Annotated in this window: 94 protein-coding genes, 4 tRNA genes, 1 pseudogene and 1 other annotated feature (2 of these 100 only partly in view); of the genes and pseudogenes, 38 read left to right on the top strand and 61 right to left on the bottom strand. The window is 54.6% G+C overall.

The features are described from left to right. Positions 1-579, top strand: the 3' portion of a protein-coding gene (gene yedA, locus CU081_RS12555) for a drug/metabolite exporter YedA (protein ID WP_003859569.1). It extends 336 nt beyond the left edge of the window; the window shows 579 of its 915 coding nt (coding positions 337-915); its start codon lies off the left edge, out of view; the stop codon is at positions 577-579. On the opposite strand, the gene CU081_RS12550 is transcribed toward yedA, so the two are convergent. The 3 genes from CU081_RS12550 to CU081_RS12540 are packed head-to-tail and all read right to left on the bottom strand — an operon-like array spanning position 551 to position 3,201. Then, on the bottom strand, positions 551-1,042 hold the full coding sequence (locus CU081_RS12550) for a very short patch repair endonuclease (RefSeq protein ID WP_058647504.1): 492 nt from the start codon (positions 1,040-1,042) through the stop codon (positions 551-553). The genes yedA and CU081_RS12550 overlap by 29 nt on opposite strands. Then, positions 1,023-2,456 (bottom strand): DNA cytosine methyltransferase, encoded by a 1,434-nt coding sequence (locus tag CU081_RS12545; RefSeq protein ID WP_057979973.1) that lies wholly within the window; start codon positions 2,454-2,456, stop codon positions 1,023-1,025. The genes CU081_RS12550 and CU081_RS12545 overlap by 20 nt, the downstream gene beginning before the upstream one ends. 43 nt (positions 2,457-2,499) lie before the next feature. After that, positions 2,500-3,201 (bottom strand): phosphohydrolase, encoded by a 702-nt coding sequence (locus CU081_RS12540; protein ID WP_003859564.1) that lies wholly within the window; start codon positions 3,199-3,201, stop codon positions 2,500-2,502. A gap of 284 nt (positions 3,202-3,485) precedes the next feature. Here CU081_RS12540 and ompC point away from each other — a divergent pair, with 284 nt between their 5' ends. After that, on the top strand, positions 3,486-4,652 hold the full coding sequence (ompC, locus tag CU081_RS12535; protein WP_003859562.1) for a porin OmpC: 1,167 nt from the start codon (positions 3,486-3,488) through the stop codon (positions 4,650-4,652). Positions 4,653-4,707: 55 nt separating this feature from the next. Here the strand turns inward: ompC and CU081_RS12530 are convergent, their stop codons facing one another. Continuing rightward, the gene (locus CU081_RS12530) at positions 4,708-5,571 is read right to left on the bottom strand and encodes an N-acetylmuramic acid 6-phosphate etherase (protein WP_003859560.1); all 864 of its coding nucleotides are present in this window, start codon (positions 5,569-5,571) and stop codon (positions 4,708-4,710) included. Between the two features lie 153 nt (positions 5,572-5,724). On the opposite strand from CU081_RS12530, the gene CU081_RS12525 reads away from it, so the two are divergent. Continuing rightward, positions 5,725-7,341: a sensor histidine kinase gene (locus CU081_RS12525; RefSeq protein WP_003859558.1), complete on the top strand. Its 1,617-nt coding sequence runs from the start codon at positions 5,725-5,727 to the stop codon at positions 7,339-7,341. Then, entirely contained in the window at positions 7,338-8,057 is a 720-nt protein-coding gene (dcuR, locus tag CU081_RS12520) for a two-component system response regulator DcuR (protein WP_003859556.1), read from the top strand. The genes CU081_RS12525 and dcuR overlap by 4 nt, the downstream gene beginning before the upstream one ends. On the opposite strand, the gene CU081_RS12515 is transcribed toward dcuR, so the two are convergent. Next, positions 8,038-9,000 carry an FAD:protein FMN transferase gene (locus tag CU081_RS12515; RefSeq protein ID WP_003859554.1) on the bottom strand — a complete coding sequence of 321 codons (963 nt, stop codon included), beginning with the start codon at positions 8,998-9,000 and terminating at the stop codon, positions 8,038-8,040. The two genes, dcuR and CU081_RS12515, sit on opposite strands and share 20 nt — an antisense overlap. Positions 9,001-9,058: 58 nt before the next feature. Next, the gene (locus tag CU081_RS12510) at positions 9,059-11,839 is read right to left on the bottom strand and encodes a flavocytochrome c (protein ID WP_003859553.1); all 2,781 of its coding nucleotides are present in this window, start codon (positions 11,837-11,839) and stop codon (positions 9,059-9,061) included. A gap of 610 nt (positions 11,840-12,449) precedes the next feature. On the opposite strand from CU081_RS12510, the gene CU081_RS12505 reads away from it, so the two are divergent. Both CU081_RS12505 and fumA read left to right on the top strand, forming a co-directional pair. Beyond that, a complete protein-coding gene (locus tag CU081_RS12505; RefSeq protein WP_003859551.1) occupies positions 12,450-13,958 on the top strand; it encodes an anion permease in 1,509 nt (502 codons plus the stop codon). Between the two features lie 52 nt (positions 13,959-14,010). Then, positions 14,011-15,660: a class I fumarate hydratase FumA gene (gene fumA / locus CU081_RS12500; RefSeq protein WP_003859549.1), complete on the top strand. Its 1,650-nt coding sequence runs from the start codon at positions 14,011-14,013 to the stop codon at positions 15,658-15,660. Here fumA and CU081_RS12495 read toward each other — a convergent pair. Next, a complete protein-coding gene (locus tag CU081_RS12495; protein ID WP_022651468.1) occupies positions 15,649-16,581 on the bottom strand; it encodes a LysR family transcriptional regulator in 933 nt (310 codons plus the stop codon). The two genes, fumA and CU081_RS12495, sit on opposite strands and share 12 nt — an antisense overlap. Before the next feature lie 67 nt (positions 16,582-16,648). On the opposite strand from CU081_RS12495, the pseudogene CU081_RS12490 reads away from it, so the two are divergent. From CU081_RS12490 to CU081_RS12480, 3 genes and pseudogenes are all read left to right on the top strand, one after another. Beyond that, positions 16,649-17,943, top strand: a pseudogene (locus CU081_RS12490) (serine hydrolase domain-containing protein). A gap of 260 nt (positions 17,944-18,203) precedes the next feature. Then, complete coding sequence (locus CU081_RS12485; RefSeq protein ID WP_058647505.1) at positions 18,204-19,505, top strand: MFS transporter; 1,302 nt, start codon at positions 18,204-18,206, stop codon at positions 19,503-19,505. Between the two features lie 6 nt (positions 19,506-19,511). Then, positions 19,512-20,300 (top strand): substrate-binding domain-containing protein, encoded by a 789-nt coding sequence (locus CU081_RS12480; RefSeq protein WP_022651469.1) that lies wholly within the window; start codon positions 19,512-19,514, stop codon positions 20,298-20,300. Here the strand turns inward: CU081_RS12480 and CU081_RS12475 are convergent. Next, positions 20,272-21,174, bottom strand: coding sequence for a LysR family transcriptional regulator (locus CU081_RS12475; RefSeq protein WP_003859540.1), 903 nt, complete (start codon positions 21,172-21,174; stop codon positions 20,272-20,274). The two genes, CU081_RS12480 and CU081_RS12475, sit on opposite strands and share 29 nt — an antisense overlap. A gap of 266 nt (positions 21,175-21,440) precedes the next feature. Between CU081_RS12475 and mtfA the strand changes: the two genes are divergently transcribed. Next, positions 21,441-22,238, top strand: a complete 798-nt coding sequence (mtfA, locus tag CU081_RS12470) for a DgsA anti-repressor MtfA (RefSeq protein ID WP_003859539.1) — start codon at positions 21,441-21,443, stop codon at positions 22,236-22,238. A 3-nt stretch (positions 22,239-22,241) separates the two neighbouring features. Here mtfA and CU081_RS12465 read toward each other — a convergent pair whose 3' ends face one another. Further along, the gene (locus tag CU081_RS12465) at positions 22,242-23,441 is read right to left on the bottom strand and encodes an MFS transporter (RefSeq protein WP_003859538.1); all 1,200 of its coding nucleotides are present in this window, start codon (positions 23,439-23,441) and stop codon (positions 22,242-22,244) included. A 138-nt stretch (positions 23,442-23,579) separates the two neighbouring features. Between CU081_RS12465 and CU081_RS12460 the strand changes: the two genes are divergently transcribed. The 6 genes from CU081_RS12460 to CU081_RS12435 all read left to right on the top strand — a co-directional run bounded on the left by CU081_RS12460 (position 23,580) and on the right by CU081_RS12435 (position 31,789). After that, the gene (locus CU081_RS12460; protein WP_003859537.1) at positions 23,580-25,322 is read left to right on the top strand and encodes an IucA/IucC family protein; all 1,743 of its coding nucleotides are present in this window, start codon (positions 23,580-23,582) and stop codon (positions 25,320-25,322) included. Further along, entirely contained in the window at positions 25,322-26,269 is a 948-nt protein-coding gene (locus tag CU081_RS12455; RefSeq protein ID WP_003859536.1) for a GNAT family N-acetyltransferase, read from the top strand. Before CU081_RS12460 ends, CU081_RS12455 begins: the two co-directional genes overlap by 1 nt. Beyond that, the gene (gene iucC / locus CU081_RS12450; RefSeq protein ID WP_003859535.1) at positions 26,266-28,008 is read left to right on the top strand and encodes an IucA/IucC family protein; all 1,743 of its coding nucleotides are present in this window, start codon (positions 26,266-26,268) and stop codon (positions 28,006-28,008) included. The genes CU081_RS12455 and iucC overlap by 4 nt, the downstream gene beginning before the upstream one ends. After that, a complete protein-coding gene (locus CU081_RS12445) occupies positions 28,005-29,330 on the top strand; it encodes a lysine N(6)-hydroxylase/L-ornithine N(5)-oxygenase family protein (RefSeq protein ID WP_003859534.1) in 1,326 nt (441 codons plus the stop codon). The genes iucC and CU081_RS12445 overlap by 4 nt, the downstream gene beginning before the upstream one ends. A 26-nt stretch (positions 29,331-29,356) precedes the next feature. Next, positions 29,357-31,546 carry a TonB-dependent siderophore receptor gene (locus CU081_RS12440; protein ID WP_003859533.1) on the top strand — a complete coding sequence of 730 codons (2,190 nt, stop codon included), beginning with the start codon at positions 29,357-29,359 and terminating at the stop codon, positions 31,544-31,546. Positions 31,547-31,713: 167 nt separating this feature from the next. After that, a tRNA-Asn gene (locus CU081_RS12435) sits at positions 31,714-31,789 on the top strand. Positions 31,790-31,888: 99 nt separating this feature from the next. Here the strand turns inward: CU081_RS12435 and cbl are convergent. Together cbl and nac are read right to left on the bottom strand one after the other, a co-directional pair. After that, positions 31,889-32,839, bottom strand: a complete 951-nt coding sequence (gene cbl, locus CU081_RS12430) for an HTH-type transcriptional regulator Cbl (RefSeq protein WP_003859532.1) — start codon at positions 32,837-32,839, stop codon at positions 31,889-31,891. Between the two features lie 96 nt (positions 32,840-32,935). Further along, positions 32,936-33,853 (bottom strand): nitrogen assimilation transcriptional regulator NAC, encoded by a 918-nt coding sequence (gene nac / locus CU081_RS12425; RefSeq protein WP_003859531.1) that lies wholly within the window; start codon positions 33,851-33,853, stop codon positions 32,936-32,938. 320 nt (positions 33,854-34,173) lie between these two features. On the opposite strand from nac, the gene CU081_RS12420 reads away from it, so the two are divergent. After that, positions 34,174-34,249, top strand: a tRNA-Asn gene (locus CU081_RS12420). A gap of 92 nt (positions 34,250-34,341) precedes the next feature. On the opposite strand, the gene ldtA is transcribed toward CU081_RS12420, so the two are convergent. The 3 genes from ldtA to CU081_RS12405 form a co-directional block, all read right to left on the bottom strand. Continuing rightward, positions 34,342-35,265 (bottom strand): L,D-transpeptidase, encoded by a 924-nt coding sequence (gene ldtA, locus CU081_RS12415; protein WP_003859528.1) that lies wholly within the window; start codon positions 35,263-35,265, stop codon positions 34,342-34,344. Between the two features lie 62 nt (positions 35,266-35,327). Then, on the bottom strand, positions 35,328-38,021 hold the full coding sequence (locus CU081_RS12410; RefSeq protein WP_003859527.1) for a cation-transporting P-type ATPase: 2,694 nt from the start codon (positions 38,019-38,021) through the stop codon (positions 35,328-35,330). 47 nt (positions 38,022-38,068) lie between these two features. Next, positions 38,069-38,500 (bottom strand): universal stress protein, encoded by a 432-nt coding sequence (locus tag CU081_RS12405; protein ID WP_003859525.1) that lies wholly within the window; start codon positions 38,498-38,500, stop codon positions 38,069-38,071. Between the two features lie 472 nt (positions 38,501-38,972). On the opposite strand from CU081_RS12405, the gene CU081_RS12400 reads away from it, so the two are divergent. Genes CU081_RS12400 through CU081_RS12390 form a run of 3 tightly spaced genes read left to right on the top strand, consistent with a single transcriptional unit; the run spans position 38,973 to position 44,082 of the window. Then, the gene (locus tag CU081_RS12400) at positions 38,973-40,058 is read left to right on the top strand and encodes an efflux RND transporter periplasmic adaptor subunit (protein ID WP_003859521.1); all 1,086 of its coding nucleotides are present in this window, start codon (positions 38,973-38,975) and stop codon (positions 40,056-40,058) included. Continuing rightward, the gene (locus tag CU081_RS12395) at positions 40,058-43,120 is read left to right on the top strand and encodes an efflux RND transporter permease subunit (protein WP_003859520.1); all 3,063 of its coding nucleotides are present in this window, start codon (positions 40,058-40,060) and stop codon (positions 43,118-43,120) included. The genes CU081_RS12400 and CU081_RS12395 overlap by 1 nt, the downstream gene beginning before the upstream one ends. 38 nt (positions 43,121-43,158) lie before the next feature. Then, the gene (locus CU081_RS12390) at positions 43,159-44,082 is read left to right on the top strand and encodes an acyltransferase (protein ID WP_162183709.1); all 924 of its coding nucleotides are present in this window, start codon (positions 43,159-43,161) and stop codon (positions 44,080-44,082) included. Here CU081_RS12390 and pagP read toward each other — a convergent pair. Then, complete coding sequence (gene pagP, locus CU081_RS12385) at positions 44,079-44,654, bottom strand: lipid IV(A) palmitoyltransferase PagP (RefSeq protein WP_003859516.1); 576 nt, start codon at positions 44,652-44,654, stop codon at positions 44,079-44,081. The genes CU081_RS12390 and pagP overlap by 4 nt on opposite strands. Positions 44,655-44,910: 256 nt before the next feature. Here pagP and shiA point away from each other — a divergent pair, with 256 nt between their 5' ends. Both shiA and CU081_RS12375 read left to right on the top strand, forming a co-directional pair. Next, complete coding sequence (gene shiA / locus CU081_RS12380) at positions 44,911-46,227, top strand: shikimate transporter (RefSeq protein ID WP_003859514.1); 1,317 nt, start codon at positions 44,911-44,913, stop codon at positions 46,225-46,227. A gap of 76 nt (positions 46,228-46,303) precedes the next feature. Continuing rightward, positions 46,304-47,758 carry an AMP nucleosidase gene (locus CU081_RS12375; protein WP_022651470.1) on the top strand — a complete coding sequence of 485 codons (1,455 nt, stop codon included), beginning with the start codon at positions 46,304-46,306 and terminating at the stop codon, positions 47,756-47,758. Positions 47,759-47,893: 135 nt separating this feature from the next. On the opposite strand, the gene CU081_RS12370 is transcribed toward CU081_RS12375, so the two are convergent. After that, positions 47,894-47,969: transfer RNA gene (locus CU081_RS12370), tRNA-Asn, on the bottom strand. 103 nt (positions 47,970-48,072) lie between these two features. Next, a complete protein-coding gene (gene emmdR, locus CU081_RS12365) occupies positions 48,073-49,491 on the bottom strand; it encodes a multidrug efflux MATE transporter EmmdR (RefSeq protein WP_003859510.1) in 1,419 nt (472 codons plus the stop codon). Positions 49,492-49,717: 226 nt separating this feature from the next. Between emmdR and CU081_RS12360 the strand changes: the two genes are divergently transcribed. After that, positions 49,718-49,793: transfer RNA gene (locus tag CU081_RS12360), tRNA-Asn, on the top strand. A gap of 147 nt (positions 49,794-49,940) precedes the next feature. Here CU081_RS12360 and CU081_RS12355 read toward each other — a convergent pair. From CU081_RS12355 to dacD, 4 genes are all read right to left on the bottom strand, one after another. Continuing rightward, complete coding sequence (locus CU081_RS12355; RefSeq protein WP_000450410.1) at positions 49,941-50,276, bottom strand: DUF496 family protein; 336 nt, start codon at positions 50,274-50,276, stop codon at positions 49,941-49,943. A gap of 147 nt (positions 50,277-50,423) precedes the next feature. Further along, on the bottom strand, positions 50,424-51,482 hold the full coding sequence (locus CU081_RS12350; protein ID WP_003859506.1) for an FUSC family protein: 1,059 nt from the start codon (positions 51,480-51,482) through the stop codon (positions 50,424-50,426). A 91-nt stretch (positions 51,483-51,573) separates the two neighbouring features. Then, positions 51,574-52,047 carry a DNA gyrase inhibitor SbmC gene (gene sbmC, locus CU081_RS12345; protein WP_003859504.1) on the bottom strand — a complete coding sequence of 158 codons (474 nt, stop codon included), beginning with the start codon at positions 52,045-52,047 and terminating at the stop codon, positions 51,574-51,576. A gap of 118 nt (positions 52,048-52,165) precedes the next feature. Continuing rightward, a complete protein-coding gene (gene dacD, locus CU081_RS12340) occupies positions 52,166-53,338 on the bottom strand; it encodes a serine-type D-Ala-D-Ala carboxypeptidase DacD (protein WP_047740833.1) in 1,173 nt (390 codons plus the stop codon). A gap of 191 nt (positions 53,339-53,529) precedes the next feature. Here dacD and sbcB point away from each other — a divergent pair, with 191 nt between their 5' ends. Continuing rightward, positions 53,530-54,966 carry an exodeoxyribonuclease I gene (gene sbcB, locus CU081_RS12335; protein ID WP_022651471.1) on the top strand — a complete coding sequence of 479 codons (1,437 nt, stop codon included), beginning with the start codon at positions 53,530-53,532 and terminating at the stop codon, positions 54,964-54,966. A gap of 123 nt (positions 54,967-55,089) precedes the next feature. On the opposite strand, the gene plaP is transcribed toward sbcB, so the two are convergent. From plaP to CU081_RS12315, 4 genes are all read right to left on the bottom strand, one after another. Continuing rightward, the gene (gene plaP, locus CU081_RS12330; RefSeq protein ID WP_003859499.1) at positions 55,090-56,448 is read right to left on the bottom strand and encodes a putrescine/proton symporter PlaP; all 1,359 of its coding nucleotides are present in this window, start codon (positions 56,446-56,448) and stop codon (positions 55,090-55,092) included. Continuing rightward, entirely contained in the window at positions 56,438-56,500 is a 63-nt protein-coding gene (gene yoeI / locus CU081_RS12325; protein ID WP_099458931.1) for a membrane protein YoeI, read from the bottom strand. Before yoeI ends, plaP begins: the two co-directional genes overlap by 11 nt. Before the next feature lie 220 nt (positions 56,501-56,720). Then, positions 56,721-57,650 (bottom strand): LysR substrate-binding domain-containing protein, encoded by a 930-nt coding sequence (locus CU081_RS12320; RefSeq protein ID WP_003859497.1) that lies wholly within the window; start codon positions 57,648-57,650, stop codon positions 56,721-56,723. 41 nt (positions 57,651-57,691) lie between these two features. Then, complete coding sequence (locus tag CU081_RS12315; protein WP_003859494.1) at positions 57,692-58,516, bottom strand: SDR family oxidoreductase; 825 nt, start codon at positions 58,514-58,516, stop codon at positions 57,692-57,694. A gap of 172 nt (positions 58,517-58,688) precedes the next feature. On the opposite strand from CU081_RS12315, the gene hisL reads away from it, so the two are divergent. From hisL to hisIE, 9 genes are all read left to right on the top strand, one after another. Continuing rightward, positions 58,689-58,739 (top strand): his operon leader peptide, encoded by a 51-nt coding sequence (gene hisL / locus CU081_RS12310; protein WP_099516347.1) that lies wholly within the window; start codon positions 58,689-58,691, stop codon positions 58,737-58,739. Beyond that, positions 58,715-58,838 (top strand) — a sequence feature (His leader region). Its footprint overlaps the gene before it by 25 nt. 45 nt (positions 58,839-58,883) lie before the next feature. Next, a complete protein-coding gene (hisG, locus tag CU081_RS12305) occupies positions 58,884-59,783 on the top strand; it encodes an ATP phosphoribosyltransferase (protein WP_003859492.1) in 900 nt (299 codons plus the stop codon). A gap of 5 nt (positions 59,784-59,788) precedes the next feature. Continuing rightward, positions 59,789-61,093: a histidinol dehydrogenase gene (gene hisD, locus CU081_RS12300; RefSeq protein ID WP_003859490.1), complete on the top strand. Its 1,305-nt coding sequence runs from the start codon at positions 59,789-59,791 to the stop codon at positions 61,091-61,093. Further along, positions 61,090-62,151, top strand: a complete 1,062-nt coding sequence (gene hisC / locus CU081_RS12295) for a histidinol-phosphate transaminase (RefSeq protein ID WP_003859488.1) — start codon at positions 61,090-61,092, stop codon at positions 62,149-62,151. Before hisD ends, hisC begins: the two co-directional genes overlap by 4 nt. Further along, complete coding sequence (gene hisB / locus CU081_RS12290) at positions 62,148-63,215, top strand: bifunctional histidinol-phosphatase/imidazoleglycerol-phosphate dehydratase HisB (RefSeq protein WP_003859487.1); 1,068 nt, start codon at positions 62,148-62,150, stop codon at positions 63,213-63,215. The genes hisC and hisB overlap by 4 nt, the downstream gene beginning before the upstream one ends. Beyond that, positions 63,215-63,805, top strand: a complete 591-nt coding sequence (gene hisH / locus CU081_RS12285) for an imidazole glycerol phosphate synthase subunit HisH (protein WP_003859485.1) — start codon at positions 63,215-63,217, stop codon at positions 63,803-63,805. Before hisB ends, hisH begins: the two co-directional genes overlap by 1 nt. Then, entirely contained in the window at positions 63,805-64,542 is a 738-nt protein-coding gene (hisA, locus tag CU081_RS12280; protein ID WP_003859483.1) for a 1-(5-phosphoribosyl)-5-[(5-phosphoribosylamino)methylideneamino]imidazole-4-carboxamide isomerase, read from the top strand. The genes hisH and hisA overlap by 1 nt, the downstream gene beginning before the upstream one ends. Then, positions 64,524-65,300 (top strand): imidazole glycerol phosphate synthase subunit HisF, encoded by a 777-nt coding sequence (gene hisF, locus CU081_RS12275; protein WP_003859481.1) that lies wholly within the window; start codon positions 64,524-64,526, stop codon positions 65,298-65,300. Before hisA ends, hisF begins: the two co-directional genes overlap by 19 nt. Then, on the top strand, positions 65,294-65,905 hold the full coding sequence (hisIE, locus tag CU081_RS12270) for a bifunctional phosphoribosyl-AMP cyclohydrolase/phosphoribosyl-ATP diphosphatase HisIE (protein ID WP_003859480.1): 612 nt from the start codon (positions 65,294-65,296) through the stop codon (positions 65,903-65,905). Before hisF ends, hisIE begins: the two co-directional genes overlap by 7 nt. Positions 65,906-65,943: 38 nt before the next feature. Here hisIE and wzzB read toward each other — a convergent pair whose 3' ends face one another. Further along, a complete protein-coding gene (gene wzzB / locus CU081_RS12265) occupies positions 65,944-66,924 on the bottom strand; it encodes an LPS O-antigen chain length determinant protein WzzB (protein WP_003859479.1) in 981 nt (326 codons plus the stop codon). A gap of 192 nt (positions 66,925-67,116) precedes the next feature. On the opposite strand from wzzB, the gene CU081_RS12260 reads away from it, so the two are divergent. Further along, positions 67,117-68,121 carry an NAD-dependent epimerase gene (locus tag CU081_RS12260; RefSeq protein ID WP_003859478.1) on the top strand — a complete coding sequence of 335 codons (1,005 nt, stop codon included), beginning with the start codon at positions 67,117-67,119 and terminating at the stop codon, positions 68,119-68,121. A 48-nt stretch (positions 68,122-68,169) separates the two neighbouring features. Here the strand turns inward: CU081_RS12260 and ugd are convergent, their stop codons facing one another. From ugd to CU081_RS12105, 31 genes are all read right to left on the bottom strand, one after another. Further along, positions 68,170-69,336: a UDP-glucose 6-dehydrogenase gene (gene ugd, locus CU081_RS12255; RefSeq protein WP_003859477.1), complete on the bottom strand. Its 1,167-nt coding sequence runs from the start codon at positions 69,334-69,336 to the stop codon at positions 68,170-68,172. A gap of 239 nt (positions 69,337-69,575) precedes the next feature. Next, positions 69,576-70,457, bottom strand: a complete 882-nt coding sequence (gene rfbA, locus CU081_RS12250) for a glucose-1-phosphate thymidylyltransferase RfbA (protein ID WP_003859476.1) — start codon at positions 70,455-70,457, stop codon at positions 69,576-69,578. Next, a complete protein-coding gene (rfbB, locus tag CU081_RS12245; RefSeq protein WP_003859475.1) occupies positions 70,458-71,543 on the bottom strand; it encodes a dTDP-glucose 4,6-dehydratase in 1,086 nt (361 codons plus the stop codon). An 89-nt stretch (positions 71,544-71,632) separates the two neighbouring features. Next, the gene (gene gndA, locus CU081_RS12240) at positions 71,633-73,039 is read right to left on the bottom strand and encodes an NADP-dependent phosphogluconate dehydrogenase (protein WP_003859473.1); all 1,407 of its coding nucleotides are present in this window, start codon (positions 73,037-73,039) and stop codon (positions 71,633-71,635) included. Between the two features lie 128 nt (positions 73,040-73,167). Further along, complete coding sequence (pssE, locus tag CU081_RS12235) at positions 73,168-73,626, bottom strand: PssE/Cps14G family polysaccharide biosynthesis glycosyltransferase (protein ID WP_022651472.1); 459 nt, start codon at positions 73,624-73,626, stop codon at positions 73,168-73,170. After that, complete coding sequence (pssD, locus tag CU081_RS12230; RefSeq protein WP_022651473.1) at positions 73,623-74,117, bottom strand: PssD/Cps14F family polysaccharide biosynthesis glycosyltransferase; 495 nt, start codon at positions 74,115-74,117, stop codon at positions 73,623-73,625. Before pssD ends, pssE begins: the two co-directional genes overlap by 4 nt. Next, positions 74,104-75,153, bottom strand: a complete 1,050-nt coding sequence (locus CU081_RS12225; RefSeq protein ID WP_003859470.1) for a glycosyltransferase family 4 protein — start codon at positions 75,151-75,153, stop codon at positions 74,104-74,106. Before CU081_RS12225 ends, pssD begins: the two co-directional genes overlap by 14 nt. Before the next feature lie 2 nt (positions 75,154-75,155). Further along, positions 75,156-76,646 (bottom strand): hypothetical protein, encoded by a 1,491-nt coding sequence (locus CU081_RS12220; RefSeq protein ID WP_022651474.1) that lies wholly within the window; start codon positions 76,644-76,646, stop codon positions 75,156-75,158. Position 76,647: 1 nt separating this feature from the next. Next, positions 76,648-77,826 carry a hypothetical protein gene (locus CU081_RS12215; RefSeq protein ID WP_022651475.1) on the bottom strand — a complete coding sequence of 393 codons (1,179 nt, stop codon included), beginning with the start codon at positions 77,824-77,826 and terminating at the stop codon, positions 76,648-76,650. Further along, entirely contained in the window at positions 77,823-78,599 is a 777-nt protein-coding gene (locus CU081_RS12210) for a WzyE family oligosaccharide polymerase (protein WP_117308980.1), read from the bottom strand. The genes CU081_RS12215 and CU081_RS12210 overlap by 4 nt, the downstream gene beginning before the upstream one ends. Positions 78,600-79,281: 682 nt before the next feature. Beyond that, on the bottom strand, positions 79,282-80,175 hold the full coding sequence (gene galF / locus CU081_RS12205; RefSeq protein ID WP_022651477.1) for a GalU regulator GalF: 894 nt from the start codon (positions 80,173-80,175) through the stop codon (positions 79,282-79,284). 174 nt (positions 80,176-80,349) lie between these two features. Further along, positions 80,350-81,741 (bottom strand): colanic acid biosynthesis protein WcaM, encoded by a 1,392-nt coding sequence (gene wcaM / locus CU081_RS12200; protein ID WP_022651478.1) that lies wholly within the window; start codon positions 81,739-81,741, stop codon positions 80,350-80,352. A gap of 12 nt (positions 81,742-81,753) precedes the next feature. Further along, positions 81,754-82,974, bottom strand: coding sequence for a colanic acid biosynthesis glycosyltransferase WcaL (gene wcaL / locus CU081_RS12195; protein WP_022651479.1), 1,221 nt, complete (start codon positions 82,972-82,974; stop codon positions 81,754-81,756). Beyond that, positions 82,971-84,251 (bottom strand): colanic acid biosynthesis pyruvyl transferase WcaK, encoded by a 1,281-nt coding sequence (gene wcaK, locus CU081_RS12190; protein ID WP_022651480.1) that lies wholly within the window; start codon positions 84,249-84,251, stop codon positions 82,971-82,973. Before wcaK ends, wcaL begins: the two co-directional genes overlap by 4 nt. 15 nt (positions 84,252-84,266) lie before the next feature. Next, entirely contained in the window at positions 84,267-85,745 is a 1,479-nt protein-coding gene (gene wzxC / locus CU081_RS12185) for a colanic acid undecaprenyl disphosphate flippase WzxC (protein WP_022651481.1), read from the bottom strand. A 1-nt stretch (position 85,746) separates the two neighbouring features. Beyond that, positions 85,747-87,141: an undecaprenyl-phosphate glucose phosphotransferase gene (wcaJ, locus tag CU081_RS12180; RefSeq protein ID WP_003863525.1), complete on the bottom strand. Its 1,395-nt coding sequence runs from the start codon at positions 87,139-87,141 to the stop codon at positions 85,747-85,749. Positions 87,142-87,269: 128 nt separating this feature from the next. Beyond that, complete coding sequence (cpsG, locus tag CU081_RS12175; protein ID WP_022648631.1) at positions 87,270-88,640, bottom strand: colanic acid biosynthesis phosphomannomutase CpsG; 1,371 nt, start codon at positions 88,638-88,640, stop codon at positions 87,270-87,272. Between the two features lie 109 nt (positions 88,641-88,749). Further along, positions 88,750-90,186 carry a mannose-1-phosphate guanyltransferase gene (gene cpsB, locus CU081_RS12170; protein WP_003863522.1) on the bottom strand — a complete coding sequence of 479 codons (1,437 nt, stop codon included), beginning with the start codon at positions 90,184-90,186 and terminating at the stop codon, positions 88,750-88,752. A 3-nt stretch (positions 90,187-90,189) separates the two neighbouring features. Then, a complete protein-coding gene (gene wcaI / locus CU081_RS12165) occupies positions 90,190-91,413 on the bottom strand; it encodes a colanic acid biosynthesis fucosyltransferase WcaI (protein WP_022651482.1) in 1,224 nt (407 codons plus the stop codon). Next, positions 91,410-91,889 (bottom strand): GDP-mannose mannosyl hydrolase, encoded by a 480-nt coding sequence (locus tag CU081_RS12160; RefSeq protein ID WP_003863519.1) that lies wholly within the window; start codon positions 91,887-91,889, stop codon positions 91,410-91,412. Before CU081_RS12160 ends, wcaI begins: the two co-directional genes overlap by 4 nt. A 2-nt stretch (positions 91,890-91,891) precedes the next feature. Then, a complete protein-coding gene (gene fcl / locus CU081_RS12155) occupies positions 91,892-92,857 on the bottom strand; it encodes a GDP-L-fucose synthase (RefSeq protein WP_015572377.1) in 966 nt (321 codons plus the stop codon). Positions 92,858-92,859: 2 nt separating this feature from the next. After that, the gene (gmd, locus tag CU081_RS12150) at positions 92,860-93,981 is read right to left on the bottom strand and encodes a GDP-mannose 4,6-dehydratase (protein ID WP_003863514.1); all 1,122 of its coding nucleotides are present in this window, start codon (positions 93,979-93,981) and stop codon (positions 92,860-92,862) included. 24 nt (positions 93,982-94,005) lie between these two features. Continuing rightward, positions 94,006-94,554: a colanic acid biosynthesis acetyltransferase WcaF gene (wcaF, locus tag CU081_RS12145; RefSeq protein WP_003863512.1), complete on the bottom strand. Its 549-nt coding sequence runs from the start codon at positions 94,552-94,554 to the stop codon at positions 94,006-94,008. 16 nt (positions 94,555-94,570) lie between these two features. Beyond that, positions 94,571-95,317, bottom strand: a complete 747-nt coding sequence (gene wcaE, locus CU081_RS12140; RefSeq protein ID WP_003863510.1) for a colanic acid biosynthesis glycosyltransferase WcaE — start codon at positions 95,315-95,317, stop codon at positions 94,571-94,573. A gap of 16 nt (positions 95,318-95,333) precedes the next feature. Beyond that, entirely contained in the window at positions 95,334-96,554 is a 1,221-nt protein-coding gene (wcaD, locus tag CU081_RS12135) for a colanic acid polymerase WcaD (RefSeq protein WP_022651484.1), read from the bottom strand. Further along, positions 96,529-97,746: a colanic acid biosynthesis glycosyltransferase WcaC gene (gene wcaC / locus CU081_RS12130; protein WP_022651485.1), complete on the bottom strand. Its 1,218-nt coding sequence runs from the start codon at positions 97,744-97,746 to the stop codon at positions 96,529-96,531. Before wcaC ends, wcaD begins: the two co-directional genes overlap by 26 nt. Continuing rightward, positions 97,743-98,234, bottom strand: a complete 492-nt coding sequence (wcaB, locus tag CU081_RS12125; RefSeq protein ID WP_003863505.1) for a colanic acid biosynthesis acetyltransferase WcaB — start codon at positions 98,232-98,234, stop codon at positions 97,743-97,745. The genes wcaC and wcaB overlap by 4 nt, the downstream gene beginning before the upstream one ends. Next, entirely contained in the window at positions 98,234-99,076 is an 843-nt protein-coding gene (wcaA, locus tag CU081_RS12120; RefSeq protein ID WP_017383272.1) for a colanic acid biosynthesis glycosyltransferase WcaA, read from the bottom strand. Before wcaA ends, wcaB begins: the two co-directional genes overlap by 1 nt. Before the next feature lie 151 nt (positions 99,077-99,227). Beyond that, on the bottom strand, positions 99,228-101,390 hold the full coding sequence (gene wzc, locus CU081_RS12115; RefSeq protein ID WP_015572374.1) for a tyrosine-protein kinase Wzc: 2,163 nt from the start codon (positions 101,388-101,390) through the stop codon (positions 99,228-99,230). A 2-nt stretch (positions 101,391-101,392) separates the two neighbouring features. After that, positions 101,393-101,836, bottom strand: coding sequence for a low molecular weight protein-tyrosine-phosphatase Wzb (gene wzb / locus CU081_RS12110; RefSeq protein WP_003862078.1), 444 nt, complete (start codon positions 101,834-101,836; stop codon positions 101,393-101,395). Positions 101,837-101,842: 6 nt separating this feature from the next. After that, positions 101,843-102,979, bottom strand: a complete 1,137-nt coding sequence (locus tag CU081_RS12105; RefSeq protein ID WP_003862079.1) for a polysaccharide export protein — start codon at positions 102,977-102,979, stop codon at positions 101,843-101,845. A 693-nt stretch (positions 102,980-103,672) separates the two neighbouring features. On the opposite strand from CU081_RS12105, the gene CU081_RS12100 reads away from it, so the two are divergent. Further along, the gene (locus CU081_RS12100) at positions 103,673-105,256 is read left to right on the top strand and encodes a TerC family protein (protein ID WP_022651487.1); all 1,584 of its coding nucleotides are present in this window, start codon (positions 103,673-103,675) and stop codon (positions 105,254-105,256) included. Positions 105,257-105,369: 113 nt separating this feature from the next. Here the strand turns inward: CU081_RS12100 and asmA are convergent, their stop codons facing one another. The 3 genes from asmA to udk all read right to left on the bottom strand — a co-directional run bounded on the left by asmA (position 105,370) and on the right by udk (position 108,558). Continuing rightward, the gene (gene asmA, locus CU081_RS12095) at positions 105,370-107,220 is read right to left on the bottom strand and encodes an outer membrane assembly protein AsmA (protein ID WP_022651488.1); all 1,851 of its coding nucleotides are present in this window, start codon (positions 107,218-107,220) and stop codon (positions 105,370-105,372) included. Between the two features lie 23 nt (positions 107,221-107,243). Continuing rightward, a complete protein-coding gene (gene dcd, locus CU081_RS12090; protein ID WP_013097886.1) occupies positions 107,244-107,825 on the bottom strand; it encodes a dCTP deaminase in 582 nt (193 codons plus the stop codon). 91 nt (positions 107,826-107,916) lie between these two features. Then, positions 107,917-108,558: a uridine kinase gene (gene udk, locus CU081_RS12085; RefSeq protein ID WP_000130320.1), complete on the bottom strand. Its 642-nt coding sequence runs from the start codon at positions 108,556-108,558 to the stop codon at positions 107,917-107,919. Positions 108,559-108,900: 342 nt separating this feature from the next. Between udk and CU081_RS12080 the strand changes: the two genes are divergently transcribed. After that, positions 108,901-112,230 (top strand): diguanylate cyclase, encoded by a 3,330-nt coding sequence (locus CU081_RS12080; protein WP_022651489.1) that lies wholly within the window; start codon positions 108,901-108,903, stop codon positions 112,228-112,230. On the opposite strand, the gene alkA is transcribed toward CU081_RS12080, so the two are convergent. Next, positions 112,195-113,067: a DNA-3-methyladenine glycosylase 2 gene (alkA, locus tag CU081_RS12075; RefSeq protein WP_003862082.1), complete on the bottom strand. Its 873-nt coding sequence runs from the start codon at positions 113,065-113,067 to the stop codon at positions 112,195-112,197. The genes CU081_RS12080 and alkA overlap by 36 nt on opposite strands. 130 nt (positions 113,068-113,197) lie before the next feature. Here alkA and yegD point away from each other — a divergent pair, with 130 nt between their 5' ends. Together yegD and CU081_RS12065 are read left to right on the top strand one after the other, a co-directional pair. Then, a complete protein-coding gene (gene yegD, locus CU081_RS12070; protein ID WP_003862083.1) occupies positions 113,198-114,550 on the top strand; it encodes a molecular chaperone in 1,353 nt (450 codons plus the stop codon). 216 nt (positions 114,551-114,766) lie between these two features. Continuing rightward, positions 114,767-115,343, top strand: the start of a protein-coding gene (locus CU081_RS12065) for an MdtA/MuxA family multidrug efflux RND transporter periplasmic adaptor subunit (RefSeq protein WP_022651490.1). The gene runs 626 nt beyond the window's last position; only the first 577 of its 1,203 coding nucleotides appear in the window; the start codon lies at positions 114,767-114,769; the stop codon falls past the right edge of the window.

Below are 115,343 nucleotides of genomic sequence, written 5' to 3'. Positions count from 1 at the left end.
TTTAGTCGTCTCTTCGGGATCCGCACCCGTAAGCTCGAATGGCTGGGCATCGCGATTGGGCTTGTGGGTATCATCCTGCTGAACAGCGGCGGTAACCTGAGCGGGAACCCCTGGGCTGCCGTTCTGATCATGATCGGCTCCATGAGCTGGGCCTTCGGCTCGGTCTACGGTTCCCGCATCGAGCTGCCTTCCGGGATGATGGCGGGTGCCATTGAGATGCTCGCGGCAGGCATTGTGCTGCTGATGGCCTCCGCGTTGACGGGTGAAAAACTGACGGCGATGCCAGACCTTTCAGGTTTCCTGGCCGTCGGGTATCTGGCGCTGTTTGGCTCCATTATCGCCATTAACGCCTATATGTACCTGATCCGCAACGTCTCACCGGCGGTTGCCACCAGCTACGCCTACGTTAACCCGGTGGTGGCCGTGCTGCTGGGTACCGGTTTTGCGGGCGAAGTGCTGTCGACGATTGAATGGCTGGCGCTGGGCGTGATTGTCTTTGCCGTGGTGCTGGTCACGCTGGGTAAATATTTGCTGCCCGCGAAACCGATTGTTACGACGTGTGAGGTGGAGAAACCGTGATCGGGTGAATGCCCTGGGTATCGATCTGCGCGGCCTGACCGCCGCCGCAGATCCACTCTTCCAGCCGCTCCGTCAGTTCCACGTCATTCAGCTTCATTCTTCCGCGCAGCGCGCACTCCCAGACAATCATCACCCGCCAGCCCTGAGCGTAAAGCTGCGAAACATCGCGTTTATCACGCTCGACGTTCCTGCCAATTTTGTCCAGCCAGAAGTCGGTGCGTGTCGCCGGGACTTTAAACAGATAGCAGTCATGATGATGCCAGAAACAGCCGTGGGTAAAGATGATGCACTGGTACGCGTCGATGACGAAATCAGGACGCCCGGCAAGCGTGGCATCCTGAACCCTGAATTCAAACCCGACGGCGGTCAGGAGGCCCGCGATCCGTTTTTCGATCGCGGTATCACGCGTGCCGATGGCAAGCATGTTTTTACTGCGCGTGGCCTTATTGTGAACGTCCGCCATTGACGGCCTCACTCTGACGAAGCTGAACGGCCTTGCTGATACGTGAGGCCAGCAGTTTAGCTACGGCGGCAAAGGCGGGCACTACCACCGAGTTGCCAAACTGACGATAGGCCTGGGTGTCCGACACGGGGATGCGAAAACTGTAGCCCTGCGGCGTCTCAAAGCCCATTAAGCGAGCGCACTCGCGCGGCGTTAAGCGCCGCGGTCGGTGCTGTTGGTTCTGTGGATCGTCGAAATCTTTTTCGCCCAGCGCCTTATCCCAGCCCCGATCGATAAGAATTTCCGCGCCATCTTTGTAATAGCGCGCCGACAGCGTACGCGTCACGCTGTCAGGATTAAGCGGATTGACCATGCCAAACCCAAAGCCATTGCCTTTGGCCTGATGCTTTTTGGCATAGCGATAGAGGTATTTCCACAGCACCGGGGTCAGAATGAATTTTGCATCGACGGCCGGCTCCAGCAGATCGGCTACCGTCGGGCGGCGCGCCGGATACAGCGAAGGCAAATCACGCAGCGTAAAATCGCCTTTCAGGTTGAGATCGCGGCGGAAGCCCACCAGCACAATACGTTCGCGGTGCTGTGGCAGGAAGTGTTTGCCGTCGATAATTTTCGGATCGTCCGGCCCCATATCCTCTGCATCCGCCACGTCGTAACCCAGTTCATCCAGCGTTTGCATGATAATGCGGAAGGTTTTGCCGCCGTCATGACTCTTTAAATTCTTGACGTTCTCCAGCACAAAAATTGCCGGGCGGCGGGCATCAATAATCCGGGCAACGTCAAAAAACAGTGTGCCCTGCGTATCACAGGCAAAGCCGTGTGCGCGTCCCAGCGCGTTCTTTTTCGACACGCCAGCCAGCGAGAACGGCTGACACGGAAAGCCTGCCAGCAGCACATCGTGCGCCGGAATGGTATTGCGAATGTGTTCGGCGGCCTCTTCATCGCTGACGCCAGTTTTGTGGCTCAGCGTGACATCACGAATATCCGCGTTGAACTGGTGCGCGTCGGGGTCGCAATACCAGTTGGCTTTATAGGTACGGACGGCATGTTTATTCCATTCACTGGTGAACACACACTGCCCGCCAATAGCTTCAAAGCCATGGCGAATGCCGCCGATACCGGCAAAGAGATCGATAAAGCGAAAGGCATAATTCGGATGCGCAGCAGGAGGACGCGGCAGCAGGTTGCGCAGATAACGGAACTCGCCGTCGCTCAGGCGGTGCCCTGCCCTGTCGCTTATCAGCAACCGCTTGAGTATCGCCGGGCTCCAGTGACTCTCGCCATGGGCCACCAGCTGGTTTGCCAGCGTTTTAGCATCATACATTTCCAGCAGCTGACGCAGGAGTGCCTGCACGGCTGCCGTTGATTTCTCAACCCGCTCAGGCGCGGGCACAGTCACTGATCGATTTTCCTGCATTCTCTTAACCGGACAATAAAGACAGAAAACAGAGTACCACAGTTCAGGATCGCACACTGCGACGGAAATGGGTCAATATCTGGCTGTCGGTTCCGAGGTAATCGCCCTGTAATTCGGCACTCAGCTTCGCCATAAACTGGATCAGAAAATCGGCATTGTGACGCGCAAGTTTGCGCCCCCGCGCGGTTTGCATAGTGTCCGGCAGGCGCAGGAGTTTGGTCTGAAAGTGGTCGAGCGCGAAGGCTTTATCATCCAGCGCTCGTGTTCCGGCGAACGGGTCGTCGGCATCAAACAGCGCGGCGCCCAGCGCACCGGACACGGCAAAGACGCGCGCCAGGCCGATAGCGCCTAACGCCTCCAGCCGGTCGGCATCCTGCACAATTTTGGCCTCCAGGCTTTGCGGCGCGATACCGGCACTGAAGCTGTGCGCTTCAATAGCATGCACAACGGCTGCATAACGATCCGGCGGAAAATCAGGAAAGTCGCGACTGAGGATCTCGCGCGTTTTTCGCGCTGCCAGCCGCGAGGAGTGGCTACGTTCCGGGTGATTTTTCGGCAGGCTGACAATGTCATGGAAGTAGCATGCGGTCAACACAACCAGCGGATCGCTATCCTCGTCAGCCATAATACCCTGCGCCGTCATCCAGACGCGGCGAAAATGGGCGATATCGTGCGCCGCATCATCAGTAAAATGATTTTCGTCGAGCCAGCGCTCATAACGGTGCTGCCACTGCGCAAGTTCCATCATCCCATCCTGTTGCTCAAAAGAGAGTGAATTATAATACATCCGAATCAAAATCTTTAATAAATAGAATTGCGAAATACTTAATAATAATTACCCGCTATATTTTCAATTAATTAATTCACATGAAAAATAAAGAGATAAAAAGAAATATTTTGTAATATTTTTACCAGTTTAATTACATTTATTTTTGAACCTAAATAATAATCCATAGAATAGTATCAGCCATGTAGTTACGGAGGGTAATTACATATATTCAGACAATTTATATTTAAAGGGAATATATAATGAAAAGAAAAGTTCTGGCAATTCTTGTACCCGCGTTATTAATGGCTGGCGCAGCAAATGCAGCGGAAATGTATAACAAAAACGGCAACAAAGTTGACCTGTACGGTAAGGTTGATGCGCGTCATACCTTCTCCGACAACCCAGGCGACGACGGCGATGAAACCTATGTACAGGTGGGTTTCAAAGGCGAAACGCAGATCACGAACGACCTGACAGGTTACGGCCAGTGGGAATATAAAACCTACGCTAACGATACCGAAGGCGCAGGCGACACCTCTTTTAACCGTCTGGCCTTTGCTGGCCTGAAATACGGAGAATATGGCTCATTCGATTATGGCCGTAATTACGGCGTCGTGTATGACGTTGAAGCCTGGACCGATATGCTGCCGGTATTTGGTGGCGACTCCTATACCTGGACCGACAACTATATGGTTGGCCGTACTAACGGTGTGGCGACCTACCGTAATAATGACTTCTTCGGTCTGGTCGATGGCCTGAACTTTGCGCTGCAATACCAGGGTGCTAACGAAGGTGCTAACGCAAACGAAAATCAGGAAGGCACCAAAAACGGTCATGATGATGTTCGTTTCCAGAACGGCGACGGCTTCGGTATGTCTACCACCTATGACTTCGATTTCGGCCTGACGCTGGGTACGGCTTATTCTTCCTCTGACCGTACTAACGACCAGGTCGCTTACGGCGCTGGCACCTATAACCGCTTCAGCAAATATGCTGGCGGTGAACGTGCGGAAGCGTGGACAATCGGCGCTAAATACGATGCTAATGATGTCTATCTGGCCATGATGTATGCGGAAACCCGTAACATGACTCCGTACGGCAACGATGGCATCGCCAACAAAACCCAGAACTTTGAAGCCGTAGCACAGTACCAGTTTGACTTCGGTCTGCGTCCATCCCTGGCGTGGGTCTATTCTAAAGGCATCGATTTGGGTGGTAACGATTATCATCCAGGCAATGGTTATGACTATGTAGACCAGGATCTGGTTAACTATATCGACGTGGGCATGACCTACAGCTTCAACAAGAACTTCTCCACCTACGTTGATTATAAAATCAACCTGCTGGACGAAGATGATGCCTTCTACAATGACAACGGTATTTCTACCGATGACATCGTTGGCGTAGGCATGACCTACCAGTTCTAAGCACTATCAAAATTAAAGCCCGCGATGCGGGCTTTTTTTATTTGACACTGAAATGTTATGGCGCTTCCTGCAAGGCCAGGCGAACAAACCCGTTATTCTGCGCCAGCAATTCATGCGCTTTCCAGGCATTCAGACCCGTCAGCACCATCAGTACCGCCGTTTTGCACTGGTGGTTACAGCTTTCCAGCGCGGCCTTCGCCTGCGCCCGGCTACATCCCCCCGCTTCCATCACAATGGCAATTTGTCGTTCGGCCCATCTGGTGTTGCTTGCCTCCAGATCAACGCGCAGGTTGCTGTACACCCGTCCTGTCCGTACCGCCAGACCGGTGGTGATCATATGCAGGATCATGCTTTGCGCAATGCCTGCTTTAGCGTTGGTATACCCGGCCACCACATCCGCGCCCAGATCGGGAGCAATGACCATACTCGCCAGCTGCGCCGCTTCACTTTGCGCATCCTCCGTAATGAGCGCAACCGTTGAGCCCAGAGACCACGCATGACGCATCGCGCCCCATACCCATGGGGTTTTGCCGCTGACGGACAGCGCCAGCATCATGTCATGCTCGCCAAATTCTATCGTCTGAAGGTCGGCAACGCCGCTCGCGTAGCTTCCGGCGTTATCGCCTGCTGTCATCGCAATGACGGGGTGTTTGCCCGGCGCAAACGCTTCTGCCGCCTGCTCAGCCACGCGTCCGGACGCGCCCGCGCCGGTCAGCACCAGACGTCCGCCGTGGCTAAGCGTCGCCGCCGCGTTATCCACCACGCGGGCCAGCATACTTAAGTGTGGGGTAAGTGCAGAAGAGATTTGCGCGTCATCCTGGTGTATGACATTAAGCATATCCAGCGTCGATAATCTGTCGATGTTCATCGTGCTGGCGTGCCGTCTTTCCCTGGCCGTACCGGTAAGCATAATGCTCATAAACTGCCTCCTTATTATGAGTACCCACACACTATAAAGTGTTTTATATAGGTCACCTGAGAGGAGGCTCACGAAACGCCTCTCTTTACATGGCTTTATGAAACGCCCGTCATCAGCGATAATTAGCCCTTTCTTTTTCATCGCGGAGTGTTGATGAGCGATTTGCAGCCTTTCCCCCCGACGCGCAAGCGCCCTATGAAGCTGAATACGCTGGTTACGCTGATGGTGTGCGCGATTATCGGCTCGGTGCTGCTGGTGGTCTTCGCGCTGTACTCTGTGCAGATCACCCGCGCCACGCGCGATGACGTGAAAGATACCGCGCTGGGTATCGCCCGGACGCTGGCCGACAGCCCGGAGATCAAGCGTGGCCTGATGGAATCGCCGCAGGCCAACATCATCCAGCCGATTGCCGAGGCGGTGACGAAGCGCAACGACCTGTTGTTTACCGTGGTCACCGACCTGCGTGGGATCCGCTATTCCCATCCAAACGAAGCGCTGTTAGGTTTGCATTTTATTGGCGACGATCTGACGCCCGCCCTGGAAGGGAAAGAGAACGTCTCCGTTAACCGCGGTGCGCTCGCGGAAGCGCTGCGCGTCTTTACCCCCGTGTATGACGACCAGCACGACCAGATCGGCGTGGTGGTGGTGGGTATTTCGCTGAATAAAGTTGAAGATCAGATTGCCCGCGGGCGGCTCAACGCCGTGTGGACCATCTTATTCAGCGTTCTGATGAGCTCAGTGGCGATCTGGGGTCTGGTCCGGGTTCTGAAACGTATCCTCTTTGGGCTGGAGCCTTACGAGATCTCAGCCCTCTTTGAGCAGCGCCAGGCCATGTTGCAGTCCCTGCGCGAAGGCGTGATGGCCGTGGATATGCACGGGCGCGTGACGATGATTAACCACACCGCCAGAGAGATTTTGCTCCTGAGCTCGGGTGAGCACTCCGAGAGCAGCGGCGAACCACTGCTGGCCAGCCTGCGGGAAGTGGCGAAAACCGGCATTGCTCGCCAGGATCAGGAGATCGGCTGTAACGGACGGCTACTGCTGTGCAACATGGTCCCCGTGAAAAGCCAGAATCAGGTGATCGGGGCAATCAGCACCTTCCGCGATAAGACCGAAATCAGCCAGTTAATGCAGCGTATCGATGGCATGGTCAACTATGTTGATGCCCTGCGCTCCCATACGCATGAGTTTATGAACAAGCTGCACGTGATCCTCGGCCTGCTGCACATGAAGCGCTACGATAAGCTGGAGGAGTACATCATCCAGACCGCGCAGAATTATCAGACGGATATCGGCGCGATACAGCGCAAAGTTAAATCGCCGGTCATTGCGGGTTTCCTGCTGGGTAAAATTAACCGCGCCAAAGAAGCCGGAGTGACCCTGACGCTGGCGGAGGAGAGTCAGCTTCCTGACACCGCCAATGAAGAGCAGGTTGCGGTGCTGATCACCGTGCTGGGCAATTTAATCGAAAATGCCCTGGATGCGATGGAAGGCCAGCCGGAAGGCGAGATCGGCCTGCTGCTGCATTATCAGAACGGCTGGCTGAGCGGTGAGGTCAGCGATGACGGTCCCGGTATTGATCCCGAGCGGCTGGAGGCTATTTTTACAAAGGGCTACTCAACAAAAGGTGAAAACCGCGGCGTTGGGCTGTTCCTTGCGCGTCAGCAGATCCAGAATCTGGGCGGAGATATTACCGTCGAGTCTGAACCTGGCGTATTTACCCAATTTTTTGTTCAGATCCCCTGGGATAGCGAGAGGAATATCGCGTGATAAATGTGTTAATTGTCGATGATGACGCCATGGTAGCCGACCTCAACCGTCTGTATGTTAACCGCGTTGAGGGTTTTAGCTGCTGCGGCGTCGCTTCCACGCTCAACCAGGCCGAGGCGTTGATCGCCAACCCAGGCCAGCCGATCGATCTGGTGCTGCTGGATGTCTATATGCAGCAGGATAACGGGCTGGATCTGCTCCCCATCATTCGCGCGTCGGGTCGCCCGATTGACGTCATCATGATCTCGTCGGCCTCCGACGCCGCAACAATCCAGACGTCCATGCACTATGGCGTGGTGGATTACCTGATTAAACCATTCCAGTTCCCGCGTTTTGAAGAGGCGCTGAACGGCTGGAAGGCAAAGCGCAGCCTGATGGGATCGCATCAGTATTATGAACAGGCCGACGTCGACAGGCTGATCCACGGCGGCGCGCCGGAGCTGGCTGACAGCAAAAAATTACCGAAAGGCCTAACGCCGCAGACGCTGCGCACCATTTGCCAGTGGATCGACAGCCATCCGGAGATAGAATTTTCCACCGACGATCTGGCGAATGCGGTCAACATTTCCCGCGTCTCCTGCCGCAAGTACCTGATCTGGCTGGCGCAAATTAATATCCTGTTCACCAGCATTCATTACGGCGCTACCGGCCGACCGGTATATCGATACCGTTTGCAGCCGGAACAGGTCGGACTGCTCAAACAGTACTGCCAGTAATTCGGTAGCTGTCGTCCAGAAGGGTAAAACGGAAGTGGTGCATCGAGGAGATCACCACTTCTTTTGTTTTGGTGACAAAAATGGCTTCAATATCGGGGCGCGAACGCAGCGCGGCGCAGCCCTTTTCCACACCCATGCCGTAGATCAGCGTGGTCCAGATATCGCCGTCGAGGGAGTCTTGCGAAATAATCGTCACGCTGTCCAGTTCGTTATCCAGCGGGTAGCCGGTGCGCGGGTCAAGTATGTGGTGATAACGTTTGCCGTTCTGCTCGAAATAGCGCTCATAGGTGCCTGACGTCACCACCGACCGGTTCTCTACCGTCATAGCGCCAATCAGCGCGTCACCGGCGAACGGTTTTTTCAGGCCGACGCGCCAGCCGCCCTCCGGCGAACCTAACGTCTGGACGTTGCCGCCAAGGTTGATCAGCCCAAGTTCAACGCCCTCTTTATGCAGGTGATCCCGCACCCTGTCGGCGATATAGCCTTTAGCAATAGCACCCAGATCGATCTCCATTCCCTGGCGAGTAAGAAACACGCTGCTATTGGCTTCATCCAGCACCACGTCCGCAGGATCCGTGATGCCCATCAAGGCGGCGATCTCGTCCGCGGGCGGTACAGCGTCCCCCTTAAAGCCAATTTTCCAGCATTTCACCAGCGGGCCGATCGCCAGGTTAAAGGCGCTGCCTTTAAGCAGGCTTGCCGCTTTCGCGCAGCGGATCAGCTCAAACACCGGACGACTGACGGCAACCGGATGCTGGCCGGCCGCATGGTTGATGTCCATTACCTGGGAGTGCGCACGGTTAACGGTGAGCAGATCTTCGTACTGTTTGATCAGGCGAAACACGCGGGAGGCAAGCGCTTCGTCATGCGAAAAGAGTTTCAGGAGGATGGGCGATCCCATCAGAACGGCGGAGTAGCTGTAAACGCGATGGCTATCAGGCATTGCATGAGTCCTCAGGTGTAGCCCCGGCAGGCACCGCGCCGCCGGGGAAACAGGAGCCTTACCGTGTTTTCGAACGCATAGCCGCCTGATGTCCTGCAAGCGTACCAAAAATAATGATATCTGCCACCGCATTACCGCCGATGCGGTTACCGCCGTGGATGCCACCAACAACCTCACCCGCAGCAAACGCTCCCGGCAATACGTTATGGTTGCTGTCCAGCACGCAGGTATCGGTATTGATGGTCACGCCGCCCATGGTGTGGTGAACCCCTGGTGCAATCTGAATGGCGTAGAACGGCCCTTCGTTGATTGGCGCACGCAGCGCGGTGGTACGTCCAAAGTCGTCATCGTGCTGTTTCTCCACAAAGCCGTTGTAGCGTTCCAGCGTTGCCAGGAACTGGTGGTGATCCATCCCCAGCGCTTCCGCCAGGGCTTTTGGCGAACTGGCGCTGGTAACAAACCCTTTCGCGATGTACTCATCCGCGGCTTTATTTTTGACGCGAACATGCTCGTCAAAGACGATGTAAGCGTATTTCTCCGGCAGCGCGATGATTGACGCCGAGACTTTATCGCGGGTCTCCATTTCGTTAAAGAATCGGTTGCCCTGCTGGTTTACCAGAATCGCCCCGCCGCCGCGGATGGATTCGGAAATCAGATACGACGTTTTCTGCTCAACGGTTGGGTGGATCTGAATTTCGCCCATATCCACTGTGCCCGCACCGATACGCTCCAGCAGCGCGATACCGCCCCCGGTCGCCCCTTTGTGGTTAGTGGTAACGAACCCTGCCAGATCCGGACGGTATTTCACCACCATCTGGCTGTTGGCGCTGAAGCCACCCGTTGCGACAATCACGCTTTTGGTTGCCACGGTGAGGGTTTCGTTCTCTTCGGTGGTCAGACGCACGCCGGTCACTTCGCCGTTTTCGAAGATGATGTCGCTCACGGAGGTATCCAGCATCACCTCGATGTTGCGCTTGTTGACGTTACGCACCAGGCCGCTGATCAGATACCCGCCCACTGCGGAACCGTCTTTCGGACGGTGCGTACGGTCGATGCTCATCCCGCCGGTGGTGGTGATGTCGTTCAGCATAATGCCGCGCGTTGCCAGCCATTCGATGGCCTGCGGCGCGTTCTCGACAAAGCGACGCAACAGTTCAGGGTTGTTCTTATTGCCACCGCCTTTCAGGCTTTCCTGGTAGAACAGCTCTTTGCTGTCCTGAATGCCCTTCACGCGCTGGAAGCGGGTCTCCGCCGCGTTCATCCCGGCAGAGGCTTTAATGGTGTTCCCGCCAATAGTCGGCATTTTCTCAACGATCAGCACGCTCGCGCCTTCGTCGTGAGCCTGAATCGCCGCCGCCAGACCGGCGCCGCCGCTGCCGACCACCACCACGTCCACGCTTTTAGTCTCATTCGGGTCAGCGCCCTCTTCTGCCGCCAGCGCTTTGCTGGATTTCAGCATCGCCTTCGAGACCGCTTTTTTCACCGCCTCGCTCTGGCTGGTTGCGCCGGTGATAGCATCCACGTGCGGGGTGTTGGCATCCAGAATACGGGAGCGGATCTCTTCGAAGCTGGTGTCAAATTCGACGTCTTCACTCGGGCCGGAGGCCAGTTCGATATCGGCGATGCGGTCGGTTTCGAGGCTGACGTTAATTACCAGTTCGTTAGCATCGTCCTGCACTTTTTCAATAAAGGTGCCCGGTTTGAATTTAGATTCGCCCATGCTCATGTCGCGGATCATCGCTTCCACCAGCGAGAAGCGCCACAGCGGTTCCGGGATGCTCAGTTCTTCGCGTCGGGTACTGTCCATAAACAGCTCCAGGCTTTCGCCCGCCGCGATGCGATCGGTCCAGTCCGGATAGGCGATGGTGGCACGACCAACGGCAATCAGGTCGTAACCGTGATCCAGCGCTTCATTCACATCCGTGGCATTCACCACGCCGCCAACGCCCATCACCGGTACCTGAGCCAGCGTGTCTGAGCGCATGGCGCAGTATTTTTCGATAAGTGGCGTCGGGTCCTGAGTATCGACGATAGAAGGACGCAGGGCGGCGCCAAGGGAAAAGTGGAGATAATCCACCCCGCGCGCGGCCAGTTTTTCCAGCAGATACAGGGTATCTTCGAAGCGAATGCCCGGGACTTCCAGCTCTTCCGGAGAGAAACGGTAGCCAATGATAAACGCGTCGTCCGCGTACTGGCGCACCATCTTGTGGGTAATGTCCAGCACCGCCAGCGGGAATTTCGCGCGGTTTTCGCGGCTGCCGCCCCACTCGTCGTCGCGCTGGTTGGAGTTCGGGGAGAAGAACTGCTGGATCAGATAGGTATTCGCCCCGTGGATTTCGACGCCGTCGAACCCGGCCTGAATTGCGCGGCGCACGGCTTCGCCAAACTTGCCGATCATGCCTTCCACCTCTTCCGCGGTCAGGGCAACCGGCGTGGCGGCACCGTCACGCGGCGCGGCAACGGCGCTTGGGCCAACCGGCGTGCGACCGCCGATCAGTTTTGGGTCGACCATACGGCCGCCGTGGTAGATTTGCAGCAGGGCTTTGGAGCCTTTTGACTTGATGGCGTCAGCGATTTTTGCCAGCCCGGCGATTTTCTCGTCGTTATCAATGCCAATTGCGCCCGGGAACGCCAGGCCGAGATCGTCAACAAAACAGCACTCAACGATGATGGTGCCGATGCTGCCCGCGCGGGCGCGGTAGTACTCCACCAGCTCGCTGGTCACGGTGCCATCGTAATAACCGGTACAGGTTGTCATCGGGGCCATTAACAAACGGTTTTTCAGTTCAGTACCATTCGGTAATGTGAAGGGGCTTAAAATACGTTCGTTAGTGCTCATAATAGAAACTCCAAACTTTAAAAAATTAAGAATTCGTTATCGGGATGATTTTTTTATTTCGTGTCTTTTGCCGATGTCATGATAGTAATATAAAGCTTTTTTTAGTTTCTAAAGCCATTACGTTAGTTAATAAACTATTTAATCCCTTCGATAACATTAATAACACATTGGTGTTAGCGGGAATGTTTTACTCGTTCACAATAATTTAAAAAAAGTTAAATCACAAAAGGTCAAACCAATACACCACAACTATCAAAAAACCAAATAAAACAACAACAAGCAAAAGCACCAAAATTTAAATGTTATAATTTTGATACATAAAATGCGTAAAATCAGCGAATAACCACACTACTCAGAGTGGTTATTATAAAAAATATAAAAATAGCCATTCAGTTCCGTTTTTTTGATCGTGATCAATAGTTATGGCATTCAAAAGAGCAATATAAAAACATCATCATTTTTTATTTGGCGCAAACAAAAATGCGTTAAATCGCTATTACTGAAAACACAAAAACGCACCTTAAATAACTAAAAAAAGCAAAACGAATAAAGCAATCGAATTTGTGTTTTCGATGTACGACGAATTTTTGACAACTTAAGACGTGAAACTATGAAAACAAAAACTGCTGTAACGCCTCCTGCGGCGAATCTGGCATCAAATGGAACAGCAAAACGCCTGCTGATGATGGCCCTGCCCGTCATTGTTGCCGTCCTGCTGTTGTTTGTTCCCGTTCCGGACGGGCTGCCGCCTTATGCGTGGCACTACTTCGCCATCTTTGTCGGCGTCATCGTCGGGTTAATTTTCGAACCGCTGCCGGGCGCCGTGATCGGTCTTACCGGCGTCGTGGCGATTGCGCTGTGCAGCCAGTGGGTGCTCTTTAGCCCGGAACAGCTGGCTGACCCAAAATTCAAGCTGGCGGGCGCCTCCTTTAAATGGGCGGTCAGCGGGTTTGGTAACTCCACCGTGTGGCTGATCTTCGGTGCCTTTATGTTTGCTGCGGGCTACGACAAAACCCGCTTCGGCCGCCGCCTGGCGCTGATACTGGTGAAATATCTGGGCCGTCGCAGCCTGACGCTCGGTTACGCCATTACCTTCGCAGACCTGCTGCTGGCCCCGTTTACCCCGTCCAATACCGCGCGCAGCGGTGGGACCATCTACCCGATCATCGCCAACCTGCCGCCGCTGTACGGTTCAAAACCCAACGACCCAAGCGCGCGCAAAATCGGTTCGTATCTGATGTGGGTGGCAATTACCGCGGCCTGTATCACCAGCTCGATGTTCCTTTCCGCTCTGGCACCTAACCTGCTGGCGCTGGCGCTGGTAAAAAGCACGGTCGGAATTGATATCTCCTGGGGGACCTGGTTCCTCGCCTTCCTGCCGCTGGGTATTCTGCTGATCCTGACCATGCCGCTGCTGGCTTACTGGTTCTACCCGCCGGAAGTGAAGGTAAACAACGAAGTACCGTTATGGGCGACCCGTGAACTGGAAAAACTGGGCAAACTGTCGCGCAATGAGATCCTGCTGCTGGTGTTCGTGTGCTGTGCGCTGCTGATGTGGATCTTCGCCGCCGCATGGATTGAGCCCGCGATGGCTGCCCTGCTCATCGTCGGCCTGATGCTGTGGACCGGCGTGCTGGAGTGGAACGACATCACCGGCAACAAAGCCGCCTGGAACACCTTCGTCTGGTTCGCCACCCTGGTGGCGCTGGCGGATGGCCTCTCCTCCACCGGTTTTATCAGCTGGCTGGGTAAAGAAGGCGGCCTGCTGATGAGCGGTATTTCTCCGGGTGTCGCCACCATTGTGCTGCTGCTGGCGTTCTACCTGCTGCACTATCTGTTTGCCAGCACCACCGCGCACACCACGGCGCTGCTGCCTGCGATGCTGACTATCGCCTCCACCATTCCGGGCATGAATATGGAAGTGTTCGTCCTGCTGATGGTGACCTCACTGGGCGTGATGGGGATCATCACCCCCTACGGTACGGGTCCAAGCCCGATTTACTACGGTAGCGGTTACCTGCCAACCAAAGACTACTGGCGCCTCGGCACCATCTTCGGTGCCATCTTCCTGGCGGCCCTGCTGCTGATTGGTTACCCGTGGATGTCCATGATGTTCTGATTCCTGACCGCCGGACATATCCTCCGGCGGTTTTATTTTTGTGGAGCAAGCTATGTCAAACAAACCCTTTATTTACCAGAACCCCTTCCCTCTCGCGCATGACGACACCGAATACTATCTGCTGACCAAAGAGCATGTCTCCGTTGCCGAGTTCGACGGTCAGGAAGTGCTGAAAGTGGAGCCGGAAGCCCTGACCCTGCTGGCGCAGCAGGCTTTCCACGACGCCGCGTTTATGCTGCGTCCGTCTCATCAGAAGCAGGTTGCCGCCATTCTTAACGATCCGGAAGCCAGCCAGAACGATAAGTACGTTGCCCTGCAATTCCTGCGCAACTCCGAAATTGCGGCGAAAGGCGTGCTGCCCACCTGTCAGGATACCGGTACGGCAATCATTATGGGTAAGAAAGGCCAGCGCGTCTGGACCGGCGGCGGCGACGAAGCGGCGCTGAGTCAGGGCGTGTATAACACCTATATTGAAGACAACCTGCGCTACTCGCAGAACGCGGCGCTGGATATGTATAAAGAGGTGAATACCGGCACCAACCTGCCCGCGCAGATCGACCTCTACAGCGTTGATGGTGACGAGTATAAATTCCTGTGCATGGCGAAAGGCGGCGGTTCCGCCAACAAAACTTATCTGTATCAGGAAACCAAAGCGCTGATCACCCCGGCGAAGCTGAAAAATTATCTGGTTGAGAAGATGCGGACCCTGGGCACCGCGGCCTGCCCGCCTTACCATATCGCCTTCGTTATCGGCGGCACCTCTGCGGAAGCCACGCTGAAAACCGTCAAGCTCGCCTCTGCGCGCTACTACGATGGCCTGCCAACCGAAGGCAACGCGCACGGCCAGGCGTTCCGCGACGTCCAGCTCGAGCAGGAACTGCTTCAGGAAGCGCAAAACCTCGGCCTGGGCGCGCAGTTTGGCGGGAAATACTTCGCGCACGATATTCGCGTAATCCGTCTGCCGCGCCACGGCGCCTCCTGCCCGATCGGCATGGGCGTCTCCTGCTCCGCTGACCGCAACATCAAGGCGAAGATTAACCGCGAGGGGATCTGGATTGAGAAGCTGGAGCACAATCCGGGCCAGTATATTCCTGAATCCCTGCGCCAGCAGGGAGAAGGCGACGTGGTAAGCATTGATCTGAACAAGCCGATGCCCGACATTCTGGCGCAGCTTTCCGCGCACCCTGTCTCCACCCGCCTGTCGCTGAACGGCACCATTATTGTGGCGCGCGACATCGCCCATGCGAAGCTGAAAGAGCTGCTCGACAACGGGGAAGAACTGCCGCAGTACGTTAAAGATCACCCGATTTACTATGCTGGCCCGGCGAAAACGCCAGAAGGTTACGCGTCTGGCTCCTTAGGCCCGACCACCGCCGGGCGTATGGACTCCTATGTAGACTTACTGCAATCCAACGGTGCGAGCATGATCATGCTGGCCAAAGGTAACCGCAGCCAGCAGGTCACCGACGCCTGCCATAAGCACGGCGGCTTCTACCTCGGCAGCATTGGCGGCCCGGCGGCGGTACTGGCGCAAAACAGCATCAAGAGTCTGGAGTGCGTGGCCTATCCTGAACTGGGAATGGAAGCCATCTGGAAAATTGAAGTGGAGAACTTCCCGGCGTTTATCCTGGTGGATGACAAAGGCAACGACTTCTTTCAGCAGATCCAGAATAAACAGTGCAAAGGGTGCTCACAGCGCTGAGCGTTTCCATAACGCCGGAAGCTGCGAGAGCGTATCGTTGATCAACCCGCGCTTGTCGCTGCCCGGCTTCCAGATGGTGACCATCGTCTGGCTTATCCCCTGGCTGCCCACTTCGGTGGGCAGCCTTTTTACGTTTTTCCACTGCGTTGCGTGAAGATGGGTCGGCAAAAATCCCCAGCCGCAGCCCTGCTCCAGCAGGCCGCGCAGCATCTCCAGTTCGTTAGTGAAAAGCGTGTGCCCTGAAATTTGCAGGCGACGGGCAACCGGCTCGTCTGACGCGGCATGCATAACCACCTGTGGAACCAGAGAGAGATCGAGCAGCGACACCGGCGACGCAACCTCCGCAAAAAGCGCCGTTGCGGCGTAAAAATCCATTTCGATCGCCCCCAGCGCCCGCCACTCCATCTCATTGCCCACGCTGCGGTTGCGCGCCTGGCAGATCCCCAGATCGGCCTGACCGTTCGCCAGCATGGCTTCCGCCTCATCGCGCGATGCGCTGGTCAGGCTCAGGCGGATCTTTTTCGTCGCCAGCGTAGCGATCAGCGCCTGCAAAAAGGCTCTGGGGGTGAACGGATCGTAAACAAGGGCAATGTCCTGCGTCGCGCTGTCCGGCACCGTACGGGCAAACGCCTCAAACGCTTTGACCTGCCGCATCAGCAGGTGCGCCTGCCGCTGAAGCTGCTCCCCCTCCGGCGTCAGGCGCAGGCTACGCCCCTCCCGCAGGAACAGCGCGTAGCCCAGCCCATCCTCAAGGAAATCGATCAGATCCCGCAGGGTTGTACGATCTTTGCCGAGTTTACTGGCCGCCTTCATCAGGCTGCCATGCTCAGCGACGGCGGTGAACGCCTCAAGCTGGGCAAAAGAATAGATCAGTGATGCCACGTCATTCTCCACGCGATTTTCCGGGGGATTTTCCCCCATAACGCGTTTTTTATTATAGGCCTCAGGTTCTTAAACTGAAGTCCTTCCTGAGCCAAACGAGATAAATATGAAAATCAAAACAAACCGCACACTGCTCGCGGCGCTGGTTATCAGCAGCCTGCTCTCGCCCGCCGTCATGGCGGCCTGCAACGGTACCGAACTCACGACCTGTCCGGCGCCTTTCGATGCCAGACTCCCGGACGCACATACCATGCTCACCTGGAGCCAGGCCGATCGCGTGGTGGGCTTTCGCAATGACTACCGCAACTACGCGGGCGATGTGTTCCGCCACGGCAACGCTACGCCACTGCTGCCCGCAGAAAAACCGCTCACCGATGCCCGCTATCAGGTGAAGGGTAAGATTTACAATCTTCAGGATTACCTGAAACGCCAGAACGTCAGCGGCATGCTGGTGCTGAAAAATGGCAAAGTGGCCTATAAATATCTGGGAGAAGGCAATACCGACTCTACGCTCTGGACGTCGCGTTCCGTGGGCAAATCCGTGGTCTCCGCGCTGGTGGGTGTTGCGATTAAAGAAGGGAAAATCCACTCCCTGGACGACCTTGTCACCCAATACGAACCGGATTTAAAAGGCACCGCCTGGGAGGGCGTAACGCTGAAACAGCTCATCACCCACACCTCGGGCGTGGCGTGGACTGAAGATTACACCAACGCGCAATCTGACTTCGCCCGGCTTACCGAATGCGAAGCGAAGCCGGGCACCTACGACTGTGTGCGCACCCTGGTGAAGGGGTTACACCGTGAACACCCAGCGGGCGAAAACTGGTCCTATTCCTCGGGTGGCGCCTGGCTGTTAGGCGATGTGCTTGAGCGCGCCACCGGCATGACGCTCGCGGCGTATCTGGAGAAAAGCATCTGGCAGCCGTACGGTATGGCAAGCGACGGCGTGTGGCATGCCTACAGCAAAGGCCAGCACGACGTGGGTGCGCATGGGTTCAACGCCACGCTGGAAGACTGGGGGCGTTTCGGGGAGTTTATCCTGCATAACGGTACCCTGCCGGACGGAAAGCAGATCCTCCCGAGGGCTGGGTGAAACAGTCCTCAGCCTGGACACAGGCCAAAGGATCGGTGTCCGAGGCGCATCCGAAGGGGTTGTACGGCTACCAGTGGTGGAACAATGAAGTGCCAGCCACCGCCACAAATGTGGAGCCGAAAGTCGAAAATTCGCTGAAGGATTCCCTGTGGGCGCTGGGTATTTTTGGGCAGATGATCATGGTTAATCAGAAAGAAAATCTGGTTATCGTCCAGTGGTCCACCTGGCCGCAGGCAGAGCCGTCATTCAGCGCCCAGCCGCTGGAAGCGTCGCTGATGTTTAGCGCGATTGCGAACGCGCTGCGCTGATAATCCCAAGCCAGGCCCCGCCTGGCTTCTCATCTGCGCGGTGTCACAAAACTGATATATCAGCGACTTAGCGAAACGTGGTAAATAAAAGATCATCGAAATGTTAAGTTATTGTTGAATATGTAAATACTGGTCAACGCATTGTCATTAATGCACCACACGCATCGGTTTATGCGCTATTTGCGCTTATTAATTTCCACTTCCTGATCCAGTTTTCAGAAACAGACGAGCATAACGTCGCTATAAAACTGGAGATAATCATGGTTTCCTCAACCTCACCTGCAACGGTTCGTGCGAAAGCGGGCGCGATTTTCCGCGTCACGTCGAGCAACTTTCTTGAGCAATTCGACTTCTTTCTGTTCGGCTTTTATGCCACCTACATCGCCCATACTTTTTTCCCGGCAAGCAGTGAATTTGCGTCACTGATGATGACCTTCGCCGTCTTTGGCGCGGGCTTCCTGATGCGTCCGATCGGGGCCATTGTGCTGGGGGCTTACATTGATAAAGTGGGCCGCCGTAAAGGGCTGATCGTCACCCTGTCGATTATGGCCGCCGGAACCTTTCTGATTGTGCTGATCCCTTCTTATCAGAGCATTGGCCTGTGGGCACCGCTGCTGGTGCTGACCGGCCGCCTGTTGCAGGGTTTTTCGGCAGGCGCCGAGCTGGGCGGGGTTTCGGTTTATCTGGCGGAGATCGCCACGCCGGGCCGCAAGGGTTTCTATACCAGCTGGCAGTCAGGTAGCCAGCAGGTCGCCATTATGATCGCGGCGGCGATGGGCTTCGCGCTGAATGTGGTGCTGGAAGAGAGTGCCATTCGCGAATGGGGGTGGCGTATTCCGTTCCTGTTTGGCTGTCTGATTGTGCCGTTCATCTTTTTCCTGCGCCGCAAGCTCGAAGAGACCGAGGAATTCAGCGCCCGGCGCCACCATCTGGCGATGCGTCAGGTCTTCACAACGCTGCTCGCCAACTGGCCGGTCGTCGTCGCGGGCATGCTGATGGTGGCGATGACCACCACCGCGTTTTACCTGATCACCGTTTACGCGCCGACCTTCGGTAAAAAAGTCCTGATGCTCAGCGCGTCGGACAGTCTTCTGGTCACGCTGCTGGTGGCGGTGTCCAACTTCATCTGGCTGCCGGTGGGCGGCGCGCTGTCGGATCGCTTCGGGCGTAAACCGGTGCTGATCGCCATGACGCTGCTGGCGCTGGCAACCAGCTATCCGGCGCTGACGATGCTGGCGGCAGCCCCGAGCTTCTCAATGATGCTGACCGTGCTGCTGTGGCTCTCTTTCCTCTACGGTCTGTATAACGGCGCGATGATCCCGGCCCTGACTGAGATCATGCCAGCAGAGGTGCGCGTGGCGGGCTTCTCGCTGGCTTACAGCCTGGCAACGGCGGTCTTTGGCGGTTTCACGCCGGTGATTTCGACCGCCTTAATTGAGTACACCGGCGACAAAGCTTCCCCGGGCTACTGGATGAGCTTTGCCGCCGTTTGCGCCCTGCTGGCAACGCTCTATCTCTATCGTCGTCGCACGTTAATCCTGCAAACTGCCGTTAAGGAGTGATCCCTCATGCTTACATTCAGAACGGTGATTGCCGCCCTGACCTTCGCCACCCTCAGCGCGGGCGCGCTTGCGCAGGATGTGACGGTGATGATTTCTGGCGGCTTCAAAGCGGCGCTGGAGAAGCTGACGCCGCAGTACGAAGCGCAAAGCGGCGACAGGATCATTGTGATCTCCGGCCCGTCGATGGGCAAAACGCCGCAGGCCATTCCGGCCCGGCTCGCCCGGGGCGAAAAAGCGGACGTGGTGATTATGGTGGGCGATGCGCTGGCGAAACTGGAACAGGATCGCAGGACGGCGGCGGGCTCCCGCGTTGAGCTGGCGGATTCGCCCGTCGGGATGGTCGTCAAAGCGGGCGCGCCGGTGCCGGATATCAGTACGGTGCCTGCCCTGCGGCAAACGCTGCTGAAGGCGCATTCCATGGCTTATTCCGACAGCGTCAGCGGCCGGTATGTTGAGAGCCAGCTGTTCCGTAAGCTGGGCATAGACGGCCAGGTCCACGATAAAGCGCACCGGGTTGAGCGTATCCCGGTGGCGTCTGAAGTGGCAAAAGGGAAATACGACCTCGGCTTTCAGCAGGTGAGCGAGCTTCTGCCGGTCCCGGGGGTGACGTTTGTCGGTAAGTTGCCTGACGACATGCAGTACATTACCCGTTTCGCCGGAGCCGTAACGCAGAAGGCCGACCATCCTGAACAGGGAAAAGCGCTGCTGACTTTTCTCGCCTCGCCACAGGCCGCCAGCGTCATTACGGCAACGGGCTTAACGCCCGTCAGTGCACCTCGCGATACTGCTCGGTAATCAGCGTTTCGAGTTCGGCAGCAATATAGGACTGGATCCGACCGCGGCGGCGGATCAGCCCCACGGTTCGCCTGACTTCAGGCTCGGTTAAAGGTACCGACGTCAGCAGCGAATGCTCTGCGCGGGGCATTGACATGGCGGGAACGGCCGCAATGCCGATCCCGGCTTCAACCATCCCCAGCATGGTCGTCACGTGCCGCGTTTCGCAGATGCTGGGGCGCTCAGGCCGAATATGCCCGACCCGCTGGTCGAGAAGATTGCGGTTGCCGGAGGTCTTATCCAGACCGATATAATCCTGCTGATAAAAAGCCTGCCACGTCAGGCTTTTTCTTTTTGCAAGCGGGCTGTCGCGTCGGCAGGCGGCCACGTAGACATCCTCCACCAGCGGGACAAACTCGATGTCGGGCTGCAAACTCCGGGCAAAGCAGATACCAAAATCCGCCTGTCCGCGGGTGACGGCCTCGATAACATTTCCGGCGCTGCTGTCGATCAGTTTTATGCGCACGCGGGGGTAACGGGACTGAAAGCGGCGGATCACATCCGGCATAAAGTAACAGGCGGCTGACGGCACCGTCGCCACGGTGATTAGCCCCGTGCGCTCTTCGCTGGCCTTATCGATATCCGAAAGCATGGACTCCACGTCAGCAAGCAGTTGCCCGCACCGGTCGGCAAAGGTCTGTCCATACAGGGTCAGCGTGACGCGCCGGGTGGTTCTGTCGAACAGTTTTGTCCCCAGTGCCGCCTCCAGCTTTTCAATTCTGCGACTCAACGCCGACTGGGAAAGGCAGATAGATTCTGCCGCAAGACGGAAATTGCCGTATTCCAGTAAAGCGCGGAAGGCATAGAGATCGTTGAGGTCAAAATTGACGGGCATACTGACGGGATCCTTAAGCACGGTAGGGTAAGAAGAGATTTATCATAGCCGCGCACGACATACTTCACAAAATGAAGGGGATACCCCTAAAGCGCTATCAACCTGACGGCACATAGTGATAGTTTATGCGGGCTGGATTCCTCTTAAACAGGCCGCCACTCTGCATGCAGCCGATGAGGAGTGTCATACTGCTTAACAGAGTATGTTGGCATGCTAACAGCCCCTGACCTTTCCATTTTGTTCACGTGCGAGTAACGAGCAAAGCGATGATTAAGTGGCCCTGGAAAACGAACGACGCTGGTCGAAATATGGCGCTCCCCTGGGATGAGGCTCTGGCGATCCCCGTGCTGGCGAATCTCTTGCCTGAAGAGCAATCAAAGCTGATTCAGCTGGCCGAGCGTTTTTTACAGCAAAAACGGCTGGTACCGCTACAGGGCTTCGAACTGGATCCGCTTAAAAATTCGCGCATCGCCCTGCTCTTCTGCTTGCCGGTGCTGGAGCTGGGTATCGAATGGCTGGATGGCTTCCACGAAGTGCTGATCTACCCGGCGCCGTTCATCGTCGATGATGAGTGGGAGGATGACATCGGGCTGGTGCACAACCAGCGTATGGTGCAGTCCGGGCAGAGCTGGCAGCAAGGGCCAATCATCCTCAACTGGCTGGATATTCAAGACTCGTTCGATGCCTCGGGCTTCAACCTGATCATTCACGAAGTGGCGCATAAGCTGGATACCCGTAACGGCGATCGCGCCAGCGGCGTGCCGCTGATCCCGCTGCGTGAAGTCGCGGGATGGGAGCACGACCTGCACGCGGCGATGGAAAACATTCAGGATGAGATCGACCTGGTGGGTGAAAGCGCGGCCAGCATTGATGCCTACGCCGCGACCGATCCCGCCGAGTGCTTTGCGGTGCTGTCCGAGTATTTCTTTAGCGCACCTGAGCTTTTTGCCCCGCGCTTCCCGGCGCTGTGGCAGCGTTTTTGCCAGTTTTATCAGCAGGATCCACTCCAGCGTCTGCGGCAAAGTGAGGACGCAGCCAGCACATCCTCTCATCCGTTCCACTAATGTTTAAGGGGTACGATCGGTCGATCGTACCCACACGCTCACCGCGAGAAACAGCAGCGCCATTCCCCATGCGGCAGTAATCAAAAACTGCTCACCGTAAAAGCGCGTCACCACGGGTACCAGCAGCGCGCTGGCCCCGTAGCCCAGCGTATGGCTGGTGGCGATCACCCCTGCGCCTTTGCCCGTCGTCAGCCGATCGTTGAGCAAAAGCTGGTATCCCGGCGTTGCCATGGCGGCCCCCAGCGAAGTGATGACAATGCCCACGTAGAACAGGGCTAAACTGGCGAGAGACATCAGCCCAAGACCCGCCACCATCAGCACTGCGGCAATTAAGAGTAAAACTCTCGGGGTAAAATGCTGCGGGCGTACCACCAGAAACTGCGCCGCCAGGGTCGCCAGGGCGGCCAGACTCAGCAATAGCGCGACATGATGGCTAATTTGCACGGCATCGCCATTGAATAACGGATGAAGATGCGGCGATAAGCCAAGCTGCATCAGGCTGACCAGCGCTGCCAGCAGCAGCGCCAGCACCAGGAAAGGCAGCATGGAGGCCTGTAACCGCGTCGACTGGTGCGCCACCGGCGGCAGCGGGGGATCGGCGGCTTCGCGCAGCACCAGCAGCAGCGCGATCAACGGCGCCAGCGCCATCAGCCAGAGCGGTGCGACCGGGCTGACGCTGAGCATCAGCGCGGCCAGAGGCGGTCCCAGCAGACGCCCGCAGCTCAGGCCAGAGCTTATCGTCGCCAGCGCCGCCATCCTTTTATCCAGCCCCGCGCGTTGAATGGCCCACGTCTGGGCCGCAGGCACCAGCCCTGATACCGTCAGGCCGTACAGCATGCGCGACAGAACCAGGCCCGCCATTCCCCAGAGGGCATTCAGCGCGCCGTTCGCCATCGCCCAGACTACCAGCGCCATCACGACGAAGCTCGCCAGGTAGCCGCCCAGCGAGGCCAGCATAACGATCTGACAGCCGTGCCGCTCGCTCTGGCGTCCCCACCAGGGCGATGCGGGTAAAAAGAGCATCGAGCCGAACATCAACAGCCCGGCCCAGACGGAGAGCGACAATCCGGTCAGGGAGACCAGCTGCGGCAGCATGACCAGCAAACCGTTTTGTCCAATACCTAATAAACCGGCGCCCAGTGCCAGGGGCCAGTTAGCTTTGGGGGCCACAACGTCAGTGAGATTCTCGGTACGGGTGCGCATAAAATTGTGAAGATAATGTCAATAAATGTGTGGAAATTATGAAGTTTATGAAAACAAATATTGCAAAAATAGTTGCCACTGTAAACAGAATGAATATCATAACGAGAATTATTATCAGTCATGGAATGAGGTACAACTATGCGTACTCTGCCCCGCTCCGCCGGTACAGATGTTGCGGCCCAGTGTTTTTTGAACGCGCTACTGCGCGAAACGAAGGACTGGCACTATCTTCCCGCAACCCGTGCGGATGAGTTATCACTGATTCATATCCCGCTCTCCCCAACCCAGGCCATTCGGGTTCCGGTACGCTATTTCTCCCCCACACAGCATCACCAGTATCTTTTCCCGGCAACGCTGATTCAGGCCGACAGCGACGGCGGTGACACGGTCACATTCCATCAACTGATTGATTTAATTATTGAAAAAGAGACGGTTAAAGGCGCTCTGGATGCCGATACGCTGGCTCGCTTTAAGCAGCGCGTCCTGGAAAGCCATACACACACCTGGCAGGCCATTGATTTACGCCACAACTGGGCAAACCTGCGCGATAAGCCGCTGACCTTTGCCGAAGCGGAACAGGCGCTGCTGGTCGGCCATGCTTTTCATCCTGCCCCAAAGTCGCACGAGCCGTTTAACGAGGCCGAGGCGCGTCGCTATCTGCCGGATTTCGCCTCCCGCTTCCCGCTGCGCTGGTTTGCGGTTGAGCATGAGCTGATTACCGGCGACAGCCTGAATGTCTCCCTGCGGGAACGTCTGCTGCGCTTTGCAGCGCAGAGCGCGCCGGCTCTTCTCGGTCACTTCACCGACACCTGCTGGCTACTGCCGATGCACCCGTGGCAGGCCGACTATCTGCTGGAGCAGGACTGGTGCCAGCGTCTGGTAGAAAAAGGCGCCCTGCGCGATCTGGGCGAAGCCGGTGCGCCATGGCTACCCACCAGCTCTTCCCGCTCGCTGTACAGTGAAACCAACAGCGACATGATTAAGTTTTCCCTGAGCGTGCGGCTGACCAACTCCGTGCGCACGCTGTCGGTGAAAGAGGTTAAGCGCGGCATGCGCCTGGCGCGGCTGGCGAAAACGGCACGCTGGCAGGAACTTCAGGCGCGCTACCCGACCATGCGCGTGATGCAGGAGGACGGCTGGGCGGGGCTGCGCGATGAGCACGGCGTCATTCAGGAAGAGAGCCTGATGGCCCTGCGCGTCAATCTGCTGTTCGATACCCCTGAAACGCAAACCAACGTGCTGGTGAGCCTGACCCAGGCCGCGCCGGACGGCGGCGACAGCCTGCTCGCCGCGGCGGTGCGTCGTCTGAGCCAGCGTCTGGACTTACCCCTCGCCCAGGCCGCGCGCTGCTGGCTGGATGCCTACTGCGACCGCGTATTGCTTCCGCTGTTCAGCGCCGAGGCGGACTACGGTCTGGTCCTGCTGGCGCACCAGCAAAATATCCTCGTTGAGATGCAGCAGGATTTCCCCGTTGGGCTGATCTACCGTGACTGCCAGGGCAGCGCCTGGACCGAAGGGGCCGACGCGTGGCTGAATGAGGCAGGTGAAACCGAAGTTGAAAACCGCTTCGGTGAGAGCCAGCTGCTGCGCTACTTCCCTTATTACCTGCTGCTGAACTCTACCCTTGCCGTCACCGCCGCGCTCGCCGCTGCCGGTTTCGACAGCGAAGAGAACCTGATGTCCCGCGTGCGTGACGCGCTGGCCGAACTGCGCACGACGGCGAAGCAGACCCGCTGCCTTGATTATGTGCTCGACAGCCCGACCTGGAACTGCAAAGGCAACTTCTTCTGCTATCTGCACGATCGCAACGAAAACACCATCGTCGATCCGGCGGTGATCTATTTCGACTTTAGCAACCCGTTTTATAAGGAGAAGGCGTGATGGCAAACGCGAATATCGTCCATTCCGGCTACGGCTTTCGCTGCACGGTCACGGAACAAAACCTGCCGCTGACGCTGGGTCTCGACGGCTGCGCGGTGCTGGAGCGGCTGACCGGGCTCCCGGACGGCTGGCTGGTGGACGCCCTCGACCAGCTGTTTGTTGCCGCGCCCGCCCTGACCGGCATTACCCTGCCGTGGGCAGCCTGGCAGGATGAACCTCAGGCGCAGGCGCTGTTTAGCCTCGTTCACGGAGATTATCTGGCGCGTGAAATTTTCTGGCAGCTGCCGCTGTGGCTGAAAGGCGAGCGTCCGCAGGCGAGCGGCGGAATGCAGTTTGATGAAAGCCGTCAGCTGTACTTCCCGCTGCGCCCTCACCGCCCGCAGGGCGAGGTGTATCGCCGTTACGATCCGCAGATTAAGCGCACCCTGAGCTTCCGCGTGGCGGACGTGGCGCTGGACGGCGAGCGTTTTACCCGCTGGATGAACACCCCACGCGTGAACGCTTTCTGGGAGATGGCCGGCCCGCAGGCCGAGCAGGAGAACTACCTGCGTCGCCAGCTCGACTCGACCTATTGCTATCCGGTGATCGGCTGCTTTGACGATCAGCCATTCGGCTATTTTGAACTCTACTGGGCGGCGGAAGACCGCATTGGCCGCCACTATCGCTGGCAGCCCTTTGACCGCGGGCTGCATATGCTGGTGGGCGAAGAGAACTGGCGCGGAGCGCAGTATATCCGCAGCTGGCTGCGCGGCCTGAGCCACTATCTGTATCTCGATGAACCGCGCACGGCGCGCATTGTGGCGGAACCGCGCTTCGACAACCAGCGTCTGTTCCGCCATCTGGCGTCCGCCGGTTTCGACACGGTGAAAGAGTTCGACTTCCCGCACAAACGCTCCCGCCTCATCATGAGCGAGCGTCATCGCTTCTTCCACGAGGTGGAACTGTGAACGCACTCTGGCAGAAAGTGAACCGCGAGATGGTGGCGAAGATCCTCGCCGAACTGGAATATGAACGCACCCTGCGCGCCGAGCCGGATTCGGCGGACTACTGGCGCATTAGTATGGGCAACGCGTGCTGGCAGTTTCGCGCCACGCGTGGGATCTGGGGCTGGCTGCATATTGACCCTGATACCCTGACCACCACCAGCGGCGCGGCGGTCGAAGCGGAAAACGCGCTGCTGCAACTGGCCACCGTACTGGAGATGAGCGACGCGCAAACAGCGGAGCACATGGAAGATCTCTACGCCACGCTGCGGGGCGACATGCAGCTGTTGCAGGCGCGTGAAACGCTGGATGCCGATGCGCTGATCCACCTTGACCCGGACGAGCTACAGTGCCTGATGCGCGGTCACCCGAAGTTTATTTTCAATAAGGGACGCCGCGGCTGGGGGCTGGATGCCCTGCGCCTGTACGCGCCGGAATATCGCGGGCGTTTTCGCCTGCACTGGGTCGCCGTGCAGCGCGATCGTCTGGTCTGGAGCAGCGACGCCGATTGCGATATTAACGCCCTGCTCTCCAGCGCCATGGACGATGCCGAGCGCGAGCGGTTCGACGCCCGCTGGCAGGAGCTGGATCTGGATGATAGCTGGCTGCCGGTGCCGCTGCACCCGTGGCAATGGCAGCAAAAAATTGCCATTCATTTCCTGGCGCAGCTCGCACGCGGTGAAATGGTGGAGCTGGGTGAGTTCGGCGATGAGTATCTGGCGCAGCAGTCCCTGCGCACGCTGACCAACGCCAGCCGTCGCACGCCGTATGACATCAAGCTGCCGCTGACCATCTACAACACCTCCTGCTATCGCGGTATTCCGGGCAAGTATATTGCCGCCGGTCCGCTGGCCTCGCGCTGGCTACAGCAGCAGTTTGCCAGCGATGCCACGCTGATTCGCTCCGGGGCGCAGGTGCTTGGCGAACCCGCTGCCGGATATCTGTCGCATCCGGGTTATGCCGCATTGCCTGAGGCGCCGTACCGCTATCAGGAGATGCTGGGGGTGATCTGGCGCGAGAACCCATCCTGCTATTTACAGGATGGTGAACAGGCGGTGCTGATGGCGGCGCTGATGGAAACCGATAATCAGGGGCGCCCGCTGATTGACGCATGGATCAAACGCTCGGGGTTAACCGCTGACGCATGGCTGGAAAAGCTGTTTGAGGCGACGGTGATCCCCTTCTATCACCTGCTCTGTCGCTACGGGGTGGCGCTCATCGCCCACGGCCAGAACGTCACGCTGGTGATGAAAGATTACGTTCCGCAGCGCATTTTGCTGAAGGATTTCCAGGGCGATATGCGCCTGGTGGATGAAGATTTCCCGCAGGCGCAGAGCCTGCCGGAGCAGGTAAAAGCGGTGACGGCGCGCCTCAGCGCGGATTACATCATCCACGACCTGCAAACCGGCAACTTTGTCACGGTGCTGCGCTTTATATCCCGCCTCACCCTGCAATGCGGCGTGAATGAAACCCGCTTCTATCAGATCCTGGCGCTGGTGTTACATCGTTATATGGCCGCCCATCCGGATCTTGCGGCGCGCTTCGCGAAGTTCGACCTGTTTAAGCCGCAGATTATTCGCGTGATCCTCAACCCGGTCAAACTGACCTTCTCTGAACACGACGGCGGCAGCCGCATGCTGCCGAACTACGTCTGCGATCTTGATAACCCTCTTTTTCTGGTCTCCCGGGAGTCAGCGCAATGAAAACCTATGATTTCATCGGCATTGGTATCGGTCCGTTCAACCTCAGTATTGCCGCGCTGGCGGAGGGGCTGGACGGTTTTAGCTCGCTGTTTCTTGAACGCAAGCCGCACTTCTCCTGGCACCCGGGGATGATGGTGCCGGACTGCCATATGCAGACCAGCTTCCTGAAGGATCTGGTCAGCGCCGTAGAGCCAACCAACCGCCACAGCTTCCTGAACTACCTGGTACAACGCAAAAAGTTCTACCGTTTCCTCACCACCGAGCAGCGCACCGTGTCGCGCGAGGAGTTTGCCGACTACCTGTGCTGGGCGGCAGATAACCTCACCAACCTGGCCTTCAGCCAGCAGGTACAGCAGGTCAGCTTTGATGAGCAAAACGGCCTGTTTGAGATCGTGACCCAGCGGGATCGCTTCCTGGCGCGGCACGTCTGCGTGGGGATTGGGAAGCAGATCAATCTGCCAGACTGCGTCACCGCGCAGGACGATACCTGCTTCCACGCCAGCGAAATGATGCTGCGCACGCCGGATTTAGCGGGCAAGCGCGTCACCGTCGTCGGCGGCGGCCAGAGCGGTGCGGATCTGTTTTTGAATATCTTCCGTGGGGAATGGGGCCAGCCGCTGAGCCTCAACTGGGTGTCGCGCCGCAACAACTACAACGCGCTGGATGAAGCCGCGTTTGCTAACGAGTATTTCACGCCAGAGTATGTGGACAGCTTCTCGACCCTCAGTGACGACGCCCGACGTCAGATGTTGCAGGAGCAGAGAATGACCTCCGACGGGATCACCACCGAGTCCCTGCTGGCGATTTACCGCGCCATGTACCACCGTTTCGAAGTGCTGCGTGAAAAACCCTGGGCGCACCTGATGCCGTCCCGCTCGGTGACGGCGCTGACGCGCCAGGAAACCGGACCTCGCCTCAGCATCCAGCATCACCTGGACGGCGGGCGCGAACAGCTTGAAAGCGACGTGGTGATTTTCGCCACCGGCTACCGCGCCGTGCAGCCTGCTTTTCTCGCCCCGCTCTCTTCCCGACTGCGTCTGGATGAGGATGAAGCCTTCTGCATCAACAACGATTTTACCCTTGAATGGGACGGCCCGCAGAGCAACCGCCTGTTTGCCGTGAATGCCGGGATGCACCGTCTCGGTATTGCCGAACCCCAGCTCAGCCTGATGGCCTGGCGCGCGGCGCGAATTTTGAATCGCGCTCACGATGACGAGCCGTTTGAGCTGGCAACCACCCCCGGCGTGATCCACTGGCGGAGCACCACCAGCCCGGAGAGCAGCCAGGTTATTAAATCATTAATAAAGACCACCGAGTACTGACACACACATTCAGGATCAACATAACAATGAAACGTTCTCATCTTTGGGTTTTAAATCCGTGCTTGCTTGCCATGCTTTCTACCTCTGCGTGGGCGGAAGAACAAAAGGAAGAAGATATTGTGGTCTCCGCCAGCCGGGCACATCGCAGCGTGGCAGAGATGGCGCAAACCACCTGGGTTATTGAGCGGGCGGAAATTGAGCAGCAGGTTCAGGGCGGGAAAGAGATTAAAGACGTTCTGGCCCAGCTGATCCCCGGCATGGACGTCAGCAGCCAGGGACGTACCAACTACGGCATGAACCTGCGCGGTCGCTCCATGATGGTGATGGTGGACGGCGTACGTCTGAACTCGTCCCGCAGCGACAGCCGCCAGCTCGACTCTATCGATCCGTTCAACATTGACCGCATCGAAGTGATCTCCGGCGCCACCTCGCTGTACGGCGGCGGCAGTACCGGCGGGCTGGTGAACATCGTCACCAAAAAAGGCCAGCCGGAGACCGAAGTGGAGTTCCAGACCGGGGCAAAAAGCGGGTTTAACAGCCATAACGACCATGATGAGAACGTCTCCGCAGCCGTGAGCGGCGGCAATGACAACGCCTCTGGTCGTCTGTCGGTCTCCTATCAGCGCTACGGCGGCTGGTATGACGGCAACGGCGACGAGGTGATTATCGATAACACCCAGACCGGCTTGCAGTATTCCGACCGTATCGACGTGATGGGGACAGGCACCATCAACATCGACGATCATCAGCAGCTCCAGTTAACCACGCAGTACTACAAGAGCGAATCTGACGGCAAGCACGGCCTGTTCCTTGGGGAGAATTTCGCTGCGGTCACGGGCGATGCCAAAGCCTATAACAAAGACAACCTGAACTCTGACCGTATCCCGGGCACAGAGCGTCACCTGATCAACCTGCAATACTCGAACACCGATTTCTGGGGTCAGGATCTGGTTGCGCAGATTTACTACCGTGATGAGAGTCTGACCTACTACCCGTTCCCGACGCTGAGCAAAGGCGCGGTGACCAGCATTGGCGCGTCCCAGCAGAAAACCGATTTTTACGGCGGCAAGCTGACGCTGAACAGCAAGCCGATGGACGACCTGACCCTCACCTGGGGTGTGGATGCCGACCATGAAACATTCGATGCCAACCAGCAGTTCTTCGACTTAAGCAAAGCGGCGGCGAGCGGCGGCATGGAGCTGGACAATGCCTACAACGTGGGCCGTTATCCGGGTTACAGCATTACCAACCTCGCGCCGTTCCTGCAAGCCAGCTATGACATTGACGCCATCACACTGAGCGGCGGCGTGCGTTATCAGTACACCGAAAACAAGGTGGACGATTTTGTCGGTTACGCCCAGCAGCAGGCAATCGCCACGGGCAAAGCCACCTCCGCTGACGCGGTGCCGGGCGGGAAAACCGACTACAACAACTTCCTGTTTAACGCCGGGATCCTTGGACGTCTGACCGAACAGCAACAGCTGTGGTTTAACTTCTCCCAGGGCTTCGAGATCCCGGACCTGGCGAAGTACTACGGCTCCGGCACCTATCAGCTGGTCGATGGTCACTATCGTCTGCAAAACAGCGTCAATGTGAACGACTCAACGCTGGACGGGATTAAGGTCAATGCTTACGAGCTCGGCTGGCGCTTCACCGGCGATAACCTGCGTACTCAGGTGGCGGCATACTACTCGCTCTCGGATAAAACCATCACCATCAACAAGAGCGACATGACCATCAACCTGGAGGACGACAAACGTCGTATCTACGGGATTGAAGGCCAGGTGGATTATTTCTTCACCGACAGCGACTGGAGCACCGGGGCGAACTTTAACGCCATCAAGTCCGAAACGCGTGAAAACGGGAAATGGGAGAAGCTGACGGTCGACAGCGCCAGCCCGTCTAAAGCCAGCGCATGGGTCAACTGGGCGCCGGGCGACTGGACGCTACGCGTGCAGAGCACACAAACCTTTGACGTGTCTGACGCCGACGGTAAGAAGATTGATGGCTATAACACCGTTGATTTCCTGGGTAGCTACGCCCTGCCGGTGGGCAAAGTCAGCTTCAGCGTGGAGAACCTGCTGGACAAAGACTACACCACCGCCTGGGGCCAGCGCGCACCGGGGCTGTATAGCCCAACCTACGGCGCACCGGGTCTTTATACTTATAAAGGCCGTGGACGTACGTTTGGTCTGAATTACTCCGTTCTGTTCTGATCCTGCGCGCCGCCTGTCTGCGGGCGGCGCGATTTGCTGTGCAATTTGAAAGCAAATTTGCTATTAAATCATCGGTTTGCTGAAATTGTCGACAAACGAACAAAAACGGTGTTTTCCCCTTTGACAAGGCGCACGCAGGTCGATAATATGCGCCTCGTTCACACGATTCCTCTGTAGTTCAGTCGGTAGAACGGCGGACTGTTAATCCGTATGTCACTGGTTCGAGTCCAGTCAGAGGAGCCAAATTTGAAAAGCCTGCTTTTAAAGCAGGCTTTTTGCTTTTGTGGGTTCGGTAAATTTGCCGGGTGGCGGCTGCGCCTTACCCGGCCTACTGATTAGCGACTAAATCTGATAATCAATCGCCACCTCTTCCGGCTCCATCACCTGGCGTTTGATCTCATCCACCGACAGCCCCGCGTTGCATAGCTCAATAAAACGCCACACGTAGTTACGCTGAAGCTGCCCGCGCTTTAGCCCCAGCCAGACGGTATTCGCATCGAACAGATGACGCGTATCCAGACGCACCAGATTTCCGGCCTCATATTCTCCGCCAGACTGCTCGGCCACCAGGCCAATCCCCAGCCCTAACTCGACGTAGGTTTTGATCACGTCGGAATCCTGCGCGCTCAGCACCACGTCCGGCGTGAGCCCTTTACGCTTGAACGCTTCATCAATGCGCGAGCGCCCGGTAATGCCCTGCCGGTAGGTAATCAGCGGCCATTTGACGATCTCTTCCAGCGTCAACGGCGAAACCTGATTCAGCGGGTGATCGGCGGGTAACAGCAGGCTGTGGTGCCAGCGGAACCACGGGAACGCCACCAGCAGCGGGTCGTTGCTCAGCCGTTCACTGGCGATACCGATATCGGCTCCGCCGTTATGCAGCAGCACTTCGATTTCCTGCGGCGTGCCCTGGATCAGTTCGAGACGTACGTCCGGGAAGATCTCACGAAATGCTTTGATAACCGTCGGAAGACTGTAGCGCGCCTGTGTATGGGTGGTGGCGATAGTCAGCACACCGGAAGCGTCGTTGGTAAAGAGATCCGCCAGCCGGCGAACGTTGCTGGCCTCGTTGAGAATGCGCTCAGCGATGGTCAGTAATGCCTTGCCTGGCTCGGTCATACCCAGCAGGCGCTTGCCGCGACGGATAAAAATCTCAATGCCTAACTCCTCCTCCAGCTCGCGGATATGCCGGCTGACGCCCGACTGAGAGGTGTAAAGCATATTGGCGACTTCGGTCAGGTTGTAATCCCGCCTGGCCGCCTCACGAATAATTTTAAGTTGCTGGAAATTCACAATTCACTCCGGCGCATCTGACATAAGGCTATTGTTAGAGTCAGCCGGGCTGGAGAACAAATAATAAAAACCAGCATCTTATGCTTATTTGGAATATCAGCTGACCAGTTGCAGCTCGCGATTTTCCAGCGACGGCTTACTGACCAGAGACATCAGGATCTCTTTCACCGCCTGCGCCTGCGGTGACAGGGAGCCGCGCGCGGACATATTTAACGACAGCGGTAAGCTCATGGATGGCGTGGTGATACGGGCCATCCAGCCGTTTGCCGCGCTGCACAGTGAACGTGCGGCAGACTCGGGAAGAACCGTTACACCCATGCCGCTGGCAATGGCGGCAGTCAGCGTGGAGATGGAGTCGATCTCGCCGATGATCTTCGCCGTCAGACGGCGCAGCGAAAACGCTTCGTCAACGCGCACGCGCACGGCACTGTAGTCGCGCGGCAGAAACAGGTTCATCTCTGCCACAGCGGTTAAATCAATGCTCTGGCCAGGGCAATCACGGGTACCGACCAGATAAAGATCTTCCTTCAGCAGCGGCTGGCTGGTGATCCCGGCAACCGGGGAGCGATCGTACAGCACCGCCATATCCAGCTGACCGTTGAGCAGTTTGTCATTGAGCACGGAACCACTGTTCTCATGCAGATAAACCAGCACTTCCGGTAGCTCTGCTCGCACCGCCTGAAGCAGCGGCATGGTTACCGACGATGCGGCCGTTCCCGGCGCCAGCCCGATAGAGACATGGCCACTCAGGGTCTGACCCACATTGTGCACGGCCAGCTGCGCCTGTTCACACTGACGCAGGATCGTGCGGGCATGGGTATATAAAATTTTTCCAGCTTCGGTAGGCGTTACGCCGCGCTTGGTGCGGATCAACAGTTGCTGGTCCATTTCGCCTTCCAGAGTCGCGACCTGCTGGCTCAGCGCAGGCTGCGCGATATGCAGCACTTCAGCCGCCTGGGTCAGGCTGCCGATATCGACGATTTTTACGAAGTATTTCAGTCGTCTTAAGTTCATGTTGCCCCCTGTTCGAAAATAGCGTGCCGGTAACGGCTGTGTTGTTAAACAGGTTTTGCAATATGGATGCCAGTTTTTTGCAGCGGGTGTATGTCTCTGCTAAGCGGCTGAAAATAAGGAAAGCCAATCACTGATGCCTGTTTTGAGACGGGGACAACGGTTTCCGATCTGCCCCATTCGGGGTATATCTGCACAATAATGGTGCATTCCGTTGGCAAAAACGTCACTTTGCTGGTTTTGTCAGCAAACAGTCTGAAGTGGGCGATACATCCTTTGACAAGGCGTACGGAGGTCGATAATATGCGCCCCGTTCACACGATTCCTCTGTAGTTCAGTCGGTAGAACGGCGGACTGTTAATCCGTATGTCACTGGTTCGAGTCCAGTCAGAGGAGCCAAATTTGAAAAGCCTGCTTTTAAAGCAGGCTTTTTGCTTTTCTGCGTTCGGTAAGTTTGTCGGGTGGCGCTCCGCTTACCCGACCTACGGTATTCAAGGCCCGGCAAGCGAAGCGCTACCAGTCATAGCAAGCTTCACCGGCATCCCCGACCGCCGTTCCAGTTCAGCGCCCGCCCCTTCACTTATCAGCTGCGTCCTTTGTGCGGCTGAAATGGGCAGCGGCACCTTATTTGTCGATTCAAATTCCGCGCGATTGCGTGAAAGCGGCTCATGAACCTCTACCCAACGGCTACCGTCCGGCTCCGTGGTCACTTTTACGGGCTGATCGATAAGCTGTACCCGCGTCCCCACCGAAACGTTATCGAACAGGTATTTGATATCGTTATTACGCAGGCGAATGCAGCCCTGGCTGACGCGCAGACCAATGCCGAAATTTGAGTTGGTACCGTGGATCGCGTACAGCCTGCCGATATAGAGGGCATACAGCCCCATCGGGTTATCCGGCCCGGCGGGAACGAACGCGGGCAACGTTTTCCCTTCCTTCGCGTAAGCGCGTCGCGTATTTGGCGTGGGTGACCAGGTTGGGCCTTCCTGTTTGCGCTCAACGGCGGTTACCCAGTTACGCGGCGTTTCGCGCCCGGCCTGACCGATGCCAATAGGCAGCACCTCAACCGTGTTGCTGCCGGGTGGATAATAGTAAAGTCGCATTTCCGCGACGTTCACCACAATTCCCTCGCGCACCGTTGGCGGCAGAATAAGCTGCTGGGGTACCACCAGCTGTGTTCCGGCTCGCGGTAAAAACGGATCCACCCCCGGGTTGGCTTCCAGCATATTGCTCAACCCCTGTCCGTGCTGCGCTGCAAACGCTTCGAGCGGCAGAGTATTGCCCTCAGGCACGGTGATGGTGATCGGCGCCCCCACCAGGCGGCTGCCCTCCGGAGGGAGGGGGTAGGTTACAGCAGATGCAGCGGGAACCAGAATACCAAGCGTAAAAACGAACGAGGCAAATCGAATCATAGTGTTCTGTACTCAGTCAAAGAGAAAGCCTGCCGGTGGGCAGGCTTAGCCTGCTCATTCAGTCATCTTTTCATCGTGCGCCATCTCCGGGTAAGGACTTTTTCTGCTTCAACAATCATGAACATCGCAAACCCAATCAGGAAGGTAATGATCCAGTAGCGGAACGGTAGCGCTTCGGTACCGAACAGCATTTGCATGAACGGCGCATAGATGATCAGAAGCTGAAGGGCCAGAAGTACGCCGCTCACGATCCATATCCCCTTATTAGCCAGCAGACCTTTACTCAGGGAGAAACCGTCGGTGACGCGGCAGTTGAGCATGTAAAACCACTGGGCGGTGACCAGCGTTTGCAGCAACACGGTGCGGATGAACTCCGGCGAGTAGCCGCGAGGTTGCAGCCAGGCCTCCAGCACAAAGGCGCTGATGGCAATCATCAGGCCGACAAACACCACTCGCCAGATGGCATAACCGTCCATCACATGCAGGTTAGACTTACGCGGCGGCCGGTTCATGATGTCCTTCTCACCCGCTTCAAACGCCAGGCCAAACGACAGCGTTGCCGAGGTTGCCATGTTCATCCACAGGATCAGTACCGGTGTTAACGGGATCAGGTTCCCCGCCAGCAGGGCAATAATGATCAGCAGGGCCTGGGCGATGTTGCTCGGGATAACGAACAAAATGGTCTTTTTCAGGTTGTCGTAGACCCGACGCCCTTCATGGACCGCCCGGGCAATGGTGGCAAAGTTATCATCCGTTAACACCATATCGGCGGCTTCTTTGGTGACTTCAGTACCTTTGATCCCCATCGCGATGCCGACATCCGCCCGCTTCAGCGCAGGCGCATCGTTCACCCCGTCCCCGGTCATTCCGACCACTTCCTGCTTACTTTGCAGCGCCTGCACCAGGCGGAATTTATCTTCCGGGCTGGTTCGGGCAAAGATATCGTATTTTTGCGCCGCCTCGCTCAGCTGGTGGTCGTCCATCGCCTCCAGCTCGCGCCCGGTAATGGCGCTCGCCGCGTTGCCAATACCCAGCATCTGTCCAATGCTCATCGCCGTTTGTGGATGATCCCCGGTAATCATTTTCACGCGAATGCCCGCCTGCAAGCAGTCGGCAATGGCCGAAATGGCTTCCGGGCGCGGGGGATCCATCATGCCCGCAATGCCGAGCAGTATGACCCCCTCTTGCAGATCCGCATGCGTCAGCTCGCGCTGCCCGCTGGCGGCCGGTTTCCAGGCCGCAGCCACCATGCGCAATCCCTCGCGCGCATACTCTTCAATCTTCTCTTCCCAATAGTGCAGGTTGAACGGCTCCAGCCCGTTTTGGGTCTGCTGGTGCTGGCAAAGACGGAAAAGGACGTCCGGCGCACCGGTGATTAACATCACCTCTTCGTCGCCCAGGCGATAGAGGGTGGACATGTATTTATATTGCGAATCGAATGGGATTTTACTGCGCAATTCGGCGTCAATTGTCGGAAGCGGGATTTTGGCCGCCAGCACCTTCAGCGCGCCTTCGGTTGGCCCGCCGGTGATTTTCCACAGCCCCTGCTCATCTTTGATCAGCTGGCTGTCATTACAGAGATCGACGGTGCGCAGATAGCGCTCAAGCACAGATCCCTGGGTCACGGTGACCGGTGTTGGATCGTCAACAGGGTGAATAGCGCCCACCGGTTCGTAACTGTCTCCCTCGACGCGGTAGGTGGTGTCCGCGGTAATCACCGCTTTTACCGTCATCTCATTCATGGTCAGGGTGCCGGTTTTATCCGAGCAGATAACCGTCATCGCCCCCAGCGTTTCCACGGTAGGCAGCTTGCGAATAATCGCCTTGCGACGCGCCATCGCCTGCACGCCCAGCGAGAGGATGATCGAGATAATGGCCGGTAATCCTTCCGGCACAGCCGCCACCGCAAGGCTAATCAGCGACAGCACCAGCTCTGAAACGGGCATATCGCGGAAGATGAGGCTGAAAACGAACAGCGCCAGCATCATCACCAGAATGGTGATAAAAATGGTCTTGCCGAGCTTGTCCATTTGCACCATCAACGGGGTACGGTGTTTTTCAATGTCTGACATCATCTGGTTGATATGGCCGAGTTCGGTCTCCCCACCAGTCGCCACCACCAGCCCTTTTCCCCCGCCGGAGCTGACGGTGGTGCCCGAATACAGCAGATTGTAACGGTCACCTAACGGGAGTTCGCCGCTGAGCACATCGCTGCTTTTCTCCACTACCGTGGATTCGCCGGTGAGAATAGCTTCTTCCACCCGCAGGTTGTGCGCCTCTATCACGCGAAGATCGGCAGGAATGCGATCCCCGGCGCGTATCACGACGATATCTCCGGGCACCAGCGCTGTCGTCGGGATAGTTTCATGGTTGCCCTGCCGGATGACCACAGCCTCGCTGGAGAGCATATTACGAATGCTTTGCAGCGATTTCTCCGCATTGCTCTCCTGAATATGGCCAATCAGGGCGTTAATGATAGCCACCCCAAGAATGACAAACATATCCACCCAGTGTCCCATTATCAGCTTCAGCAGCGCCGCCGCCAGAAGGACGTAAATAAGGACATCGTTGAAATGGGCCAGAAAGCGCAGCCAGCCAGGTTTACCCGGTTTTTGCGGTAAGGCGTTTTCGCCGTATTTTTCCAGCCTGGCGGTGGCTTCTGTACTGCTAAGTCCGTCGAGGCTGGATTGGATATTTGTCAGGGTTTCATCAACGGTCTGTTGATAATACGGGCGGTGAGGCTTTTCTGTTTTCATCGTTCCTTCCTCGGGTTCTTTTCAGAAATCACCTTGCTTTCATGTCATTAACGAATAACGAAAACAGGAACATGCGCATAACGAACGATACTCGCCGCCTCTGACCCTAATAAATGGGTTTGAATATTGGGATTACGCGATCCCACAATAATCGCACCGACGTTAAGTTCATCCGCCAGTTTGATTACCTCATCACGTATATTCCCGCTGCGAACATGCAGATGGACATTTGCTTCCGGCAGGTTGATTTTTTTTACCAGCGCAGCCAGTTTTTCTTTAGCATTATTAATCATATATTCATCCATCTTTCTCGCGTCTGCAATAAAACCGCGGGTCAGTTCCGCCGAGAACTTTGGCATAACGTACAGCAGATGGACATTACCCGATGCGCTTTGCGCCAGGAATTGGGCATGCTGTAGCGCTTTATCAGACAACGCTGTTTCGTATACATCCACCGGCACCAGAATCGTTTTATACATATCAAGCATCCTTTTTATAACCAACACAACAGTGAGTGAATCAGGAGAGATCGCATCAACCCCATGGGTACAGGCGTGAATGCCTTTTACGGAAAAAAGGAATGGATGCTATTAAACGTAGCACAGGAATATCAGGATGTTATTCAAAGGGGATACGCTATTGTAACGCTTGTTTCGCCTGAGTATGTCACGCCACTAATAATGGTTATTTAACATTTATTTATTCACCGACTATGCTCATAGTCAGGCATGCAACACGTTCATTCTCTTTATCCCGCGCCACCTTCAACCTCATGGAGGAATGCATGTACGGTTTAAGCCTGATTCGCCTTGGTTTGTTTATTGCGCTCGCCATTATCGCCAGCACAGCAATCGGTTTATTTACCTATGTGGTCGTCTCGGCCCTGGCAGAATAGCGCCACCCCAGCATTGATGACGAAATAAATAAAACAATTATTATCAGGGGAATACTGTGAAGCGCTACCTCTCTCTTCTGCCTGTTGTTTTATTGCTGCTGACGGCGTGCGATCCGAAATCCGACCGCGCCGCGCCCCTGCCGAAAATGGTAAAAGTCGCAGAGGTGGTGAAGGCTGGCAACGCGCAGCAGCGCGTCTTTCCCGCCCGTATCGAATCCGGCGATGCCACGGATCTTGCGTTCAAACGTGCCGGGCAGATTGAGACCCTGGACATTCGCCAGGGTGTCGTTGTCAAACAGGGGCAACGGCTCGCCAGTCTTAACGATCGCGAAGCCCGGCAGCGTCTGAATGACAGGCAAACGGCGGCGACCCTGGCTCAGCGGCAATTCGACCGCTTCCAGACCCTGGCAGGACGCCAGGCCGTGTCGAAGGCCGAGATGGATGTCCAGCGCGCAAACCGCGATTCTGCAAACGCCGCGCTACAGATTGCACGCGAAGAATTGGGTCAGATGACGCTCGTCGCCCCCTTCAGCGGGACAGCGGCCAGCGTACATGTGCGAAACCATCAGGTCGTCTCAGCCGGCCAGCCCGTCGTCACATTAACCCGTACCGATCTGCTGGACGTGGTGTTCAGCCTTCCAGAGAACCTGTTTAACACCTTCGATATTCGCAATGCGCAGTACAAACCGGTAGTGAAGATCAACGCCCTGCCCGGTCGCGAGTTTACCGCTGTGTACAAAGAGCACTCAGGCAGTAGCGACAGCAACACTTTGACCTGGCAGGTAATTTTAACCATGCCCCGCCCGGATGATTTTCCCGTCGTGGGCGGCGTCAGCGGAACGGTCACCATCAATTTAACCAACCTACCGGCGGGCGTGGGCAGTGAGGCGCTGGTGGTGCCGGTTGAAGCGGTCTTTAACCCGGATAACCGCCCGCGCAATGAGCCACACGTCTGGGTGGTGACGGGCGAAGGCGATACGTTGCACCTTGAAGATCGTAAGGTCAGCGTGGGACAAGTCAGCGCTGAGGGGGTCATCATCGTCGGTGGGCTTAAGGCGGGTGAACGCGTGGTGGCCGCAGGCGTTGGGGAGTTACATCCCAACCAGCCGGTACGTATCTGGACGCGTGAACGGGGACTGTAATGGATATCTCTCGTCAGTTTATCAGCAACCCGGTTCGCGTCTGGCTGACGATTTTGCTGCTGGGCGTAGGCGGCATTATTGCCCTGTTGAACATCGGCAGACTGGAAGATCCGGCGTTTACCATCAAAACGGCGGTGGTGATCACCCATTATCCGGGCGCGTCGGCGCAGCAGGTTGAGGAAGAGGTCACCCTGCCGCTGGAAAACGCGCTTCAGCAATTACCTTACCTGGATAACGTCAGCTCCATCTCCTCCAGCGGCCTGTCGCAGATCACGGTCAATATAGCCTCGCGCTACCACTCAAATGCGCTGCCGCAAATCTGGGATGAACTGCGTCGCCGGGTGGGAGATGCCGCCCGACAGTTTCCACCCGGCGTAGTGACCCCGTTTGTGAATGATGATTTTGGCGATGTGTTCGGCTTTTTCTTTGCCATTTCCGGCGATGAATTCAGCAATCCGGAACTGGTCCGGTATGCCGAGCAGCTGCGCCGGGAGTTGGTCCTCGTGCCAGGCGTGGGCAAAGTGGCCATCGGCGGAGCCCTCACCCAGCAGATTAACGTGGACATTTCTCTGAGCAAAATGGCCGCGCGCGGGATAACGCTGAACCAGCTTTCTGCCCAGCTCAGCAGGCTGAACGTGGTCTCCAGCGCGGGAGAGATCCCCTCCGGTACTGAGTCAATTCGTCTGCATCCTACCGGTGAATTCGAAAGTATTGACGAGCTGGCCGATCTCATCGTGACCCCGCCGGGCGTTGGGGCGGCTACCCGCTTACGGGATATTGCCACCCTGTCACGCGGGCTGGATGCCTCCCCTGCCAGCATCTACCATGCCAACGGCAGAAAAGCCGTCACCATGGGCGTCTCCTTTATCCCCGGCGTTAACGTGATCGACGTGGGAGATGCCCTGGAGGCGAAGCTTGAGCAGATGTCAGCCGAGAAACCGGCAGGTATCCACATCGACCTGTTTTACGATCAGGCGGCGGAGGTCGGGCATTCCGTCAACGGATTTATCATTAATTTCCTGATGGCGCTGGCGATTGTCGTCGGTGTGTTGCTGATCTTTATGGGCTTACGCAGCGGGATCATTATCGCCTTTTCCCTCGCGCTTAATGTGCTGGGTACGCTGCTGATCATGTATCTCTGGGGTATTGAACTACAGCGCATTTCACTGGGCGCGCTGATCATCGCCCTCAGCATGCTGGTCGACAATGCCATTGTTATTGTCGAAGGGGTACTGATAGCCCGGCAGCAGGGCTCGTCCCTGATGAACGCCATTAGCAACATTATTCGCCGTTCTGCGCTGCCGCTGCTGGGTGCGACGGTGATCGCCATCCTGGCCTTTGCGCCCGTCGGGCTGTCGCAGGACTCTACCGGCGAATACTGTAAGTCGCTGTTTCAGGTTCTGCTGATTTCGCTCATGCTGAGCTGGTTCTCTGCCCTCACCATTACACCGGTGCTGATCAAATGGTGGCTGTTTAAACGGGACGCTGCGCCGCCAGAGGCCGACGAAACGGATCCCTATGACAAACGCATCTATCGGATCTATCAGGCGGTGCTCAACGCGCTGTTACGGCGTAAAGCGCCAACGCTGGTGGTGATGGCCGCACTGCTGGCAGCCGCCATCTGGGGCTTTGGCTCGGTGCGGCAGAACTTCTTCCCCTCCTCCAGCACGCCGATTTTCTTTGTCGACCTCTGGCTCCCTTACGGTACCGACATTAAATGGACCGAGAAGATGACCGGTGATATCGAGAAAACCATTAACGGCCAGCCTGGTGTGGAAACCACGGTCTCGACGATTGGTCAGGGAAGTATGCGATTTATTTTGACCTACAGCGGACAGCGGCAGTACAGCAACTATGCGCAAATCATGGTGAGAATGGACGACCAGCGTAACATCCCCGCCCTGACCCGCCACGTTGATGAGTACATCGCCCGGAACTATCCGCAGGTTAACGCCAGCACGAAGCGGGTGATGTTTGGCCCCTCCGGCGACAGCGCTATTGAAGTGCGTATTAAAGGCCCCGATCCCGACAGGCTGCGTCTGATCGCCAGCCAGGTAGACAACATTCTTACGCGCGATCCGGCGACGGACAGCGTCAGGAACGACTGGCAAAACCGCAGCAAAGTGATCCGCCCGCAGTACGTCACCGCGCTCGGACGTGAGCTTGGCGTGGATAAGCAGGACGTCGATAACGCACTGGAGATGAATTTCTCCGGCAGCCGGGCAGGACTGTACAGAGAAGGAAGCGATCTGTTACCCGTGGTGGTGCGCCCGCCGGAAAGCGAGCGGCTGGACGCCAACCACCTGAACAACGTCCTGGTCTGGAGCCAGACCCGGCAGCAGTATATTCCGCTGAGCAACGTCGTCAGCGGCTTCGCGCTGGAGTGGGAAGATCCGCTGATCCTGCGTCGCGACCGCTCGCGCGTGCTTACCGTGCAGACCGACCCTGACCCGTTGAGCCAGCAAACGTCCGGCGATATTCTCGCCCGCGTGAAGCCGCAAATAGATGCCCTGCCCCTGCCTCACGGCTACAGCATTGAGTGGGGCGGGGACGCGGAGAATTCCAGCGAAGCGCAGCAGGGGCTATTTACTACGCTGCCGATCGGGTATCTGGTGATGTTTGTGATCACGGTGCTGATGTTCAGTTCGGTGAAAAACGCCGTCGCTATCTGGCTGACCGTGCCGCTGGCGCTGATCGGCGTGACGCCGGGGTTTTTAATTACCGGCATCCCCTTTGGCTTTATGGCGTTGATTGGCCTGCTGAGCCTGAGCGGGATGCTGATCCGCAACGGCATTGTGCTGGTAGAGGAGATAGAACAGCAGAAAACGCAGCAGGATCAGCACAGCGCGATTGTTTACGCCGCCACCTCGCGCCTGCGCCCCATCCTGCTCACCGCCTTTACCACCGTGCTCGGGCTCGCTCCTCTGCTGCTGGATGTGTTCTTCCAGAGCATGGCCGTTGTGATTATGTTTGGACTTGGGTTTGCTACAATCCTGACGCTGCTGGTACTCCCGGTAATTTACGCGTGTTTCCATCGTAAGGACGAAGCTGAACAACAATGAATGCGACAGGGCTGAACATCATCAAGACGCTGGGCTGTATGACGGCGGTGACCTTCTTCACCATCTACAATACTTGGGATCGGTACGATTATGACTATCACTGGATCCTCGGCTTTTTAACGTTTATCTCGACCATTGCCACGCCGCTGTTTTTTGTAGTGGCGGGCTATCTGGATGGACAATCCCGCCATGGCACCCGCTGGCAGCTTGATAAGATCAAAAGCCTGGTGATCGTCTTTCTGTTCTGGGTGACCATTTATTACCTGTGGGAGCCCTATCAGCGCGGGTATCTGATCCAGCCCTGGTTCGTGTTCGCGTTTATCGTGATTTACACGTTTCACCCGGTGGTGGAGCGGCTCAGCCAGCGACGAACGCTCTTTTGCGGGGTGATTGCCGCCCTGCTGCTTTTCTCATACGGGTACGATTTGCTGTCGGCCCTCTATCCTGATGCCCACGTCCTTTCATTGTCGCCGCAGTATCGCCTGTGGACGTGGCTGCTGTTTTATCTGACAGGCCAGCTCTTTTGCGATCCGCAGATCGCGGCGTGGATCGGCCGCAAAAACGTGGTCAGGGCCGCGGTGATTGCGATACCGTTTATCTATCTCTTCACATGGTTTTACGAACGGCACTTCTTTTTTGCGCTATTTAAAGCAGACAGAAACGCCTTTATCCTCACCGGATCGCAAATTTACATTCTGATTATTGCCCTGGTGATTGCGGCAAATGGCGTACGGTTTCGCCGCAATGCGGAGTTTAAAGAGTCCGTGCTGGCCGCCATTAGCAAAACGATGACCGGGGTCTATATCATGCACTACTCGGTGTTTCACCTGCTGACCGCGCTCATTCCGGTGACGTCCCTGAGCACCAAACTTGCTCTGATTGTGCTTACGTTTGTTACGTCGGTCCTGTTTTCGCTGCTGATCCTGTCCAACACAGTGGCCAAAAAAGTGATCACCCTCTAAAAGCCCAGGCGCAGCCAGGCAAACAGCACGTTGCCGTTGTTGTAGGTCCCGGGAATATAGGTGAACTGGACGGTGACGCGCTTATATCCGGCAGAGAAAAGCGGGAAGATAAACGGCAGCGGGACATAGTTGGCAAAGTCGTCGCGCGCGGTGATCCCCGCGGCGGCCCCCAGCCCCAGACGGAAATCTTTTGCGTTATCCAGATACCACCCCTTCTCCCAGCCGTAACCCATCGCGGGCTGCCACTCGTTGTGGGAATCTTTAAACATCATGGCAAACAGCGCGCTCCAGTTGCCCTCGTCGTTGTAGCGAGACACGCCCAGCCCCCCGCCCCACGGCATTTCGTTGTAATTATCCGTTTTCTCTTTGTCATACATGAAGCGTGCATGCCAGCTCAAAAACGGAAGGTAGAGATCGTAACGATCCGGCTGTTCCCAGGTTTGCGCAATATCGTCCGTTACTGCATCCCACCAGCGATGAATACGCTGTTCGCCATAGACTTTCGGCTCCGCATGCAGCGGAGATACGACTAAAAACAGGACTACCCACAGTGCAGGAAAGAGGCGTTGCATCGTTATTCCCTCAGCTTACGTCACACAGCGATCATTATTACTGTAAACCATTCAGCCCTAACCGGAGCCAAACAGGCTGATTTATGTTGTCGCCCGATAAGATGAAATTTATTTATTCTGCGCTTTCAGGAAAGATAAAAACGTTTTCTCAGGCCGCGTGTCGCGGTAGTCTCATACGTTCCGCCAATATGACGGCCGTGATGTGAGTGACCTTTCCTTATACCAATAATTAAAAATCAGTACAGACAGGACAACTATGGACTCCACCCTTATCTCCGCTCGCCGCAACGAGGAGACACCCTCGCTTAACCGCGCCCGCCGCGCCGCTTTAGGTAGCTTCGCAGGCGCCGTCGTCGACTGGTATGACTTTCTGCTCTACGGTATTACCGCTGCGCTGGTCTTTAACCGTGAATTCTTTCCCCAGATCAGCCCCGCCATGGGTACGCTTGCTGCGTTTGCCACCTTCGGTGTCGGTTTTCTGTTTCGTCCGCTGGGCGGGATAATTTTCGGCCACTTCGGCGATCGCCTTGGCCGGAAACGTATGCTGATGCTCACCGTGTGGATGATGGGTATTGCCACCGCGCTAATCGGTATTTTGCCCTCCTTTGCATCGATTGGCTGGTGGGCCCCGGTGTTGCTGGTGACGCTGCGCGCCATTCAGGGCTTTGCCGTTGGCGGCGAATGGGGCGGTGCGGCATTGCTGTCCGTGGAAAGCGCGCCGAAGAACAAGAAAGCGTTCTACAGCAGCGGCGTGCAGGTAGGTTATGGCGTGGGTCTGCTGCTCTCCACGGGCCTGGTGTCGCTAATAAGCCAGCTCACGGCAGACGAGCAGTTCCTGAGCTGGGGCTGGCGTATTCCGTTTATCTTCAGCATTGTGCTGGTCGTGGTGGCCCTGTGGATCCGTAACGGCATGGAAGAGTCGGCTGAGTTTGAGCGGCAGCAACGCGAAAAACCGGTCGCCAAAAAACGGCTGCCGGTAATGGAAGCGCTCGTGCAGCACCCTGGCGCTTTTCTGAAAATTATCGCCCTGCGCCTGTGCGAACTGCTGACGATGTATATCGTCACCGCCTTTGCCCTCAACTATTCCACGCAAAACCTCGGCCTGCCGCGGGAATTGTTCCTGAATATTGGCCTGGTGGTGGGCGGGATCAGTTGCCTGACTATCCCCTGCTTCGCCTGGCTGGCGGATCGCTTTGGCCGTCGACGGGTGTATATCACCGGGGCGCTTATCGGCACACTCAGCGCCTGGCCGTTCTTTATGGCGCTGGAGGCACAGTCGGTCTTCTGGATTGTTTTCTTCGCGATCATGCTTGCGAACATCGCTCACGATATGGTGGTCTGCGTGCAGCAGCCGATGTTTACCGAGCTGTTTGGCGCAAGCTACCGCTACAGCGGCGCGGGCGTGGGATATCAGGTGGCGAGCGTGGTCGGCGGCGGGTTTACGCCGTTTATCGCCGCCGCGCTGGTGACGTTCTCCGGCGGTAACTGGCATAGCGTGGCGATTTATCTGCTGGCGGGTTGCCTGCTTTCTGCTGCCACCGCCCTGTTGATGAAGGAAACCGCGCACAGCTGATCTCCTCACTTTTGTTTCACAGGCGTGTGACATACTATCGGGTATAGCCGCACACCTGTGGAACAAGGAGACAGACATGAATAATGAGGGCTCCAGCCTGACCCCGGCTCAGGCGCTGGAAAAACTCGACGCGCTGTATGAACAGTCCGTCAATGCACTGCGCAGCGCCATCAGTGACTATATCGAAACAGGGAAACTTCCCGATGAAAAGGCCAGAACCCAGGGCCTTTTTGTTTATCCATCGCTCTCTGTCACCTGGGACGGTAGCGCCAGCAGCAATCCGAAAACCCGCGCCTATGCGCGTTTCACCCACTCCGGCTGTTACAGCACAACCATCACGCGACCTGCGCTGTTCCGCCCCTACCTGGAAGAACAGCTTACCCTGCTGTATCAGGATTACGGCGCGCATATCAGCGTTGAGCCGTCCCTGCACGAGATCCCTTACCCGTACGTGATAGACGGCTCAGCGCTGACGCTGGATCGCTCCATGAGCGCAGGGCTGACCCGTCATTTCCCGACCACTGAGCTGTCGCAGATTGGCGATGAGACGGCGGACGGGATCTATCACCCGGCAGAGTTTTCACCCCTGTCGCACTTTGATGCACGCCGTGTCGATTTCTCGCTGGCACGCCTGCGCCACTACACCGGCACGCCAGCCGAACATTTCCAGCCGTTCGTGCTGTTTACCAACTACACCCGCTATGTAGACGAATTTGTTCGCTGGGGCTGTAGCCAGATCCTCGATCCGGACAGTCCTTACGTCGCCCTCTCCTGCGCGGGCGGGATCTGGATCACCGCCGAAACCGAAGCACCGGAAGAGGCCATCTCCGACCTGGCGTGGAAAAAGCACCAGATGCCCGCCTGGCACCTGATCACCGCCGACGGTCAGGGCATTACGCTGATTAACATCGGCGTTGGCCCGTCGAATGCGAAAACCATCTGCGACCATCTGGCGGTACTGCGCCCGGACGTCTGGCTGATGATCGGCCACTGCGGCGGCCTGCGTGAAAGCCAGCTGATTGGCGATTACGTCCTCGCCCACGCTTATCTGCGTGACGACCATGTTCTTGACGCGGTTCTGCCGCCGGATATTCCTATCCCGAGTATCGCGGAAGTGCAGCGCGCTCTGTACGACGCCACCAAAGAGGTGAGCGGCATGCCGGGTGAAGAGGTGAAACAGCGCCTGCGTACCGGTACGGTCGTTACCACCGACGACCGTAACTGGGAGCTGCGCTATTCCGCCTCCGCCCTGCGTTTCAATCTTAGCCGTGCGGTCGCAATCGATATGGAAAGCGCCACCATTGCCGCGCAGGGCTACCGCTTCCGCGTCCCTTACGGCACGCTGCTGTGCGTGTCCGATAAACCGCTGCACGGCGAGATCAAACTGCCGGGCCAGGCGAACCGTTTTTACGAAGGGGCGATCTCAGAGCACCTTCAGATTGGTATTCGCGCCATCGATTTACTGCGTGCAGAGGGCGACAAACTGCATTCCCGCAAGCTGCGAACCTTCAATGAGCCACCGTTCCGCTGATAACAAGGACACATCACGCATACCACTCACCCGGCCTGGGATTTCGTAGGTCGGGTAAGGCGAAGCCGCCACCCGACAATTTTACCGAACGCAGAAAAGCAAAAAGCCTGCTTTAAAAGCAGGCTTTTTTAAATTTGGCTCCTCTGACTGGACTCGAACCAGTGACATACGGATTAACAGTCCGCCGTTCTACCGACTGAACTACAGAGGAATCGTGTGAACGGGGCGCATATTATCGATGCGCCCTGAGGATGTCAAAGGGTGAATGCAGATTTTCAATCGTTTGCCGATTTATTCTCCACTTCGCACATTTGTCAGGCACTTGTCGTTTCCGAAACCTCCTGCTCCGGTTTTTTTCGCGGATATTTCCACAGCCAGCGCCCGCTCACCATGCGCCAGTAGAACAGCGCGCCGCGCACGGCCCAGTCAAGGAACATCCCCAGCCAGACGCCGACAACGCCCATACCTACCATCACCCCCAGCGTGTAGCCCGCCACGACGCGACAGCCCCACATGCCGAGCATGGAGACCCACATCGCAAACCGGGCATCGCGCGCCCCTTTCAGCCCGGCAGGAAGTACCCAGGACGCGGCCCAGATTGGCATAAACGCCGCGTTGAGCCAAATGAGCACCTTCACGACCTCTTTCACGTCATTTTCATGCGTATAGAACGAGGCCATCAGCCCGGCAAAAGGCGCAGTTCCCCACGCAATCGCCGTCAGTCCAATGGTTGAAAGCCAGAAGACATGCCGAAGCTGCCGTTCCGCCTGCCCTATCTGCCCCTTTCCGAGACGTCTGCCGGTGATGATCGTCGACGCCGACCCCAGCGCGTTTCCCGGCAGGTTAATGAGTGAGGCAATGGAGAAGGCAATAAAGTTGCCGGCGATGACGTCTGTTCCCATCCCGGCAACAAACATCTGCGTCAGCAGTTTCCCGCCGTTAAACAACACGGATTCGATGCTGGCCGGAATCCCGATCCCCATCACTTCCCAGATAATGGCGAAGTTAAGCGGACGGAAATAACTTTTCAGCGTCAGGCGCAGCGATGGCGTAATTCCCGCCATCAGTACGCCAATTATCGCTGCCGCACCAATATAACGGGAAATGGTCAGCCCTAAACCCGCGCCGACAAAGCCCAGCCCCTCCCAGGAAAAGACGCCATAAATCAAAACGCTGCTGATAATGATGTTCAGGATGTTCATGCCGCCGTTGATCAGCAGCGGGATTTTGGTATTCCCTGCTCCACGAAGCGCACCGCTACCAATCAGCGCGATGGCAGCCGCCGGATAACTCAACACCGTCATTTCCAGGTAGGTGAGAGCCAGATCCTTCACCTCACTGGTCGCTTCTCCCGCGACAAAGTCGATAATTTCTTTGCCGTAATAATGGATAACCGCCGCAAGGATGATCGAAAAGAGGGTCATGATCATCAGCGACTGTCTGGCCGCTTCGCGGGCACGCTTCGGATCGAGCTTACCCAGGCTAAACGCCACCACCACCGTCGTACCGAGATCGATAGCGGCAAAGAAGGACATCACCACCATATTGAAACTATCCGCCAGCCCTACCCCGGCCATAGCTTCTTTACCGAGCCAGCTCACCAGGAATGTGCTCAGCACGCCCATCAACAGGACGCAGGTATTCTCCAGGAAAATAGGCACAGCAAGGGGGGTGATTTCACGCCAGAAGAGAACTCGATAACTTTTACGTTTTGCATACCAGGGCGTGCGCATAATCGCCTGGCGTAGGGGTGCGGTGACGTTCAAAATGGACCTTAGCGAGAAAGTTGAAACTCCATTTCAAATGATGGGGCAGAAATGCGTATCCTGCAAAGTATTTTCCATAAAATTATGTTTGGATTTACAACAAAATGACGACAGAATCATCAAACAAACGCTTTTGCCTGAGATCAGGTTTGACAAAAGTTTTTTCGCCGCTAAGATAAGCCTCCACAACGATTCCTCTGTAGTTCAGTCGGTAGAACGGCGGACTGTTAATCCGTATGTCACTGGTTCGAGTCCAGTCAGAGGAGCCAAATTTAAAAAGCCTGCTTTTAGAGCAGGCTTTTTGCTTTTTTGCGTTCGGTAAAATTTTCGGGTGGCGGCTTCGCCTTACCCGACCTACGTGATAACAGTCCTGTAGGCCCGGTAAGCGCAGCGCCACCGGGCAACAGAGTGTGCGATTACTCGCCTTTAGCGTCGACGTTTTTGATTTCGCCCATCACTTTCAGCTTCTTGGAGATGTCGCGACGCTCTTTGGACAGCTCAGCGTTTTTGATGATGTAGTCATCAACGCGATCTTCATAATCGCTCTTCATGCTGGCGATGATGCCCTGAATAGCTTCAACGCTCATACCTGGCTTGATGTAGTCGCTCAGGTTGTCCAGCAGCAGGACACGTTTCTGGTTGTCACGGATCTTCTTCTCTACGTCCTGGATTTCGCGCTGTAGCTTGTTTTTGCGGCGGAACAGGCGGACGAACTCCAGAACATCCTGGAACGAAGGCTTGGTAGTTTCCATTTTTACACCCCTGATAATGTGAGATTCGGATTCGTTAAAGCAACCGTTTTAACAGACAGCGGCTGCGAATGACAATGAGTATATCGTTTAAAACCATCATAACCCTAATTGTTGCTGAATCGAAGCAGCAGGCATCACATACGCTTTTTATTTGCGCAGAGCCCGGCAAATCAGCTGCGATAACAACTCCAGCTGCCGCGCCAGCTCCATACTCAGCCAGACATAACCATGGATGGGCGTTTCCGCCACATTGTCGCCCTGGCGCTCATTCATCAGCTGTTTGAGCTCGGCGACGATTTCGTTCAGCCGCTCGCTGTTCGCCCGTATCGGCTGCGGGTTACCTTCATAGAGCGCATGAGCGATGGTCAGCAGGGTTTGTTGCGTCATCTGCTGCGTCTCTTTCAGCGTATGCGCGTTGAGCATCAGAAGATGGCTGGGGCGTGAGGCCCAGTGGGCATTGATTTGCAGTTCAAGCATACAGACCAGATTACGGCTGACCGTCTGAATAGCTTCAAAGATGGCTTTCTGGATATGGGTTTCTTTGCTTGCTGGCGTAATTAACCCGCGCATTTTGACCACATCATTGAGGATTTTTTGCAGATGCTTTTCCAGCCGCGGACGCTCAATCAGATTCGGCGAAAACCCGGCCTGGTAGACCCGGTTAAATGCCGTGACGTAGTTTGCCATCTGAATGCGCCAGTGCAGGAAGGCGCGCTGCGGCCAGATGCCGGTAAACAGCATGGCGAGCAACGAGCCGAGGATCACGTCCCCGCTTCGCCACAATGCGGTGGTCATATCGCCCGCAGGTGCGCCGACCACAACCGCGAGCGTAATGCCAATCAGCAGCGCCTGATACGGTTTCTTGCCGAGGGCCAGCCATCCGCAAAGAAACATCGCCACCGCGCACCACAGCAACATGAACGGAAATGAAATCAGCTCCAGTTTCAGGGCGATAAGCCCAAGAGCTGAGCCTAAAACGGTACCGCCTATGCGTTCGAAAGCGCGCGGGACCACGTTCCCCCAGAATGAGATCGGCCCCATCACCACCACCAGCGTGATCAGCGGCCACGTCCCTTCCGGGATATCCAGCAAACGAACCAGTACGAAGGTCAACACAAACGCCAGCGCAATGCGGCAACCGTGCACCACGCGATAATGTTTGTATAACCGAATTTCAAAAGGGGTTAATGACTTGTCGGGGCGCACACCCGTCTCCAGCTCTACGGCAAACCACAATTGTACTGTGTTTTCAGCCGGGTGGATCGCGCCCGGCTGAAAAACCCTGCGTTTCGCAGGATTATCCCACTTTGTGCTCTACCGGTACAAACATCTCAATATCCCAGTAGCCGTCAGCATTGCCATCGTTCAGATAGCGTTCGAAGCAGGGTTTTGCTGCAATCTGGAATTTGCTGTCTTCCAGAAGGGAGTTGAAGAACTGATACCACGGCGTGGCGAAATCATGATTTTCGACGCGCGCGGCAGCAATAGCATACTCTCCGGCAGCAATTTCGGTCATCATCACCCCTTCGCTGTTTTCAGGAATAGTGAAATCGTCTACTACCGTTACGGCGGTAACGCAGCGGAGCTTTTCTGCCGGCACGTCATCCGGATTGTCATAATAAACGGCCACCCACTCCTGCGGCTGAATATGACGACCATCTACCCACATGACCAGTTGTTCAAATCCCTGCTTGACCGTCTTTTCCCACGGCCCCACGAGATGAAAGCCTGCAATCGTACGTTTCTGTAGCTGCCTGATGCTGTAGTCCATGCTGCCTCCGTTTATTACTGTATATATATACACTGTAAAGCAGAATCGAGATTATCGGCAATCCAGGAGTGTTTATTATGTGAGCAGACTCGCAACACTGCCAGTCTGCCCTAAAAGGTCAGAGTTTATGATGCAGATAATCGCCAAGACGGGAGAAAAGCCCACCCTTTTCAACGCTTTCCAGCGTAACCAATGGCCAGTGCGCGACCACCTTGTCACGATCGTACAGCTGGATCTCCCCTACCCGCTGATGCGCGGCGATCGGCGCTTCCAGCTCTTTTTTATCCATCACGTATTTCGCCTTGATGTTCGGCACTTCCGATTTGGGTAATGCCAGCCAGAAGTCCTGATCCGTGCCCAGCGCGATCTGCTCTTTATCGCCGTACCAGATGCGCTCGGTTCCCACTTTTTTACCGTTATGCAGGATCTGCACCGTATCAAAATTTTGCTGTCCCCAGTGCAGCAGCTTGCGCGCCTGATCTTCACGTCCTTTCGGGCTGTCTGCCCCCATCACCACCGCAATCAGTCGACGCTGACCGTCCACCGCTGAGGCAATCAGGTTAAAGCCCGCGCCCGAGGTGTGTCCCGTTTTCAGGCCATCCACGTTCATGGTCTTATCCCACAGCAGGCCGTTGCGGTTCTGCTGGGTGATGCCGTTCCAGGTCAGGCTCTTCTCGCTGTACATGTGGTAGAACTCAGGCTCGCCGTGAATGATGGCCCGGGAAAGCACGGCGAGATCGTAGGCGGAGCTGTGCTGACCCGGTGCATCCAGCCCGTGTACGGTTTCGAAGTGGGTATCGCGCAGGTTCAGTTTTTCAACATAGTCATTCATCATCCTGACGAACTGCGGCTGACCGCCCGCCACGTGATCCGCCAGCGCCACGCAGGCATCATTGCCGGAATCAACAATCAGGCCGCGGCTGAGATCGCGCACGGAAACCCGATCGCCCTCCTTCAGAAACATCAGCGACGAACCGTCAAAGACCGGATTGCCTTTTGCCCAGGCGTCACGTCCGACCGTCACAATGTCATCGGGGCTGATGCGGTGGCTATCAATGGCGCGATCGACAACGTACCCCGTCATAAGTTTGGTCAGGCTCGCCGGATTGCGCTGCTGATGTTCGTTGCCCGCCGTTAAGATTTGACCCGTGGTGTAATCCATCAATACCCAGGAGCCAGCCTGGATGGCAGGCGGCTGAGGTGAAAAATCCAGCGGCTCGGCAGCCAGCGCGGATGAAATACTCGAAGCGAGTAAAGAAACAGCAATAAACAGACGGCGTTTCAACGGTATATCCTCAGGTCAGTAAAAATCGATGACCTTTTTACGGGAGTTCTGATGTCGTTACCTGCCTTAATTGCAAAAAAATGTGACAGAACGCAGATTTTTTCGGAACAAATCTCGCAAATTTCTTGCCTGACGGTGCTTTTTGTTCGGACTGCTCACCCCAATCGTTTACCATAGAGACGTCAACTTTTAACAGGATGAGATTACTGGTGTCTGACTCTGCCGCGCGCCCGACTTTTTTGTTCCACGATTACGAAACCTTTGGCACCCATCCGGCGCTGGACCGACCGGCGCAGTTTGCGGCTATCCGTACCGATGACGAATTTAACGTCATCGGCGAACCCGAGGTGTTTTACTGTAAGCCCGCCGATGACTATCTGCCGCAGCCGGGCGCGGTGATGGTGACGGGCATCACGCCTCAGGAAGCGCGGGATAAAGGCGTTAGCGAAGCAGAATTTGCCCGTCGCATCCACGACCTGTTCACGGTGCCCAATACCTGCGTGGTGGGTTACAACAATATCCGTTTTGACGATGAAGTGACGCGCAATATCTTCTACCGCAACTTCTACGATCCGTATGCCTGGAGCTGGCAGAACCGTAATTCACGCTGGGATTTGCTGGATATCATGCGCGCCTGCTATGCGCTGCGCCCGGAGGGGATTAACTGGCCGGAGAACGACGACGGCTTGCCGAGCTTCAGGCTCGAGCACCTGACGCGGGCCAACGGCATTGAGCACAGCAATGCCCACGACGCGATGGCAGACGTTTACGCGACCATCGCTATGGCGAAACTTGTAAAAACCGCGCAGCCGCGCCTGTTTGAGTATCTGTTGAGCCATCGCAGCAAGCAAAAGCTGATGACGCTAATTGACGTGCCGCAGATGAAACCGCTGGTGCATATTTCAGGGATGTTCGGCGCGTGGCGCGGGAACACAAGCTGGGTGGCGCCGCTTGCCTGGCATCCGGACAACCGTAACGCCGTCATCATGGTGGATCTTGCCGGAGATATCTCCCCGCTGCTTGAGCTCGACAGCGACCCCTTACGTGAACGGCTCTATACGCCGAAAGAGGCGCTGGGTGACCTGCCAGCCGTACCGGTAAAACTGGTGCACATTAATAAGTGCCCGGTGCTGGCGCAGGCCAACACGCTACGCCCGGAAGACGCCGACCGGCTGGGGATTAACCGTCAGCACTGCCTCGATAACCTGAAAGTGCTGCGCGACAACCCGCAGGTGCGCGAGAAAGTCGTCGCCATTTTTGCCGAAGCAGAGCCGTTCGTGCCGTCTGAGAATGTGGATGCGCAGCTTTATAACGGCTTCTTCAGCGACGCCGATCGCGCGGCGATGAATATCGTGCTGCAAACCGACCCGCGTAACCTGCCCGCGCTGGATATCACCTTCGCAGATAAGCGCATTGAGAAGCTGATGTTTAATTATCGCGCGCGCAACTATCCCGGCACGCTGGATGAAGCAGAGCAGGAGCGCTGGTTACAGCATCGGCGCAACGTGTTTACGCCGGAGTTTCTTAATAGCTACGCCCAGGAGCTGGAGATGCTTTACGGTCAGTATGAAGGGAATGCTGAGAAGCAGGCGCTGCTGAAAGCGCTGTTCCAGTATGCGCAAGAGATTGTCTGAATAGCGGGTACAAAAAAGCCGGAGGCGATGTCTCCGGCTTTTTTTTTGCCCGATGGCGCTTCGCTTACGCGGGCCTGCGGGGTATTTAGGTCGGGTAAGACGTAGCCGCCACCCGACGCAGTCTTACGCGACGTCTTCGTACTGAGGAACCGGGTTGCGGAAGCTCTTCGTCACACAGGCCAGGTAAACCAGGCCGATACCTGCCCAAATCAGGCCAAGCACCATTGAGCTCTCTTCCAGGTTAACCCACAGCGCGCCCACGGTCATAGCACCACACATCGGCAGGAACAGATACTGGAAGTGGTCTTTCAGCGTCTTGTTACGCTTTTCACGGATCCAGAACTGAGAGATCACCGACAGGTTAACAAAGGTAAACGCCACCAGCGCACCAAAGTTAATCAGCGCCGTTGCCATCACCAGGTCAAAGTTAATCGCCAGAAGCGCGATCGCACCGACCAGAATGATGTTCATCGCCGGGGTACGCCAAGTTGGATGCACGTAGCCGAAGAAGCTTTTCGGGAATACGCCATCGCGGCCCATAACGTACATCAGACGCGCAACGCCTGCATGCGCGGCCATACCGGACGCCAGTACGGTGATGGTGGAGAAGATCAGCGCGCCGACCTGGAACGCTTTACCCGCCACATAGAGCATAATTTCCGGCTGAGAAGCATCCGGATCTTTGAAGCGAGAGATATCCGGGAAGTACAGCTGGAGGAAATAGGTCGAGAAAATAAAGATCAGGCCACCAATCAGCGCCGTCAGGAAGATTGCACGCGGAATTACGCGCTCTGCATCTTTCGTTTCTTCAGACAGGTTGCTGATACCATCAAAACCGGTAAAGGAGAAGCACAGAATCGTCGCCCCGGTAATCATCGGGATCACATGCGCATCACCAGACCAGAACGGCTTGCTGCTCGCCAGAGTGCCCGCGCCTTCACCGTGGAACACACCGTAAATCACCATGCCGAGGATCACGGCAATCAGTACAACCTGAAGCACAACGATAACGGAGTTAAAGTTGGCAACGGACTTGATGCTGCGAAGGTTGAAGGCCGTCATAAAGGCCACCAGCGCCACGACGAACATCCAGGATGGAATCGATGGCACCAGCGCTTCAAAATAAATTTTTGCCAGCAGAATGTTGATCATCGGCGCGAACAGATAGTCGAGCAGCGAAGACCAGCCCACCATAAAGCCTACCGTCGGGCTGATGGATTTCTGGGCATAGGTGTAGGCGGAACCGGCAGACGGATAGCGGCGCACCAGTTTACCGTAGCTGAGCGCGGTAAAGAGGATCGCAATCAGTGCAAAGCCGTAAGCCGTCGGCACATGACCGTCCGTGAGGCCTGAAACGATACCGAATGTATCGAACAGCGTCATCGGTTGCATATAGGCAAGGCCCATCATGACAACCGGAATCAACGTAAGCGTTTTACGTAATTCCACGCGAGAGGTGTTTGGAGTTGCGTTATGCGACATAGTTATTCTCCTTTACGGTGATAACCGCCACGTAAGCGAAAAATTGCCCCATTTCTTTTCTTCCTCAGCGACAACAACTGTCGGATTTTAGTAAGTATCTATCCGGTACGAAGCCCGGCCTCTTGGTTTTTAGTTTCGTTTCGTACATGCAAAAAAAAATAACCGACGCCTTTTATATCGTCGATTATTTATTTGTTTGCAGCGGCGGCATTTTGCCCTATTCAAGATACAAAAGGCAATACATTGAGAAACCTGCCCATAAAATAATTTTTCTAACTGGTTGATTTACCATCATCTGCCTGAGTGTAAACTGTCGCGATAGCACTATTTGCTAAAATTTCGTCTCGCCACCAGGCGCTGGCAAGCCCGGCGGTCTGTTCATTCCAGCCCACCCATACCGATTCGTTACTGCTCTGCGCTAAAACTTGTTTTTCCACCAGCGCTCCGCTGTCAATAAACCGCTGCGCTAAATAACGGGGAAGGTAACCGCACCCCAGGCCGCTTATTTGCAGCTCCAGCTTGGTTTTAAAATCAAAAACGGTGATGGCCTCCTGCTCATCCAGCATCTGCGATGAAATGCCGCACTCGGGGCGAGAACTGTCTCCAACCACAATGGCACGATAGTTTTTAATGACGCGTCGGGTAACCGGCTCCGGTTCATTCGCCAGCGGGTGATGAGGCGCAACGGCAAAAACCTGCTCCAGAACACCCAGCCGCGCAAAACCAAATTCGCTCAACTGGGGAGGCTCATGCAGCGCGCCAACGATGATATCCGCCCTGCCCTGCGTCAGGGCCTCCCAGGAACCGCCCAGCACGCCATTGATAAAAACCAACCGCGTGACGCTGTGGCGCTGATAGAACGCCTCAATAAGCGGGGTAAGCAGGGAGAAAGGGAATGTATCATCAACCCCAATCACCAGCTCATTTTCCCAGCCCTGATGAAGTTTGACGGCCTGTTTTTCCAGCTCGCGAACCGTATGCAGCACGTCACGCCCTTTTTCCAGCAACATCTGCCCTGTACGGGTGAAACGCGCGCGATGCCCGGTGCGGTCAAGGATTTGGATATTAAGATCGCTCTCGAGCTTTTGCACGGTGTAGCTCAGAGCCGAAGGGGTTTTATAGAGCTTCGCCGAGGCGGCGGCAAAGCTCCCCTCTTTTTCCAGCGCATCCAGAATAACAAGAACATCCAGCAGCGGTTTCATCTTCGCCCCCTTGCGGTGTGCGATTGTCTCCGCCGGCGCAATTATTCCATGGGCATTACCAGCGGATCGGGATACTGATATTCAAATCCCAGTTCATGGCAAATACGATTGCCATCAATAATTTTGCCTTTGCGCTCCCCCTGCGCATCACTGAATACCGGCGGCGCCAGGCCAAGCTGGCGCGCCATCAGCGGATAAAAGGTACTACGCGGCGGATGCGAAGGCGCACATATATTATAGATGTGCCCCCCTTTCGGAGCCTGTAAAAGCAGCTCTATTGCACCGATAACATCCTCAAGGTGCACAAGATTAACCCCGTGCTGGCCATCCGGCGCGGATTTACCGGCAAAGAAGCGCCCCGGATGACGCCCCGGCCCCACCAGCCCGGCCAGACGTAAGATATCCACCTGCGTGCCAGGCAGATTGTGCAGCCAGTCTTCCAGCTCTTTCAGCACCCGGCCGCTGGCGGTCACCGGACGGCGCTCGGTGTTTTCTTTCGCCGTACCGTCGATAGCGCCATAGACGGAGGTGGAGCTGGTGAAAATGATGCGCGGGATATGGTGCGCCAGGGCGCTGTCGACAATCTCCTGCACCGCCTGCAAGTAAAACGTCTCGCCCGGGCCGCTGCGCCGCGCCGGTAAGGTAATGACCAGCGCGTCCACATTCATCAGTTCATCCAGCTCGTCGGTATCGCAGATAAGCTCGGGTTCGAGACGCAGCTCGACACCATCAATGCCGCACATGCGTGCCGCTTCAACCCCATCTCGGGTGGTCTTACTCCCTGTCACCTGCCAGCCTTTCGCGGCTAATGACATCGCCAGTGGCATTCCTAACCACCCTAACCCGACAATCGCGACCTTTTTCATTACATTCTCCGCTTAACGATGCCTGTTATAAGGCTACGCCAGCCTGGTGGAACGCACAATTCATACCATCAATATGAAATGAATTAATGATCAAAAAAAGCCCTTGCTTTATGGCGTACAACTGGTTTAGGTTAAAAGACATCAAATGCATAAGCATTCAACGAGAATTTATATGACACGCGTTCCTTTTAAAAACCACCATCATCACCATCATCCTGACTAGTCTTTCAGGCGATGTGTGCTGGAAGACGTTTGGATCTTCCAGTGGTGCATGAACGCATGAAAAAGCCCCCGGAAGATCTTCTTCCGGGGGCTTTTTTTTGGACCGCATTCAGACAGGTTAAAACAGGTTAACGAGGAACACAGAATGTTAGATAACTCACGTTTACGCATAGCTATTCAAAAATCAGGCCGTTTAAGCGACGATTCACGCGAACTGCTGGCCCGCTGCGGGATTAAAATCAACCTGCACACCCAGCGCCTGATCGCCCTGGCTGAAAATATGCCGATCGACATTCTGCGCGTACGTGATGACGATATCCCGGGCCTGGTGATGGATGGCGTCGTTGATCTCGGCATCATCGGCGAAAACGTACTGGAAGAAGAGTTGTTAACCCGCCGCGCGCAGGGCGAAGATCCGCGCTACTTTACCCTGCGTCGTCTGGACTTTGGCGGCTGCCGCCTGTCGCTGGCCACGCCGGTCGATGAAGCCTGGGACGGCCCGGCCGCGCTGAACGGCAAACGTATCGCCACCTCTTACCCTCACCTGCTGAAGCGTTACCTCGATCAAAAAGGCGTGCAGTTTAAATCCTGTCTGCTGAACGGCTCTGTTGAAGTGGCGCCGCGTGCGGGCCTGGCCGATGCCATCTGTGACCTCGTCTCCACCGGCGCCACGCTCGAAGCGAACGGCCTGCGCGAAGTGGAGGTGATCTACCGCTCCAAAGCGTGCCTTATCCAGCGCGACGGCGAGATGGCCGACGCCAAACAGCAGCTCATCGACAAACTGCTGACCCGCATTCAGGGTGTGATTCAGGCGCGTGAATCCAAATACATCATGATGCATGCGCCAACCGAGCGTCTGGAGGAAGTGATTGCCCTGCTACCGGGCGCTGAGCGTCCAACCATTCTGCCGCTGGCGGGCGACCAGCAGCGCGTGGCGATGCACATGGTGAGCAGCGAAACCCTGTTCTGGGAAACCATGGAAAAACTGAAGGCGCTGGGCGCAAGCTCCATTCTGGTGCTGCCAATTGAGAAGATGATGGAGTAACGACCATGAGCTTTAACACAATCATCGACTGGAATACCTGTAGCGACGCGCAACAGCGCGAGCTACTGATGCGCCCGGCAATTTCCGCCTCGGAGAGCATCACCCGCACCGTGGCGGAGATCCTCGATAACGTCAAAGCCCGCGGGGACGACGCGCTGCGCGAGTACAGCGCGAAGTTTGACAAGACGGAAGTCGGCGCTTTACAGGTTACCGAGCAGGAAATCATTGATGCCAGCAATCGTCTGGGTGATGACATCAAACAGGCGATGGCCGTCGCGGTGAAAAATATTGATACCTTCCACACAGCGCAGAAATTGCAGGCGGTGGATGTGGAAACCCTGCCCGGCGTGCGCTGCCAGCAGGTGACGCGACCGGTGGCGTCCGTCGGCCTCTATATTCCCGGCGGCTCTGCTCCGCTGTTTTCGACCGTCCTGATGCTGGCCACCCCGGCACGTATTGCCGGTTGTCAGAAGGTGGTGCTCTGCTCTCCTCCACCAATTGCCGATGAGATCCTGTACGCGGCGAAGCTGTGCGGCGTGCAGGCGATCTATAAAGTGGGCGGTGCGCAGGCGATTTCTGCCCTGGCGTTCGGGACAGTATCCATTCCTAAGGTCGACAAAATCTTTGGCCCGGGCAATGCCTACGTGACCGAGGCGAAACGCCAGGTCAGCCAGCGTCTGGACGGCGCGGCGATTGATATGCCTGCCGGTCCGTCTGAGGTGCTGGTGATTGCCGACAGCGGCGCTACACCGGATTTCGTGGCCTCTGACCTGCTCTCGCAGGCCGAGCACGGCCCTGACTCGCAGGTGATTTTACTGACGCCAGATGCCGACATGGCAAAACGCGTGGGCGACGCCGTTGAGCGTCAGCTGGCTGACCTGCCGCGTGCGGAAACGGCGCGTCAGGCGCTATTGGCCAGCCGCCTGATTGTGGCCCGCGATCTTGACCAGTGCATCGCCATCTCCAATCAGTACGGTCCTGAGCACCTGATTATTCAGACCCGTAACGCGCGCGATCTGGTCGACAGCATCACCAGCGCAGGCTCAGTGTTCCTCGGAGACTGGTCACCGGAATCCGCCGGGGATTACGCCTCCGGCACCAACCACGTGCTGCCCACGTATGGCTATACCTCAACCTGCTCCAGCCTGGGGCTGGCGGATTTCCAGAAGCGCATGACTGTGCAGGAACTCTCCCGCGAAGGGTTTGCCTCGCTGGCGTCGACCATTGAAACCCTGGCCGCCGCCGAACGTCTGACTGCCCACAAAAATGCCGTGACGCTGCGCGTTGCCGCCCTGAAGGAGCAAGCATGAACATCGAAGAATTAGCCCGCGAAAATGTCCGTCGCCTGACGCCCTATCAGTCTGCGCGTCGTCTTGGCGGCAACGGCGATGTCTGGCTGAATGCCAACGAATACCCCACGCCGGTGGCCTTTGAGCTTTCGCAGCAGACGCTGAACCGCTACCCGGAGTGTCAGCCGAAAGCGGTGATCGAGAACTATGCGCAGTATGCAGGCGTAAAGCCTGAGCAGGTGCTGGTCAGCCGTGGGGCGGATGAAGGGATTGAGCTGCTGATCCGCGCCTTCTGCGAGCCGGGTAAAGACGCGGTGATGTACTGCCAGCCCACCTATGGGATGTACAGCGTCAGCGCCGAAACCTTTGGCGTGGCCTGCCGCAACGTGCAGGCGCTGGACAACTGGCAGCTGGATTTGCAGGGCATCGCCGATAACCTCGACGGCGTGAAGGTGGTGTTTGTCTGTAGCCCTAACAACCCGACCGGGCAGATTATCAATCCGCAGGATATTCGTGCCCTGCTGGAAATGACGCGCGGCAAAGCGCTGGTCGTGGCTGACGAAGCCTATATTGAGTTTTGTCCGCAGGCCACGCTTGCTGGCTGGCTTGAAGAGTATCCGCATCTCGTTGTGCTGCGTACCCTTTCCAAAGCCTTCGCCCTCGCCGGCCTTCGCTGTGGATTTACGCTGGCAAATAAAGCGATTATCGACCTGCTGCTGAAAGTCATCGCCCCGTATCCGCTCTCGACGCCGGTTGCCGATATTGCGGCACAGGCGCTGGCCCCGCAGGGCATCAGCGCGATGCGCGAGCGTGTGGCGCAGATCCTGGAAGAGCGTCAGTATCTTGTCGATGCCCTGAAAACGATTCCGTGCGTGGAAGAGGTGTTCGACTCGGAAACCAACTACATCCTGGTGCGCTTCACCGCCTCAAGCGCGATATTTAAATCGTTGTGGGATCAGGGCATTATCTTACGAGACCAGAATAAACAACCTACCCTGAGCGGCTGCCTGCGTATTACCGTCGGCACCCGTGCAGAGAGCCAGCGCGTGATTGACGCCCTGAAAGCGGAGAAAGTATGAGTCAGAAGTATCTCTTTATCGATCGTGACGGCACCATCATCTCGGAGCCACCCAGCGATTTTCAGGTCGATCGTTTCGACAAGCTGGCCTTTGAACCCGACGTGATCCCGGTGCTGCTGAAGCTTCAGAAAGCAGGCTATAAGCTGGTGATGATCACCAACCAGGACGGTCTGGGCACCGACAGCTTCCCGCAGGCGGACTTTGACGGCCCGCACAACCTGATGATGCAGGTGCTGACCTCGCAGGGCATCGCCTTCGACGAGGTGCTTATCTGCCCGCATATGCCTGCCGACGAGTGCGACTGCCGGAAGCCGAAATTGAAGCTTGTTGAACGTTATCTGGCTGAAGAGGCGCTGGATAAAGCCAACAGCTATGTGATTGGCGATCGCGTCACGGATATCACGCTGGCGGAAAACATGGGCATTGCGGGTCTGCGCTATAACCGCGACACGCTAAACTGGGCGATGATTGGCGAGCAGCTCACCAGACGCGACCGCTATTCCCACGTTGAACGCAACACCAAAGAGACGCAGATCGACGTGAAGGTCTGGCTCGACCGCGAAGGCGGCAGCAAGATCCACACCGGCGTCGGTTTCTTTGACCACATGCTGGATCAAATCGCCACTCACGGCGGCTTCCGTATGGAGATCACGGTTAAGGGCGACCTGTATATCGACGATCACCACACCGTGGAAGATACCGGCCTGGCGCTGGGCGAAGCCCTGAAGCTGGCGCTCGGCGACAAGCGCGGCATCAACCGCTTCGGCTTTGTTCTGCCGATGGACGAGTGCCTGGCGCGCTGCGCGATGGATATCTCCGGACGTCCGCACCTGGAATATAAAGCTGACTTCACCTACCAGCGCGTGGGCGATCTCAGCACCGAGATGGTGGAACACTTCTTCCGCTCGCTTTCTTACACTATGGGCCTGACGCTGCACCTGAAAACCAAAGGCAAAAACGATCACCACCGCGTCGAGAGCCTGTTCAAAGCCTTTGGCCGTACCCTGCGCCAGGCGATCCGCGTGGAAGGTGACGCCCTGCCCTCGTCGAAAGGAGTGCTGTAATGAACGTGGTGATTCTGGACACCGGATGCGCCAATCTGAACTCCGTACAGTCGGCGATTATGCGCCACGGCTACGAGCCGGTGGTGAGCCGCGACCCGGACGTGGTGCTGCGTGCGGATAAACTCTTTCTGCCGGGCGTAGGCACCGCCCAGGCGGCGATGGATCAGATCCACGAGCGCGAGCTGGTTGATCTCATCAAAGCCTGTACTCAACCGGTGCTGGGCATTTGCCTCGGCATGCAGCTGCTTGGCCGCCGCAGCGAAGAAAGCAACGGCGTTGATCTGCTGGGCATTATTGAAGAAGACGTGCCGAAAATGACCGACCACGGCCTGCCGCTGCCGCACATGGGCTGGAACCGCGTTTATCCGAAGGCGGGCAACAGGCTGTTCCAGGGTATTGAAGACGGTGCGTACTTCTATTTCGTCCACAGCTACGCCATGCCCGTGAATACCTACACCATCGCCCAGTGCAATTACGGCGAGGCGTTCACCGCCGCCGTGCAGAAAGATAACTTTTACGGCGTGCAGTTTCACCCGGAACGCTCCGGTGCCGCCGGTGCGCAACTGCTGAAAAATTTCCTGGAGATGTGATGATAATTCCCGCTTTAGATTTAATTGACGGCACGGTTGTTCGTCTCCACCAGGGCGATTACGGGCAGCAGCGCGACTACGGCAACGACCCGCTGCCGCGATTACAGGCTTACGCCGCCGAGGGCGCTGAGGTGTTGCATCTGGTCGATCTGACCGGCGCGAAAGATCCGGCGAAGCGCCAGATCCCGCTGCTTAAAACACTGGTGGCTGGCGTGGACGTCCCGGTGCAGGTGGGCGGCGGCGTGCGTACGGAAGCCGATGTTGCCGCCTTACTGGACGCGGGCGTGGCGCGCGTGGTGGTCGGTTCGACCGCTGTGAAAGATCCTGAGACGGTCAAGGGCTGGTTCCGCCGCTTCGGTGCGGATGCGCTGGTGCTGGCGCTGGATGTACGCATTGACGAGCAGGGTAATAAGCAGGTCGCGGTCAGCGGCTGGCAGGAAAACTCCGGCGTAACGCTGGAAGAGCTGGTCGGGATGTATCTCCCGGTAGGGCTGAAGCATGTGCTGTGCACGGATATTTCACGCGATGGTACGCTCGCAGGATCTAACGTCTCGCTGTATGAAGAGGTATGCGCGCGTTATCCGCAGGTGGCGTTTCAGTCCTCTGGCGGTATCGGCGACCTGGCGGATATCGCCGCTCTGCGCGGAACCGGAGTACGCGGCGTGATCGTGGGTCGCGCGCTGCTGGAAGGCAAATTTACGGTGAAGGAGGCGATTCAATGCTGGCAAAACGAATAATTCCCTGCCTGGACGTGCGTGATGGTCAGGTTGTAAAAGGCGTGCAGTTCCGCAACCACGAGATCATTGGCGACATCGTTCCGCTGGCAAAACGCTATGCCGAAGAAGGCGCAGACGAACTGGTATTTTATGATATCACCGCCTCCAGCGATGGCCGCGTGGTGGACAAAAGCTGGGTGGCGCGCGTGGCAGAGGTGATTGATATTCCCTTCTGTGTGGCGGGCGGGATTAAATCTGCTGACGATGCGGCGAAAATTCTCTCTTTCGGTGCGGACAAAATTTCGATTAACTCCCCTGCGCTTGCAGATCCGGAGCTGATTACGCGTCTGGCGGACCGCTTTGGCGTGCAGTGCATTGTCGTGGGGATCGACACCTGGTTTGATACCGCGACGGGAAAATATCACGTTAACCAGTACACCGGCGATGAAAGCCGCACGCGCGTCACCCAATGGGAGACGCTGGACTGGGTGCAGGAAGTGCAAAAACGCGGTGCGGGTGAAATCGTTCTGAACATGATGAACCAGGACGGCGTTCGTAACGGCTACGACCTCGAGCAGCTGAAAAAAGTGCGCGCGGTCTGCCAGGTTCCGCTGATTGCCTCCGGCGGCGCGGGCACCATGGAACACTTCCTTGAAGCCTTCCGCGATGCGAACGTGGACGGCGCGCTGGCCGCTTCCGTGTTCCATAAACAGATTATCAATATTGGTGAGTTAAAAACGTACCTGGCCGACCAGGGCGTGGAGATCAGGGTATGTTAACAGAGCAACAACAGGCGCAGCTGGACTGGGAAAAAACTGACGGATTACTGCCGGTGGTTGTACAGCATGCCGTTTCAGGCGAAGTGCTGATGCTGGGATACATGAACCAGGAGGCACTGACAAAAACGCTCGACAGCGGCAAAGTGACGTTTTTCTCGCGCACCAAACAGCGCCTGTGGACGAAAGGGGAAACCTCGGGTCACTTCCTGAATGTGGTCAGCATTACGCCAGACTGCGACAACGACACCCTGCTGGTGCTGGTCAACCCGATTGGGCCTACCTGCCACAAAGGCACCAGCAGCTGCTTCGGCGAGGCGAGCCACCAGTGGCTGTTCCTCTATCAGCTGGAACAGCTGCTGGCAGAGCGTAAATCAGCGGATCCCGAGAGCTCGTACACGGCGAAACTGTACGCCAGCGGCACCAAACGTATTGCGCAGAAAGTGGGTGAGGAAGGCGTTGAAACGGCGCTGGCGGCCACCGTGCATGATCGGGAGGAGCTGACGAACGAAGCGTCGGATTTAATGTATCACCTGCTGGTACTGCTTCAGGATCAGGAGCTGGATTTAACGACGGTGATTGAGAATTTGCGGAAACGGCATAAATAAAAAAGACCGGGGAAACCCGGTCTTTTTTTGTGTGTAAATCAGGCTCTTGGTTTGTAGTTTCTCAGCGCGTTACGGCCGAGGACGACAGCAGAACCGATGACCCCGCCGAGGAGAACGGCAAGGATGAGGGTAATAGCAATTTTCGGGCTGTCGCGTCGGATAGGAAGGTTCGGCTTCATGACGTAACGATAGACGTGAATAGTGTCTGGGTTAACGTTGAGGTTCTGAATATCCAGTAAATTTTGTTTGGTTTGGTAGTAAGCGCCTGAGAAGACCAGTGGGCGAGACGCTTCGTTATCAATCATTGATTTCAGCGCTGCTGTCCCCAACAGGAACATAGTTTCTTGAGTCACATCCTGTGTTTGCTGAATCTGGGGTGTAGTAATCTTCGCGGCTTCCGCATTCTTAAATGACTCAGTGATCTGTTTAATACGCAGATCTTTTTGCTCCTGTGCGACTTTCTCCTGGTTCTGGAGGGAGTCGTTCAGGGTTGTGATCTGCTGCTTGAGATTGTCATTGAGGTCAAGCGCCAGTTCTTTTGCTGTCTGTTCATCGATCTGCTGGATATATTGCGCAAGCTGCTTTTGTGCCGCTTCAGCTGTCTCCCCCTGGTAGGTTACGGTCAAAGGTAAACCTTGACCTTTTACAGTAGGTTCAATAGTCAGTTCTTCGGGGTCTTCCTGATTCTCAAGTGCTTGTGCCAAAGCAGAGAAAGAAGAGTTGAAACGACTGATAGCTCGAGATTGAATGTCCAGCATTGAGGGAGCAGCACCGCCATAGAGAATATTCAACGCATTGGAATAAGTAGCTATTTGAGCAGCATCAGGTTGAGCGATGATAGCCGATGATGTCCATTTCTCTTTAGCAACAGTGATGTAAACAACGGCGAGAACGATAAAAGCAGCAATAACGGCCCCTATTACCCACTTACCACGCCACAGCTGTAGCACTAAATCCAGTAAATCAATTTGCTCCGGGTCATTGTTGCGTGTGACCAGGTTATCGTTGTTGTGCGTCATACAATCCCTAACAGATGAAAAAGGGCAAAAACAATCTTGTTTCCATAGTGTATCTGTTGCTGGCGATTTTTCTATAAGAATACGATGAGTTATATCGGAAAGATGGGTTATGTAAGTGAAGTGCGACGCGCTATCATAGTCGGATTCTGATGTCCTGGGACATCAACAAGAACACTGTGAATGAGGGAAGCTATGAAATTTCTTGTAACGGGCGCCGCGGGCTTTATCGGTTCTCATGTCAGTAAGCGCCTGCTTGATGCAGGTCATGAAGTTGTTGGGATTGATAATCTGAATGATTACTATGACCCTAACCTCAAGCTCGCTCGCCTTGAACTGCTCAAATCCGAGAGTTTCACTTTCCACAAGCTAGACTTAGCGGATCGCGAGGGCATGGCTGCGCTCTTCGCCAATGAGAAATTTGACCGCGTGATCCATCTTGCCGCCCAGGCGGGCGTGCGTTACTCGCTGGAAAACCCGCATGCCTATGCGGATGCGAACCTGGTAGGTCACCTGAACGTGCTGGAAGGCTGTCGCCACAACAAGGTTCAGCATCTTCTGTATGCTTCATCCAGTTCTGTTTACGGCCTCAACCGTAAGATGCCGTTTTCTACTGACGACTCCGTGGATCATCCGGTATCCCTGTATGCGGCAACCAAAAAAGCTAACGAGCTGATGTCGCATACCTATTCGCATCTGTACAATCTGCCTACCACTGGCCTGCGCTTCTTTACCGTCTATGGCCCGTGGGGACGCCCGGACATGGCGCTGTTCAAATTCACCAAAGCCATGATTGAAGGCAACAGCATCGACGTATACAACTACGGCAAGATGAAGCGCGACTTCACCTATATCGATGATATTGCGGAGGCGATTATTCGCCTACAGGACGTTATTCCTCAGGCCGATGCCGACTGGACGGTCGAAGCCGGTTCGCCAGCAACCAGCTCTGCCCCGTATCGCGTGTATAACATCGGTAACAGCTCACCTGTCGAACTGATGGATTACATCATCGCGCTTGAAGAGGCGCTGGGCAAAGAAGCGATGAAAAATATGATGCCGATCCAGCCGGGGGACGTGCTGGAGACCAGTGCGGACACCAAAGCGCTGTATGACGTTATTGGGTTTAAACCACAAACCTCAGTCAAAGAAGGCGTGAAAAACTTCGTCGACTGGTACCGCAACTTCTATAACGTTTAAAAACAAAAAACCCGGCACAGTGCCGGGTTTTTTATATCACGATTTTGATCAGTCGCTGCCGAACAAATCGCGGGTATAGACTTTATCTTTCACGTCCGCCAGCTCTTCCGCCATACGGTTGGAGATAATCACGTCCGCTTCTTTCTTAAACGCATCCAGATCGCGGATCACACGCGAATGGAAGAACTCGTCTTCCTGCATGGCCGGTTCATAAATAATGACCTGTACGCCCTTCGCCTTAATACGCTTCATGATCCCCTGAATGGAAGAAGCGCGGAAGTTATCGGAACCGCTCTTCATGATCAGGCGATACACGCCCACCACTTTAGGCTGACGCGCGAGAATAGAATCCGAGATGAAGTCTTTACGCGTACGGTTGGCATCCACAATGGCAGAAATCAGGTTGTTCGGCACCGCCTGATAGTTAGCCAGCAACTGCTTGGTGTCTTTTGGCAGACAGTAGCCGCCGTAACCGAATGACGGGTTGTTATAGTGGTTACCGATACGCGGGTCAAGACACACGCCCTCGATGATCTGACGGGTGTTCAGACCTAAGCTCTCGGCATAGCTGTCCAGCTCGTTGAAGTAAGCCACACGCATCGCCAGATAGGTATTAGCGAAAAGCTTAATGGCCTCTGCCTCGGTGGAATCGGTGAACAGCACCGGAATATCTTTTTTGATTGCGCCTTCCTGAAGCAACGCAGCAAAACGCTCCGCACGCTCGGAACGCTCGCCAATCACGATACGGGATGGGTGCAGGTTATCGTATAACGCCCTGCCCTCGCGGAGAAATTCCGGCGAGAAGAAGACATTATCAATACCCAACTCTTCTTTAATCGATTTGGTGAAGCCCACTGGAATCGTCGACTTGATGATCATCACTGCGTTCGGGTTAATTGCCGTAACGTCTTTGATCACCGCTTCAACAGTTGAGGTATTGAAGTAGTTGGTTTTAGGATCGTAGTCGGTTGGCGTGGCGATGATGACGAAATCCGCATCGCGGTATGCGTCTTCTTTGTCCGTGGTAGCGCGGAAGTTCAGCGGCTTAGTCGCGAGGTATTCTTCAATCTCTTTATCGACGATCGGGGACTTCTTCTGGTTAAGCATGTCCACTTTTGCCTGCACGATATCCAGCGCAACCACTTCATGGTTTTGTGCAATCAGAATACCGTTTGAGAGACCAACATAGCCTGTTCCGGAGATGGTTATTTTCATTTGTTTGACTTCTACACGTTTGAGTTTTTGATAGCCCTATAGTGGCCACCACAATGATTAACTAGGAGTTTTTTAGCGCTAATACTCATTCACTGTCAAGGTTTCAGGATTTTTGAAAAATGTTTTTGCTCAACAAAAAGTCCTGTCGTTACACTAAGCAAAGTACCTGTTTTACAGCGACAATAAGACGTTAAAGGGCTGTCGAGAGTAAGCAGAGGAAAACTGCTTACTTCGTCAAATCAGACTAATCCCTTGGTCAGATTCAGCAGATACTGCCCATACCCGGTCTTTTTCAATGGTTCAGCGAGTACCCGAAGTTGTTCGGCATCAATAAAACCTCGTCGGAACGCAATCTCTTCAGGACATGAAACTTTTAGCCCCTGTCGCTCTTCAATTGTGGCGATAAAATTGCTTGCTTCGATCATACTCTGATGCGTTCCGGTATCCAGCCAGGCGTAACCGCGCCTCATCATTGCGACAGACAATCGTCCCTGCTGCATATAGATGCGGTTGATGTCGGTAATTTCGAGTTCACCTCGCTCGGACGGCGTTAAACTTTTGGCCATCTCAACCACATCGTTGTCGTAAAAATAAAGACCGGTTATTGCGTAATTACTCTTGGGTTGCTGAGGCTTCTCCTCAAGACCAATTGCAGTACCGTCTTTATCAAACTCAACGACGCCATAGCGTTCCGGATCGCTGACATGATAGGCGAATACGGTCGCCCCCTCTTGCTGGCTTGCTGCGCCTTCAAGCAGTCTGGGGAGATCGTGTCCGTAGAAAATATTATCGCCTAATACCAGCGCACAATTATCCTCACCGATAAACTCTTCACCCAGAATAAAAGCTTGTGCCAATCCATCAGGACTTGGTTGCACTTTGTACTGGATATGCAATCCCCACTGGCTACCGTTCCCGAGCAGTTGTTCAAAACGCGGAGTGTCCTGAGGCGTACTGATAATCAGAATATCCCGTATACCTGCCAGCATAAGCGTAGAGAGCGGGTAATAGATCATTGGCTTATCGTAAATTGGCAACAATTGCTTACTTACGGCCATAGTCACGGGATAAAGACGTGTACCCGATCCGCCAGCTAATATAATCCCTTTACGTTTCGTCATTTACTTACGCTCCCCATAATTCTGCTCAATCCAGCTCTTATAGGCGCCGCTTTTCACATTCGATACCCATTCCAGGTTATTCAAATACCATTTAACCGTTTTACGGATGCCGCTTTCAAAGGTTTCCACAGGAGTCCATCCGAGCTCGTCGCTAATTTTATGAGCATCAATTGCATAACGTCTGTCGTGTCCAGGACGATCCGCTACATAAGTAATTTGTGCGCGATAGGATGTTTCTTTCGGTACCATGTCATCGAGCAGATCACAAATGGTCTGAACGACTTCAATATTTTTCTTCTCGTTATGGCCGCCAATATTATAGGTTTCTCCCGGCTTACCCGTGGTCAGAACCGTATACAGTGCACGAGCATGATCTTCAACGTATAACCAGTCACGGATTTGATCGCCCTTACCGTAGATCGGCAATGGTTTATTATCCAGCGCATTAAGGATAACAAGAGGGATCAGCTTTTCAGGAAAGTGGTATGGGCCATAATTATTCGAACAATTTGTCACAATCCCAGGTAAACCATAGGTGCGTATCCAGGCCCGAACTAAATGGTCGCTGGACGCTTTTGACGCTGAGTAAGGGCTACTTGGCTGGTACGCTGTTTTCTCGGTAAACAGCGGTAACGGGACAGAATCATGATATTCATCAGGATGTGGCAGATCGCCGTAAACCTCATCAGTTGAAATGTGATGGAAACGGAAGGTAGATTTTGCTGCCTCGTCCAGTGAAGACCAGTAAGCACGGCTCGTTTCTAACAGGTTATACGTGCCAACAATATTGGTTTCAATAAACGCAGCGGGACCTGTAATAGAACGGTCGACATGGCTCTCGGCAGCCAGGTGCATTACCGCATCAGGCTGATGGGTAGCAAAAATACGCGCCATTGCCTCTTTATCACATATATCGGCATGCTCAAAAACATAGCGTTCGCTATCGCTTACTTCACGCAAGGATTCCAGATTACCGGCATAGGTCAATTTATCAACGTTAACAACGCTATCCCGAGTATTGCTAATAATATGTCGGATAACCGCGGAACCGATAAAACCGGCACCGCCAGTAACTAGAATTTTCACGCAATCTATTCCATTAAACAGTAGGTGGATCGGGCAAGATAAAAAAGCCCGGTATCTCTACCGGGCTTGATCGCATGGCTAAGCGTATATTAATCCAGCCATTCGGTGTGGAACACACCTTCTTTATCCGTACGCTTATAGGTATGCGCACCGAAGTAATCACGCTGTGCCTGAATCAGGTTAGCTGGCAGAACGGCAGAACGATAGCTGTCGTAGTATGCCACCGCAGCGGAGAAGGTCGGAACCGGGATACCATTCTGCACCGCGTACGCAACAACATCACGCAGCGCCTGCTGATATTCGTCAGCAATTTGTTTGAAGTAAGGCGCCAGCAGAAGGTTTGCGATACCCGCATTTTCAGCATAGGCATCGGTGATTTTTTGCAGGAACTGGGCGCGAATGATACAGCCGGCACGGAAGATCTTCGCTATCTCGCCATAGTTCAGATCCCAGTTGTTCTCGTCTGAAGCTGCACGCAGCTGAGAGAAGCCCTGCGCGTAAGAGACGATTTTACCCAGGTACAGTGCACGACGGACTTTTTCAACGAATTCAGCTTTGTCACCAGCGGGTTTAGCCTGAGGACCAGACAGCACTTTAGATGCCGCAACGCGCTGCTCTTTCAGAGAAGAGATATAACGTGCAAATACGGATTCGGTGATCAGGGATAATGGCTCACCCAGATCCAGAGAGCTCTGGCTGGTCCATTTACCGGTACCTTTGTTCGCCGCTTCATCCAGAATCACATCAACCAGGTATTTACCCTCTTCATCTTTCTTGGTGAAGATATCTTTGGTGATGTCGATCAGGTAGCTGTTCAGCTCGCCTTTGTTCCACTCGGTGAAGGTCTTTGCGAGCTCCTCGTTGGAGAGGTTCAGACCGCCCTTCAGCAGAGAGTAGGCTTCAGCAATCAGCTGCATATCGCCGTATTCAATGCCGTTGTGAACCATTTTCACGTAATGACCAGCGCCATCAGGACCGATATAGGTCACGCACGGCTCGCCGTCTTCAGCTACGGCTGCGATTTTAGTCAGGATTGGCGCAACCAGTTCGTACGCTTCTTTCTGACCGCCAGGCATGATTGATGGACCTTTCAGAGCGCCCTCTTCACCACCGGATACGCCGGTACCAATGAAGTTGAAGCCTTCAGCAGACAGTTCACGGTTACGACGAATGGTGTCCTGGAAGAAGGTGTTGCCACCATCAATAATGATGTCGCCTTTATCCAGATACGGTTTCAGTGAATCGATAGCTGCATCGGTACCTGCGCCCGCTTTCACCATTAACAGGATACGACGAGGTGTTTCCAGAGACTCAACGAACTCTTTAACCGTATAGAAAGGAACCAGTTTTTTGCCTGGATTCTCAGCGATGACTTCTTCGGTCTTATCACGGGAGCGGTTGAAAACGGAGACGGTATAACCACGGCTTTCGATGTTGAGCGCCAGGTTGCGCCCCATCACTGCCATACCGACAACGCCGATCTGTTGCTTGGACATTACATACTCCTGTCAGGTGTGGTCGCCGCGACTGTGCGCGGCTTGAAAGTATAAATATCTTAACTTAGGTTTTATTATGAGTATATACAAATTTTGATGTGCCACAAAAACTATAATAACCAATATAGTTAAGGCAATGAGTTAATATAATCCGCTATTGCGTCATACTTATTGAAAGGGATCTTTTGATATTCGTTAGGTACAAAAGTTTCGATCCTTTTCATTAAATCTTCAAAATTGATATAATCCCACCATACTAAGAGATAACCGAATCTCTCCATATAACATGCTAAGTCACTTTGATGCTTGTCTATCCTTTCTAAATTTGGAACAGCTATAATTTTCTTTCGTTTTTCAACCAAAGAATAAATAGTACCAGCTCCGGAGTGGGTGATTATTAAATCAGAATTGATATAGTAACTTTGGATATCATCAGTAAAACCAAAGTACTCACCGCTACGAGGCATATATTTTCCATCAGCCATCTGGAACGTTACCTCATAGTCTTTTCGTCCAAAAAAGTACTCATCAATTCTTTTAATCATTGAATCAAAAGAAGTTGTACCTACTGTGACAAAAACCTTCATAATCTTCCTGAAAAAATTGCTTTAGGATATAATTGCAATAAAGACTCATTTTGAACATAAAATTTTGAAGCCAAATGATACATAATTCGTCCTGAAAATGAGCGTGTTGTAAAGCGTGACCATGTTTCAATATGAATGATTTTAACATTTAGTAGTTTCGCTGCAATTGCAGCAGAAATCGCAATACCGGGTCCTGTAGTAACAATTGCACGACAGTTAGTCCGACGTATAATTAAGAAAGTCTTTAAAAAAATGTTCAACGGCCCTAAATTTTTCAGGACATTTACCCAAGCATATTTATTTCTGAACTCTTGAGTAATAAAATGCTCATCTGCCCATAATGGCTTTTTCTTAGAATCAGATAATGTTATAGCATAATAATTATCAAGTTTATTTAAAAGGTTCGGCGCAAATCTATTCATTTGAGCTTCATGCCCACCTTCGCCATAAACAAACATCAATACTTGCTTAGTTTTTTTATTGAAAAACACCTTTTAGCACCTCTTTAACATTATCAGCTCCATATTTTTGAATAACAATTTCACTATTGCATTTGTTTATATTATTTAATTCATCGTCCCCAAACTGGGAAAATTTCACAATAGCGTCTCGAATCGCGTCAGATTCAAAATTATCAATTTGTAAGAAATTCAACCCCTGGCTTTTGAATTCATTAAAAGCAGGTATTTTTGTTAAAACACAGTATACACCACAAGCCATAGCCTCCAAAGGAACTAATCCAAGGCTTTCACTTTCAGAAGGATAAATTAGCAGGTCGATTTTTTTAAACCAAGAAGCAAGTTCGGTATGAGGTAATGGTTTGATGAATTCTACATTTACATCTTTGCTGATCGCCATCAACTCATTTTTCTGCTCACCGTCTCCTACAATTGATAACTTTAACTTTTCAGTTCCTTTGATTGCCTTGATTATCAGATCAACATTTTTTGATTGAACCAACCTTCCAGCATATCCAATCACTATTTCATCTTTGGATCTTAGAACTGCCCCCTTATAATTAAAGCACCTATCCACGCCTCCAGAAGGATATACGACAATATTTTTATCGTTTGCTTTAAAATTTGCGAGCAAGAATTCTGAATAACTGGGTGAAGGGCATATTATTGTGGAACTTTTTTTAAAAATTGATGTAGTAAGTTGATTTTTCAATCGATGGAATAATTTATTTCTTCCTTTCAAGAGTTTAATATCACCGCCATGTACATGGCTTACAATATTCATTTTTTTACCGAAAGATGAAGCAATTAAAATTGGCAATGCTGTATGAGACACATAATGGCAATAAATGAAGTCGTATTTATTAAAGAATAACTTATAGATCGTTTTAAAATATAGGGTAAGGTAGCTTATAACTTTGGCAAGTTTATTTTCACCTTTACTATCTCTCACGCACAAGTGAATATTATTATTGTTGGCTTCAAGCTCTTTTACTATTCTTTCTACAAAAATCCCAAAATCAGGATGTTTCTTTGAAGGATACATGTTACTGATCAAAAGAATATTCATTCTTATTCCTTTGTATAATTTTTAAATTTCGGATGGAAATTTGTAATAACTCTTCCGAAAAGATTCAAAAAAGGCACTAAATTTGGATTTGTTCCAGGACTGTAGGCACCCTCAGATTTCATTTTCCTGTAAAAGTCATCTTCATTTTTCCAAACCTTGTAAAAAGTTTTATACGTTAATATATCTGAAGCTTTTTGATTAATAAAGTAATTAAATATATTGCGCGAGGCGAATAAGGGAATAGTTGTTTTAAAACAAAGATTCATTACTAAAGCCCCACTAGTAATAAAACGAAGTCCTCTGCCATAAATAAACTCATAGTATGTAACTTTTTGTAAAGAATCTATGGCATTTATTTTTGAGGTTTTATTATAAAAATCTTCTAAAACATATTTAAACTGCTGATTGTTCAATTTTTTGTAACGCTTTCTTAGCAAATACTCAGGCTTTAAAAAAGAAGAGGATAAAAACGGGAAAAGTTTATAAAACTCACCTAACTTTCCTCCAAAGGACATATAAACACCTCGCTGCAATACATCCCCTAAATAGCCATCAAGAGCAATGGTGTTTTTCTCCGATAAACTGGCAGCATGGCGATAGTTACTAAAAAATTGGGGGTTATATGCTTTGACACTTCCACTGAAAAGCTGTTTACATATTGATTTATCGATTTCGGTAACTGGGTTACTTTTAAACCTAAAAGACTCGAATTTAATGTTACGGTATGCAGCTAATTTTTTACCATTCTGTACGTCAGCAGAATTCTCGGGCCCCCAAGTATACGCAAATTGAGGTTCTGAAACTGAGAGAATAAATCTCGAATCGAATCCTGCTGATAATGCTATAGATTGTAAATCAGAAGGTGTGGTTGACAAAAGGGCTCTTGCTTCTTGAATCACATCAATATTAGCTGCTTCAATTTCATAGCCATAGTTAGAAATCTTAATATTAGAATTTTCTATTTCAATTATATCTCCGGGTATAAAGCGATACACATCCTCATAAATTGTATAGTTACCGAAAAGATGTCCCTGTGCTAAAAGGATTTCTTCAATTTTTTTGTTTTTTGGCTGAGAGAATACTGCTGCGCATGGAGAAATATGAAGACTGCCGTCAGAAACATTGTAATAATGAGGTGATAGAGAAAAAGGATCAGTGAAGACCTTAACTTTACCAACATTTTTATCGTGGTAAAAAGCTATAAACATGCCGGAAATTATTTTTTTAGTTATAGTTGCAAACTCCTCACCTTCATCAAGACATTTTTTTAACCAATGTATGTTATTACGTTCATATTTGTCATTTACAAACCAACCTGAAACAATTATCTCACTTTGATTAGATTTCATATGGGGCACATCTAGCCAATCGCTTGAATCATAATATATACAGCCTTCCTCATTAGCTAGAGTAAATTTATATGATGTTTTTGAGGTACGTATAAAATTATCAAACTCTAAATTTATGTTGCTGTTATAAGTTAAAAAAGACACCTTAGACCTCCGCCAATACTTTCTTCATAATAAAATATCTTACATAGTAAGCCATAAGCACTGTACCACTTAAAATAACAATAGCTATTAAAGGTGGGAACGAAATAAATTTATGCATTACGTAATACATAATGATAAAAATTGTAAACGTAATAGCATTTAATAATAATGATAGTTTTTCTTTTCCGACAAGATTTATCAATGTCGATTCAATAATTGAATATTGGCCAACGGAGATAAATGAAAATATACATAAACCTACGATCAAAATCTCAATAGTAGAAGCGTCTTTAGCAGCGATGTAAACATAGCTGATCATAGCAACGAATCCCAACATCATTATATATAGTATCTGTTTTTTGAAAGTTCTTGATTGCTCATGATATTCATCTTTATTATTTAACAGTATTAAATGAAAATCCTTTACTTTCAAATTTAGCATAGCTCTTGGAAAGACAGTAATTATCCCAGCAGCTGTAACCATTAGGGAGATGATTGACGTTATCTCCGCTCCAGACAATGAAAACGCAATCATTGGTAGGAAATATAGAATACCTGAAGAGATAAGATTGGAGTTACCTATATAAAAAGTTCCTTTGAAGGAACTCAGTTTAGGGTTATTTGAATTCTTGAAAAAAATTAGAACAATGAGTAACGATTGTATGATATACATTATTCCTAAAATAGAAATCAAGTCCATTCGACTCATCATCAAAAAAATTAAAGATGGCAACATAAGGACTAATTCGTTTAATGCACCTATTTTAAAGTTTTTGTTCAGGACGATCATATATCTGAGTATTTGATTCATAATCAAACCAACAGATAAAATAATTAAACCTAGCCAACTTGATGATAAAAGATCTTTAAAGAAAAATAAAATAATTAGCGCTGAGCATAGGCTAGTCACGAAACCAATTATTGTAGCTTTAACGAAGCCCAGCATACCAAATTCGGTATTATTTTTTAATATTACTGTTCCAACACCAACTCCACCAATCATTGATATGATAACAGCGATAGAATATACGGAAGAGAAAAGCGCAAAAGTATGTGTTGTAACTACGTGCGATACGATAAAGAACAACACCACTCTATTTACACCAGGCAAAACCGTAAAAAGCAGTGACCAAAATTTATCGCTAACAATCATTGAGAAAATTAAGTTTATTCTATTCATCTTTTTATAATCAACGAACTCATAAATGAATTAAAAGCATACATAATCATCATTATTATCCCGAACTTTATCAAGACATAGCAATATACTTCAAATCCGTCCTGCACCCAGAAGAACAGATATCCAATACTACTTAACAATAATAGTTTCATGTAGCGTGTTTTTGAAGACGATATTATTTTATCAAATATAAAAATAATTAAACCGCATAGGATACCGCCAATCCAATAGAACGTCTGCCCAAACATAATCAAACAACTTCCTAAGAAAGTAGGTGACATTGTCAGATTTGTATCTAAGCCTAATATTTCGGCTGTGTAAAAATAGCCGTTATTGTAAACATTGATAGGTTTCCCTTCCCATAAAAACCTAGGAATAATTATCGAAAATTCATTTAAGAAAGTGGTCGCATATTGAATCTCGAAATAATTCTTTGTTAATGCATCATTTATATTCAATACTGCATGCATAGGGGAAAAAGACTCAAACGCAAATAAGATGACCTGGACTCCTCCATTGAAGATAAAATCTAATGCGTCAGAAAAATTATTTACATAACGATATAACTCCAGGAGCATCAATGTCATAACCCCTATGGCCAGTGCCAAAAAGAGTTGTTTCTTGTTTATATTCTTATATAAAAGTGCCAGATAAACTAAAGAAAACACACCTGCCGCTAATACGTTTCGGGAACCGCCAATAACAATATAGTATATAATGCCACATAATGTACTCAAGCAAAGACAAAGAAATAGATTTTTTCTGTTAGGCATACTTATATATGCTAAAATCATTGCCGGTATATATGCGTACATTAATATGATGGATCAACCTCCGCCTGTATTTGCAGTCAAGCGTTCATTATAAGACAGTCCAAGTGCGATTCCATTTTGCAGAGTGTAAATAACAACTCCAATTGAATATAACAAAAGAAGAAACCGATGGCCTACATTAAATTTAAGAATATTGATTTGAGGTGGACCAATTTTGATAATGACAGATGCAAAACGATAGGTTACAACTGTCACTAATAATAATATGACAGTTTGCCAAAAAGCTTGCCACTCTGAGTCATTCAAATTAATGTCTAAAAAACCATCCTTGCTTATAAAATACACGAAATGACATATTATAAAAAAAGAAATATAACAAATGTAGTAAATACTGTAATTACTATTTTTTGTCCTTAAAAAAATCAAACAGATAAAAAAACCAACCCTAGTGTTAACATTTTGAGTACTTGGATTATTGTAACTTAGAAACTATATCGAACTGGTCACTCAAATAAATGACCACAGCTGATCATTTTTTACTCAAATTTTAATATAAAACTATAATTAGTAGGCACGCTACCGCACTGGCTAAACTTCAGCCAGTGCTACATTATGATACTAATGGTTCCTTTCATAGAACTATTAGCTTAAATAACAATCAAATTTTAGCTCTAACAAATTATTACGAGGAAAGCAACTTGACTACAGTTTCTCTGAACTTCGCCCCTTCCTTCAGGTTACGCAGACCGTAGTTCACAAACGCCTGCATATACCCCATTTTCTTACCGCAGTCATAGCTGTCGCCGGTCATGAGCATGGCATCAACGGACTGCTTTTTCCCCAGCTCGGCAATCGCATCGGTCAACTGGATACGGTCCCAGGCACCCGGCTCGGTTTTTTCCAGCTCAGCCCAGATATCCGCATTCAGCACATAACGGCCGACTGCCATCAGGTCAGAGTCCAGGGTCTGCGGCTGATCGGGTTTTTCGGTAAACTCAACAATCCGGCTCACCTGCCCTTCTGTCTCCAGTGGCTCTTTAGTCTGAATAACCGAGTACTCAGAGAGATCGCCCTTCATACGTTTCGCCAGCACCTGGCTGCGGCCCGTCTCGTTGAAGCGAGCAACCATTGCCGCCAGGTTGTAACGCAGCGGATCGGCGGAAGCGGTATCAATAATGATGTCCGGCAGAACCACGATGAACGGGTTATCACCCACCACCGGGCGCGCGCAGAGGATTGAGTGGCCCAGACCCAGCGGCTGCGCCTGACGCACGTTCATGATGGTCACGCCAGGAGGACAGATAGACTGAACTTCAGCCAGAAGCTGACGCTTAACGCGCTGCTCAAGCAGCGCCTCGAGTTCATAAGAGGTGTCGAAGTGGTTCTCAACGGCATTCTTCGAAGAGTGCGTCACCAGAACGATTTCTTTGATCCCCGCAGCAACAATCTCGTCGACGATGTACTGAATCATCGGCTTGTCAACGATCGGCAGCATCTCTTTAGGAATGGCCTTTGTGGCGGGCAACATGTGCATGCCCAGACCCGCTACCGGTATGACTGCTTTCAAATTAATCATTATTTCTTCCACCTTAAAATGGTTGACGAATTATAGCTTTTAAACCTGTTTTCGCCAGCATGTTTTGCCGTAAATATGAAGTAATCCTAGGTCACCCCACCACAAATTACAGTAGTTGTAATCTGAATAGATCGCGATTTCGTTCCAGGAATAGTCGCAAAATAACCTTTATGATCACCTGTGCGGCAGCGCAAAATTCAACCGTTCCGTATTCACCACATGTTGATCGACCCGATCAATATCCACCGAACTCTGCCCCTTTTCATTAACCGCTTTTATGTTCGCAAGCGACAACAGCGTCTCGTTTTTGGCCATAAACTTCCCGCGCACGTCTTTGCGCAAGTCGAAGTTCATCTTAAGCGCAGGCCCCGTCGTTGACTCCTGCATCACGTTGATATTGCGCAAGAAAAGGTGCTGTGGCTTGTTGTGCAGCTCAAGCGTTGCCCGCTGCATGTTGACATTGGTGATGGCAACAAACGAGGTGGCATTGCCGGAGGAAATCTGTATCCCGCGCAGCTTATAGGCAAGCTGTCGGTTATCCAGGCGAATATCGTTAAGTTTGAAGTTTTGCGGTATCGACAGATAATCGCCCTTGATCACGCCATACCCGATTAACATTCCGGCGCTGTTCACCATATCGATATTATCGATAACGAAATTATCACAACCATAAATAGCTACCGTTGCGTTATCAATTCCGGCCTTTTTACTGAAGTCGGGAGTAATATTGCTGGCCTTGATATTACGGATCACAAAGTGTTTACCGTTTTCAACATGCACCAGCTGCCGACAGTTGCTGCCGGTGATATTCGCCACCACGAAGTTTTTAACGGTCTGCTGTTCCGGATAGTCATTGTCGTACGTGCTGCCAGCCAGCCCAATGCCTATGCCCCAGTTGATCTTGCCGTTTGTGCAGTTGATGTTATCGATCACGTGGTCAGAGATCAGGATGTTACGGTCGTTAATCGCCACGTTCCACTCAATCGCGTCACCCTGCAAATGGCTGAATTTGCTGTTGGTAATGCGCGCACCATCCACCTGATTATGGAAACCCTGGCGCAGAATGGCGTAGTTGGCCTGACTCACGGCAATGCGATCGATAAGCAGGTTACGCATCACTCTCGGCTTTTTACCGCCAATGTAGATCTGGGTGACGGGGCCGAAGCCGCTCATCGCCAGCCCTTTAATGACACAGTCGGAGCCACGCACGTCCAGCGTAATGTTATGCGTGCGCCCCTCTCCTTCCCCAATGACCTTACAGCCTTCCTGGAGCACGAACCGCCCGCGCCCGTTGCCCTTCAGCGCGCCGCGGATCAGCAGGGTTTTGCCATCAGGAATGAAAATGCCGGTATTGATGTTTTCACAGGTTAACCCGGCGGGAACAACAACGGTATCGCCCTCGGCAAAGGCCTGCTTAAAGGCGGCGATCCAGTCGTTATTGTTGTAGCGATCGACAGAAACCGTCTTCCCGGTCGCCGCCCGCGCAGCGCGGGGCGACAGCAGCGGCATGGCAGCCAGGACGGATAAAGAAGAGACAAATCGGCGTCGGGTAATCTTTTTCAGCATACAACCTCAGCGTTACAGCGTTTGCAGCAGGCTCGCTAACTGGCGATTAATCACCTGCTGATTGAATTCTGCTTCAACTTTTTGCCGCGCATTTTGCAGCACAGGGATCAGCGTTTGCTGATCGATATTGCTGAACGCGGCCAGACGATCCGCCAGCGCCAGCGCATTGTTTTCAGGGACCAGCCAGCCAGAATGCTCAGAGGTGATCAGCTCCGGGATCCCGCTGTGCAGGGTCGAGACCACCGGAATGCCGACCGCCATCGCCTCCATCAGCGCCACGGGAATGCCTTCCATATCGCCGTCGGCGCCGGTTACGGAAGGCAGCAGGAACACATCCGCGTCATCAAGCATGGCTTTCACTTCGTGGCTCGGCTTGAAGCCCGGCATCTCGACCATGTCTTCCAGCTGATACTGTTCAATCAGCGTGCGCAGGCGACGCTCCCACGGCCCGATACCCAGGATGCGGTAGTGGAAGTCCACACCACGCGCCTTCAGCTGGCGACAGGCTTCGATGGCTACGTGCAGCCCTTTCTTTTCAGTCAGGCGGGCAACAGAGATAATTTGCAGCGGCTTGCCCGGCACCTTGACCGGTCGCTGGGTGAAGCGTTCCATGTCCACGCCCATGCGTGAAACGGTGATTTTCTCGCTCGGGCACCCCATGGTTTTCAGGCGCCCGGCCCACAGGTTGCTTATCGGCAGCATCATGTCGCCACGGCGGAACAGCTGCTGATATTCCGGCGTGTAGTGGTTCAGCACTTCCCGGCTGGAGATGTCGATACCGTGGAAAATGGTTGCGATTTTGCCGTCAATCACCCCCAGCTCACGCAGTTTTGCCGCCGTTACGCCCGCCGGGCCAAAGTGGGCGATAAAGACATCGGCCCGGTACGGCTGGGCCGTTTGCCCGCAAATGGCGGATAAGATCAGGTTGCGGGCCTCCGCCCCATAGCGCGACATATTCAGCGCCCGCCACGTCGAGGCGCGATGCAGGCCGCGCAGCGTCTGTCCGGCGCGATGGCGCAATTTGTTCATCCGTCCGGCGGGTTCATCCTGCAACCAGCGGGTTTTTGCCTCCAGCCCATACCGGGTATACGCCGCATGGGTGTTTTGCGTATCGCCCTTTTGCAGGGCGATAATCTCCACGTCATACCCCATATCGATAAACGCGGTGATTTGGTTCAGCACAAAGGTTTCAGACGACAGCGGAAATTTCAGTAAGAAGAAACCAACCTTCATTTCCCCTCCCGGACGCGGTCGAGTACGGATTTCACCATGCCAATACCTTTTTCGCGTTCGGCTTTTACCGCTATCGCCAGACGTTCGTTGATCGCAGGCAGCTGGCCGAGCGTGTCGCCCACCATCGCACCCAGCGACCCGTCCAGCAGATGACGAATATCGACGGCCATTTCCGGCATACCGAGCTGCTGCATAATGCCCGCGGACTTGTGCTCGTAGTTAATGGCGATGGCTGGCGTGCCGAAGTTCATCGAGATAATGGCCGAGTGCAGACGCGTGCCCACGGTCAGGTCGCAGGCGGAGAGCAGCTTGCCCATCTCCAGATCGTTCAGCTCGTCCATCACCACGTGATAGCGGGACGGATCGTTCACCAGGTTGCGCAGGTTGAGCGCCACCATACGGTCATCTTTGTTGTAGCTGTCGATACCGGTACAGGTGGAGAGCGCCAGCACCTGGTAACCGCTGTCCAGCACGCGGTTCACCACCTCGGCAAAGGCTTTCTCGTACGCCGCCTGGGTCGTGCCGAGGCGTTTATCGAACGGCGCAAGTTCACGCAGGGTAATGGCGACGGTTTTCTGCTTTGCCGCCACGTCCAGCCAGTGCTGTACCGCGTAGCTGGCCTGGAAGCTGTCATCCTGATGATCCACCAGCCAGGCGGTGTCTACACCGTGCTCCACTTTGGTGGTGTCGATTTCGCTGCGCTTCATCATGTCGAGGCTGACCGATTCACGCAGGATCAGCGCGTCGCAGTGGCCGAAGACATAGTTCGCCAGCTGGTTAAACTGCGGATCCTGGAATGGCCCGACGCTGTGGCCAATCATAAACAGCGGCTTTTTCGCCATGAATGTACAAAGCGCATGCTCAAACTGCGGCACGCCGTACAGGTCGACGAAGAACGAACCGCCCACCTGAATAATCGCGTCATAGCCGGACAGCAGACGCACAAAATCGGTAAAGCCCTGCGCAATGGCGATGTTGCGCAGCTTGCCGGTGTCGGTCACGCGAGAAAGCAGCACCTGATGCTGGTAGCGGCGACGCAGCACTTTTTTCACGCGCCCCATCACGCCCGCAGCGTTGTTGTGCTGTTTCATCTGGCTGTAGAGCGGGTCGCCCATCACCGGGCGGTTCAGTAACCAGCATGAGCTGACCGGATAACGGCTCATCACATCCACTTCTGTCTCAGGCTTAAGGGTGTTAATTGCATCCAGTAAACCGCGCAGGATGGCGCTGTCGCCACGGTTGCCGCAGGTATGGTTGCCAAGAATAAGTAATTTCATAATGGCCTCGTAAAATTAGCCTGCGCGAAGCAGCGTTTTCATTTTTTCGTTACGGCAAAACTGGCGCTTCATCTCGACCACCAGCACATTGCGTGACAGCACAATCATCACGCCGAACGCCAGCGCGCCTGCCGCGACCTGCACCGCAAGCAGCGCCGCCAGCGGCAGATGCCCGTTGAGCACCACGCCCAGGCCGTAGCTCACCGCAAGCGTCGGCAAGGAGAGATAAAACGGCAGCCACAGGCTGAGGATGTACTGACGGTAGCTGGAGCCCAGCACCGGTTTGATCATCACGAAGTAGCTCAGCACGGTATTGAAGATTTGCACCAGCAGGAAGCCGAGCGTCACGCCAATGGCGCCCGCCATGTGCCCGCCCACAATAATTGCCGGAATAAACAGGAAGGTTTTAAACACGTTGAACTTGAAGCTGATATCCACGCGCGCCTTTGCCATCAGCAGAGAACCAATCGGGTTCCCCACCGAGCGCAGCAGCCCCACGACGCACAGCAGTTGCAGGATTGGGATGATGCTGTTCCACTTCTCGCCAAACACCAGCGGTACGAAATTGCTGGCGACCACCATCAGCCCCAGCAGGACCGGGAAGTTGATGATCCCCACCACGGAGAGCAGCTTATAAAAGTTCACGCGCAGCTTCTCGGTATCGTCCTGAATTTTGGCGAACGCCGGGAACAGGACGCGGGTAATAATCGGGTTGAGCTTCATCGGCGGGACAACCGCGACGTTATACGCCAGGTTGTAGCCACCCGCGACGCTCGCGCCCAGAATGCGCGCCAGTACCAGCGTGGAGAGGTTAGTATTCACGTAGTTGATAATGCTGTCTGCCGTCAGCCACGCGCCGAAGCGCAAGTTGGATGAAACAGACGCCAGCGAAAAATGCAGCCCCGGGCGATAAATCTTGCGGCCAAAGAAGCCAAACAGCAGCGTGCGCACGGCAGAGTTAACGAGGTAGCCGAGGATGGCGGTCATCGCCAGCGGCCAGAAATGGGCGCTGACCACGGTGAAGGTAAAGCCCGCCAGCACGGCGCTGGTCTCAATCATGCCGATTTTGTTGAACTCCAGCTCTTTCTGCATCAGCGCGCGGAACTGCTGCCCGTGCGGGATCACCACGAAAGCGAACGACAGGGTACGCATCAGCGGCGCCAGGTCCGGGTTATGCAGCACGCCGGCAATCACATCGCTCAGCAGGAACACCAGCACAAAAACGAAGATACCCAGCCCGACGTTCAGCCAGTAGAGGGTGGTCAGCTCCAGATGGCTGATCTCTTTGCGCTGGATAATGGAGTTGGCGATACCAAAGTCCGACAGCGTATCGGCCAGGGCGATAATCACCAGCGAGACGGTCAGCAGACCAAACTGGTGATTATCGATAATGCGCGCCAGCACCGTCATCTGCACCAGGCCGAGGCCAATGATGACGATGGTGGCCATGGCTGACCATTTCGCGCCGCTGATGGTTTTTTCTCGTAAGCTCATTTTAGTACGCCGCTTTGTTCACGAAACCTTTGAAAATGGTCAGAAAAACAATCTTGATATCGAACCAGAGGCTCCACTCGCGGATGTACTCCAGATCGAACTCGATACGTTTTTCCATTTTTTCCAGCGTGTCGGTCTCGCCGCGCCAGCCGTTGATCTGCGCCCAGCCGGTGATGCCCGGCTTCACCTTATGGCGCAGCATGTAGCCTTCAATCAGGGTACGGTACTGCTCGTTATGGGCCACGGCGTGAGGACGAGGCCCGACGATGGACATCCCGCCGGTGAACACGTTGATGAACTGCGGCAGCTCATCGAGCGAGGTACGGCGCAGGAAGTTGCCCACGCGGGTGACGCGCGGATCGTTCTGCGTCGCCTGGGTCACCACCTTGTCGTTCTCCATCACCTTCATGGAGCGGAATTTCCACACCATGATCGGCTTACCGTCCATGCCGTAGCGGGTCTGACGGAAGATGATCGGCCCCGGCGAGCTGAGCTTCACCGCCAGCGCAATACAGCACAGCACCGGGGAGATGAGCAGCAGGATCAGGGACGAAAGCACGATATCTTCCACGCGCTTCAGCACGCGGTTAATCCCCGACAGCGGCGTGTCGTACAGCGGAACAACCGGTACCCCGTTCACCTCTTCAATACGGGAGTGGAGAATATTGAAGGTGAAGACATCCGGGATGAGGATCACCGAGCAGGTGGTATCCGCCAGCTCGCGCATCAGTTTCTTGATGCGGGATTCATCTTTCATCTGCATGGCGATGTAGACGTTATGAATTTTGCCGGCTTTCGCATCGTCAATAAGCTGTTCGTAGTTACCTGCCCAGTCGGACGGTACGCCGCCGGGCTTCGCGTCGTGATAAATCCCGACCACTTCAAAACCTAACCACGGCTCTTTGCGGAAGCTGTCGAGCAACACCTGTCCCACCGGCAGATCGCCCGCCACGGCAACGAAGCGACGGTTATACCCGCGGTTGCGCAGCCAGCCCGCGCCAAAGCGGATCAGCGAGCGGCAGACCACCATGCCAATGCTGGTTAACAGATACCAGCAGAGATAGGTCACAAGACGGTTATCAAAATCATGGCTGAACGCCACCAGGCCTGCGCTGAAAATCAAGCTTAAGGTCCAGTTCTGGAGCAGCAGCATCAGTTCGGTGGTCATTTTGACGCCGCGCCATGAACGATAGAAATCGGTCATGCCGCCGATCATCTGAAACACCACCAGCGCAATCAACGCCATCAGCAAGTGCATGTATAAGAACGACTGCCCGCTGACCCAACACACCGCCCACAGTCCGCCGACCATGATGGTGATATCAGAAAAACGCTGCACCATAGAGATTAACGATGCATTCGTTCTCGCTCGTTCGCGCTTTTTTAGATTTGTCATCGTTGTTCCTTTAGTTCTAAACCTTACCCCTCGCCCCTCACCCCGGCCCTCTCCCCAAAGGGGAGAGGGTGTTCAAGTTCCCTCTCCCCTTTGGGGAGAGGGTTAGGGTGAGGGGTAAGGTTTTCTTTTTACTGATTCAACAGCGCCAGAATGTCCTTCGTTCGGGCTTCCATCAGCGCGGTATCGGCGCGGGACTCCACGTTCAGGCGCACCACCGGCTCGGTATTGGACGAGCGCAGGTTGAAGCGCCACTGCGGGAACGCCATGCTGATACCGTCGGTACGGTCAATCTCCAGCGCATGAATGGCAAAGTGCTGTTCCACGCGGGCAATGGCCTCAGCGGGCTGTGCCAGTTTGCTGTTGATCTCACCGCTGGCCGGGAACGCCGCCATGCGGTCGCGCACCAGTTCGCCCAGGCTCTGCCCTTTCAGGCACAGCAGCTCGGTCACCAGCAGCCACGGGATCATCCCGCTGTCGCAGTAGGCAAAATCACGGAAATAGTGGTGGGCGCTCATCTCGCCGCCGTAGATGGCGTCTTCCTCACGCATACGCTCTTTGATAAACGCGTGGCCGGTTTTGGACATCACCGGCTCGCCGCCCGCGGCCTTCACCACGTCGACGGTGTTCCAGGAAAGACGCGGATCGTGAATGATTTTCGCCCCCGGGTTTTTCTCGAGGAACGCTTCCGCCAGCAGGCCAACGATGTAGTAGCCTTCGATAAACTGCCCTTTCTCATCGAACAGGAAGCAGCGGTCGAAGTCGCCGTCAAAGGCGATACCCATATCGGCGCCGTGCTCAATCACCGCGTTGCGGGTGTCGTCGCGGCACTCCGGCAGCAGCGGGTTAGGAATACCGTTCGGGAAGTTGCCGTCTGGCGTGTTGTGCACTTTGACGAAGGTCACCGGCACGTTCAGCGCCTTAAAGCGGGCTTCAAGTGCGTCTACAACCGGGCCTGCCGCGCCGTTGCCGGAGTTAATCACCAGCTTCAGCGGTTTGAGGTTCGCCACGTTGATGTAGCCCAGCAGGTGGTCGATGTACTCTTTTTGCAGGTTGATCTGCTTATAGCTGCCGCGCTTCGCTTCGTTCACCGGCGGGAAGTCGTTGGCCTCGGCCAGACGCTGCACGTCGCGCAGGCCGGTGTCGCCGCTGATAGGACGCGCGCCCTTGCGCACCAGCTTCATGCCGTTGTAGTCCATCGGGTTATGGCTGGCCGTCACTTCGATACCGCCGTCCACGCCCAGGTGGAATGTGGCAAAATAGATCTCTTCGGTACCGGAAAGGCCAATGTCCAGCACATCGACGCCCGCGTCCTGTAGCCCTTTCGCCAGCGCCAGCTTCAGGGATTCGCTTGTCAGGCGCACGTCGCCGCCCAGCACGATAGTTTGTGGTTTGAGGTATTCGCCGTACGCGCGGCCGATGCGCCACGCAATGTCTTCGTTCAGCTCTTCGCCCAGCTTGCCGCGAATATCGTAGGCTTTAAAACAGGTTAATTTTTCCATGATGACCCCTTTTTCAGGCAACAGTTGGCCCTGACCATGTAATGGCCAAATTTATTTTTTTCATTCGTAGGCCCGGAAAGCGCAGCGCCACCGGGCATGATGCGGAGTGCTACACGCGCCCGTAGCGATCCTGGAAGCGGATGATGTCGTCCTCTTCCAGATAGGAGCCGGAACGCACCTCAATTAAGTCGAGCGGAATTTTCCCCGGGTTTTCCAGACAGTGCGTGGCGCCCAGCGGAATATAAATGGACTCGTTTTCACCGAGCAGCTTCACTTCACCGTCGATGGTCACTTTGGCGGTCCCTGCCACCACCACCCAGTGTTCGGCGCGGTGATGGTGCATCTGCACCGACAGCCCTTCTCCCGGCTTCACGGTGATGCGTTTCACCTGATAACGCTCGCCGGCGTCGATGGAGTCATATTTGCCCCACGGGCGGTAGACTTCACGGTGAATATGGTGTTCGTGGCGACCATCGGCCTTGATCTTCTCCACCACTTTTTTAACGTCCTGCACGGCATTACGGTCGGCAATCAGCACCGCGTCTTTGGTCTGCACGACCACCAGATCCTTCACCCCTACCGTGGTGACGAGGCCAGATTCGGCGTAGACGTAGCTGTTTTCCGTTTTGTGGCTGATCACATCCCCGTGATGGACGTTACCCTCCGGGGTATGCGCGCTGATCTCCCACAGTGACGACCAGGAGCCGACGTCGCTCCAGCCCGCATCCATCGGTACCACTACCGCATCTGCCGTACGTTCCATCACCGCATAGTCAATGGACTCTTCCGGACAGGCGAGGAAGGCTTCTTCGTCCACGCGGATAAAATCGAGATCCGGATCCACCACCGCCATCGCTTTTTCGCAGGCGCTTAAGATATCCGGGCGATATTTTTCCAGCTCTTCCAGGTAGCGACCGGCGCGGAACAGGAACATACCGCTGTTCCAGTAGTATTCACCGCTGGCGACATACGCCTGCGCGGTTTCCAGATTCGGTTTTTCGACAAACTGCGCCACGTCAAAGGCCACGCTGTCGCCTTCACCAGGCGTAACGCTGCCGCGGCGAATGTAGCCATAGCCGGTTTCCGGGAGATCCGGCACGATGCCGAAGGTCACCAGCTTGCCGTTCTCAGCGTAAGGAATCGCGGCGCGTACCGCGTCGCGGAAGGCCTCTTCCTGCTGGATGACATGGTCAGCCGCCAGCACCAGCATCAGCGGGTCGCAGTCCGGGCTGCTGCGTTTTGCCGCCAGCGCCGCAAGGGCAATGGCAGGCGCCGTGTTGCGTCCGGCAGGCTCCAGAATGATATTTTCGGTCAGTTTGTTCAGCTGGCGCAGCTGCTCGGCAACGATAAAGCGGTGCTGCTCGTTACAGATCACCACCGGGCTTTCACACTCCACGCCGTGCAGACGGTTAACCGTCGTTTGCAGCATGGTGAGGTCGCCTTTCAGGCACAGAAATTGTTTTGGATAAAGCACGCGGGACAGTGGCCACAACCGGCTCCCGGATCCACCCGCCATTACGACCGGATACAAAGTGGTTTGACTCATGATTTATCCCCGTATATCTGCAATAAATTGGCTCAGCACGTTCTCTTTCTCGAGCGTGCGTTCGGCATATTCACGTGCCACCGTGTTCTCTTTTGGCATGGCGAGTGCCTGCTCAATTCCGGTCACCAGCGCAGGAACCGATTCAGGCTCCACGCAAACGGCAATGCCCGGGTAGCTGTTGCACAGCTGGCCTAATTCTGTTGCGGCTTCTGCCGTAATCACCGCGTTTCCGCCCACTGCCAGAATGTTGGTCAGCTTGGACGGCAGCACCGCATCCGCCGCGCCGCGTTTTTGCACCACCAGATGGCAGTCCGCCATTTTCAGCAGCGCGGGCAGCGCGTCATAAGACTGAAGCGGGAAGAAGCGGATGTTGGTCAGTCCGCGCTCGCTGGCCATTTTTTCCAGCCGCGCTTTACCACCGCCCTGCCCGACTATCACGAACATCCACGGGTGTTCGCTCAGCTGAAGCGCGGCGTCAATCACGCTCTCCAGCCCCTGTTTTTCGCCGATGTTGCCTGAGTAAAGAATGATTTTTTGCTCAGCAGGCAACCCGAGCTGCGCGCGTAACGCCTGCGCGTCCTGGTCTGTCACATCGCGGAAGCGCGCCACTTCGGACCAGTTCGGAAAGAAGATCACTTTTTCCGCCGGGACGCCCTTCTCCTGCGCCTTGTTCATCATCGAGCGCGAGATGGTCGAGACGTAATCCACGTTGTGCAGGCCGCTGCGCTCAAAGGCGCTGGCGAGCTTCGCCACCTTGCCACCCTTGCCTTTCCCGGCCATACCCAGCCCGAGCATGGCGTCCACTTCATAATCCTGAATGTGCAGCAGGGTGCGCGCGCCGGAGAGTTTTCCCAGCAGGCGCATGCCTGGCGTGCAGAACAGGGTCGGCACCACGCCGATGATGCGATCCGGCTTCCAGCGACGCTGCGCCATCAGCGGGAAGAAACTGCTCAGGGCAAAGCTGCCCAGATGAATTAAACGTTTCAGCGTCGAGGGCTGTTTCGGCACGTAGAGCGGGCAGCGCCAGACGGTCGCGGCGCCCTCTTCGCGGCGGTAGCGCCAGCTGGAATAGCGTTCGCCTACCTTCCACTCCGGGTAATACGGCGGGGCAGTAATCACCCGCACGTCATGTCCCTGGCTCGCCATCCACTCGACCATCTCGCCGGTGTATTTCCCGATACCGGTAAGCTCCGGCGAGTAGTTAATTCCGTAGACGAGGATTTTCATAGACCTGGCACCTCGGCCTGACGTTCCGCAAGGAAGTACGCCCGACTGTTGTCATGGACGTTGTCGCTTGCCAGCAGCGCCTCTGGCGTTAACCAGCGGTAATCGTCATGCTGAGAATCAGGCAGACGCAGGTCTGCCTCACTCACCTTCAGGCGGAACCCCAGCACGACGTAGTGCGTGGTGAACCCGGTGCCTGAAAAGTTATCGTCATAGAAGTGCTGCCAGACCCCGTAAAACTGGCCCGCTGCCATCGGCAGTTGCAGGCCCAGTTCCGCCAGAGTGAGACGCTCAAACGCATCGGTAAGCGTCTCATCCTTCTGCACGCGCCCGCCGGGCACGAACCAGAAGCCCTGTGCAGGACGATTGGTTCGTTTCCCCAGCAAGAACTCGCCGCGTTCGTTCTCCACGATCAAATCAATTGAGATCAGCGGAGTGGAACGCACTACCGTGGCAAAATCTTCCTGACTTAAAAACATCATTACCCCCGGAAGCGGTGCTGGTTTTCCAGGAACCACTGGTAGGTGCTGGCCAGCCCCTGCTCCAGTGAGACCTCGTGATACCAGCCCAGCTGATGCAGACGGGTCACGTCCAGCAGCTTGCGCGGCGTGCCGTCCGGTTTGGTGGCGTCAAACACCACGCGTCCTTTGTAACCCACCACCTGCGCGATGGTCTGCGCCAGCTCGCGAATGGTGCAGTCCACGCCGGTCCCGACGTTAATGTGCGACAGCATCGGCTCGGTGTTTTCCTGCCACACTTCGCGATCCAGCTCCATGACGTGAATGCTGGCCGCCGCCATATCGTCCACGTGCAGGAACTCACGCATTGGCGTACCGCTGCCCCACACGACCACGTCCGGGGCGTTTTCGGCAGTCGCCTCGTGGAAACGACGCAGCAGCGCCGGGATCACGTGGGAATTGCTCGGGTGGAAGTTGTCGTGCGGTCCGTACAGGTTGGTCGGCATCACCGAGCGATAGTCGCGGTTATACTGACGGTTGTAGGATTCACACAGCTTGATCCCGGCAATTTTGGCAATCGCATACGGCTCGTTGGTGGCTTCAAGCGTGCCCTGCAACAGTTCGCTCTCGGCGATCGGCTGCTTCGCCATTTTCGGGTAGATACAGGATGAGCCGAGGAACAGCAGCTTATTCACGTTGTGCAGATGCGCCGCGTGAATGATGTTGCTCTCAATCATCATGTTCTCGTAGATGAAATCCGCCGGGTAGGTGTTGTTAGCGACGATGCCGCCCACCTTCGCCGCCGCCAGATACACCTGGTCGATACGTTCACTGGCGAAGAAGTCCTGCACCGCTTTGCTGTCAAGCAGGTTCAGCTCGTCGCGGGTGCGAACAATCACCTCCACGTCACCGCGCTGTTCCAGCTGGCGAACAATCGCGGAACCCACCATTCCGCGATGACCGGCGACAAAAATACGTTGTTTTGTCATTCTCAGGACTCCAGCGCGATGGCAACCTCGTAGCCATGAGACTTGAGCAGGGAGTGTTTTTTCGCTGCTTCAAGATCTTTGGCCACCATCTCGGATACCATTTCTTGCAGGGTGGTTTCTGGTTTCCAGCCCAGTTTCTCGTGCGCTTTGGTTGGGTCGCCCAGCAGGGTTTCCACTTCAGCAGGACGGAAGTAACGCGGATCAACCTGGACAATTACGTCGCCTGGCTTCACGCCCGGTGCGTCGTGGCCGGTCACGGAAACAACGATACCCTTCTCTTCCACGCCCGTGCCCTCGAAGCGCAGCTTGATGCCCAGCTGTGCCGCAGCCATCTCAACGAACTGACGTACGGAGTACTGCACGCCGGTCGCAATCACGAAGTCTTCTGGCTGCTCCTGCTGCAACATCATCCACTGCATTTTCACGTAGTCTTTCGCATGGCCCCAGTCACGCAGGGAATCCATGTTGCCGAGGTGCAGGCAAGACTCCAGGCCCTGAGCGATGTTAGCGATCGCGCGGGTGATTTTGCGGGTCACGAAGGTTTCGCCGCGACGTGGAGATTCGTGGTTGAACAGAATGCCGTTACAGGCGTACATGCCGTAGGATTCACGGTAGTTCACGGTGATCCAGTAGGCGTACAGTTTCGCCACAGCGTACGGAGAACGCGGGTAGAACGGCGTGGTCTCTTTCTGTGGAATTTCCTGCACCAGACCGTACAGCTCAGAGGTGGATGCCTGGTAGAAGCGAGTTTTCTTCTCAAGACCCAGGAAGCGAATCGCTTCCAGCAGACGCAGCGTACCCATGGCGTCCACGTCAGCGGTGTACTCCGGGGATTCGAAGGAGACCGCAACGTGGCTCATCGCGCCCAGGTTGTAGACTTCATCCGGCTGTACTTCTTGCAGGATACGGGTCAGGTTGGAGGTATCGGTCAGGTCGCCGTAATGCAGGTGGAATTTCGGGTTCGCCGCGTGAGGATCCTGGTAAATATGATCGACACGCTCGGTATTGAATGAAGAGGCACGACGCTTAATACCGTGAACTTCATACCCTTTTTCCAGCAGTAACTCTGCCAGGTAAGAACCATCCTGCCCGGTAACGCCGGTGATGAGAGCGACTTTAGACATGTTTATATTCCTCTACTTATGAATTTAATCAGTTTCAACGCGTTCGCGTATCACCACTGCGGGGTTGCCACGGCAAATTTTATTTGCCGGAAGCGATTTAAAAACGCTGCTGCGGGCACCGACTACCGTGCCATCGCCAACAGAAACACCGGGTGCAACAAAGACGTCTGTTGCCAGCCAGCATTTTTCACCGATCACAACAGGCGAAGCGGTAATATCAAAATGCGGGCTCATAAAATCGTGGCTGCCGGTGCACAAATAACACTTCTGTGAAACCACCGAATTTGCGCCAATCGTAATCTCACCAAGGGTATATAACACTGCGTCATCCCCAACCCAGGCGTAATCCCCAAGCGTTAATTTCCAGGGATAAGTAATTTTCACCGAAGGTCGAATGACTACGTTTTTTCCTATTTTTGCGCCAAACAGACGCAGTAAAAATGCGCGCCAGCGGTACAGTATTTGCGGCGACCAGGCAAATAACGTTGCCTGTACAGCCCACCACAGTTGAACTTTAATACCGCTCCCGCCCCGAAAACCTTTCGGTACGGAGAATCCATTTAATTCCTGCATTACGTTTCCTTATATCTCAGGCTTTGTTATATAAGGCTTTCGCTTTACCCGTCGTTTTCAGACGTAAGAAATAAGATAATTCCGCCCAGAACCCTGGCACGCGTAATATTTTACGCTGCACGTTTTTGGCATCCTGGCACAGTTCCAGATTATTCGAGGTTGACACGCCGCCCATTGAAAATTCAGATACCAGTCCTTTAATTCGACGGAACGGGTAGCCAGATTTGTAAAGGCTGGCGGCCAGGGCATAATCTGATGACACTTTATAGCGCAAATCGTAAGGCTGTTTTTTCAGGCCGCTCATTGGGAAGAAAATAGCCTGATGGCTGGCCGGGAGGCTGTGGTAGATATACCAGCCTGGTTTCGCACCGCGCAGCACTTTTTTCCCCTCGCCGAAATCAAGCAGCGCATCACCGATAAACATGGCATCTTCTTTCTGGCGCGCCAGCTGACGGGCAAACAGCGCCACATCTTCATGGAACACATCGCCGGAATTGAGGAAGATGGCGTAACGCCCCTGCGCCATGTTGATGCCTTTATTCATGGCATCGTAAATGCCTTTATCTTTCTCGCTGATGTAACGTAAGTTGAACTCACCGTTGAGTTTTTCCAGGAACTCCGCCGTGCCGTCGTTCGAGCCGCCATCGACCACGATCCACTCAAACGTGAGGCTCGGATCGCGCGCCAGGTTGCGCAGCGAGCGCCAGGTTTTTACCACCCCTTCGTAGTTACGAAAGGCGACAGTAATGACGCTAAGAAACATAAATCACCTCATTTCGTCATACGCTCGTAATATTCAGCGCCTTGCGCAAAATAAACGGACATACAATTAAGAATGCATATTCCGGGCTAAATATTGACCCGGTAAAAAACAACGACACCGGTGTGAACAGATAAAGTTGCACGCGAAAGTTCTGGTTATCACCAAACGCGTTAATCATCATTTTGAAAACTTTAAACAGATACCACAGTGTCAACAGTACGGCGAACCAGGAAAAATAGATAATTAACAGATACAGACCATTGTCTATGGTTTTACCGACATCCGCACCGTTAAAGATTCCGAATGATGCAACATATTCATAAAGTGAGCCGAATCTTACTACGCCATCTATATGGGTTAAGGAATAACCCACCATCACCAGTGGACCAATGATGCGATAATAGGACGATGAACCTTCCGTTCCCAAATCACCCAGACGCTCAGAAATGTACGGAAACGCAAATATCACGCCCACTAAAAATACCGTCAGAGAGATTATCGCCAGCGGCAGCTTTTTCTTAATCGCCTCTTTGTTCAGGTACTGGAACGCCCACTCCAGCAGGTAAAACAGAATAAACGTCATTACCCCGGAGAACGACCCTGACAGAACGATTCCTGCAAGAATCATAGCATCGGTCTTGGGGGTTTTGATACCGAACTGTTTGATGCTGAGCCAAATTGAGATTAATGCCAGAGCAAAAAACGCCGGTTCAAAATAGAGCGCGGTTGTACGCTTGCCACCAAACTTAATGAAGTTCAGTACATAGCTGTTACTGTATATAAGATATTTCGAAATTATTCCCATCAGGCTGCTTCCGCCTGTGAGAATAATTTGCGCCATCTCCATTGCCGCAAGCACAACAATCAGCCCGACGACAATATAAAAGAACCTGAGGATTTTCCTATAATTGTGCGGAGAAATAGTTTTAAAGCGAATACTCCACACCATGCCAATAATGATAACGATATAAACAAACAGCATGGTGGAGGTGACATATTTGCTGGCGTCCAGCGACTGACCAAAAATGTAGTTAAACGCCGTCAGACCAAACCCGATGCCCAGCGCAATCATCAGCTTTTTGAGGTTAAGCTTGTCAACGTAAAGCAACAGCAGAACCGGCAGGAAGGTGACGATAGTGATCGGGAAGCTTTCGCCGAGCTGGGCAATCTTAACGTTGACCAGCAGGTAGATCAGCGGCAGCAGCAGATAACTACAGATTCTGATAGAACGAGACATACTCCTCCAGCATCTGTTGTCCACTGTACGCTTTGCGGCTACGGTTGCGGAACGATTCCAGGTCAGTGCCAAAAACAGCCTGCGCGATATCGGCCTTCGACAACTGCACCAGCGGCAGCACCTCATTTTCACTGAAGGTTTTACCGCCGGATTTCTCCAGCACTTCCCGCGCGGCGTCGCTGTGGGTGGCAATCACCGGTACGCCGATGGAGAGCGCTTCGCACAGGATCAGCGGGTAGTTGTCCACGCGGGAGCTGAACACCAGCGCGTCCATACCGTTCAGCGCGCTCATCAGTTTGCGCTTGTCGGTTTCAAACCCGTGGTTCACCACGTTAACGCCTTCAAACGGCGAGAATTTGCCAAAGGTATGCAGTTCAATTTTGTCGCCGAGCGCCATCATGTCGCGCACCAGCTGCTGGTTGGTTTTGCCGTCGTAGCGCAGGTCATGGGCGACGACCGCAATTTTCGGCTTACCGAGGGTAACGGCTACGGGCGTCAGTTCGGCCAGGATCGCTTCCGTTGCCACATCAATACCGTTGTTGATGATCTGGCAGCGCCCTGCTCCGTACAGGCTATTAAAAGCGTCCGCCACGTGCTGGCTTGGGGAGATAAAGGTGCAGCCGAGCGAGAGCATATCGCGGAACAGCTGACGCTTACCCTCAACCAGCTGATGCGCGCGATCGACCTTCACAGGCGGGTAGTTGCTGAGCGTAGGGCATTTCTGGCAGTTATCTTTCCAGCCTTCGCAGCCGTCGGTAAAGGCGCAACGTCCGGTCACGCTCCAGTGGTCGTGCAGCGTCCAGACGAATCGGGTATCCGGCTTGTGCGCCTTCACCTTGCCACAAAACGCCACCACCTCCTCCAGATTCAGCCAGTAGCTGTGCAGCACATGGAAGTGCAGCACAACCGGGCCGCGAGTGCGGGTGACGGTGCGGTAGAGATTATTCAGGTTGCCGAACAGGTCGCGGTTAAACAGGCGGAACAGCGCAATATTGGCGATGGAGGTCAGACGTGGCGTCTGCTTCAGCACCTGCGGATAGTTATCATGGCTGACGCTTTTCTTGCCACCTTTGCCGTAACCGTAAACAAAGCGCGACTGGAGTCCTTTTTGCAGCGCGCGCTGGTGCAGATCCAGCGCTACGCCTGCCGCCCCGCCCTCTGCGAGGCGTACGTTAAATTGCAGAATGTTCATTTAATCACCTTCACGCGGGCTTTCTCGCCCACCACCAGCGCGTTGTCCGGAATGCTGTCCAGCACCACGCTGCCTGCGCCAATCGTCACGTTATTGCCCACGGTAATGTCCCCAATCATCACTACGTTGGCACCCAGCTCGACGTTATTGCCGATGACCGGGCAGGCCAGGCTGTCCGGCCCGCGGTTGCCGATCGTCACCCCGTGGCGAATGGTGAAATCATCACCCGCGACGACGAACTTGTTGATGACCACCGCATAACCGTGATGAATGGTAAAGCGGCGGCCAATGGTGGCTGCGGCCTGAATTTCATAGCCAAAAAAGCATTCGGTGATGATGCGGTACAGCACCAGCACCGGCGCGGCCCAGATATTGTTCAGCACATTTTTTTTGCGCCACACCGAGCAAAAGTGCGCAATACGGTAGGCCAGAACCATGCAGCACGGGCGCAGGCTCCAGCTGTTAGCGCGACAATCTTCCAGAAACATTATTTCCCCCGAAGCCCGTCAGCCAGACGCTTGCCGTTACGTACCGACAGCAACGTCAGCAACGTGCGCCAGTTCATGCGCTTGTTACGGATCTGATACAGGGTGAAGAGCTGATACTTCCGGCTGGCACGGTCAAACTTGTCCTTGTGCTTGCGGTAAAAATGGAAGTAGCCCGAGAATTTCTTCGGCGACGAGGTGATTTGCATCTCCCCGTGATTGATGTGCAGGATCTGCGTGGCCTCTTCCACCTTCCACGGCTCGCCGTACTCCACCACCATCCGCAGGAAAATGTCGTAATCCTGCGCGGCCTTCAGCTCGGTATCGAACAGGCACTCCTTAAAGCGCCATGCCCAGGTAAACACCTGATTGCCGATAATGTTGCGCTTGTAGAACAGGCGTCGGGAATACGGTGATTTCGGATACAGCGGCAGGCTGGCCGGCTGCGAATAGACCTCGCCCTGACAGACATAGTCATTGGCATACAGAAACGCGTGGGTCACCAGCTGCGCTTTGTGCGACAGGAAGATCGACAGACGGTTTGGCGTCCATTCGTCATCGTCGTCGATACCGGTCAGATACTGCCCTTTCGCCTGCATAATCGCCTGGTTGCGCACCGCACACGCCCCGGAGTTGATGGCGTTGTGGGTGTACACCACGCGCGGGTCGTTCAGGTCTTCAACAAACTTTTGCAGTTGTTCGTAAGAGGAGGAACAGTCATCCACGATAATCAGTTCCCAGTTATCGTAATCCTGACGCAGGACCGATTTAATCGCGCGGATCGCCAGCTGCTGACGATTCCATGTCGGCATATAGATAGAAATCAAAGGGCGTTGTGTGGTCATATTTTCCCCTCACCCCGGCCCTCTCCCCATAGGGGAGAGGGTGAAAGGCATCCAGTGGTTATCATTACGTTCGTCCCCCAAATCCAGCACCGAACAGTCCCCTCTCCCCTTTGGGGAGAGGGTTAGGGTGAGGGGTGTGGGGTGCATTTTGTTATTTACTGTCAGACTTGTATTCGTACTCGTAATAGCCGTAATCCTGATACCCGGTCGCGCGGCGGAAGATGGAGTTCAGAATGACCCCCTTCACCTCAATACCATTCTGCTCAAAGCGGCTCAGGCTGGTTTCCACTTCCTTAAGGGTGTTCACCGCATAGCGTGCGACCATCAGCGTGGTGCCCGCATGACGCCCTACCACGGCAGCGTCGGTAACCGCCAGAATTGGTGGGGTATCGATCAGCACCAGGTCATAGTTTTTGCTCGCCCACTCAATCAGCTGCGTAAAGCGCTCGCTCATCAGCAGTTCAGACGGGTTCGGCGGCACCTGGCCACGCGGGATCAGGTCAAATTTCGGAATCGACGTCGGCTTGGCGCTCTCGCTGATTTCCCCTTTACCGAGCAGGATTTCCGACAGTCCGTTAACGTTGTTGGTCCCCAGCAGCTCGTGGGTGTAGCCCTTACGCATGTCGCAGTCGATCAGCAGCACGCGCTTGTTGGTCTGGCTCACCACCGCCGCCAGGTTGGCGCAGACGAAGGTTTTACCGATTGATGGGCTAACGCCGGTCATCATCAGGACGTTGTTTTTGGCCTGCATCATGGCGAAGTGGAGGCTGGTACGCAGGCTGCGCACCGCTTCAATCGCCAGGTCAGTCGGGTTACCCACGGCCAGCAGCTGGCTCTGTTTGTAACGCTTAACGCCCTTAACGGTTTTGACGCTGTCACGGGACTTCTGCCACTCGGAGAGCGGGATGCTGGCGTACACGCTGATCCCGTTCTCTTCCAGCACCTGCGGGCTTTCGATACCGCGGTTGAACAGCGAGCGCAGCAGCACGCCGACAATGGAAAGCATCAGGCCGAGAATAATGCTGCCGAGGATAATCAGCGCCTTCTTCGGCTTCAGCACGCCCGGCTGGGTAATCGCCGGGTCAACGATACGCACGTCGCCGACGGTGCTGGCTTCGGTGATTTTCAGCTCCTGCTGTTTGTTCAGCAGCTGCATGTAAACCTGCTGGCCGGATTCCACATCACGCGTCAGGCGTACAATTTCCTGCTGCGTCTTCGGCATCGCGGTCACGCGGTCATTCAGCTTCGCCTTCTCTTCTTCCAGGGTACGACGTTTCTCCAGCAAAGTGCGGTACGCCGGGTGACGTTTGGTATAGAGCTTGGAAATCTCCGCCTCTTTGAAGGTCAGCTCGTTCAGCTGCGCATCAATATTCACCATGGAGTCGAGAACCGATTTCGCCTCCAGCGGCAGATCGACGGAATCCTTGTCCTGACGGTACGCGTTCAGCTTGTTCTCAGCGTCATCCAGACGGGCGCGCACCTCCGGCAGCTGTTTACTGAGAAACGCCAGGCTTTTTGCGGCTTCCGCTGACTTGCGCTCAACGTTCTGCTCCAGATAGTTGCGGGTGATGCTATTGAGGATGTCGCGAATTTGATCCTTGTCTTCACCGGTGAAGGTCATGCTCAGAACGCCGGTGTCCTTGCCGTTTTCGGTGACGGTCAGGTTGTTTTGCAGGTTGTTGATCATCCCGAGCGTCGAGAATTTGGTGACCGTAAACTCCCCGCCCTCATGCGCCTGAATTGCGCTGACCTTGATGCTGACGCCCTCTTTGGTCAGCATCTGCCCCACCTCGCCGCGCGCGCTGAAGCCCGCGTCGCTGGTCAGCTGATACTGTTTTGGTCCCAGCACGGTCAGGGTAAAGGTTTGGTCCCCTGCCCCTTTTGGGATCACGAAGTCGGTCACTTTTACCGTATCGTTACTGCGCCCCATCAGGCGATCCCAGCCTGCGCCAAACACCGGGAAGGTGTTTTTGGTGACCGCGATATCCAGCCCCAGGTCGTGAACCGTTTTGCCCAGTACCAGGCGCGACTGAATCAGCTGAATTTCGGCTTCCGATGCCGGCGGCTTGTTGGCCAGCGCCGAGCCGATATCCTGAACCAGCGAGTTTCCGGTATTTTGTTCGATCTGCACCAGCGCGTCGGCGCTGTAAATAGGCGTCGCGAACAGCGTATAAACGATCGCCGCCACGGCAAAAATGGCGGTAATACCCAGCACCCACCATTTCGCTTCAATAACGGTCCCGACCAGGCGACCGATATCGATTTCATCACTGCCCGACGTCGGGGCGGCAGAAGGTCTTGTTTTTTCTGTCATTGTTATCCCTGCTGAGCTTTCAGTGCCTGCGCCCACTGACGGGCAGACTGGTCTAGTAAGGTGTATACCGCCTCAAAGGCCTCGCGGCTCTTGCGATACGGATCGGGAATTTCGCGCTCACCATCCCAGTGACCAAACAGCATCACCTTGCCGCGCATCTCCGGTGCGATATCGCACAGCGCGTGAATGTGGCGTTTTTCCATCGCGAGGATCAGGTCATATTCCCGGCACATCCGGCCAGAGACCTGACGGGCAACGTGCCCGTCGAGTGAGAGGTTATGCTCAAGGGCAACGCTTGCGGCACGTTCGTCGGCACCTTTTCCGACCAGCGCGCCCAGCCCTGCGGAGTCGACCGTTAACGCAGGCTGGTAATTTTTCAACAGCCTTTCAGCCGTGGGGGAACGGCAAATGTTCCCCACGCACACCACCAGAATTTTGTTAAACATCGCGGCTTACCAGTTATGAACGTCGCTCGCCGTATCCGTCATGTAGCGAACGCCACTGATGGTAGGCAGCAACTGGTTGATCAGACGGTTCCAGCGGGCAACCGGCGCGGTGGTGACATAGACCACATCGTACGGCTGGAGACGGAACGACGTTGCCATGACCAGCGACGTCGCGTCGGACATATCCAGCTGGTAGATGTTGGCAATCTTGCCCTTCGCGTTCTCGCCTTTGATAGGACGGATCACGAAGATACCGCTGGCGTTGGAGGCGGTCAGGTCGATGCCTTCCGCATTGCCCAGCGCTTCGGTCAGGGTCATACCGCTGAAGTCCATCTTGAGGGTGCTCTGTTTCTTCACTTCACCCATCACGAACACTTTCAGATCGTCATTGCGCGGCACGTACAGAATGTCGCCCGGATAGAGGAGGCGGTTCTGGGTCAGGTCACCGTTTTGCATCAGCGCCTGAAGCGAAATGCGCTGCTCTTTGCCGTTGTGGGTTAGCACCACGTTGCGCCAGTCAGCGCCGTCGGTTAAGCCGCCTGCGGCATTGATCGCATCAAGAACGGTGAGCGGGACGTTAGTAATAGCCTGCTGGCCGGATTTATTGACCTGGCCAGAGATATAGGCTTTCTGGGATCGGAACGCGGCGATATTAACGTCCACCTGCGGGTCAGCAATGTACTGCGCCAGGCGGCCGGTAATATCACTACGGATCTCAGCAAGCGTTTTGCCCGCGACGTGCACTTTGCCAATGTAGGGATAGAACATGGTGCCATCGGACTGTACCCAGTTACCGGTGTCGCTTGAGCTACGGTACTGGCCCGCAGGCGTGGTCAGCTCCGGGTGATCCCAGACGGTCACGTTAATGACGTCACCCGGACCCACGCGATACTGGTAAGAGGCAATTTCCTGGTCCAGAGACATATTTGGCTGAGCAACATTTGGACGTGGGCGTAATTGTTCCACCAGACGTGGGGTTAATGGATACACATTCACCATTTTGTCGAGATCAAAATCAGCATCCTGCTGTTTAATCACATCCTTGCCCATTGTCGACATATTGCTGCCGGGAAAGACCGTGCAACCACTCATCAAGGTCACAGACACCAATAATGGCATCAATTTCATTTTGGATTTCATCATTGATTATTTATCACTTTGGCAGAGTAATTATCCTGTGCAATTAAAATAAGCGCGGGTCGTGGTGACAATCAGAATGCAGTTAATCATTTAGCAATATAACTGGCATCAGTCCTAAAAAAAGCTTATTCATCCATTGGCTATTGACAGAATAATTGAGGCTGATTCACACGCTTTCAGGCACGCTACCGCCCTTGGCTTTCAGTTACCAATCCACTGACTAAACAATGCGTTATGGTTAGATACCCTCTTGGATAAGGCCTTTTGCGAAATATATCAAACGCCTCACAGGGGCGATTGATAATGTATAACCTTCACCAAAGACCGAAACAAAAATAGCAACAAGGAGTTTTAACATTTGATGCTGGAAGAATTGTTGCAGCTAACCTAATAGCAGGCAAGGAGACAACCGTCCTAATATTCGTTTTTAAGATTAATATTAAGAGCAAAGTTTTAAGGTTTTCGGATTTTCTTTATATTGACAAAATAGATCGCCGGACCATTTATTGCGATATTTCCTAAATAACGACTTCTGTAATTAAATCTTCGCAATTAACTTATTTACACCGCCCGGCAAATGGGGTTTACCTGAGTGTAGCATTAAGAGAAATCTCACCCCGGCATTGCAATTTCCGTCGGCTTTATCCATGATCGAAGTGTGACATTAGTCATATAACAGAAGGTATTGCATTTACTATGGAATGGATTGCCGATCCATCAATCTGGGCCGGGCTGGTGACGCTGGTCGTCATCGAATTAGTGCTCGGCATTGATAACCTGGTGTTTATCGCCATCCTTGCCGATAAATTACCCCCTTCACAACGCGACCGCGCCCGCGTGACGGGTCTTCTGCTCGCCATGGTGATGCGTCTGCTGTTACTGGCCTCAATCTCGTGGCTGGTGACGCTGACCAAACCCTTATTCAGCGTGCAGGGTCTGAGCTTTAGCGCCCGCGACCTGATCATGCTTTTCGGCGGATTGTTCCTGCTGTTCAAAGCCACGGTTGAGCTTAATGAGCGGCTGGAAGGAAAAGACAGTGAAAACCCCACCCAGCGACGCGGTGCAAAATTCTGGCCAGTGGTCGCGCAGATAGTGGTGCTGGATGCCGTCTTTTCTCTCGACTCCGTGATCACGGCCGTCGGGATGGTTGACCATCTGGCGGTGATGATGGCCGCGGTGATCATCGCCATCACCCTGATGGTGCTCGCCAGTAAAGCCCTGACGCGCTTCGTGAACAGTCACCCGAGTATCGTCATCCTCTGTCTGAGCTTCCTTCTGATGATTGGCTTTAGCCTGGTCGCGGATGGTTTTGGCTTCCATATCCCGAAAGGGTATCTGTACGCCGCCATTGGTTTCTCGGTGCTGATTGAGTTTCTCAACCAACTGGCCATTTTCAACCGTCGCCGTTTTCTTTCCGCGAACCAGACATTACGTCAGCGCACCGCAGATACGGTGATGCGCCTGCTGAGCGGCAAAAAAGAGGATGCCGAGCTGGATGCTGAATCCGCGGCGATGCTTGCCGACCACAGCGACGGGCAGATCTTCAACCCGCAGGAACGCCGGATGATAGAGCGCGTGCTTAACCTCAACCAGCGCACAGTGAGCAGTATCATGACCTCCCGCCATGACATTGAGCATATTGACCTGACGGCGCCGGAAGAGCAGATCCGTGCCCTGCTGGATAAAAACCAGCACACCCGCGTGGTCGTGACCGGCGGTGAAGAGGAAGAAGAGCTGCTGGGCGTGGTACACGTGATTGACCTGCTGCAACAGCAGCTTCACGGCGAGCCGCTAAACCTGCGCGCGCTGGTGCGCCAGCCGCTGGTCTTCCCGGAAGCGCTGCCGCTGCTCTCCGCGCTGGAGCAGTTCCGCAACGCGCGCACCCACTTCGCGTTTGTCGTTGATGAGTTTGGTTCTGTGGAAGGGCTGGTGACGCTCAGCGACGTGATGGAAACCATCGCCGGTAATCTGCCTAATGAGGTGGATGAGATCGATGCGCGCCACGATATTCAGAAAAACGCCGACGGCAGCTGGACCGCCAACGGCCACATGCCGCTCGAAGATCTGGTGCAGTTCGTTCCGCTTCCGCTGGACGAGAAGCGCGAATATCACACCATCGCCGGTTTGCTGATGGAAAATCTGCAACGTATTCCGCAGCCGGGGGAAGAGGTCCAGGTGGGGGATTACATGCTCAAAACCTTGCAGGTAGAGAGCCATCGCGTGCAGAAGGTGCAGCTGATACCGCTGCGCGGTGAAGATGAGATGGATTTTGAGGTGTAGGTAAAAAGCAAAACGGCAACCTCGTTGCCGTTTTTAGTGTTTGCTCCCTCTCCCCGTCGGAGAGGGCCGGGGTGAGGGCATCAGGCCGTACATGCCACCCGGCACAACAGGCATCACAGCTTATCGAGCAGTTTTTTCACGTCCTTACCTGACTGAGACTCTTTATTGCGGTCCGCCCAGTCATTCAGCCGACGTTTCGCTTCATCCTGAAGGTGCTTACGCAGGATCTGATCGACCTGCAAACTGTAATTCAGCGCCTGCCATTTTCCATAAACGCGCAGCGGTATCGGCGTCTCTTTCAGGAACTCTACAAGCTGGCCTTCGCCTTCCCAGCCAGCCTTCACGCGGACGTTGAAGCGGGTGTCTGCCGTCTCTTTCACCAGATCCAGCGCGCCGGTTCCGGTCAGCGCCAGCAGTGACGAAGTGCCCTGCATGTCGTCCAGCGAGAGCTGACCGTCGTCGAGGGCAAGCTCACTGGTAAAGCTGTCGAGACGGGTTGCGCTGTCGTAGTTTTCATTCGCTTTCACGCTGCTGCTGCGCTCTACCGCCTGCTGCACCAGCTGCTGGAAGTTCAGCCCTTCCATGCGCGTATCTTTCAGCTCAACGTGCGCCTGCCCCTGCCAGCTACGACGGAAGGCATCCGCATCAATCTTCGTGCCAGAGAAATCCCCTGCCAGCGACAGCTGCCCCGTGAGGGCAATTGGGTAATTAAAGGCTTTCAGGATGGTGCCAATTTCAACGTTTTCCAGACGCGGCTGGAACGCGGCGCTGGCAACGTCTTTGCGTACATCCAGCGTGCCCGGCAGGGAGAGGTTCCCTGCTCCCATTTTTCCGCTGAGCTCGGAGATGACCAGCAGGCCGTTGTGGTTGAACATCTGGCTGCTGACGTCAGTAAAATCAATTCCACGCCAGCGCACGCTGTTCGCTTTCAGCAGAATGTCGGCGGTAAATCCGCGCAGGCCGTTGTAGTCAGGCAGATCGAGATTTGAGGAGATCACCGGACGCGACTGCGTGGCCTGGCTTTGCCCTACCTGCGTGGCTCCCTCATCGGTCGCGTTCACCGGTTGGAGCGGAAGCAGGTTCTCGAGATTCAGCTTGTCGAATTGCAGATCCAGCACCCACTTAGGTTTCTCATCAAGCGTGACGCTCGCCTGCCCCTTCAGGGAACTGTCGTTGGCCTGGAGGTTGAGCGCGTTCAGTTCGAGCTGTTTGCGCTCTTCATGCCACACCGCCTGCATCGTGCCCTGGCCGGCAATCCCCTTCGCGGGTAAATCCGCGCCGGTCAGCTGCCAGTTGAGCTGCTGAACGTCCGCCGTCAGCTGGTGCGGATAGTCAGAAGCGTTCACGTTTGCGTTCATCGACAGGTTGAGATCGCGCTGATTGCGGTTGATCCGTCCGGAGAACTCCATGGTGGCGTGATGATTGGCGTCCTGCTCCATCCTGAGATTGATATTGCGTACGGTGATCTGTTCGTCATCCTCATGCTGGAAAACCAGCACGCTGTCAGCAACTTTCAGATTACCAATATCGAACGACCAGCCGGTATCAGAGGGGACGTCAGGCAAGGTGTTTTCACGCGGTGCGACCGGCGCATCCGCCTGACGAACGGCTTCGGTTTGCGGCGTAAGCTGAATCACCGCCCCTTTCAGCATCACCTGTTCAACCTGGAGCTGATGGGATAAGAGCGGGATGAGCGCAACATCAAGACGCATGTTATCCGCCGTCACCAGCGGCTGCGCGGCGCCCGGCGCGGTGAGCGACATACGTCCGGAGAGAATGCTGAGCTGCGGCCAGACGTGCCAGCGCAGGGGCCCGTCCAGCTTGAGTTCATACCCGCTGCGCGCTTCCACCTGCCGCACCATGTAGGCCCGGAAGTCATTCGGGTTAACCAGCAGCACCAACGCTGAAAGGCCAGCCACCAGCACCACCAGCAAAATCATCAGCGTTGTCAGAACTCTTCTCATGGCTTCCTCAGTGAACTCACAGATCAGTCTTTATCGATACGACTGGCAACCGCACCCTGCTGGTCGCGATATTTTGCGTCCTGACGGCGGTTATAAGGACGGTCTGCCGGGCCGGTCAGCGGTTCGAAGCTCAACGCACCAATCATCATTCCCGGACGAAGCGCCAGCGGCAGTTTACCGGCGTTAAAGAACTCCAGCACGATACGGCCCGACCAGCCCGGATCGATACGGTGCGCGGTGACGTGCACCATCAGGCCCAGACGCGCCAGGGAAGAGCGTCCGTCAAGCCAGCCGACCAGATCCGCAGGCAGCGTGACCGATTCAAAGGTCACCGCCAGCGCCAGTTCGCCAGGATGGAGATAAAACGCCTCTCCTTCGTCGATGACGATTTCGTCGCTCATGACGCGATCCAGCGCCGCGCTGACTTCGTCTTTCGGCCCGCTGAGGTCGATAAACGGTGCCGTGTGGCCGCTGAAGGTGCGGAATTTATTCCCCAGACGCACATCGACGGTCACGCCGTTAATACGCTCAACCGGCGGACGCGGGGTGATAGACAGGCGGCCTTCATCCAGCCAGGCTTCTATATCGCGGTCACAAAGACGCATGGCACTTTCTCCTTTCGTGCATCGCACCCTGAAGCCTTACGGCGTCAGGGCAAAACCAGGTTATCTCTGAACGGTACACAATTCACACGGCTTATTCAAAAAACTGACTGATTTTCGCTTTTAAGATATCAATGGCAATACGGTTTTTACCGCCACGAGGCACGATAATATCGGCGTATTGTTTCGAAGGCTCAATAAATTGCAGGAACATCGGGCGAACGGTTTTCTGATATTGCGCCATCACCGAGTCCATGGAGCGGCCGCGTTCGTTAACGTCGCGTTTGATACGCCGCATCAGGCAGATATCCAGCGGGGTGTCGACGAAAATCGAGAAGTTCATTGATTCGCGCAGACGGGCGTCGGTGAGCAGCAAAATCCCTTCAAGGATAATCACCTTCTTGGGCTCGATACGGATCGTTTCCTGGGTGCGGGTATGTTCCACGTAGCTGTAGACGGGCAGCTCAATTGCCTCGCCGCGCTTTAGCGCTTCCAGATGCTGGAACAGCAAGCTGTGATCCATCGCACTGGGGTGGTCGTAGTTGGTTTTTACGCGCTCTTCCATCGAAAGATGGGATTGATCTTTGTAATAGCTATCTTCGGGAATAACACCGATATGCTCATCACCCACTTGTTCACGTAGTTCGCGATAAAGCGTACTGGCAATAAGACTTTTACCTGAAGCCGATGCGCCGGCGATGCCTATGATGACGCACTGATGAGACTTATCAGTCATAAATTTAGCGACCTGATTAACCTGGATGTAAGGAAGGACGACGCCGGAGCGTCAAACGCGGCAATTATAGGGATTTCGGGGGCGTGATACCAGTCGAATGCGCAGGTTATGCGAGGCGGGCTGAAAAGCGACGTTTCACGCCTTTAGCGAAATTTTTACGCGCGGATTTTCACCATTTCATCACCATTCTTCGCAGAGTAACTATTTTATAAGTCTGTGAAGTCAAAATCTGAGCACTCGGCATATGAATTGTAAAATGTTTGTACTAGCATAAACCAAATTATTAATTTCACGCGTCCGGACCTGGCTCCTGACAACATGGCGTCCCTGGATAGAGCGGTAATGAATAAACAATACCAGCGGGTTTTGGTTACTACCCCACATCCTTTACTGCGGCTTGTCTGTCTGGGTCTGGTCACGTTCATCTTCACCTTATTTTCCCTCGAGCTGACTCGCTTCGGTACGCTGCTGGCGCCATTGTGGTTCCCGACTTCAATAATGATGGTAGCGTTTTACCGCCACGCGGGAAAAATGTGGCCCGGCATTGCCCTCGCCTGCTCTTTTGGCAATATCTTTGCCTCGTGGATGCTCTTCTCATGGGAATCGCTCAACATCACCTACACGGCGATTAATATCATTGAGGCCACGGTTGGCGCGCTGTTACTGCGTAAACTGCTCCCCTGGTATAATCCGCTGCAAAACCTCAACGACTGGGTCCGGCTTGCCCTCGGCAGTGCCCTTGTGCCGCCGCTGGTGGGGGGCGTTCTGGTTCATTTTCTGGTGCCGAGCGCGGAGCCGCTGCGTAATTTCCTTGTCTGGGTACTTTCAGAGGCCATTGGCGCGCTGGCGCTGGTGCCTTTAGGTCTGCTGTTTAAACCGCATTACCTGCTGCGCCACCGCAATCCGAAACTGCTGCTGGAAACGCTGGTGACCCTGGTCGTTACGCTGGTTCTTTGCTGGACGGCAATCACCTGGCTGCCGTGGCCATTCACCTGCATCATCGTTCTGCTGATGTGGAGCGCGGTTCGTCTGCCGCGTATGGAAGCGTTCCTGATATTTTTATTCACCATCATGATGGTGTCCCTGATGATGGCGCGAAATCCGCTCTCCATGACGCCCTCCTCCATGATCGTCACCTTCAACGCGCCGTGGCTCCCCTTCCTGATGATGCTGCTCCCCGCCAATATTATGACGATGGTGATGTATGCCTTCCGGGCCGAGCGTAAACATATTACGGAAAGCGAAGAACGTTTTCGTAATGCGATGGAATATTCCGCGATTGGTATGGCGCTGGTGGGCATTGAGGGCCAGTGGCTCCAGGCCAACAAGGCGCTGTGCAATTTCCTCGGTTACAGCCAGTCTGAACTCCAGTCGCTCACGTTTCAGCAGTTAACCTGGCCAGAAGATTTAAATACCGACCTGGAGCAGTTGGGACAGCTGATTAACGGGGAGATCAATAGCTACAGCCTCGAAAAACGCTACTACACTCGCAGCGGCGCGGTGGTGTGGGCGCTGCTGGCCGTCTCCGTTGTGCGCCATGCCGACGGCACCCCGCTCTACTTTATTGCCCAGATTGAAGATATCAACGACCTGAAACAGACCGAGTGGGTCAATAAGCGCCTGATGGAGCGTATCACCCTCGCGAACGAAGCCGGTGGCATCGGGATATGGGAGTGGGATCTCGAGCCGGACGTGATCAGCTGGGATAAGCGGATGTTTGAGCTGTACGAGATCCCCCCGCACATTAAACCCACCTGGCAGCTCTGGCATGCGGCCATGGTGCCTGAAGATCGCCCCCACGCCGAACAGGTGCTGCGAGAATCCCTTCAGGCCAGGGTGCCTTTCAAGCTGGAATTTCGCATTCGCGTCAAGGATGGCATCCGCCACATTCGTTCGCTGGCGAACCGGGTACTGAACAAACAGGGCGAAGTGGAGCGGCTGTTAGGGATCAACATGGATATGACCGAGGTGAAGCAGCTGAACGAGGCGCTGTTCCAGGAAAAAGAGCGCCTGCATATCACCCTCGACTCCATCGGCGAAGCGGTGCTGTGCACCGATTTCGACATGAACATCACCTTTATGAACCCGGTCGCCGAGAAGATGAGCGGCTGGTCGCAAAGCGAAGCGCTGGGTCAGCCCGTTCTGAAGGTGCTGCACATTACCTTTGGCGAGAACGGTCCGTTAATGGAAAACATCCACAGCGGCGATATGTCCCGTACCGATATCGAACAGGACGTGGTGCTTAACTGCCGCAATGGCGGCAGTTTCGACATTCATTACAGCATTACCCCCCTCAGCACTCTGGAAGGTAACACCATCGGCTCGGTGCTGGTGATTCAGGACGTGACCGAGTCGCGCAAAATGCTGCGCCAGCTGAGTTACAGCGCCTCACATGACGCCCTGACTCACCTGGCGAACCGCGTCAGCTTTGAAAACCATCTGAAGCGTCTGTTGCAGACAGTACAGGAGACCCATCAGCATCACGCGCTGGTCTTTATCGATCTTGACCGTTTTAAGGCGGTGAACGATACGGCAGGCCACGCGGCGGGCGACGCGCTCCTGCGCGAACTCTCTTCGCTGATGCTGACCATGCTGCGCTCCAGCGACGTGCTGGCGCGTCTGGGCGGCGACGAGTTTGGCCTGCTGCTGCCGGACTGCAACGTCGAAAGCGCACGCTACATTGCGGGCCGGTTGATCGACGCCATCAACAACTATCATTTTTCCTGGGAAGGACGCCTGCACCGTATTGGTGCCAGTGCGGGGATTACGCTGATTGACGACACCAATTATCAGGCTGCGGAAGTGATGTCTCAGGCCGATATCGCCTGCTACGCCTCGAAAAACAGCGGGCGCGGCGTGGTCACCGTCTATGAACCCCAGCAGGAGAGGATCCACAGCACGCGCAGCATGATGTCGCTGGATGAGCAGTGGCACATGATTAAAGATAACCATCTGCTGATGATCGCCCGCAGCGTCGCCTCGCCGCGCATTCCCGAGAGCAGTAGCTTCTGGCTGATTTCCTTGCGGCTGTGGACCAGCCAGGGGGAAGTGCTGGAAGAGCATGCCTTCCGCGCCGGGCTGGCGGAGCCGGAGCTGCTGCACGCCCTGGACCGACGTATCTTCAGCGAATTCTTCCGTACCTATGCCGCACAGGTGGCGGCCAAAGGAATGGGCGTCGCGCTGCCGCTCTCAGAAGCGGGTTTAGCCAGCGTCACGCTGGTGGATGAGCTGCTCGACCTCATTACCAAAGGTCCGCTGCCGGCGCGGCTGCTGCATCTGGCGATTGCCGCTGATGTGCTGAGCAATACGGATGAAAACGTGCAGCAGGGTCTGCAAAAGCTTCGTCAGGCTGGCTGTCGCGTGGTGCTGACGCGGGTTGGACGCGATATGAACGTCTTCAGCCAGCTCAGCGCCAACACCGCTGATTATCTGCTGCTGGATGCAGACGTGGTGACCAACGTCCACGGCAATCTGATGGACGAGATGATGGTGACCATCATTCAGGGCCATGCCCAGCGTCTGGGCATAAAAACCATTGCCGGGCCATGCCATCAGTCGATCATGATGAATACGCTGTCGGGCATCGGCGTTGACTTTATCTACGGCGACACCATTGGGGAAGCGCAGCCGCTCGATCTACTGCTGAATACCAGCTATTTCGCCATCAACTGACGGCGACCAGCCGTCGGTGTACCAAATATGTAACAGCGCATACGAGCGCCACGGCTGCCAGCGCTCGGCGTAGCGACGGATCTGCGCGGGCGTCATACCGGCAAAGCGCTGTTTAATCAGATAATCATCCGGCAGGAAAACATCCTTCGCCTGCCAGCCGCGCAGGGCCAGATAATTCGCGGTCCAGCGCCCGATGCCGGGGCGCTGCTGTAGCGCCTTCATCCCGTCCTCAACGTTCGCGGGCGGGAACAGCGGGAATTCACCGTCCACCACCGACTGCGCCAGATGAATCAACGACTCCGCACGCTTGAGCGGCATCCCGAGTGCTTTCAACGCCAGCGGATCCACCGCGGCCAGTACCTCTGGCGGAGGAAAGCAGAGGTAGCCCGGCGCGTCCTGGATGGGTTCACCGCACAGCGCCACCACCCGTGACGCCAGTTTAGCCGCCATCGCCACGCTTACCAGTTGTCCGAGAATGGCGCGCACGCCCTGCTCGTAAGCATCCATTGCGCCGGGCAAACGTAACCCCGGCCGCGCCGCGCCGAGATCGCCGAGGGTCTGTGCAATGTGCTGCGGGTCGCAATCGAGGTCAAAAAGGCGGGCGATGCGGTCCAGGCAGATATCCGCCACCGGGATCAGGCCAGGGCTAAGCGACACCGCAAGCGTATGGGTTGCGCTGTCTGGCGTAACCCGGAAAACGCCCTTGTGCCCGGCATAGCCAAAACTGCGCTCGTAGTAATCCTTCGTAACGGTCTCAACCCCCGTGACCGCACGCGCGGCAAGAAAGCCAAACATCCACGACCAGTCGTAAGGCGGTTGCCAGTTCAGGGTGTACATTGTCTCTCCTTTTGTATTTACCTCAGCATAAACCGAAAGATCGCGTTGCGCCTTGCTTTCATATTCCTGTTGTCGCCTGGCAGACATTTCGCTAAAGTCTCGCCCCTTCTCACCGGCATGGGGATTTATTGTGTTTATTGGATTCGACTACGGCACCGCAAACTGCTCGGTTGCGATAATGCAAAACGGACAACCGCAGCTCCTGAAAATGGAAAACGGCAGTACGCTGTTGCCGTCAATGCTCTGTGCGCCGACGCGTGAAGCGGTGAGCGAGTGGCTGTTCCGCCATCATCAGGTTCCTGCTACCGCAGCGGAAACCCAGGCGCTGCTGCGCCGTGCGGTCAGCTTTAACCGCGAGGAAGATATCGACGTTACCCCTTCCAGCGTGCAGTTCGGCCTCTCTTCCCTCGGGCAGTACATTGAAGATCCGGAAGAGGTCTACTTCGTTAAATCGCCGAAATCCTTCCTCGGCGCCAGCGGCCTGAAGCCACAGCAAGTGGCGATGTTTGAAGATCTGGTCTGCGCGATGATGCTGCACATCCGCAATCAGGCGCAGTCCCAGGTGCCGGATGCCATCACCCAGGCGGTGATTGGCCGTCCGATCAACTTCCAGGGGCTGGGCGGCGACGACGCCAACCAGCAGGCGCAGGGGATCCTTGAGCGTGCAGCGCACCGGGCTGGCTTCCGTGACGTGGTATTCCAGTATGAGCCGGTTGCAGCGGGGCTGGATTTTGAAGCCACGCTGACAGAAGAACAACGGGTGCTGGTAGTGGACATCGGCGGCGGAACGACGGACTGCTCATTACTGCTGATGGGTCCGAAGTGGCATCACCGTCGCGATCGTGAAAACAGTCTGCTGGGGCACAGCGGCTGCCGAGTGGGCGGTAACGATCTGGATATTGCCCTGGCATTCAAGAGCCTGATGCCGCTGCTCGGCATGGGCGGTCAAACCGAGAAAGGCATCGCCCTGCCGATCCTGCCGTGGTGGAACGCGATTGCCATCAACGACGTCCCTGCCCAGAGTGATTTTTACAGCACCGCGAATGGCCGTTTCCTCAACGATCTGGTGCGTGATGCACAGGATGCAGAGAAGGTCGCGCTGCTGTATAAGGTGTGGCGTCAGCGCCTGAGCTACCGCGTGGTGCGCACCGCCGAAGAGAGCAAAATCGCCCTTTCCGATCGTCCTGAGCATGCGGTTTCGCTGCCGTTTATCAGTGACGATCTGGCTACGGCTATCACCCAGGAAGGGCTGGAAATGGCGCTGACTCAGCCGCTTCAGCGTATTCTGGAGCAGGTGCAGCTGGCGCTTGAGAATGGCAAAGTGAAGCCGGACGTGATTTACCTGACCGGCGGTAGCGCCCGTTCGCCGCTGATCAAGAAAGCGTTGGCGGAACAGCTGCCGGGGATCCCGATTGCCGGCGGCGATGACTTTGGCTCCGTTACAGCAGGGCTGGCGCGCTGGGCGCAGGTGGTGTTTAGCTAATGGAGTTGTGCCGGGTGGCGGCTTCGCCTTACCCGGCCAACAAGATCCTCCAACCGTTGGCCGGGTAAGCGCAGCGCCACCCGGCGAAGGCGAAACCGCGGCACCACACTCAGACCATTCCTGACAGTCTTCCATATTTCCTCCATTTTTCCACTGTGTTACCTGACTAAACTAGTATCATTCCCCGAAAGAGTTTCAGGATGAGAACGTATAACGATGAAAGGCAGTAACAAATCCCGCTGGGCAATCGCCGCTGGTCTGATTGTGGTGGTCCTGGCCGCCGCCTGGTACTGGCACAGCCAGTCCGCGAACTCCACGGCACCTGCTGGCGCCAGTAGCCCCTCACAACGCCCAACGGGCGGCGGGCGCCACGGTATGCGCGGCGGTGCGCTGGCACCGGTGCAGGCGGCAACGGCGGTGAATAAAGCGGTGCCTCGTTATCTCTCCGGGCTGGGAACCATCACTGCCGCCAACACCGTGACGGTACGTAGCCGCGTAGACGGTCAGCTGATGGCCATCCACTTCCAGGAAGGTCAACAGGTGAAAGCGGGCGATCTGCTGGCGGAAATCGATCCAAGCCAGTTTAAGGTGGCCCTGGCGCAGGCGCAGGGGCAACTCGCGAAAGACAAAGCCACCCTCGCCAATGCCCGCCGCGATTTAGCCCGCTATCAGCAGTTGGTAAAAACCAACCTCGTGTCGCGCCAGGAGCTGGATACCCAGCAATCTCTGGTCAGTGAATCTCAGGGCACCATCAAGGCCGACGAAGCCGCGGTCGCCAGCGCCCAGCTCCAGC

Origin of the sequence: Enterobacter sp. CRENT-193 (assembly GCF_002787395.1) — a bacterium.
Classification (GTDB): domain Bacteria; phylum Pseudomonadota; class Gammaproteobacteria; order Enterobacterales; family Enterobacteriaceae; genus Enterobacter; species Enterobacter hormaechei_C.
Note: the sequence above shows the minus strand (reverse complement) of the source record. Positions and strands in the feature narration are given on the sequence as shown.

Coding starts and splice junctions, on each gene's coding strand:
- CU081_RS12550 (WP_058647504.1), bottom strand. CDS start 1,042: ATGGCGGACGTTCACAATAAGGCCACGCGCAGTAAAAACATGCTTGCC.
- CU081_RS12545 (WP_057979973.1), bottom strand. CDS start 2,456: ATGCAGGAAAATCGATCAGTGACTGTGCCCGCGCCTGAGCGGGTTGAG.
- CU081_RS12540 (WP_003859564.1), bottom strand. CDS start 3,201: ATGGAACTTGCGCAGTGGCAGCACCGTTATGAGCGCTGGCTCGACGAA.
- ompC (WP_003859562.1), top strand. CDS start 3,486: ATGAAAAGAAAAGTTCTGGCAATTCTTGTACCCGCGTTATTAATGGCT.
- CU081_RS12530 (WP_003859560.1), bottom strand. CDS start 5,571: ATGAGCATTATGCTTACCGGTACGGCCAGGGAAAGACGGCACGCCAGC.
- CU081_RS12525 (WP_003859558.1), top strand. CDS start 5,725: ATGAGCGATTTGCAGCCTTTCCCCCCGACGCGCAAGCGCCCTATGAAG.
- CU081_RS12515 (WP_003859554.1), bottom strand. CDS start 9,000: ATGCCTGATAGCCATCGCGTTTACAGCTACTCCGCCGTTCTGATGGGA.
- CU081_RS12510 (WP_003859553.1), bottom strand. CDS start 11,839: ATGAGCACTAACGAACGTATTTTAAGCCCCTTCACATTACCGAATGGT.
- CU081_RS12505 (WP_003859551.1), top strand. CDS start 12,450: ATGAAAACAAAAACTGCTGTAACGCCTCCTGCGGCGAATCTGGCATCA.
- fumA (WP_003859549.1), top strand. CDS start 14,011: ATGTCAAACAAACCCTTTATTTACCAGAACCCCTTCCCTCTCGCGCAT.
- CU081_RS12495 (WP_022651468.1), bottom strand. CDS start 16,581: ATGGGGGAAAATCCCCCGGAAAATCGCGTGGAGAATGACGTGGCATCA.
- CU081_RS12485 (WP_058647505.1), top strand. CDS start 18,204: ATGGTTTCCTCAACCTCACCTGCAACGGTTCGTGCGAAAGCGGGCGCG.
- CU081_RS12480 (WP_022651469.1), top strand. CDS start 19,512: ATGCTTACATTCAGAACGGTGATTGCCGCCCTGACCTTCGCCACCCTC.
- CU081_RS12475 (WP_003859540.1), bottom strand. CDS start 21,174: ATGCCCGTCAATTTTGACCTCAACGATCTCTATGCCTTCCGCGCTTTA.
- mtfA (WP_003859539.1), top strand. CDS start 21,441: ATGATTAAGTGGCCCTGGAAAACGAACGACGCTGGTCGAAATATGGCG.
- CU081_RS12465 (WP_003859538.1), bottom strand. CDS start 23,441: ATGCGCACCCGTACCGAGAATCTCACTGACGTTGTGGCCCCCAAAGCT.
- CU081_RS12460 (WP_003859537.1), top strand. CDS start 23,580: ATGCGTACTCTGCCCCGCTCCGCCGGTACAGATGTTGCGGCCCAGTGT.
- CU081_RS12455 (WP_003859536.1), top strand. CDS start 25,322: ATGGCAAACGCGAATATCGTCCATTCCGGCTACGGCTTTCGCTGCACG.
- CU081_RS12445 (WP_003859534.1), top strand. CDS start 28,005: ATGAAAACCTATGATTTCATCGGCATTGGTATCGGTCCGTTCAACCTC.
- CU081_RS12440 (WP_003859533.1), top strand. CDS start 29,357: ATGAAACGTTCTCATCTTTGGGTTTTAAATCCGTGCTTGCTTGCCATG.
- nac (WP_003859531.1), bottom strand. CDS start 33,853: ATGAACTTAAGACGACTGAAATACTTCGTAAAAATCGTCGATATCGGC.
- ldtA (WP_003859528.1), bottom strand. CDS start 35,265: ATGATTCGATTTGCCTCGTTCGTTTTTACGCTTGGTATTCTGGTTCCC.
- CU081_RS12410 (WP_003859527.1), bottom strand. CDS start 38,021: ATGAAAACAGAAAAGCCTCACCGCCCGTATTATCAACAGACCGTTGAT.
- CU081_RS12405 (WP_003859525.1), bottom strand. CDS start 38,500: ATGTATAAAACGATTCTGGTGCCGGTGGATGTATACGAAACAGCGTTG.
- CU081_RS12395 (WP_003859520.1), top strand. CDS start 40,058: ATGGATATCTCTCGTCAGTTTATCAGCAACCCGGTTCGCGTCTGGCTG.
- CU081_RS12390 (WP_162183709.1), top strand. CDS start 43,159: ATGACGGCGGTGACCTTCTTCACCATCTACAATACTTGGGATCGGTAC.
- pagP (WP_003859516.1), bottom strand. CDS start 44,654: ATGCAACGCCTCTTTCCTGCACTGTGGGTAGTCCTGTTTTTAGTCGTA.
- shiA (WP_003859514.1), top strand. CDS start 44,911: ATGGACTCCACCCTTATCTCCGCTCGCCGCAACGAGGAGACACCCTCG.
- CU081_RS12375 (WP_022651470.1), top strand. CDS start 46,304: ATGAATAATGAGGGCTCCAGCCTGACCCCGGCTCAGGCGCTGGAAAAA.
- emmdR (WP_003859510.1), bottom strand. CDS start 49,491: ATGCGCACGCCCTGGTATGCAAAACGTAAAAGTTATCGAGTTCTCTTC.
- CU081_RS12355 (WP_000450410.1), bottom strand. CDS start 50,276: ATGGAAACTACCAAGCCTTCGTTCCAGGATGTTCTGGAGTTCGTCCGC.
- sbmC (WP_003859504.1), bottom strand. CDS start 52,047: ATGGACTACAGCATCAGGCAGCTACAGAAACGTACGATTGCAGGCTTT.
- sbcB (WP_022651471.1), top strand. CDS start 53,530: ATGAGATTACTGGTGTCTGACTCTGCCGCGCGCCCGACTTTTTTGTTC.
- plaP (WP_003859499.1), bottom strand. CDS start 56,448: ATGTCGCATAACGCAACTCCAAACACCTCTCGCGTGGAATTACGTAAA.
- CU081_RS12320 (WP_003859497.1), bottom strand. CDS start 57,650: ATGAAACCGCTGCTGGATGTTCTTGTTATTCTGGATGCGCTGGAAAAA.
- CU081_RS12315 (WP_003859494.1), bottom strand. CDS start 58,516: ATGAAAAAGGTCGCGATTGTCGGGTTAGGGTGGTTAGGAATGCCACTG.
- hisG (WP_003859492.1), top strand. CDS start 58,884: ATGTTAGATAACTCACGTTTACGCATAGCTATTCAAAAATCAGGCCGT.
- hisD (WP_003859490.1), top strand. CDS start 59,789: ATGAGCTTTAACACAATCATCGACTGGAATACCTGTAGCGACGCGCAA.
- hisC (WP_003859488.1), top strand. CDS start 61,090: ATGAACATCGAAGAATTAGCCCGCGAAAATGTCCGTCGCCTGACGCCC.
- hisB (WP_003859487.1), top strand. CDS start 62,148: ATGAGTCAGAAGTATCTCTTTATCGATCGTGACGGCACCATCATCTCG.
- hisH (WP_003859485.1), top strand. CDS start 63,215: ATGAACGTGGTGATTCTGGACACCGGATGCGCCAATCTGAACTCCGTA.
- hisA (WP_003859483.1), top strand. CDS start 63,805: ATGATAATTCCCGCTTTAGATTTAATTGACGGCACGGTTGTTCGTCTC.
- hisF (WP_003859481.1), top strand. CDS start 64,524: ATGCTGGCAAAACGAATAATTCCCTGCCTGGACGTGCGTGATGGTCAG.
- hisIE (WP_003859480.1), top strand. CDS start 65,294: ATGTTAACAGAGCAACAACAGGCGCAGCTGGACTGGGAAAAAACTGAC.
- wzzB (WP_003859479.1), bottom strand. CDS start 66,924: ATGACGCACAACAACGATAACCTGGTCACACGCAACAATGACCCGGAG.
- CU081_RS12260 (WP_003859478.1), top strand. CDS start 67,117: ATGAAATTTCTTGTAACGGGCGCCGCGGGCTTTATCGGTTCTCATGTC.
- ugd (WP_003859477.1), bottom strand. CDS start 69,336: ATGAAAATAACCATCTCCGGAACAGGCTATGTTGGTCTCTCAAACGGT.
- rfbA (WP_003859476.1), bottom strand. CDS start 70,457: ATGACGAAACGTAAAGGGATTATATTAGCTGGCGGATCGGGTACACGT.
- gndA (WP_003859473.1), bottom strand. CDS start 73,039: ATGTCCAAGCAACAGATCGGCGTTGTCGGTATGGCAGTGATGGGGCGC.
- pssE (WP_022651472.1), bottom strand. CDS start 73,626: ATGAAGGTTTTTGTCACAGTAGGTACAACTTCTTTTGATTCAATGATT.
- CU081_RS12225 (WP_003859470.1), bottom strand. CDS start 75,153: ATGAATATTCTTTTGATCAGTAACATGTATCCTTCAAAGAAACATCCT.
- CU081_RS12215 (WP_022651475.1), bottom strand. CDS start 77,826: ATGAATAGAATAAACTTAATTTTCTCAATGATTGTTAGCGATAAATTT.
- CU081_RS12210 (WP_117308980.1), bottom strand. CDS start 78,599: ATGCCTAACAGAAAAAATCTATTTCTTTGTCTTTGCTTGAGTACATTA.
- galF (WP_022651477.1), bottom strand. CDS start 80,175: ATGATTAATTTGAAAGCAGTCATACCGGTAGCGGGTCTGGGCATGCAC.
- wcaM (WP_022651478.1), bottom strand. CDS start 81,741: ATGCTGAAAAAGATTACCCGACGCCGATTTGTCTCTTCTTTATCCGTC.
- wcaL (WP_022651479.1), bottom strand. CDS start 82,974: ATGAAGGTTGGTTTCTTCTTACTGAAATTTCCGCTGTCGTCTGAAACC.
- wcaK (WP_022651480.1), bottom strand. CDS start 84,251: ATGAAATTACTTATTCTTGGCAACCATACCTGCGGCAACCGTGGCGAC.
- wzxC (WP_022651481.1), bottom strand. CDS start 85,745: ATGAGCTTACGAGAAAAAACCATCAGCGGCGCGAAATGGTCAGCCATG.
- wcaJ (WP_003863525.1), bottom strand. CDS start 87,141: ATGACAAATCTAAAAAAGCGCGAACGAGCGAGAACGAATGCATCGTTA.
- cpsG (WP_022648631.1), bottom strand. CDS start 88,640: ATGGAAAAATTAACCTGTTTTAAAGCCTACGATATTCGCGGCAAGCTG.
- cpsB (WP_003863522.1), bottom strand. CDS start 90,186: ATGAGTCAAACCACTTTGTATCCGGTCGTAATGGCGGGTGGATCCGGG.
- wcaI (WP_022651482.1), bottom strand. CDS start 91,413: ATGAAAATCCTCGTCTACGGAATTAACTACTCGCCGGAGCTTACCGGT.
- CU081_RS12160 (WP_003863519.1), bottom strand. CDS start 91,889: ATGTTTTTAAGTCAGGAAGATTTTGCCACGGTAGTGCGTTCCACTCCG.
- fcl (WP_015572377.1), bottom strand. CDS start 92,857: ATGACAAAACAACGTATTTTTGTCGCCGGTCATCGCGGAATGGTGGGT.
- gmd (WP_003863514.1), bottom strand. CDS start 93,981: ATGTCTAAAGTCGCTCTCATCACCGGCGTTACCGGGCAGGATGGTTCT.
- wcaF (WP_003863512.1), bottom strand. CDS start 94,554: ATGCAGGAATTAAATGGATTCTCCGTACCGAAAGGTTTTCGGGGCGGG.
- wcaE (WP_003863510.1), bottom strand. CDS start 95,317: ATGTTTCTTAGCGTCATTACTGTCGCCTTTCGTAACTACGAAGGGGTG.
- wcaD (WP_022651484.1), bottom strand. CDS start 96,554: ATGTCTCGTTCTATCAGAATCTGTAGTTATCTGCTGCTGCCGCTGATC.
- wcaC (WP_022651485.1), bottom strand. CDS start 97,746: ATGAACATTCTGCAATTTAACGTACGCCTCGCAGAGGGCGGGGCGGCA.
- wcaB (WP_003863505.1), bottom strand. CDS start 98,234: ATGTTTCTGGAAGATTGTCGCGCTAACAGCTGGAGCCTGCGCCCGTGC.
- wcaA (WP_017383272.1), bottom strand. CDS start 99,076: ATGACCACACAACGCCCTTTGATTTCTATCTATATGCCGACATGGAAT.
- wzc (WP_015572374.1), bottom strand. CDS start 101,390: ATGACAGAAAAAACAAGACCTTCTGCCGCCCCGACGTCGGGCAGTGAT.
- wzb (WP_003862078.1), bottom strand. CDS start 101,836: ATGTTTAACAAAATTCTGGTGGTGTGCGTGGGGAACATTTGCCGTTCC.
- CU081_RS12105 (WP_003862079.1), bottom strand. CDS start 102,979: ATGATGAAATCCAAAATGAAATTGATGCCATTATTGGTGTCTGTGACC.
- CU081_RS12100 (WP_022651487.1), top strand. CDS start 103,673: ATGGAATGGATTGCCGATCCATCAATCTGGGCCGGGCTGGTGACGCTG.
- asmA (WP_022651488.1), bottom strand. CDS start 107,220: ATGAGAAGAGTTCTGACAACGCTGATGATTTTGCTGGTGGTGCTGGTG.
- dcd (WP_013097886.1), bottom strand. CDS start 107,825: ATGCGTCTTTGTGACCGCGATATAGAAGCCTGGCTGGATGAAGGCCGC.
- udk (WP_000130320.1), bottom strand. CDS start 108,558: ATGACTGATAAGTCTCATCAGTGCGTCATCATAGGCATCGCCGGCGCA.
- CU081_RS12080 (WP_022651489.1), top strand. CDS start 108,901: ATGAATAAACAATACCAGCGGGTTTTGGTTACTACCCCACATCCTTTA.
- alkA (WP_003862082.1), bottom strand. CDS start 113,067: ATGTACACCCTGAACTGGCAACCGCCTTACGACTGGTCGTGGATGTTT.